The 115,343-nt window shown below is 38.6% G+C and carries 104 protein-coding genes, 2 tRNA genes and 1 other RNA gene (2 of these 107 only partly in view); 54 read left to right on the top strand and 53 right to left on the bottom strand.

Translation table 11 applies throughout. The annotated features are described in order from the left end of the window. The 3 genes in view from tpiA to LV716_RS12460 are tightly spaced (at most 30 nt apart) and all read right to left on the bottom strand, a layout consistent with a single transcriptional unit that may run on beyond the window. Nucleotides 1-194: the 5' end (the start) of a triose-phosphate isomerase gene (gene tpiA / locus LV716_RS12470; RefSeq protein ID WP_163418128.1), read on the bottom strand. 556 nt of this gene lie to the left of the window's left edge; 194 of the gene's 750 nt are visible here — the first part of the coding sequence; the start codon lies at nucleotides 192-194; its stop codon lies off the left edge, out of view. 30 nt (nucleotides 195-224) lie between these two features. Further along, a complete protein-coding gene (locus LV716_RS12465) occupies nucleotides 225-1,319 on the bottom strand; it encodes a BT_3928 family protein (protein ID WP_163418127.1) in 1,095 nt (364 codons plus the stop codon). After that, on the bottom strand, nucleotides 1,316-1,858 hold the full coding sequence (locus LV716_RS12460; RefSeq protein WP_163418126.1) for a DUF1599 domain-containing protein: 543 nt from the start codon (nucleotides 1,856-1,858) through the stop codon (nucleotides 1,316-1,318). Before LV716_RS12460 ends, LV716_RS12465 begins: the two co-directional genes overlap by 4 nt. A gap of 96 nt (nucleotides 1,859-1,954) precedes the next feature. On the opposite strand from LV716_RS12460, the gene folP reads away from it, so the two are divergent. Genes folP through LV716_RS12445 form a run of 3 tightly spaced genes read left to right on the top strand, consistent with a single transcriptional unit; the run spans nucleotide 1,955 to nucleotide 4,383 of the window. After that, on the top strand, nucleotides 1,955-2,788 hold the full coding sequence (folP, locus tag LV716_RS12455; protein WP_163418125.1) for a dihydropteroate synthase: 834 nt from the start codon (nucleotides 1,955-1,957) through the stop codon (nucleotides 2,786-2,788). Between the two features lie 44 nt (nucleotides 2,789-2,832). Continuing rightward, on the top strand, nucleotides 2,833-3,618 hold the full coding sequence (gene cdaA / locus LV716_RS12450) for a diadenylate cyclase CdaA (protein WP_163418124.1): 786 nt from the start codon (nucleotides 2,833-2,835) through the stop codon (nucleotides 3,616-3,618). Then, nucleotides 3,619-4,383, top strand: coding sequence for a DUF3667 domain-containing protein (locus LV716_RS12445; protein ID WP_163418123.1), 765 nt, complete (start codon nucleotides 3,619-3,621; stop codon nucleotides 4,381-4,383). Here LV716_RS12445 and LV716_RS12440 read toward each other — a convergent pair whose 3' ends face one another. After that, entirely contained in the window at nucleotides 4,384-6,156 is a 1,773-nt protein-coding gene (locus LV716_RS12440; protein WP_163418122.1) for an ABC transporter ATP-binding protein, read from the bottom strand. Continuing rightward, nucleotides 6,149-6,895 (bottom strand): tRNA pseudouridine(38-40) synthase TruA, encoded by a 747-nt coding sequence (truA, locus tag LV716_RS12435; protein ID WP_163418121.1) that lies wholly within the window; start codon nucleotides 6,893-6,895, stop codon nucleotides 6,149-6,151. The genes LV716_RS12440 and truA overlap by 8 nt, the downstream gene beginning before the upstream one ends. An 87-nt stretch (nucleotides 6,896-6,982) precedes the next feature. Between truA and LV716_RS12430 the strand changes: the two genes are divergently transcribed. Continuing rightward, nucleotides 6,983-7,477, top strand: coding sequence for a metallophosphoesterase (locus LV716_RS12430; protein ID WP_163418120.1), 495 nt, complete (start codon nucleotides 6,983-6,985; stop codon nucleotides 7,475-7,477). Nucleotides 7,478-7,577: 100 nt separating this feature from the next. Here LV716_RS12430 and LV716_RS12425 read toward each other — a convergent pair whose 3' ends face one another. Next, nucleotides 7,578-7,988, bottom strand: coding sequence for a DUF4293 domain-containing protein (locus tag LV716_RS12425; RefSeq protein ID WP_163418119.1), 411 nt, complete (start codon nucleotides 7,986-7,988; stop codon nucleotides 7,578-7,580). Between the two features lie 192 nt (nucleotides 7,989-8,180). Here LV716_RS12425 and rho point away from each other — a divergent pair, with 192 nt between their 5' ends. The 4 genes from rho (at nucleotide 8,181) to LV716_RS12405 (ending at nucleotide 14,009) form a co-directional block, all read left to right on the top strand. Further along, nucleotides 8,181-9,761 carry a transcription termination factor Rho gene (rho, locus tag LV716_RS12420; RefSeq protein WP_163418118.1) on the top strand — a complete coding sequence of 527 codons (1,581 nt, stop codon included), beginning with the start codon at nucleotides 8,181-8,183 and terminating at the stop codon, nucleotides 9,759-9,761. A 143-nt stretch (nucleotides 9,762-9,904) separates the two neighbouring features. After that, nucleotides 9,905-10,567: a hypothetical protein gene (locus LV716_RS12415; protein ID WP_163418117.1), complete on the top strand. Its 663-nt coding sequence runs from the start codon at nucleotides 9,905-9,907 to the stop codon at nucleotides 10,565-10,567. 776 nt (nucleotides 10,568-11,343) lie between these two features. Then, complete coding sequence (locus tag LV716_RS12410) at nucleotides 11,344-11,736, top strand: DUF2306 domain-containing protein (protein ID WP_205600127.1); 393 nt, start codon at nucleotides 11,344-11,346, stop codon at nucleotides 11,734-11,736. A 239-nt stretch (nucleotides 11,737-11,975) separates the two neighbouring features. Continuing rightward, on the top strand, nucleotides 11,976-14,009 hold the full coding sequence (locus LV716_RS12405; RefSeq protein ID WP_163418116.1) for an LruC domain-containing protein: 2,034 nt from the start codon (nucleotides 11,976-11,978) through the stop codon (nucleotides 14,007-14,009). An 81-nt stretch (nucleotides 14,010-14,090) separates the two neighbouring features. Here LV716_RS12405 and rpsT read toward each other — a convergent pair whose 3' ends face one another. From rpsT to proS, 4 genes are all read right to left on the bottom strand, one after another. Further along, nucleotides 14,091-14,342 carry a 30S ribosomal protein S20 gene (gene rpsT, locus LV716_RS12400; RefSeq protein WP_073175882.1) on the bottom strand — a complete coding sequence of 84 codons (252 nt, stop codon included), beginning with the start codon at nucleotides 14,340-14,342 and terminating at the stop codon, nucleotides 14,091-14,093. Between the two features lie 74 nt (nucleotides 14,343-14,416). After that, nucleotides 14,417-14,488, bottom strand: a tRNA-Glu gene (locus LV716_RS12395). Between the two features lie 88 nt (nucleotides 14,489-14,576). Further along, nucleotides 14,577-14,648, bottom strand: a tRNA-Glu gene (locus tag LV716_RS12390). Between the two features lie 75 nt (nucleotides 14,649-14,723). Next, the gene (gene proS / locus LV716_RS12385) at nucleotides 14,724-16,199 is read right to left on the bottom strand and encodes a proline--tRNA ligase (RefSeq protein ID WP_163418115.1); all 1,476 of its coding nucleotides are present in this window, start codon (nucleotides 16,197-16,199) and stop codon (nucleotides 14,724-14,726) included. 93 nt (nucleotides 16,200-16,292) lie between these two features. On the opposite strand from proS, the gene LV716_RS12380 reads away from it, so the two are divergent. The 3 genes from LV716_RS12380 to LV716_RS12370 all read left to right on the top strand — a co-directional run bounded on the left by LV716_RS12380 (nucleotide 16,293) and on the right by LV716_RS12370 (nucleotide 20,890). Continuing rightward, on the top strand, nucleotides 16,293-17,612 hold the full coding sequence (locus LV716_RS12380) for a hypothetical protein (RefSeq protein ID WP_163418114.1): 1,320 nt from the start codon (nucleotides 16,293-16,295) through the stop codon (nucleotides 17,610-17,612). A gap of 34 nt (nucleotides 17,613-17,646) precedes the next feature. Next, entirely contained in the window at nucleotides 17,647-19,146 is a 1,500-nt protein-coding gene (locus tag LV716_RS12375; protein WP_163418113.1) for an OmpP1/FadL family transporter, read from the top strand. A gap of 361 nt (nucleotides 19,147-19,507) precedes the next feature. After that, the gene (locus LV716_RS12370; protein ID WP_163418112.1) at nucleotides 19,508-20,890 is read left to right on the top strand and encodes a BspA family leucine-rich repeat surface protein; all 1,383 of its coding nucleotides are present in this window, start codon (nucleotides 19,508-19,510) and stop codon (nucleotides 20,888-20,890) included. A 73-nt stretch (nucleotides 20,891-20,963) separates the two neighbouring features. On the opposite strand, the gene LV716_RS12365 is transcribed toward LV716_RS12370, so the two are convergent. Both LV716_RS12365 and LV716_RS12360 read right to left on the bottom strand, forming a co-directional pair. Then, nucleotides 20,964-22,409 carry a T9SS type B sorting domain-containing protein gene (locus LV716_RS12365; RefSeq protein WP_163418111.1) on the bottom strand — a complete coding sequence of 482 codons (1,446 nt, stop codon included), beginning with the start codon at nucleotides 22,407-22,409 and terminating at the stop codon, nucleotides 20,964-20,966. 114 nt (nucleotides 22,410-22,523) lie between these two features. Next, nucleotides 22,524-24,329: a T9SS type B sorting domain-containing protein gene (locus tag LV716_RS12360; RefSeq protein WP_163418110.1), complete on the bottom strand. Its 1,806-nt coding sequence runs from the start codon at nucleotides 24,327-24,329 to the stop codon at nucleotides 22,524-22,526. Between the two features lie 134 nt (nucleotides 24,330-24,463). On the opposite strand from LV716_RS12360, the gene folE reads away from it, so the two are divergent. The 10 genes from folE (at nucleotide 24,464) to LV716_RS12310 (ending at nucleotide 31,987) form a co-directional block, all read left to right on the top strand. Next, entirely contained in the window at nucleotides 24,464-25,144 is a 681-nt protein-coding gene (gene folE / locus LV716_RS12355; RefSeq protein WP_163418109.1) for a GTP cyclohydrolase I FolE, read from the top strand. Between the two features lie 14 nt (nucleotides 25,145-25,158). Continuing rightward, a complete protein-coding gene (gene cysS / locus LV716_RS12350; protein ID WP_163418108.1) occupies nucleotides 25,159-26,640 on the top strand; it encodes a cysteine--tRNA ligase in 1,482 nt (493 codons plus the stop codon). A 31-nt stretch (nucleotides 26,641-26,671) separates the two neighbouring features. Beyond that, entirely contained in the window at nucleotides 26,672-26,899 is a 228-nt protein-coding gene (yidD, locus tag LV716_RS12345) for a membrane protein insertion efficiency factor YidD (RefSeq protein WP_163418107.1), read from the top strand. Between the two features lie 194 nt (nucleotides 26,900-27,093). Continuing rightward, complete coding sequence (gene lgt, locus LV716_RS12340; protein ID WP_163418106.1) at nucleotides 27,094-28,062, top strand: prolipoprotein diacylglyceryl transferase; 969 nt, start codon at nucleotides 27,094-27,096, stop codon at nucleotides 28,060-28,062. Beyond that, entirely contained in the window at nucleotides 28,063-28,545 is a 483-nt protein-coding gene (locus LV716_RS12335) for a DUF192 domain-containing protein (protein WP_163418105.1), read from the top strand. Further along, nucleotides 28,545-29,069, top strand: a complete 525-nt coding sequence (locus LV716_RS12330; RefSeq protein ID WP_163418104.1) for a GNAT family N-acetyltransferase — start codon at nucleotides 28,545-28,547, stop codon at nucleotides 29,067-29,069. Before LV716_RS12335 ends, LV716_RS12330 begins: the two co-directional genes overlap by 1 nt. Before the next feature lie 48 nt (nucleotides 29,070-29,117). Then, nucleotides 29,118-30,377, top strand: coding sequence for an ATP-binding cassette domain-containing protein (locus tag LV716_RS12325; protein WP_163418103.1), 1,260 nt, complete (start codon nucleotides 29,118-29,120; stop codon nucleotides 30,375-30,377). Between the two features lie 34 nt (nucleotides 30,378-30,411). Next, nucleotides 30,412-30,879: an N-acetyltransferase gene (locus LV716_RS12320; protein WP_233759125.1), complete on the top strand. Its 468-nt coding sequence runs from the start codon at nucleotides 30,412-30,414 to the stop codon at nucleotides 30,877-30,879. 4 nt (nucleotides 30,880-30,883) lie between these two features. Continuing rightward, entirely contained in the window at nucleotides 30,884-31,207 is a 324-nt protein-coding gene (locus tag LV716_RS12315) for a hypothetical protein (protein ID WP_163418101.1), read from the top strand. A gap of 12 nt (nucleotides 31,208-31,219) precedes the next feature. After that, entirely contained in the window at nucleotides 31,220-31,987 is a 768-nt protein-coding gene (locus tag LV716_RS12310; RefSeq protein WP_163418100.1) for a HEAT repeat domain-containing protein, read from the top strand. 77 nt (nucleotides 31,988-32,064) lie between these two features. On the opposite strand, the gene secDF is transcribed toward LV716_RS12310, so the two are convergent. Together secDF and mdh are read right to left on the bottom strand one after the other, a co-directional pair. Then, nucleotides 32,065-35,031 carry a protein translocase subunit SecDF gene (gene secDF / locus LV716_RS12305; RefSeq protein WP_163418099.1) on the bottom strand — a complete coding sequence of 989 codons (2,967 nt, stop codon included), beginning with the start codon at nucleotides 35,029-35,031 and terminating at the stop codon, nucleotides 32,065-32,067. Between the two features lie 221 nt (nucleotides 35,032-35,252). After that, nucleotides 35,253-36,179 carry a malate dehydrogenase gene (mdh, locus tag LV716_RS12300; protein ID WP_163418098.1) on the bottom strand — a complete coding sequence of 309 codons (927 nt, stop codon included), beginning with the start codon at nucleotides 36,177-36,179 and terminating at the stop codon, nucleotides 35,253-35,255. Between the two features lie 244 nt (nucleotides 36,180-36,423). Here mdh and LV716_RS12295 point away from each other — a divergent pair, with 244 nt between their 5' ends. Further along, nucleotides 36,424-36,792, top strand: coding sequence for a hypothetical protein (locus LV716_RS12295; protein ID WP_163418097.1), 369 nt, complete (start codon nucleotides 36,424-36,426; stop codon nucleotides 36,790-36,792). 62 nt (nucleotides 36,793-36,854) lie between these two features. On the opposite strand, the gene LV716_RS12290 is transcribed toward LV716_RS12295, so the two are convergent. The 3 genes from LV716_RS12290 to asnB all read right to left on the bottom strand — a co-directional run bounded on the left by LV716_RS12290 (nucleotide 36,855) and on the right by asnB (nucleotide 41,794). After that, nucleotides 36,855-37,862 (bottom strand): DUF6588 family protein, encoded by a 1,008-nt coding sequence (locus tag LV716_RS12290; RefSeq protein WP_163418096.1) that lies wholly within the window; start codon nucleotides 37,860-37,862, stop codon nucleotides 36,855-36,857. Between the two features lie 72 nt (nucleotides 37,863-37,934). Next, nucleotides 37,935-39,875, bottom strand: a complete 1,941-nt coding sequence (gyrB, locus tag LV716_RS12285) for a DNA topoisomerase (ATP-hydrolyzing) subunit B (protein WP_163418095.1) — start codon at nucleotides 39,873-39,875, stop codon at nucleotides 37,935-37,937. 248 nt (nucleotides 39,876-40,123) lie between these two features. Then, a complete protein-coding gene (asnB, locus tag LV716_RS12280; protein ID WP_163418094.1) occupies nucleotides 40,124-41,794 on the bottom strand; it encodes an asparagine synthase B in 1,671 nt (556 codons plus the stop codon). Nucleotides 41,795-42,034: 240 nt separating this feature from the next. On the opposite strand from asnB, the gene LV716_RS12275 reads away from it, so the two are divergent. After that, the gene (locus LV716_RS12275; protein ID WP_163418093.1) at nucleotides 42,035-42,565 is read left to right on the top strand and encodes a DUF2911 domain-containing protein; all 531 of its coding nucleotides are present in this window, start codon (nucleotides 42,035-42,037) and stop codon (nucleotides 42,563-42,565) included. A 49-nt stretch (nucleotides 42,566-42,614) separates the two neighbouring features. Here the strand turns inward: LV716_RS12275 and LV716_RS12270 are convergent, their stop codons facing one another. After that, nucleotides 42,615-44,237, bottom strand: a complete 1,623-nt coding sequence (locus tag LV716_RS12270) for an amidohydrolase (RefSeq protein ID WP_163418092.1) — start codon at nucleotides 44,235-44,237, stop codon at nucleotides 42,615-42,617. 150 nt (nucleotides 44,238-44,387) lie between these two features. Continuing rightward, nucleotides 44,388-45,395 (bottom strand): OmpA family protein, encoded by a 1,008-nt coding sequence (locus tag LV716_RS12265; protein WP_163418091.1) that lies wholly within the window; start codon nucleotides 45,393-45,395, stop codon nucleotides 44,388-44,390. A 239-nt stretch (nucleotides 45,396-45,634) separates the two neighbouring features. On the opposite strand from LV716_RS12265, the gene LV716_RS12260 reads away from it, so the two are divergent. Beyond that, nucleotides 45,635-46,057 (top strand): carboxypeptidase-like regulatory domain-containing protein, encoded by a 423-nt coding sequence (locus tag LV716_RS12260; protein ID WP_163418090.1) that lies wholly within the window; start codon nucleotides 45,635-45,637, stop codon nucleotides 46,055-46,057. A 64-nt stretch (nucleotides 46,058-46,121) separates the two neighbouring features. Here LV716_RS12260 and LV716_RS12255 read toward each other — a convergent pair whose 3' ends face one another. From LV716_RS12255 to LV716_RS12245, 3 genes are all read right to left on the bottom strand, one after another. Continuing rightward, entirely contained in the window at nucleotides 46,122-47,213 is a 1,092-nt protein-coding gene (locus LV716_RS12255; protein ID WP_163418089.1) for an OmpA family protein, read from the bottom strand. A 103-nt stretch (nucleotides 47,214-47,316) separates the two neighbouring features. Next, nucleotides 47,317-49,077, bottom strand: a complete 1,761-nt coding sequence (locus tag LV716_RS12250; RefSeq protein ID WP_163418088.1) for a TonB-dependent receptor — start codon at nucleotides 49,075-49,077, stop codon at nucleotides 47,317-47,319. Between the two features lie 13 nt (nucleotides 49,078-49,090). Beyond that, a complete protein-coding gene (locus LV716_RS12245; RefSeq protein ID WP_163418087.1) occupies nucleotides 49,091-52,111 on the bottom strand; it encodes a tetratricopeptide repeat protein in 3,021 nt (1,006 codons plus the stop codon). Nucleotides 52,112-52,256: 145 nt separating this feature from the next. Here LV716_RS12245 and LV716_RS12240 point away from each other — a divergent pair, with 145 nt between their 5' ends. The 3 genes from LV716_RS12240 to ppgK all read left to right on the top strand — a co-directional run bounded on the left by LV716_RS12240 (nucleotide 52,257) and on the right by ppgK (nucleotide 54,219). Continuing rightward, nucleotides 52,257-52,946, top strand: a complete 690-nt coding sequence (locus tag LV716_RS12240) for a cell division ATP-binding protein FtsE (protein WP_163418086.1) — start codon at nucleotides 52,257-52,259, stop codon at nucleotides 52,944-52,946. Next, nucleotides 52,943-53,374, top strand: a complete 432-nt coding sequence (locus LV716_RS12235) for a hypothetical protein (protein ID WP_205600126.1) — start codon at nucleotides 52,943-52,945, stop codon at nucleotides 53,372-53,374. The genes LV716_RS12240 and LV716_RS12235 overlap by 4 nt, the downstream gene beginning before the upstream one ends. Nucleotides 53,375-53,460: 86 nt before the next feature. Further along, a complete protein-coding gene (gene ppgK, locus LV716_RS12230) occupies nucleotides 53,461-54,219 on the top strand; it encodes a polyphosphate--glucose phosphotransferase (protein WP_163418085.1) in 759 nt (252 codons plus the stop codon). On the opposite strand, the gene typA is transcribed toward ppgK, so the two are convergent. Together typA and LV716_RS12220 are read right to left on the bottom strand one after the other, a co-directional pair. After that, complete coding sequence (gene typA / locus LV716_RS12225) at nucleotides 54,216-56,015, bottom strand: translational GTPase TypA (RefSeq protein ID WP_163418084.1); 1,800 nt, start codon at nucleotides 56,013-56,015, stop codon at nucleotides 54,216-54,218. The genes ppgK and typA overlap by 4 nt on opposite strands. 247 nt (nucleotides 56,016-56,262) lie before the next feature. Further along, on the bottom strand, nucleotides 56,263-60,348 hold the full coding sequence (locus tag LV716_RS12220) for a DUF5689 domain-containing protein (protein WP_163418083.1): 4,086 nt from the start codon (nucleotides 60,346-60,348) through the stop codon (nucleotides 56,263-56,265). A gap of 207 nt (nucleotides 60,349-60,555) precedes the next feature. Between LV716_RS12220 and kdsA the strand changes: the two genes are divergently transcribed. Further along, on the top strand, nucleotides 60,556-61,380 hold the full coding sequence (gene kdsA / locus LV716_RS12215) for a 3-deoxy-8-phosphooctulonate synthase (protein WP_163418082.1): 825 nt from the start codon (nucleotides 60,556-60,558) through the stop codon (nucleotides 61,378-61,380). 55 nt (nucleotides 61,381-61,435) lie between these two features. Here kdsA and LV716_RS12210 read toward each other — a convergent pair whose 3' ends face one another. Further along, on the bottom strand, nucleotides 61,436-61,810 hold the full coding sequence (locus LV716_RS12210) for a DUF1801 domain-containing protein (protein WP_163418081.1): 375 nt from the start codon (nucleotides 61,808-61,810) through the stop codon (nucleotides 61,436-61,438). A gap of 93 nt (nucleotides 61,811-61,903) precedes the next feature. Here LV716_RS12210 and LV716_RS12205 point away from each other — a divergent pair, with 93 nt between their 5' ends. The 4 genes from LV716_RS12205 to LV716_RS12190 all read left to right on the top strand — a co-directional run bounded on the left by LV716_RS12205 (nucleotide 61,904) and on the right by LV716_RS12190 (nucleotide 64,938). After that, the gene (locus LV716_RS12205; protein WP_163418080.1) at nucleotides 61,904-62,512 is read left to right on the top strand and encodes a hypothetical protein; all 609 of its coding nucleotides are present in this window, start codon (nucleotides 61,904-61,906) and stop codon (nucleotides 62,510-62,512) included. A 1-nt stretch (nucleotide 62,513) separates the two neighbouring features. Continuing rightward, on the top strand, nucleotides 62,514-62,810 hold the full coding sequence (locus LV716_RS12200; RefSeq protein WP_163418079.1) for a transcriptional regulator: 297 nt from the start codon (nucleotides 62,514-62,516) through the stop codon (nucleotides 62,808-62,810). A gap of 50 nt (nucleotides 62,811-62,860) precedes the next feature. Continuing rightward, entirely contained in the window at nucleotides 62,861-64,219 is a 1,359-nt protein-coding gene (creD, locus tag LV716_RS12195; protein WP_163418078.1) for a cell envelope integrity protein CreD, read from the top strand. Between the two features lie 62 nt (nucleotides 64,220-64,281). Next, complete coding sequence (locus LV716_RS12190) at nucleotides 64,282-64,938, top strand: DUF1361 domain-containing protein (RefSeq protein ID WP_163418077.1); 657 nt, start codon at nucleotides 64,282-64,284, stop codon at nucleotides 64,936-64,938. Nucleotides 64,939-64,975: 37 nt separating this feature from the next. Here LV716_RS12190 and LV716_RS12185 read toward each other — a convergent pair whose 3' ends face one another. Next, a complete protein-coding gene (locus LV716_RS12185) occupies nucleotides 64,976-65,251 on the bottom strand; it encodes a hypothetical protein (protein WP_163418076.1) in 276 nt (91 codons plus the stop codon). An 84-nt stretch (nucleotides 65,252-65,335) separates the two neighbouring features. After that, on the bottom strand, nucleotides 65,336-66,541 hold the full coding sequence (locus tag LV716_RS12180; protein ID WP_163418075.1) for an NAD(P)-dependent oxidoreductase: 1,206 nt from the start codon (nucleotides 66,539-66,541) through the stop codon (nucleotides 65,336-65,338). 347 nt (nucleotides 66,542-66,888) lie between these two features. Here LV716_RS12180 and ssrA point away from each other — a divergent pair. The 4 genes from ssrA (at nucleotide 66,889) to LV716_RS12165 (ending at nucleotide 70,265) form a co-directional block, all read left to right on the top strand. Next, nucleotides 66,889-67,287, top strand: a transfer-messenger RNA (tmRNA) gene (gene ssrA, locus LV716_RS12175). Nucleotides 67,288-67,523: 236 nt separating this feature from the next. Then, nucleotides 67,524-68,471 carry a helix-turn-helix transcriptional regulator gene (locus tag LV716_RS12170; RefSeq protein WP_163418074.1) on the top strand — a complete coding sequence of 316 codons (948 nt, stop codon included), beginning with the start codon at nucleotides 67,524-67,526 and terminating at the stop codon, nucleotides 68,469-68,471. A gap of 196 nt (nucleotides 68,472-68,667) precedes the next feature. Beyond that, nucleotides 68,668-68,799, top strand: coding sequence for a hypothetical protein (locus LV716_RS18475; RefSeq protein ID WP_255674256.1), 132 nt, complete (start codon nucleotides 68,668-68,670; stop codon nucleotides 68,797-68,799). 83 nt (nucleotides 68,800-68,882) lie between these two features. Next, a complete protein-coding gene (locus LV716_RS12165; RefSeq protein ID WP_163418073.1) occupies nucleotides 68,883-70,265 on the top strand; it encodes an exonuclease domain-containing protein in 1,383 nt (460 codons plus the stop codon). A 443-nt stretch (nucleotides 70,266-70,708) separates the two neighbouring features. Here LV716_RS12165 and aceA read toward each other — a convergent pair whose 3' ends face one another. Both aceA and aceB read right to left on the bottom strand, forming a co-directional pair. After that, on the bottom strand, nucleotides 70,709-71,986 hold the full coding sequence (aceA, locus tag LV716_RS12160; protein ID WP_205600125.1) for an isocitrate lyase: 1,278 nt from the start codon (nucleotides 71,984-71,986) through the stop codon (nucleotides 70,709-70,711). Nucleotides 71,987-72,064: 78 nt separating this feature from the next. Beyond that, entirely contained in the window at nucleotides 72,065-73,666 is a 1,602-nt protein-coding gene (gene aceB, locus LV716_RS12155; RefSeq protein ID WP_163418072.1) for a malate synthase A, read from the bottom strand. 126 nt (nucleotides 73,667-73,792) lie between these two features. On the opposite strand from aceB, the gene LV716_RS12150 reads away from it, so the two are divergent. Beyond that, on the top strand, nucleotides 73,793-75,268 hold the full coding sequence (locus tag LV716_RS12150) for a helix-turn-helix domain-containing protein (protein ID WP_163418071.1): 1,476 nt from the start codon (nucleotides 73,793-73,795) through the stop codon (nucleotides 75,266-75,268). Here LV716_RS12150 and LV716_RS12145 read toward each other — a convergent pair. The 4 genes from LV716_RS12145 to LV716_RS12130 form a co-directional block, all read right to left on the bottom strand. Continuing rightward, a complete protein-coding gene (locus tag LV716_RS12145) occupies nucleotides 75,261-76,034 on the bottom strand; it encodes an aldose 1-epimerase (RefSeq protein ID WP_163418070.1) in 774 nt (257 codons plus the stop codon). The genes LV716_RS12150 and LV716_RS12145 overlap by 8 nt on opposite strands. Further along, nucleotides 76,034-77,332 carry a M20/M25/M40 family metallo-hydrolase gene (locus LV716_RS12140; RefSeq protein WP_163418069.1) on the bottom strand — a complete coding sequence of 433 codons (1,299 nt, stop codon included), beginning with the start codon at nucleotides 77,330-77,332 and terminating at the stop codon, nucleotides 76,034-76,036. The genes LV716_RS12145 and LV716_RS12140 overlap by 1 nt, the downstream gene beginning before the upstream one ends. A 32-nt stretch (nucleotides 77,333-77,364) precedes the next feature. Then, on the bottom strand, nucleotides 77,365-78,345 hold the full coding sequence (locus LV716_RS12135; protein WP_163418068.1) for a PLP-dependent cysteine synthase family protein: 981 nt from the start codon (nucleotides 78,343-78,345) through the stop codon (nucleotides 77,365-77,367). A gap of 265 nt (nucleotides 78,346-78,610) precedes the next feature. Further along, entirely contained in the window at nucleotides 78,611-79,852 is a 1,242-nt protein-coding gene (locus LV716_RS12130) for an ABC transporter permease (RefSeq protein WP_163418067.1), read from the bottom strand. Nucleotides 79,853-79,855: 3 nt separating this feature from the next. On the opposite strand from LV716_RS12130, the gene LV716_RS12125 reads away from it, so the two are divergent. Next, nucleotides 79,856-81,082 (top strand): exo-beta-N-acetylmuramidase NamZ domain-containing protein, encoded by a 1,227-nt coding sequence (locus tag LV716_RS12125; protein ID WP_163418066.1) that lies wholly within the window; start codon nucleotides 79,856-79,858, stop codon nucleotides 81,080-81,082. Here the strand turns inward: LV716_RS12125 and LV716_RS12120 are convergent. Both LV716_RS12120 and LV716_RS12115 read right to left on the bottom strand, forming a co-directional pair. After that, nucleotides 81,079-81,909, bottom strand: a complete 831-nt coding sequence (locus tag LV716_RS12120; protein ID WP_163418065.1) for a sterol desaturase family protein — start codon at nucleotides 81,907-81,909, stop codon at nucleotides 81,079-81,081. The genes LV716_RS12125 and LV716_RS12120 overlap by 4 nt on opposite strands. Nucleotides 81,910-81,930: 21 nt before the next feature. Beyond that, complete coding sequence (locus tag LV716_RS12115; protein ID WP_163419436.1) at nucleotides 81,931-82,425, bottom strand: YkgJ family cysteine cluster protein; 495 nt, start codon at nucleotides 82,423-82,425, stop codon at nucleotides 81,931-81,933. Between the two features lie 84 nt (nucleotides 82,426-82,509). On the opposite strand from LV716_RS12115, the gene LV716_RS12110 reads away from it, so the two are divergent. Together LV716_RS12110 and LV716_RS12105 are read left to right on the top strand one after the other, a co-directional pair. After that, nucleotides 82,510-83,220 carry a bifunctional 2-polyprenyl-6-hydroxyphenol methylase/3-demethylubiquinol 3-O-methyltransferase UbiG gene (locus LV716_RS12110; protein ID WP_163418064.1) on the top strand — a complete coding sequence of 237 codons (711 nt, stop codon included), beginning with the start codon at nucleotides 82,510-82,512 and terminating at the stop codon, nucleotides 83,218-83,220. A gap of 42 nt (nucleotides 83,221-83,262) precedes the next feature. Next, entirely contained in the window at nucleotides 83,263-84,183 is a 921-nt protein-coding gene (locus LV716_RS12105; protein WP_163418063.1) for a hypothetical protein, read from the top strand. Between the two features lie 8 nt (nucleotides 84,184-84,191). On the opposite strand, the gene LV716_RS12100 is transcribed toward LV716_RS12105, so the two are convergent. Both LV716_RS12100 and LV716_RS12095 read right to left on the bottom strand, forming a co-directional pair. Continuing rightward, nucleotides 84,192-84,824 carry a 7-carboxy-7-deazaguanine synthase QueE gene (locus LV716_RS12100; RefSeq protein WP_163418062.1) on the bottom strand — a complete coding sequence of 211 codons (633 nt, stop codon included), beginning with the start codon at nucleotides 84,822-84,824 and terminating at the stop codon, nucleotides 84,192-84,194. A gap of 102 nt (nucleotides 84,825-84,926) precedes the next feature. Beyond that, nucleotides 84,927-85,379 (bottom strand): Rid family detoxifying hydrolase, encoded by a 453-nt coding sequence (locus LV716_RS12095; RefSeq protein ID WP_163418061.1) that lies wholly within the window; start codon nucleotides 85,377-85,379, stop codon nucleotides 84,927-84,929. Between the two features lie 56 nt (nucleotides 85,380-85,435). On the opposite strand from LV716_RS12095, the gene LV716_RS12090 reads away from it, so the two are divergent. Then, the gene (locus LV716_RS12090; protein WP_163418060.1) at nucleotides 85,436-86,947 is read left to right on the top strand and encodes a helicase HerA-like domain-containing protein; all 1,512 of its coding nucleotides are present in this window, start codon (nucleotides 85,436-85,438) and stop codon (nucleotides 86,945-86,947) included. A 74-nt stretch (nucleotides 86,948-87,021) separates the two neighbouring features. Next, nucleotides 87,022-87,570 (top strand): hypothetical protein, encoded by a 549-nt coding sequence (locus tag LV716_RS12085; RefSeq protein WP_163418059.1) that lies wholly within the window; start codon nucleotides 87,022-87,024, stop codon nucleotides 87,568-87,570. Between the two features lie 7 nt (nucleotides 87,571-87,577). Here LV716_RS12085 and LV716_RS12080 read toward each other — a convergent pair whose 3' ends face one another. Continuing rightward, entirely contained in the window at nucleotides 87,578-88,000 is a 423-nt protein-coding gene (locus tag LV716_RS12080) for a helix-turn-helix domain-containing protein (RefSeq protein WP_163418058.1), read from the bottom strand. Nucleotides 88,001-88,097: 97 nt separating this feature from the next. Between LV716_RS12080 and LV716_RS12075 the strand changes: the two genes are divergently transcribed. Together LV716_RS12075 and LV716_RS12070 are read left to right on the top strand one after the other, a co-directional pair. Continuing rightward, nucleotides 88,098-88,937 carry an alpha/beta hydrolase gene (locus LV716_RS12075; RefSeq protein ID WP_163418057.1) on the top strand — a complete coding sequence of 280 codons (840 nt, stop codon included), beginning with the start codon at nucleotides 88,098-88,100 and terminating at the stop codon, nucleotides 88,935-88,937. 34 nt (nucleotides 88,938-88,971) lie between these two features. After that, complete coding sequence (locus LV716_RS12070) at nucleotides 88,972-89,397, top strand: VOC family protein (RefSeq protein ID WP_163418056.1); 426 nt, start codon at nucleotides 88,972-88,974, stop codon at nucleotides 89,395-89,397. Between the two features lie 5 nt (nucleotides 89,398-89,402). Here the strand turns inward: LV716_RS12070 and LV716_RS12065 are convergent, their stop codons facing one another. Next, nucleotides 89,403-90,026 (bottom strand): DUF2306 domain-containing protein, encoded by a 624-nt coding sequence (locus LV716_RS12065; RefSeq protein WP_163418055.1) that lies wholly within the window; start codon nucleotides 90,024-90,026, stop codon nucleotides 89,403-89,405. 3 nt (nucleotides 90,027-90,029) lie between these two features. Continuing rightward, on the bottom strand, nucleotides 90,030-91,757 hold the full coding sequence (locus LV716_RS12060; RefSeq protein ID WP_163418054.1) for an alpha/beta hydrolase-fold protein: 1,728 nt from the start codon (nucleotides 91,755-91,757) through the stop codon (nucleotides 90,030-90,032). A 147-nt stretch (nucleotides 91,758-91,904) separates the two neighbouring features. On the opposite strand from LV716_RS12060, the gene LV716_RS12055 reads away from it, so the two are divergent. After that, the gene (locus tag LV716_RS12055; protein ID WP_233759124.1) at nucleotides 91,905-92,042 is read left to right on the top strand and encodes a hypothetical protein; all 138 of its coding nucleotides are present in this window, start codon (nucleotides 91,905-91,907) and stop codon (nucleotides 92,040-92,042) included. Here the strand turns inward: LV716_RS12055 and LV716_RS12050 are convergent, their stop codons facing one another. From LV716_RS12050 to LV716_RS12035, 4 genes are all read right to left on the bottom strand, one after another. After that, nucleotides 92,043-92,927 carry a bifunctional 5,10-methylenetetrahydrofolate dehydrogenase/5,10-methenyltetrahydrofolate cyclohydrolase gene (locus LV716_RS12050; RefSeq protein ID WP_163418053.1) on the bottom strand — a complete coding sequence of 295 codons (885 nt, stop codon included), beginning with the start codon at nucleotides 92,925-92,927 and terminating at the stop codon, nucleotides 92,043-92,045. Between the two features lie 114 nt (nucleotides 92,928-93,041). After that, on the bottom strand, nucleotides 93,042-94,370 hold the full coding sequence (gene ffh, locus LV716_RS12045; protein WP_163418052.1) for a signal recognition particle protein: 1,329 nt from the start codon (nucleotides 94,368-94,370) through the stop codon (nucleotides 93,042-93,044). 142 nt (nucleotides 94,371-94,512) lie between these two features. Further along, nucleotides 94,513-95,019 carry a hypothetical protein gene (locus tag LV716_RS12040; protein ID WP_163418051.1) on the bottom strand — a complete coding sequence of 169 codons (507 nt, stop codon included), beginning with the start codon at nucleotides 95,017-95,019 and terminating at the stop codon, nucleotides 94,513-94,515. 254 nt (nucleotides 95,020-95,273) lie between these two features. Further along, complete coding sequence (locus LV716_RS12035) at nucleotides 95,274-96,353, bottom strand: hypothetical protein (RefSeq protein WP_163418050.1); 1,080 nt, start codon at nucleotides 96,351-96,353, stop codon at nucleotides 95,274-95,276. A gap of 111 nt (nucleotides 96,354-96,464) precedes the next feature. Here LV716_RS12035 and LV716_RS12030 point away from each other — a divergent pair, with 111 nt between their 5' ends. Beyond that, nucleotides 96,465-96,962, top strand: a complete 498-nt coding sequence (locus LV716_RS12030) for an RNA polymerase sigma factor (RefSeq protein ID WP_163418049.1) — start codon at nucleotides 96,465-96,467, stop codon at nucleotides 96,960-96,962. Here the strand turns inward: LV716_RS12030 and LV716_RS12025 are convergent. Beyond that, complete coding sequence (locus LV716_RS12025; protein ID WP_233759123.1) at nucleotides 96,936-97,262, bottom strand: hypothetical protein; 327 nt, start codon at nucleotides 97,260-97,262, stop codon at nucleotides 96,936-96,938. The genes LV716_RS12030 and LV716_RS12025 overlap by 27 nt on opposite strands. A 191-nt stretch (nucleotides 97,263-97,453) precedes the next feature. Here LV716_RS12025 and LV716_RS12020 point away from each other — a divergent pair, with 191 nt between their 5' ends. Continuing rightward, entirely contained in the window at nucleotides 97,454-98,365 is a 912-nt protein-coding gene (locus LV716_RS12020; RefSeq protein WP_163418048.1) for a FecR family protein, read from the top strand. Continuing rightward, complete coding sequence (locus LV716_RS12015) at nucleotides 98,346-100,919, top strand: TonB-dependent receptor (protein WP_163418047.1); 2,574 nt, start codon at nucleotides 98,346-98,348, stop codon at nucleotides 100,917-100,919. The genes LV716_RS12020 and LV716_RS12015 overlap by 20 nt, the downstream gene beginning before the upstream one ends. Here the strand turns inward: LV716_RS12015 and LV716_RS12010 are convergent, their stop codons facing one another. Further along, on the bottom strand, nucleotides 100,920-101,777 hold the full coding sequence (locus LV716_RS12010; RefSeq protein ID WP_163418046.1) for a Brp/Blh family beta-carotene 15,15'-dioxygenase: 858 nt from the start codon (nucleotides 101,775-101,777) through the stop codon (nucleotides 100,920-100,922). A 132-nt stretch (nucleotides 101,778-101,909) separates the two neighbouring features. On the opposite strand from LV716_RS12010, the gene LV716_RS12005 reads away from it, so the two are divergent. After that, a complete protein-coding gene (locus LV716_RS12005; RefSeq protein ID WP_205600124.1) occupies nucleotides 101,910-102,647 on the top strand; it encodes a bacteriorhodopsin-like in 738 nt (245 codons plus the stop codon). Nucleotides 102,648-102,731: 84 nt separating this feature from the next. Here the strand turns inward: LV716_RS12005 and argS are convergent, their stop codons facing one another. After that, the gene (argS, locus tag LV716_RS12000; RefSeq protein ID WP_163418045.1) at nucleotides 102,732-104,510 is read right to left on the bottom strand and encodes an arginine--tRNA ligase; all 1,779 of its coding nucleotides are present in this window, start codon (nucleotides 104,508-104,510) and stop codon (nucleotides 102,732-102,734) included. 116 nt (nucleotides 104,511-104,626) lie between these two features. Then, entirely contained in the window at nucleotides 104,627-104,809 is a 183-nt protein-coding gene (locus tag LV716_RS11995) for a hypothetical protein (protein WP_163418044.1), read from the bottom strand. Between the two features lie 33 nt (nucleotides 104,810-104,842). On the opposite strand from LV716_RS11995, the gene LV716_RS11990 reads away from it, so the two are divergent. From LV716_RS11990 to LV716_RS11975, 4 genes are all read left to right on the top strand, one after another. After that, a complete protein-coding gene (locus LV716_RS11990) occupies nucleotides 104,843-105,268 on the top strand; it encodes a hypothetical protein (RefSeq protein ID WP_163418043.1) in 426 nt (141 codons plus the stop codon). Beyond that, complete coding sequence (locus LV716_RS11985; protein WP_163418042.1) at nucleotides 105,265-106,689, top strand: SDR family oxidoreductase; 1,425 nt, start codon at nucleotides 105,265-105,267, stop codon at nucleotides 106,687-106,689. The genes LV716_RS11990 and LV716_RS11985 overlap by 4 nt, the downstream gene beginning before the upstream one ends. Before the next feature lie 101 nt (nucleotides 106,690-106,790). After that, nucleotides 106,791-108,293: a carboxypeptidase-like regulatory domain-containing protein gene (locus LV716_RS11980; RefSeq protein WP_233759122.1), complete on the top strand. Its 1,503-nt coding sequence runs from the start codon at nucleotides 106,791-106,793 to the stop codon at nucleotides 108,291-108,293. A 233-nt stretch (nucleotides 108,294-108,526) separates the two neighbouring features. Then, nucleotides 108,527-108,712, top strand: coding sequence for a hypothetical protein (locus LV716_RS11975; RefSeq protein WP_163418041.1), 186 nt, complete (start codon nucleotides 108,527-108,529; stop codon nucleotides 108,710-108,712). Nucleotides 108,713-108,850: 138 nt separating this feature from the next. Here the strand turns inward: LV716_RS11975 and ctlX are convergent, their stop codons facing one another. Together ctlX and LV716_RS11965 are read right to left on the bottom strand one after the other, a co-directional pair. After that, the gene (gene ctlX, locus LV716_RS11970; protein ID WP_163418040.1) at nucleotides 108,851-109,780 is read right to left on the bottom strand and encodes a citrulline utilization hydrolase CtlX; all 930 of its coding nucleotides are present in this window, start codon (nucleotides 109,778-109,780) and stop codon (nucleotides 108,851-108,853) included. Nucleotides 109,781-109,792: 12 nt separating this feature from the next. Further along, nucleotides 109,793-110,707 (bottom strand): dimethylarginine dimethylaminohydrolase family protein, encoded by a 915-nt coding sequence (locus tag LV716_RS11965; RefSeq protein ID WP_163418039.1) that lies wholly within the window; start codon nucleotides 110,705-110,707, stop codon nucleotides 109,793-109,795. 283 nt (nucleotides 110,708-110,990) lie between these two features. Here LV716_RS11965 and LV716_RS11960 point away from each other — a divergent pair, with 283 nt between their 5' ends. Further along, on the top strand, nucleotides 110,991-111,518 hold the full coding sequence (locus tag LV716_RS11960) for a hypothetical protein (protein ID WP_163418038.1): 528 nt from the start codon (nucleotides 110,991-110,993) through the stop codon (nucleotides 111,516-111,518). Nucleotide 111,519: 1 nt separating this feature from the next. Here the strand turns inward: LV716_RS11960 and LV716_RS11955 are convergent, their stop codons facing one another. The 3 genes from LV716_RS11955 to eno form a co-directional block, all read right to left on the bottom strand. After that, nucleotides 111,520-112,803 (bottom strand): citrate synthase, encoded by a 1,284-nt coding sequence (locus LV716_RS11955; protein WP_163418037.1) that lies wholly within the window; start codon nucleotides 112,801-112,803, stop codon nucleotides 111,520-111,522. Between the two features lie 121 nt (nucleotides 112,804-112,924). Beyond that, nucleotides 112,925-114,472, bottom strand: a complete 1,548-nt coding sequence (locus tag LV716_RS11950; protein WP_163418036.1) for a glycogen synthase — start codon at nucleotides 114,470-114,472, stop codon at nucleotides 112,925-112,927. Nucleotides 114,473-114,596: 124 nt separating this feature from the next. Next, a protein-coding gene (eno, locus tag LV716_RS11945; RefSeq protein ID WP_163418035.1) for a phosphopyruvate hydratase crosses the window boundary here: on the bottom strand, nucleotides 114,597-115,343 show its 3' portion. 546 nt of this gene lie beyond the right edge of the window; only the last 747 of its 1,293 coding nucleotides appear in the window; its start codon lies off the right edge, out of view — the gene reads right to left on this strand; its stop codon occupies nucleotides 114,597-114,599.

Genomic DNA, 115,343 nt, shown 5'->3' with positions numbered 1-115,343 from the left:
ATATTTTGTGCAGCTACCTGTATCGTTGAGGATTGTAGGCTTCTATTTGCAGCAGCCAAATTTACGAATGTTGGTGCTACAATAACATCAGCATCGGTATCGGGCAACTTTGCCGATAAACTCGACAGTAAAGTCTCCGTTTCTTCAAGGTTTTTGTTCATTTTCCAATTTCCTGCTACTATCTTGGTTCTCATATGCTATTATTGTTTTGTTATATAGTGTAATTAGAGTTCTAATTTGTTTAAGTCGTTGTAATGTACTTTTTGCAAGATGGTGCCTTTTTCCAGAACCAATACAGCAGGATTAGATCGCACAATAGTTTTTAACACAGTTTCATCCGTAAAATAAAAATCGAAACTCAGACCAAACTTTTCTTTGATCGCATTTGCCCTATCAACACTGGAAGCTGACATTCCAACTACTTTATATCCCTTCTCATTTGCTTGTTCGGTCACCTTTGCCACTTCTGAAAAAACATCCGTAGTACTCTTTGCCAAATCATAGGCTATTACCATGACCAACTTATCCTCCTCCAAAATTTCCGAGGCCCAATCTTGACCTTCTTTTTCTATAGTGAAATCATGTATAGGAGGCTCATAACCTTCTTGTACCTCTGTAGTTTCCACATCTATAAATTCACCATCCACTTGTGGATACTCACCATTTGTCACAACAATCTTATCATCACCGTTGACTTTAAATCGCCAAGCATATTCGTAAATGGCCTTGGCAGCATCTGCTGGTACGCTCATTCCTTCTTGAATGTTCGCACCAATTTTATAAGGTCTAAAATCTACTGAAGGAAGGTGGTTCAGCACATGATTGGCAAACAAAGTACAGGCAAACAAAGCGGTTCCACCGATAATCCAATTGATTTTGGTATTAAATATTGGTTGGATGTGCTTTCTCCCCAAAAACAAAATGAGTATAAAAACCAGAAGAATTATATCCTTAGCAAAAGATTCCCATGGGGTAAGCTTTACGGCATCGCCAAAACAGCCACAATCGGTTACCTTATTAAAATAGGCAGAATAAAAGGTTAAAAATGTGAAGAATACTATCATTAAAAGCAAACTCCAAACCGTAAATTTTGGTTTGAACCCTATCAACAACAGTACACCTAAAATCACCTCATAGATGACCACAAAAATAGAAATCCCTAAAGCTAAAGGCATCAAAAAAGGAAGGTTCAATACGCCTTGGCTGAAATATTCTTCCAGTTTAAACGAAAACCCAACGGGATCATTCAGTTTTATGAGTCCACTGATGATAAACAAAACCCCAACAAAAATTCTGGAAATCCAAACCAAGTATTTCATGATTCTTCATTTAAATGGATTAAGGCAAAGACGGCATAATTGATAATATCTTGGTAATTGGCATCTATTCCTTCACTTACCAAGGTAGCACCTTTATTATCTTCAATCTGTTTTACACGAAGTAATTTTTGAAGTATCAAATCCGTTAAGGAGCTCACGCGTATATCTCGCCAGGCTTCACCATAATCATGATTTTTGTTCTCCATCAATGTTTTGGTGGTGGCCACTTCTTTATCGTAGAGTGAAATTGCTTCGTCAACCTTCAAATCGGGTTGTTCGGCCACTCCTTTTTCCAACTGGATCAAGGCCATAATGGAATAATTAATAATTCCGACAAATTCCGATTGTTCTCCTTCATCAACTTTCCGCACTTCATTTTGCTGTAAACTGCGTATACGCTGTGCTTTTATAAAAATCTGGTCTGTTAGGGAAGGAAGCCGTAATATTCTCCATGCCGTACCGTAATCTTTGCTTTTCTTGATAAATAGTTCACGGCAGGTCTTGATCACGTTATCATATTGTTGGGAAGTCTGCTGCATGTATTCTTGCTAATTTGCGTAAATTTCGTCAAAACTGAAATGCTTTGACAAACAGTATGTCAAAGATAATCAAACCCAATAAAGCTCGTATTTTTTATGACCATAAACTGTAAAGGAACTCTCATCGATTTTACCGTCCCAAGAATTATGGGTATCCTTAACCTTACTCCAGATTCTTTTTATGATGGAGGACGGTATAAAGATGACAATGATATTCTAACACAAGTTGAGAAAATGCTAAGGGATGGTGCTACTTTTATAGATATGGGTGCCTACAGCTCCAGACCTGGTGCCGAGCATGTTCCTGAAAATGAAGAGCTAAAACGATTGGTTCCGATTATTACACTAATTCTCAAACAATTTCCTGAGGTTATAATTTCAGTAGACACGTTCAGGAGCAAGGTAGCTTCTGAAAGCATACAGCATGGTGCCGCTTTAATCAACGATATTTCTGCAGCAAACTTAGATTCCAAAATGCTGGATGTTGTCGCGCAATATCAAGTGCCCTATATTATGATGCATTTGAAGGGCACACCACAATCCATGCAAAAACAGGCGGTTTACGATGATTTATTAAAAGACCTGTTGTTTTACTTCTCAAAAAAAATAAATGCAACCGCTTCTAAAAAAATCAACGATGTTATCATAGACCCCGGATTTGGTTTTGCCAAAACAACAGGGCAGAATTATGAGCTCTTGAATCATTTGGACCTATTCAAGACCTTTAAAGTTCCTATTATGATAGGATTAAGTCGAAAATCCATGATTTACAAAGTATTAAAATCTTCACCAAAAGAAGCACTTAACGGCACAACAGCGCTACATACGGTCGCGTTATTAAAAGGCGCCAATATTTTAAGGGCACACGACGTTAATGAAGCATATGAGTGTGTACATCTTATTGAAGAGTTGAAAGCAAATAGCCAGTAATTTTTGATTCTGCTATTTTTGTTAATTTTACAAAAACGCCGCGGTTGGATTTCCTAAATTTTATTGAATTTAAAATCACAGATGTCATAGATATTGTGCTTGTTGCCGCAATGTTGTATTACATCTATAAGTTGGTCAAGGGTACGGTCGCCATAAATATTTTTATTGGTATCGTAATCGTTTGGGCCTTATGGAAGTTGACGGAACTGCTACAAATGAAGATGATCAGTAGTATGGTAGGTGGATTCATGAATATTGGATTAATAGCTCTTATTATTGTATTTCAACAAGAGATCAGGAAATTTTTATTAATGGTCGGTTCTACCAATTTTGCTTACAAACGAAACTTTATCCGTCATTTTAAGTTTCTTAGGCAAGAGACCATGTCAACAGATACAGATGTAGAGGCTATTATAAATGCTTGTAAAAAAATGGGGGTCAGTAAAACTGGTGCACTTATCGTAATCGAAAGGGCCAATTCCCTTGATTTTGTCAAGTCTTCTGGGGATAGCATGAATATTGAAATCACCCAACCTATTTTAGAAAGCATTTTTTTTAAGAACAGTCCGTTACATGATGGCGCTGCCATTATCCAAGATAATTACATTACGGCAACTAGGGTGATTTTGCCGGTTTCCAATGACCGCACCATTCCTTTACGCTTTGGGCTACGGCACCGTGCTGCGGCAGGAATCACAGAGAAGACAGATGCCATTTGCTTGGTAGTAAGTGAAGAAACCGGAGCTATTTCTTATATTAAGAATGGTGAATTTGTCCCCTACAAAAACAAAGAAGAACTCATTGATTCGATTAAAAAGGATTTAGAGTAAATGAAATGTAAAAATTGTAATAGCTCACTTAGATCAGATTACAGTTTTTGTCCCGTTTGTGGTGCAAAGGTTATCAGAAAACGATTAACCTTAAAAAACATTTGGGAGGATTTGAGTTTTCAGGTATTTAATTTGGATAATACCTTTTTAAAGACTTTTCGCCATTTATTTTCCAAACCGGAAACGGTCATCCACTACTATATCTCTGGAACACGAAAAAAATATATGAATCCCATAAGTTATTTTGCCATTGCCATAACACTATCGGGACTTTTATTTTTTGTCCTTAGAAACATATATGAAATAGACCTTACGCAAAGTAGTTTTTCTGATAATCAAAATACGAATTTGGATTTTGTTTATGATTATCAAGGTCTGATTTCATACCTCTTCATGCCCGTGTATGCATTAATGACCTGGTTACTATTTATTGATAAGCGCAAATTCAACTATACGGAGCATTTGGTGACCAACGCTTATATAACCGCACAAACATCTTATGTTCAAGTACTGATATGCCTTCCCCTATTTGGATTTTTTGACATTAGATATGATGTTTTTAATGGGATACTCTTAATCGGAGTCGTCATTTATCAGTTTTTTATTTTGGGAAAAATGCACCAAACTGGATTTTTCAGTACTTTTTTCAGAGGTTTTGTTTACTTAATATTATTTATGATCATTACGATAATGTTAGGAGTATTAATAGCAGCAATCGCATTGGTGTCAGGCTATATATCTTTAGAAGATTTTATCGCCAAATAGTTAAGCAACCTCTTCAGCCAAGAATTGGGCTTCATACAGATTACTGTAATATCCGCCTTTTTTTAGTAATTCCTTATGCGTACCTGTTTCCACAATCTGCCCGGCGTCCATTACTATGATTTTATCGGCCTTCTTAATTGTAGCCAAACGGTGTGCTATGATGATAGAAGTCCTTCCTTCAGTAACCTTGTCCGTAGCTTGCTGTATCAATTGCTCCGAATAGGTATCAACAGAAGATGTAGCTTCATCCAAAATCAAAATACTTGGGTTACTTACATATGCTCTTAAGAAAGCAATAAGTTGCCGTTGTCCGCTAGAGAGCATGGTCCCGCGTTCCTTTACATTATACTGATAGCCACCTGGCAGGCTCGAAATGAACTCGTGAACACCAATCTGTTTAGCCGCAGCTTCAATACTGGATAGTTCAACGGAAGATTCTCTAAGTGAAATGTTATTGGCTATCGAATCGGCAAAAAGAAAAACATCCTGTAAGACTATCGCAATATGGGAACGAAGAGATTTTAAGGAATAGTCACGAATAGTATGACCATCGATTAAAATATCGCCAGAATTTATTTCATAAAACCGATTCAATAAATTGATAATCGTCGATTTTCCAGCTCCTGTAGCACCTACAATAGCTACAGTCTGTCCCGCCTCAACCTTGAATGAAATCCCGTGCAAAACTTCTTCATCCGCCACATAACCGAAACGAACGTCGGAAAATTCTATATCTCCCTTCACATCTTCTTTTTCCATTGTCCCGGTATCTGCTATTCGACTTTCGGTATCTAGAATCTTGAACACCCTATTTGCAGCTACCATTCCCATTTGCAACGTGTTGAATTTATCCGCTATTTGTCTCAATGGACGAAACAATAAATCCATTAAGAAAAAGAAAGCGAAGATAGATCCGGTATCGTTTAAAGCCACATTTTCAATATTCTGAATCACTCCAAAATAGACCACTAGACCAATACCAATAGAATAGGAAATCTCAGCTATGGGGAAAAATATGGAATTGTACCATACTGTCTTCAACCAAGCATTCTGGTGTTTCTCATTGATTTCCCTAAACTTCTCTTTTTCGATTTCCTCCCTATTAAAAAGCTGTACGATTTTCATTCCCGCAAGACGCTCTTGAACAAAGGAATTGAGATTTGAAACCTGAGCCCTTACCTCAATAAAAGCAACCTTCATCGCCTTTTGGAATAAACGTGTTGCCACAAGAATAACGGGAAGGATTGCAAAAACGATAAATGCCAACTTCCAGTTGATCAATATCATGACCGTTGCTCCCAAAACCATTTTCAACAAATCTGCCACAATCACAAAGAAACCCTGGCTAAATATCTCACCTATTCGTTGCATATCTGCAACGGCACGGGTAACCAATACGCCGATGGAAGAGTTATCAAAATAGGTCATCTTAAAACCCATCATCCGTTGGAAGAGCCTAATCCTGATGTCTTTTATAACAGATTCTCCCAAAAGGTTTGCATAGTAATTAAAGGAAAGTTGACAGACGACTTGGCCAAATAAGGCTCCCAGCATGGCCAACACTATATAAAACAGAAGCTCACTATCTTTATTGGACAAGGCCTCGTTTATAATATCCCGTACCAAGATCGGCGTAAGAACGGCAAAAGCAGCAGAAAGAATAGCTACAATGGCTACGACCCAAAAAATTGTCCTGTATGGTTTGGTATGTTCAAAAACTCTCTTGAACAGTCCAAAATCAAAAGCGGTTCCAGTTTCGTCCTTTTTACTCATTAAAAATTGCTGTAGGGTATAAGATTTTAGTCAAATATAGTCCTTTTGCAGGGACGGAAAACCCAGCTTCCCCCCTATTCTTACTTGCTATTATTTTTTTGATTTCCTCTGGCTTCATTTTGCCATGACCAACATCTAAAAGGGTACCCACAATTGCACGTACCATATTGCGAAGAAATCTATCTGCTGTGATGGTAAATATCAATTTATCATTTTTATGCATCCAAATAGCCTTTAAAATCTTACAATTGAAGGTCTTTACATCGGTATTCGACTTGGAGAAGCACTCAAAATCCGTGTAATCCATCAAAAAGGACGCCGATTTGTTCATTGCCTCTATATTCAAAGGATGCCTGACCAGATATGCAGTATCCGAATAAAAAGGATTCTTTTCTTGGACTATCCAAAACTCATAAGTACGTTCTGTGGCATCAAATCTGGCATGGGCATCTTTTATTACACGATCAATCGCTTCAACTGCAATATCTTCTGGAAGAAATGCATTGAGGCGATAAACCAAGTCTTTTGTGTTTTTAAGTGTGGTATAGTCAAAATGAGCATACATTTCTCTGGCGTGTACTCCAGCATCCGTTCTGCCAGCTCCCACCACTTCAATTTTTTCACGCAATAAAGTAGAAAGTGCTTTTTCCAATACTTCTTGTACCGTAATAGCATTGGGCTGATTCTGCCAACCGTGGTATGCCTTTCCGAAATAGGAAAATCGGATAAAATATCTCAATGGAATGCCTTATTTTTAAGTCGTTAAAGATACTTAATCCCATCCAACAGAAATCCAACATTCTTTTTTTAGGAAATTTTTAGCGTTATGACCAAAATTTTATTGCTTTCGGATACTCATGGTCACATAGACGACTCCATTTTAAAATATGCGACACAGGCAGATGAAATTTGGCACGCAGGTGATATTGGGAGTTTGCACGTAACGGACAAATTGAAAGAGAATAACCCATTGCGTGCGGTTTACGGTAACATTGATGACCATATTATTCAAAAAGAATTTCCAGAGAACAATCGTTTTTTTTGTGAGGAGGTTGATGTTTGGATAACCCATATTGGAGGTTACCCCAATAAGTACAATGTTAGGGTAAGGGATGAAATTAAGCAGAACCCGCCAAAACTTTTCATTTGTGGCCATTCCCATATATTAAAGGTGATGAACGATAAAAAATTGAATTTACTTCACATGAACCCAGGCGCTTGCGGAAAACATGGGTTTCACCAAGTCCGTACAATGTTACGATTTACGGTAGACGGTTCTAAAATAGCCAATCTTGAGGTTATAGAACTGGGCAAGCGCTAATCCTTTTAACCATGGTGTACATTACAAAAAAAGTCATATTGATAAAAAATCCCGACCAAGGCCGGGATTTTCTCGCACTAATACTACTAAGATGTTAGGTTCAACGTAAGCGATCAACAGATTTTACAAGATCTTCATCCTTTTTGATAGCTCTGTTGGCCAGAACCAGAAAAACGATAGAAAATACAGGAATCAGCATCCCAATACCCTTCTCAGAAACAACAGTTTCTCCGGATAAGCTTAGCGATCGATAAACGAAAAATCCTAGTAAAAAAAGATTCAATATCATATTCAATCTGTTTATCACAAATTGATTTTGCCTGTTTTTGTACATAAAAATCGAAATCACGGCCAAAATTGCAGATGCGATAAATACAATACTTATCCATAATTCGTTTTTGGCAAAAAACTCGATTCCTTCCGCATCAATCCATAAACTAAAAATAAACGGTAGTACTCCGGTTATTAAAGCTACAATAACAAGAAATAACGTCTGTATTCGCTGAATCATTGTTTAAATTGATTTCGGAAGGCAAAAATAAGTGTCTTTTTGGTAAATGCCCTCTTAATCTTGAAAAATAATTTGTATACTTGTGTCGTTATTAGCGAAGCACTTACCCAAGGAAACTTTCCTATCGTAGTACCCAAATAACTTTTTACTTCAATTATTCACATTATACAAGTTTAACCTATTCATAACTTAATGTTCGAGATTTCAGATCTAAAAGCTAAAAAGCTTCCTGAATTACAGGAAATTGCAAAAACCCTCAGTATTCCAAAATTCAAGACCCTCAAAAAACTTGATTTGGTCTACCAAATTCTGGATACACAAGCATCCAATCCAAAAGCAGTTCAAGAAACTGCTGTTACAGCCAAAGAGAAACCTGCTCCAAAACCAAAAAGAGAAAGAACTCCACGACCCAAAAGAGAGCCGAAAGAAGCTGTTGCCAAAGAACCAGCCGAAACCAAACCGGCAGAGAAAGAAACGGTAGCTAAGAAAGAAGATAAGCAGCCAGAAAAGAGAGAGCCGCACAAGCAAAATGCTTCTCAAAAAAATCAAAATAACAACAGAAGAAACAATCAACATCAAAGAAATAGCGGCCACGAAAAAAAGAGCAGCAATTTTGACAAAGATTTAAAAAACAGGTACAAGGAACCTGAGTTTGAGTTTGATAGTATTATCGAAAGTGAAGGTGTGCTTGACATTATGCAGGATGGCTACGGCTTTTTACGCTCTTCTGACTATAATTATTTATCATCTCCAGATGATATTTACGTCTCGCAATCACAGATTCGATTGTTTGGCCTAAAGACCGGAGATACGGTACTGGGAAATGTTAGACCTCCAAAAGAAGGAGAAAAATATTTTCCTCTAATAAAGGTGAGCAAGATAAACGGGCTAGATCCGCAAGTGGTCCGTGACCGTGTTTCTTTTGAGCATCTGACACCATTGTTTCCGAAAGAAAAATTCAAATTGGCAGAGCGACAAAGTACATTATCGACACGTATAATGGATCTCTTCTCCCCTATTGGAAAAGGACAACGGGGTATGATCGTTTCCCAACCTAAAACGGGTAAGACCATGTTGTTGAAAGATATTGCCAATGCCATAGCCGCCAATCATCCTGAGGTTTATCAAATTATTCTTTTGATAGATGAACGTCCAGAAGAGGTTACGGACATGCAACGTAACGTACATGGAGAAGTTGTAGCTTCTACATTTGATAAGGAAGCTACAGAACATGTTCGTGTTGCCAACATTGTATTGGAAAAAGCAAAGCGCTTGGTAGAATGCGGTCATGATGTTGTTATCCTGCTGGATTCCATTACAAGATTGGCACGAGCCTACAATACCGTACAACCTGCATCTGGAAAGGTGTTGAGCGGTGGTGTTGATGCCAATGCACTGCACAAACCAAAACGTTTCTTTGGAGCGGCACGTAATATTGAAAATGGCGGGTCACTGTCCATAATTGCTACGGCTTTGACAGAAACTGGTTCTAAAATGGACGAAGTTATCTTTGAAGAGTTTAAAGGTACGGGTAACATGGAACTACAATTAGATCGTAGAATTTCCAACCGAAGAATCTTCCCAGCTATTGATCTTATTTCTTCATCAACACGAAGGGATGACCTTTTACTCGATGAAACCACTATCCAACGTATGTGGATCATGCGCAAATATTTAGCAGATATGAATCCAGTTGAAGCGATGGAATTCATGGAACAACGTATCAAACAGACCAAGAACAACGAAGAATTTTTGTTGACGATGAATCAATAATTTCCATATTGGAATAATGATATCGATTACCATTACAAGGCCCTTTGATGAAATTCAAAGGGTTTTTTTATAGCTCCATTTTATAGAAATGCCATATCTTTAGTACGGTTTCCCATACTATCAACAATAAAAACACTTACAACATGAAAAACACCAAAAAAGCAGCACCATTCCTCCTAGTTTTCACCCTATTATTACTAGGTGCTTGCCAACCAAAACAAAAGGAAAATCCAAAAGAAGAACCTAAGGAACATGTAGAACCTCCCAAACAGATTATTTCTTTAATAGAATCGAAATCACTGTACGACAACTACAGCAAAAACCGTGTAGAGACCATTCAACAATATGAGGCACAAGCAAATAGGGACAAGAACTTTAAACCATCAAGGTTTACTTCTTTTGATTATAAGACCATGAAACAGTACATGGCCTTTATAGAACAGGAGGCTGAAGCTGCTAACGTCGACATTTCTACCTTGCGCTTTTATTTTGCTACTTATCCTAGTAAAAGACGATTTCCTGATGGGCAAAGGGTAGTACACCCTAGACAAAATTCGCTTTTTATGCTGCCCACCATGAAGGTTAAAGGCTTGGATTATGGATTCTATATTGGTGCCGACGGCAAAGCAAAACTTGTTAAAGATGCAGTAGGTATAAATGGAGTTCAAGATTCTATGCAACAAGCCAATGGAACAGCTAAAGCGAGTTTTATGCCTTCTTTGACTACAGCCCCGCTAATGCAAGGAGAGCAGAGCTTGACCATGAATCATGGCTCATCTGGACCCCCACCCTCAGGTGATTTTTAAATAATGGTGGAAATTTTTTTACATTTTATCAAAGAACATTTTTATATTCCATTATACTTATTCACGTGGACTATAGCGGTATATAGATATAGGAGGTACTTTGATACAGTATTAAAGTATCTCCCTATCCTTATTATTTATACCTTTTTCACAGAGCTTTTAGGATATTTCGTAAAGCATCATGATGATTTTCAATTCTTCTCGGATGAAAGATATGATTGGCATAATGTTATCATCTATACTATTTATCAAATCGTCTTTTTTGTCTTTTTTTATTGGATATACTGGAAAACCATAATCAATGAAACTTTGAAAAAAATCATTAAGTATGGAGCTATTATAAGTATTATTTCTTATCTGATAAGCGCTTTCTTTCAAAATCCTTTACATGAACAATTGAACTATGCTCATGCAACTGGATCCGTAGTTTTAGTTATCGCATTGATTTTTTACTTCAAAGAAAAAAGCCATGAAGACTTTCCTTATTCCCAGAAAAACAATTTACTTTTCTGGGTCAGTATTGGCTTGTTTATATTTTATGTTCTTTTCCCTTTCATTTTGCTATCGGATTACTTAAAGTTTGACGTATCCATCCAATTTCATCTTAGAACAGTACTGTTGACCGCTATAGTTTTAATGTATTCATTTTTTATAATCGGCTTATTATTAGGAAAAAGACAAGCATTTAGATAACCTTTTTGTATTTAGGTTTATCATTTGGCAACTATTTGTATAGACATTGCTGTAACTTTTCTCCCTTTAGAAAAACCAACACCATGACTGCTACCTATCTGTTCTTAATGTATGCCCATTTGATTACGGTAGTTCCTTGTATTTTTATGGGAGCCTATCTTTTATCAGTCAAAAAAGGAACAAAAAGACACCAGACCATTGGAAAAATATATATGACCCTCATGTTTTTCACCGCATTCGTCTCTTTATTTTTACCTGCCCAAGTTGGCAACCAGTTTTTAGACCATTTTGGTTTTATACATCTCTTCAGCTTCTTAACTTTATATACCGTTCCAACTGCAATAACAGCGATTAAAAAGGGAAATGTAAAAGCGCATAAGCATAAAATGGTTTTGCTATATTTTGGTGCTTTGATTATAGCTGGCGGTTTTACATTGGCTCCAGGGCGGTTTTTACATGAAGTTTTTTTCGGATAGCATCAATACACCACTACTTTAGCTTCTTTCACAACTTTAGTGGCACGAATTCTTAATCGAATATATAATATTGTAATCTTTTTCGTTCATATAAGTAGTTTTATAGCTACTAAATATTTATCGGAAAAAATATACCATTAGTCGATACTTGATGGTATCCTAGCTAAAACAAAAGTGCTTATACAAGAAACACATTTAATTTTATACTATTAATTAGGATGTAAATCCACAAAATAAAAATGATGAAAATATCCCAAATCGTTTTCTCACTAATTTATTTGGTACTACTATTTACCTTTTCCTCCTGTGTCAAAGATAATTTTGATGATTCCATTGATACGGAAAGTGAAGATGAAATTGAAGTACCCGTAGATGAGCTGAAAATTACTGAATTGCAAATTCCATCTGGCTTTGAATTCAAAACGGAAAGGTCGGTGGAATTGACGATCAATGATAATTCTACCAATGTCAAGTATGACGTATACGCCTATCAAGAAAACTCAACCAACGGTCAGATAACCTATGTCAATGAAGATGACGAAGAAGTTACCGGTACGGATTATGTTGTGGACAATCTGAACCATCTAATTTTCAGTGGCGCTCCTTCTGGAGGAAAAATTGAGCATACATTTGTGGTTCCAGATTATTACGATCAACTATATATAAGAAGAAAAGAGGGTTTCGCCTATTCTTCAGAAATAGTCAATATCTCTTCAGAGCAGGTTGTTTACACTTACTCATCATTAAATGCAAAAGGCGCCTCTTCTTCCAAGGGCGTTGTTGAGGACTTTCTATACTGTGTAAACGGTAATGCAGAGTTGTTCCAAGTAGACCCCATTACCGGGGCGTATACTTTTATTTCTACTATGCCGATGGGGAGCTTTACTGCTGCCATTGATCAACAAAATAACTTTTTATATTCAATAGGGAGATCTAATCCGAATCCTCTGATGCGCTATGATATTACCAATGATACATGGACCACAATAGCAAACCTAGGTATAGGTGGCCCGCGTTTGGATTTTAATCCTCAAGACGGGTTGCTCTATTTCTCAACAAAAGCAAAACTGTATTCTATTGACCCAACCAATGGATCCATTCTTTCCCAATGGGATATCAACGGTCTTGACCGAACGCAGGGTGGGGATTTAGCATTCGCAGCAGATGGCACCTTATTCGTATGTACTTTTTCTGGGCTTTATCGACTTGAATTGAATGTAGAAGGTGATTACGACTCTACCAGGATTAGTGGTGAAGACTTGCCATTCAATCCAACCTCCATGACATTTGACTCCAATAATGAATTATGGCTGGCCAATAGTGGCAGTAACAGCAATTTGATAGTCATGGATACTCAAACAGGAGGTTGGGAATACAGATATGGCCCCAATTCTAGTTCAGGTGTCTCTTTTGACAGAACTATAAATGATTTAACCACTTTCCGTGTTTTTGATGAAGAAGCAGTGGACCCCGATACTGATGGAGATGGTATTACGGACAGCAATGATGATTTTCCTGAAGATGCCGACAAAGCCTTTGAGCAGTTTACACCAAGTAAATACGGTTGGGGAACCGTAGCTTTTGAAGATTTATGGCCATTCTTGGGAGACTATGATTTCAACGATACAACAATCAATTATAGATTTGTTGCCGTCCTTAACTCGGACAACATGGCTGTACAATTAGATATTTATTTTGAGGTAAGCTCTGATGGAGCTGGGTTTGTAAATGCTTTCGGAATTGAACTGGAAAGTATAGCCCCAAGTTTAGTAGAATCTGTTACAGGCACAGTGTTAACGGAAGGTTATATCAACGTAGCCTCTAATGGTGTTGAGCAAAATCAGGATAGGGCAGTCATAATTCTATTCGACAACCATGAGACCATGTTGGGAATACCTTCAAAAATAGAGGTGAAATTCACAACGCCCATTACCACCAATCAATTGGGAATTGCACCATTCAATCCCTTTTTGATCGTGGACAGGAACAGAGGAAACGAAATCCATTTACCCAATAGGTTCAGAACTAGTTTAGGGACAAACACTCCCTCTACCGAAGGTGTTAACCGAGATGAAGATGGTAATTATCAAACTGAATCAGGATTGCCTTGGGCCATCAATATTGTTCACAATTTTAAACCCCCAAAGGAAAATGTTCCAGTGAACCAAGCCTATAACTTCTTTAATGAATGGGCTACTTCAGGAGGAACAGCCTTCCAGGATTGGTACAAAGATTCATCTGGGTACAGAAACGAATCCGAATTGCAAGAATAGTTCTCTATCACCTATTACACAACAAAAAAGCGCCCTAAAATTAGGGCGCTTTTTATTTATGCTAAATAATGTGAAAGGCTACTACATTGCAGCAACCTTACTCATTAACTTACTTTTTAAGTTAGCAGCTTTGTTATTGTGGATGATGTTTCTCTTAGCAAGCTTATCTATCATTCCAACTACTGTTGGCAACAAAGTTTCAGCGGCTTTCTTATCTTCCTCATTACGTAATTTTTTAATCGCATTACGAACCGTTTTATGCTGATATCTGTTACGTAGACGAACTGCTTCGTTCCTTCTTATTCTTTTTAATGCTGACTTATGATTTGCCATTATCTTAATTTAAAATGGAAGATGAAAAATAGTACTTCTTGCAATCTTTCACCTTTTAATTTATAATTTTTTAGTAGCCCGTAGGGGAATCGAACCCCTGTTACCAGGATGAAAACCTGGCGTCCTAACCCCTAGACGAACGGGCCATTTTGGATATAACTAATTATGGTTGCAAAAAAGCTTCACTCTTATAGAACTCAAAATTAATCAATTCCAATATTTCATTGAACTTCGTAGCCCGTAGGGGAATCGAACCCCTGTTACCAGGATGAAAACCTGGCGTCCTAACCCCTAGACGAACGGGCCGGGTGCATAATTGCGGATGCAAAAATACAATTATTTTTAAGTCCTGCAACAGTAAATTTTATTTTTTACGTGCTTTTAATACGCCTTAGCAAATAGCACACGCTGGGTAGATGGCTTTCCCGTTACCATACATTTTCCTACCTCTTTTTTTGCATCCAATGGAATACAACGTATTGTAGCTTTGGTCTCCTCTTTAATCTTATCCTCTGTCTCAATAGTTCCATCCCAATGTGCGGAAACAAATCCACCTTTTTCAGTGATAACTTTTTTGAATTCATCATAAGAACCTACCTCAGTGATATGTTCCGATCTAAAATTCAAAGCTCTTTGATATAAGTTCTCCTGAATCTCATCCATCAAAGAAACTATCTTGCCTACAACCGCTTCTGCTTTTACCGATTCTTTTTCAAGTGTATCCCTTCTGGCTACCTCATAGGTCCCATTTTCCAAATCGCGCTGTCCAATGGCCAGTCGCACAGGAACACCCTTCAATTCGTATTCATTGAATTTAAAGCCTGGTTTATGGGTATCCCTTTTATCGAACTTAACAGAAATTCCTTTACTACGTAATTCCTTTACCAAAGGATTTACTTTTTCCGAAATGGCATCTAACTGCTCCAATCCTTTATAAATAGGAACAATTACAACTTGGATAGGTGCTAATTTAGGCGGAAGTACTAATCCATTATCATCACTATGCGTCATCACCAAAGCACCCATAAGTCGTGTTGAAACACCCCAAGAGGTTGCCCAAACATACTCTTGCTTTCCTTCCTTATTGGCAAATTTCACATCAAAAGCTTTGGCAAAGTTTTGTCCCAAAAAATGCGAAGTTCCTGCTTGCAATGCCTTACCGTCCTGCATCAATGCCTCAATGCAATACGTCTCTTCTGCACCAGCAAAGCGCTCACTTTCTGTTTTAGTGCCCTTAATAACCGGAACGCCCATGTACTTTTCCGCAAATTCAGAATAGACATGCATCATTTGCTCGGCCTCTTCCAAAGCTTCCTGTTCTGTGGCATGTGCCGTATGTCCTTCTTGCCATAAAAACTCAGCAGTACGCAAAAACAATCTTGTACGCATCTCCCAACGCACCACATTGGCCCATTGATTGATCAACAATGGTAAATCCCTGTAAGATTGAACCCATCTTTTATACGTATCCCAGATGATAGTTTCTGATGTTGGTCGAACAATGAGTTCTTCCTCCAATTTTGCATTTTCGTCAACCACGATCCCACTTCCATCTTCCGCATTTTTTAATCGGTAATGCGTCACCACAGCACACTCCTTTGCAAAACCCTCAACATGACTAGCTTCTTTGCTTAGGTACGACTTGGGAATGAATAAAGGAAAATAAGCATTTTCATGTCCAGTCTCTTTGAACATTTTATCCAACTGCGCCTGCATCTTTTCCCAAATGGCAAATCCATAAGGTTTTATGACCATACACCCTCTAACCCCTGAGTTTTCAGCTAAATCTGCCTTTACTACGAGCTCATTATACCATTTGGAATAATCCTCGCTCTGACTCGTTAATTTTTTCCCCATCTACAATAGTTTGGCACAAAACTTGTGACTTTATAACAAAATAGTTCGGTAAAACTAACTATTTTTAGTATGTTCAACAATAAAAATTGCACTATGACAAAGTCTATACGCTTCTCGAAATTTCAAATTCCCGCCATACTTGTTCTGGGCATTTTTTTAATGACCTCTTGTGGTTCTTACCAGCAAGCTTCATATTATGATGATGATGGAATTTATTCCAACAATAATCGTGTTGCCCGTGTTGAAAAGAAATCTGCCGAGGCTGTAAGAAATGAACAAAGAGAGAGCGATATCTATGGTGATTATTTTGGTGAAAGGGCAAATGAGTTTGATGAGATCTTAGATAATGAGATTTTTACAGATGTCGATAGCTACTACAGCGGCACTGAAAATGATGATACTCAAATTGGTGAACAAACAGATTATTTTGCTACGAACAACACCTACAACGGAAATCCAGGTTGGGGCGATAATCCCACTAATTTAACCGTAAACGTTTACGATAACAGCTGGGGCGGTGGCTTTGGCTGGGGTTGGAACGATCCTTGGCTTTGGAACAATTGGGGCTGGGGAGGTGGCTTTGGCTGGGGTTGGAACAACCCATGGAGATGGAACCGTTGGGGCTGGGGCGGTGGTCTTGCTTGGGGTGGCGGCTTTGGCTGGGGCGGTGGCTTCGGTTGGGGCGGTGGCTGGGGCAACCCTTACTGGGGTGGTGCCTGGGGCTGGAACGGAAACTATGGTCGCGGTTGGAACAGAGGATTTAATAGAGGTTATGCCTACAATAGGTCAAGAAGGGGCTATTCAAACAGTGTAATTCCAGGTACTGCAATAAGAAGCAGGTCCAATCTAGCGTCTAGAAGAAGTGGATACTCCTCAAGATATGCTAGCGGACGCTCCAATATTAACAGAAGTTCTTCAGCTGCAAGGAGCTCAAGGTCCTATCGTAGCGGTTCAACAGCAAGAAGGTCGGTTAGTGCAGATGCAATAGCAAGAAATAGAAATTATAGGTCCAGCAGAAGTACCCGGTCTGCCTCAAATTACGGAAGTAATGCCAGAACCAGTCGTTCTTACGGAACCTCACCTTCATCTTCAAGAAGCAGTGGGACCTATAGAAGTAGTGGCACGAACAGGAGTTCTTCGTCCGGCTACAGAACTTCGGGAAGAAGCACAAGAAGCTATCAATCTTCTGGTAGAACTGCCCCAAGAAGCAGTAATTATAGCCGGTCTTCCGGTAGCTCAAGACCATCTGGCAGCTACAGAAGTAGTGGAAGCAGAAGCTCTCGAAGTAGCGGTAGTTACAGAAGTTCGGGCAGCAGCTCAAGGTCTTCCGGTAGCTATAGAAGCTCAGGTGGTTCCAGTAGGTCTTCTGGAGCATCCAGATCATCTGGACGAAGCAGCGGAAGAAGAAGATAATCCTTAATTAATTCAAGGCAAAAAAAGAAAACAAATGAAAAGAACCCTAACTTTCATAACGGTATTGGCATGCACTTTTGCAAATGCCCAAAACATTAACGACGTTTTACGCTTTAGCAATGAAAATATTCAAGGTACTGCAAGGTTTCAGGCAATGGGCGGTGCATTCGGCGCCTTGGGCGGTGATTTATCATCTTTAAATGTAAACCCTGCGGGTTCAGCTGTTTTCAACTTTAGTCAATTTACCATAACAGGTACAAATTTTAATAGAAACAACGAAGCCGCATTCGGAAATAGCCTAACGGAAACCAATATTAATTCTTTGGAATTAAATCAATTGGGGGGTGTATTTGTCTTTAAATCCACCGAAAGTGCATGGAAAAAACTGGCACTTGCTTTCAACTATGATATGGTGCAGAATTTTGACAATGAATTTTCCGTATCGGGAAATACAACACAGGGCATCGATAATTATTTCTTGAACTTTGCACAAGGCCAAGCTTTAGGACCTTTACGAGTACAAGAGGGAGAGTTCATAGAAGATGCTTATTTAGATATAGGTTCCAACATTGGCTTTGGAGCACAACAAGCATTTTTGGGCTTTCAAGCTGGCATTATAGAACCAACGGTCGATGATGACGAGAATACCGCTTACGTATCCAACGCTTCATACAGCGGAGTAAATCAAAACTATCTTCAAAGTACTACTGGGTATAACAGCAAGTTAACTGCGAATTTTGCCGGGCAGTACCAGGAGAATCTTTATATAGGAGCTTCAGTAAATTTTCACAATGTACTTTATGAGAGATTAACGTTATTGGATGAGAGCGGTTATGACACAGATTCCCCCGTACAGTTCACTACGTTCGATAATCTTTTGAGAACCGAAGGATATGGTTTTTCATTTAGCGTTGGAGCCATTGCTAAATTGAACGACAACATTCGCATTGGTGGTAGTTACCAATCCCCTACTTGGTACGAACTAACGGACGATACATCACAACGGATAAATTCAAATTTAGCAGAACCGGATATCGATTTTATCGATTTTAGAATTGTAAATCTATTTGAAGAATACAGAATAAAGACTCCAGAAAAACTTACTGGTAGTTTAGCTGTTGTCTTTGGAAAAGACGGACTTTTAAGCTTTGATTACAGCTATCAAGACATGTCCAATGCAGAACTACGCCCCAATTCGGACCCTAATTTTGCAGCGGAAAATGATTTTATCGCAAATCAATTAGGTGTTGTGAACTCATACAGATTTGGAGGAGAATACAGGATTGATGATGTAAGTCTAAGAGCTGGATATCGATACGAAGAGAGCCCATATGAAGAAGGAAATCTCATTGGTGATTTAACTGGCTACTCCGGGGGTATTGGTTATAATTTTGGCGGAAGCAGATTGGATTTAGCCGTAAATAGGACAGAACAAGATGTAAATACGTTACTTTTTGATTCGGGAATAAGTAGTTCGACCATGATCAATAGAAGGAATACCAACGTGACCTTGGGCTTTACCCTAAAGTTCTAAACATAATTAACATGGGTTCGACGTAAGCATATCTATTAACACCTGTGCTCAGTAATTTATACCCAAAACCTTAAAACAAAACCCAAAATCCAAGACCCCAAACACGGTCATTCACAATTCTTGTATCCATTTGGACGAAGTTTCGTTTTCCAGAATCTTGGCATCGGGGAAACTTCCTATTTCCCTCGGTATTGAACAAAGAAGTACCTAGCTGTGCTATCCTTTCCATTTTTGGGACGGTAACAAAAAATTCCGTCAACTCAAAATGGCCATTCGTCAAACGAATGGGGGTATCCGTTCATTTTGCTTCTTAACTATCACCAAGAAATCTCAATTTGTGTAAAACTAAAATTACATAAAGATGAAATTGAAGAACATTTGTCTATTCCTATGTCTTTGCTCGATTGCTCTTTCCTGTGGCAAGGACGATTCGCCCAATGTGATTCCAGATGATAATCCGCCCAGTGGAACTCCTAAGGAAGAGAACAAAGCCCCGGTCATAGCGGAGCAGTCCTTTACCGTTGCCGAGGATATCACCGATGCCCAGAACATTGGAACGGTAACCGCAACCGACCCGAATGGGGACAGCCTTACGTTTTCCATAGAGATGGACGATGACGGGCTTTTTGACATCACCGATGCCGGTGTACTTAGCCTAACTGCCGGAAAATCCCTGGATTTTGAGACCAAAACGGAACATACCCTTTTTGTGAGCGCTGAAGATGGGGAGTTGGAAACAAATGCGAAAGTTACGGTCACTGTCCAAAATGTAAGCGACACTTTGGCAGAAGATATCAATAGTTTTGTGACCACCTGGAAGACCACCGAGGACGGGGAAAGCATAACGATAGGTTTAGTAGAATATTTGACATACGATTTTACGATCGATTGGGGGGACGGCACCGTTGAGGACATTACCGATAATGAAAATATAGCACATTCGTATGCAGCGGCCGGTGACCATGTTGTGGCGATTCTAGGAGATTTTCCCGGTATAGCAATGTTAGGGTTCCCAAGTGCGCCCAAACTCATAAGTATAGATCAATGGGGCAATAGCAAATGGGAGTTCTTGAATTCGGCATTTATGGGCTGTGAGAACATGGTCTACAAAGCGCCCGATGCGCCCGACCTGTCACAGGTCCTTTCCCTTTCAAATATGTTCCGTAGTGCCAAAAAATTTAATGGGGACATAGGCGATTGGAAAGTAAGTACTATTGAGAAAATGAACGGTATGTTCCAAGGGGCATCGTCGTTCAACCAGAATATTGGTGGGTGGAATACGGAAAATGTCACCGATATGTCCTTTATGTTCAACGATGCTTCTTCCTTTAACGGGAACATTGGTAACTGGAACGTGTCGAGTGTTACAACAATGCGTTCCATGTTCTCTGGGGCCTCTGCCTTTAACCAGGATATTAGTGGGTGGAACACGAAAAATGTCACCGCAATGCTCGCCATGTTCTCTGGAGCTTCTGACTTTGATCAAGATATAGGGGGTTGGAACATTGGCAACATAACCAACATGGAGAACATGTTCAATAACAGTGGAATGTCCAAAGGGAGCATGGAAAACACCTTGGTCGGTTGGGACAATTTTGTAAAAGATAACGGCGGACCAACCGGAATTACCTGTGGTATGGAGAATATCACTGTCTGTGGCCCTGGAGCTGATATGGCAGTTGATAATCTTGAAGGTAACGGTTGGGTATTTCCCGGCTTAGACTTTCAATTAGTTTGCGAGTAGGCATTCTATCATGTAAACGTCACATAAAAAAAATCTGAAGGCCGGTGTGGATGACCATTCCGGTCTTTTTTGGTTATCTAACCAAAGAAAAGTGCCTTCTCACGGAACGTGCTACGATAACACCTTCATCATCTCGGTTATAATCCAAGCGAAACCAGTAATCCGAAGATGGTAACTGTCTTCCGTTAAAAGTACCGTCCCAGCCACCTGTGATATCCAATTCCTTTAACAGTTTCCCGTAACGGTCAAAAATGTAAACCGTAGGATCAGAAAGGGTTTCGATACCTAGTACGTTCCAATTGTCGTGAATCCCATCACCATTAGGTGTAAAAAACTTTGGATAACCTACTACCAAGAATTCTATAGGTTCCGTAATCCCACATCCGTTTTTATCATTGATAACAACAGTATTAACGCCCGGGGGCACATCAAAAAACAAAGGATCATCCTGAAACTCCCCATCATTGATGGCATATTCATAATCTCCATTCCCTAAAGGAACTATTTCAATATTGTAAGGATCGGTTTGGTTGCTGTTCACCAGATCATCGACCACACGTACCTCATCCAATTCTGGAACGCCAAAAAAGGTGATCAAAATGTCATCTGTTATGGTGGTTGCCAAAGTAGTCTCTATGGTCACACGGTAACGACCGGAGTTTGGACTTGTAACGGTTAGTTCGGTTTCAGCAGGTCCACTTGCCAAAACAGTTTCATAAGTACCATCATCATCTGCATCCAGCTCCCACGTAAAAAATGAGGCTGTAGGTCCAGCTGGGGAATTCAAGGCACTTAGAACAATGTCCGGATCACCCTCACAGGCAATAATGTCCAACCCTAAAAATTCGTCGCGCAGCGTACAGTCCAGTGCCGTATTTTGGTCGGCATCCACAGAGCTGCCCGTAAATGTCAAGGAGAATGGCTCTGGGTCACCATCAAAATTGGTATTGTAGTTATTGATATATAGATAATAGATCTCACCTGCTATAACATCTAAAAACTCATCATAGGTATTCTGACTACCCTTTACAAAGGGTGCCCCTTCCCTACCATTTATTGGATTCACCCCTATTCCGGTGAAACCTGTATCATTGACTTCATAGTTGCAACGTATGGGCTGTGCATCTCCATTTCCAATAACCGTACAAAAGTTTTGTCCAGCTGTTTGGTCAAAAGGTCCGTATAGGGCAAAATCCAGTTCAGAAGTAATTATACCGCCAGGTGTAACGGGCAATGCTTCCAAATCAAAACCAATTTGTCCATTGGTTCCGGCCCTAAAAACATACCAAGAGGTGTTGTTCTCTATATTAGCGGAACTTACACTCCCTTTTTCCAAACAACCGGATTGCGTAATAACTTCTGGATCAAAGTCATCGATATCACCACCACCATCAGTGAACGACAAAATAGGTGCATCCGCACAAACGGGTATAGCAGTTCTACAATCAGGTGAGTTTTGGGCATGTGTTTCCAAAGAAAACAGAAACATACAACAGATAGCACTAAACAAGGCTCTCATAGAATTGTGGGGCTAAAGATTATACTAAGTATAAACTGTATAACTGCCCAAAAGGAGTTTTTAGTATTTTTTACCCGAAAAATTATGCAGTTAATCGATAAAATGCATTTTTGCCTATCTTCTCAAGGAGAAATGATTCCGTAAATACTTCGCGTTCATCCTATTTCCGTTTTCATCCAAATAGGATAATTTGAACCAATAATCCGTAGAGGGAAGCGGCCTGCCATCAAAATTTCCATCCCAACCCGGACTAAATTCCGTCAGCTCTTTAAGCAACTTTCCATATCGATCATAGATGGTAACGACCGGTGAGTTCAATTCAGATAAACCTTCAACATGCCACGTTTCGTTGAGCACATCCCCATTTGGAGAGAAAATGGCCAAAAAGCCTACGACTACAATATTCTCAACGACTTCCCCACATCCAAAGACATCCCTCATAGTTACGGTGTGAACTCCTGCTGGGACTTCTTCAAAAACGTTACCAGTTTGAAAAGTGCCATCATTTAGACGATATTCAAATTCTCCAACTGCCTCTGTTACAATAGTTACTGTATTGCTTGAGCTAAAATCCTCAATTTCTATATCTGAGATTACTGGTAAAACCGAAGTTTGAACACGCACGGTCCTACTTTCACTACAAAACATCCCGTTTAATGAATTCGTAACAGTTAAAGTGTAATCTCCATCCTGCGAAATTATTATGTTCGGGGTTTGCTCACCCGTACTCCATTGGTAGCTATGACTTGGATTGGGAACAGTTTTCCCAATGACAACACCATTATTATCCTCACATATGATCACTTCTTCAGGAAAAGTGAGTTCAGGTGTTTCTATGGTATTTAAAACAAAACTTTCAGAGGCATCATAGCAATTGGGATTTGCCAAAGAAGTTGTCCGTACATAAATCGTCTCTGATCCCAAGCTTTTTGGATATGTTTTGGGAAATGGATTAATCCCTTGGTTCGCATCTGCCTGAGAACTATGGTAACTTACAATAAAATCGTCTGGGTTTTGTGTGCCGAGCGCTTCAAAATCCTTTAGCTCCAAATCAACTTCTAAATTTGCTGTATAGCACAGTATTTCATCAGTTATTGATGTCGTAGTGGGTATGACATTGAAGGCTACTTGAACGTCACTGATCAAAGAACCTGTAGGTGTTGAAACCACTACCCTATACATAGCAGAATTCAATATCTGTAATGTTGGACTTCCACTAGCTGCTGCCAGTAGCTGGAATCCGGTACCATTATCGCTATACCATTCATAATTTGTTGCACCTGTGGTTGTGGCATCCAAAACTACGGTCTCATTTTCGCAGGCAGCAATGGGAGGGCCCAAGAGATTGTCTACTATAGAGCAGTCCAAGGCGTTCATTGGGTCTGTAACAAGAATATCTCCTGTGAACTGAATCGAAAAACCTGAGTTCACATTACTGAAATTATTAATGAGCAAGTAGTATTCCTCACCTACATTTACATCCAACCAATCTTCATAGTGAACGGAATTTACGTCTCCCGTAGGGTCTTCCCCAACTCCCAAAAATGTTTTAAAATCGCTATTATCGAAAAAATTGCACCGTACAGGCTCCCCTAAGTTATTGCAGTCACTGGCTCTATACAAGGCAAAGTCCCAATCCTCTGTACTATCGTGTCCTATATTAAAACCCAACTGTCCCGAAGCTCCTGTCCTAAATCTATACCACGCTGAATTGGATTCTATAAATCCAGAAAGCGTTCGTTCAAGACATCCGCTTGAACTAGTACCATCAAAGTCATCGATTCCATAACCATTGGCCCCTCCGTTTATTGGCGTATTGCTACAAATAGGCACCGCATTTGCACAGTCGGGTAAGACCTGCGAACGGGTTATTTGGCACAAAAGCACTAAGAATATGATTCTTATAAAAGATTTCACCATAAATGGTTGTAGGTTTGGGTATTATAAAAATATAGCCGCTTTTCTTTTGGCAATAATTTATGTTGCCAAACTAAAGCTACCAGATGTTAAATAGCCCATTAATGTATATCTTTGCCTTCTTGAAGAAGTAACACATGAAACTAGAGCGGACTTTGGAAGAACAACATGAAGAAAGGGGCAATGACCATATTGGATCTTCTACCGAGACACCTATAAGAAAAGATGCCTTTGTACTGAGTGATGAGGAAAAGATAGAAAGGATACAAAAGAGTGTTCGAGAAATAATGTTGACCCTTGGACTTGATTTGGATGACGATAGCCTCAAAGGCACTCCAAAAAGAGTAGCTAAAATGTACGTTAACGAAATCTTTGGAGGCTTACATCCAGATAGAAAACCAAACTCTTCAACATTTGAAAACAAGTACAAATATGGCGAGATGCTGGTGGAGAAAAATATTGTACTCTACTCCACTTGTGAGCACCATTTATTACCAATAATCGGAAGGGCCCATATCGCATATATTTCCAATGGCACCGTTGTTGGGTTATCTAAAATGAACCGTATCGTGGATTATTTTGCAAAACGTCCGCAGGTTCAGGAGCGATTGAACATCCAAGTTGTCAAAGAATTACAAAAAGTATTGGGAACCGAAGATGTTGCCTGTGTTATGGACGCAAAACATCTCTGCGTAAATTCCAGGGGGATACGGGATATTGAAAGCAGCACCGTTACCGCAGAATATGGTGGAAAATTCAAGGATGAGGCTGTACGAAGGGAATTTTTGGATTATATCAACCTAGACACCGACTTTTAACCATTAACTTTTCAATGCAACTTTACAAAAGCCAAAACCTAAAAGTATACAATTCACTTTCTGGGAAGAAAGAAATTTTTGAACCTATCAATGAAGACCATATTGGCATGTACGTCTGCGGTCCTACGGTTTACAGTAACGTACATTTAGGAAACTGCCGCACCTTTATGTCTTTTGATATGATTTTTAGGTATTTCAAACATTTGGGATACAAAGTGCGGTATGTTCGTAATATTACGGATGCCGGACATTTGGAAAACGATGCTGACGATGGCGAGGATAAAATTGCAAAAAAGGCCAAGTTAGAGCAAATTGAACCGATGGAAGTTGTGCAGCGGTATACGGTCGATTTTCATAACACGCTTCAAAAACTCAACTTTTTGCCCCCTAGTATTGAACCCACGGCAACGGGCCATATTATAGAGCAAATAGAGATTATTAAAGAAATCTTAGAAAAAGGTATCGCCTACGAAGTAAACGGCTCAGTATATTTTGATGTTGTAAAGTTCAGCGAGAGCAATGATTACGGCAAGCTTAGCGGAAGGAAATTGGAAGATATGATCGCCAATACCCGCGAACTTTCCGCACAGGATGAAAAACGAAATCCGCAAGATTTTGCACTATGGAAAAGAGCCGAGCCACAACATATCATGAGATGGCCTTCCCCATGGGGAGATGGTTTTCCAGGATGGCATTTGGAATGTACTGCCATGAGCACAAAATATTTAGGGGAGACATTTGATATACACGGTGGAGGAATGGACTTAAAGTTTCCGCACCATGAATGCGAAATAGCCCAGGCCGAAGCGTGTACCGGAAAATCTCCCGTTAAATATTGGTTACATGCGAATATGCTGACCTTGAACGGTAAAAAAATGTCAAAATCTACTGGGAACAATATTTATCCTTCAGAGATTTTTAGTGGTGACAATGATATACTCAGTAAAGCTTATGCACCTTCTGTGGTACGATTTTTTATGATGCAAGCCCATTACACTAGCATTTTGGATTTGAGTGATGATGCGTTATTGGCTTCTGAAAAAGGATACTATCGTTTAATGGATGCCATGGAAAATCTAACGAAAGTCAATACAGGTTCTACATCTGATTTTGACCTGGCCCAGTGGAGACAGAAATGCTATGATGCCATGAACGACAACTTTAACACCCCTATTTTAATTGCGAATCTTTTTGAAGCTGTAAAGCACATCAACCTAATCAAAGAGGGTACTGAAACCATAACTGAAGAAGACAAAGTTATACTACAGCAAACTTTGAACACTTTTGCGTATGATGTTCTGGGACTGGAGAATCAAGCTGCTATAAAGGACGATTCCAACACGTTAGATGGGGTAATGGAGTTACTTATTGAGCTTCGAAATCAAGCAAGGGCAAACAAGGATTTTGCAACTTCTGACCAGATTAGGGATAAATTGACCACTTTGGGCATTCAGCTAAAAGATGGAAAAGATGGCACTAGCTTTAGCGTAAATTAGTTTTATATAGCATAGCGAACATATTAAAGGAATGTCAATCAAAAAAATCCTTATTGCCCCTTTTGTATTGTTGGTCAGGCTATATCAACTATTAATATCACCGTACACGCCAGCAACTTGCAGATACTCCCCTACTTGTTCGGCATACACGCTGGAAGCACTCAAAAAACATGGGTTGTTCAAAGGTGGTTGGTTGTCCATAAAAAGAATATTTAGTTGTAATCCGTGGGGCGGTAAGGGGTATGACCCCGTTCCTTAACAAAGTTCAAATACAAATTCAAAGTTCAAACGCAAATTCAAAAATCAAGTTCAAGCTCAAGTTCAAAAATCAAATTCAAGCTCAAGACCAAAGTTCAAGCACAAACCCAAAAACACATAACCAACCACTGACTACCGACTACTGACTACTGACTACTAACATCTATTTAATTATCTTAGCCCAAAATTTAATACATGTATTTCCTAGGCTTTAATTGGAATCCTGATGGCACCCTTTTCAAACTCGGGTTTATTCAGATAAAATATTACAACTTACTATGGATAGCGGCCTTTGTAGCAGGTTGGTATTTAATGAAGCGTATTTTCCTGAATGAAAAAAAATCCATGGAAAAATTGGACTCCCTTTTTATTTATGGTGTTGTATCTATTATGCTGGGCGCACGCTTGGGACATGTTTTTTTTTACGATTGGGATTATTACAAAAATCACCTAATTGAAATTTTATTGCCCATTAGGGAAAGTTCGAAAGGTTCATTATTTGGTCTTATCAATGGATATGAATTCACAGGATTCACAGGGCTGGCAAGCCATGGAGCAACTATTGCAGCAATTATAGGTGTCTGGCTTTACTGTAGAAAATGGAAAGACATTAAAATGCTCTGGCTATTGGACCGAATGGTTGTCGTTTCGGCCATTGGAACTGCTTTTGTTCGATTGGGAAATTTTTTCAATTCGGAGATAAACGGTAGGGTCGTTGATAAGTCATTTGCTTTGGCAACTCGGTTTATACGGGATTCCGATGATATGCCCGCTTACAAGGCAATGTCCATTACCAAAGAGAAAACAGCCAGTGCAGCCTACAAGGCCATAGAGCACAATCCAGAATTTTCAAGCGTATTGGAATCGATTCCCTACAGACATCCTGCCCAATTATATGAAGGTATATGCTATATATTTGTCTTTCTGGTATTGTATTTTTTGTATTGGAAAACGGATAAAAAAGACAAGACCGGGTATTTGTTTGGCGTTTTTATGGTAGGGCTTTGGACGGTACGCTTTTTTGTGGAATATTTTAAAAAGAGCCAAGGAGGTTTTGAAGAATCTTTAGGCCTTCTATCTACAGGACAATGGCTAAGCATTCCTATGATCATTGTTGGATTGTATTTCATGTTTAGACCAAACCCATCCAAAATAGCCCAATAAATGAAGAGATTTCTCCTATTGCTTCTGGTTTCCTTTATGCAGTTAAGTTCGTGTAAGACAGAATCCAAGCAAGAAATAAAAACCGAAACCATAGGTTTTACCAAAGAAGGCTCACTTACCGTTACACGATCTGAAACAGATTCCATCTTGATCACTTTGGATATTGAAATAGCTGAATCTGAATATGAAACCCAAACAGGATTGATGTACCGCGAATCGATGGAAAACCATCAAGGAATGTTATTTATTTTTCCCGATGTAGCCATGCATTCGTTCTACATGAAGAATACCGAATTCCCTTTGGATATCATCTATATTGATGAAAACTTGAAAATTGCCAGTTTTCAAAAAAATGCCCAACCATTTAATGAGACAGGATTACCCTCGAAAGTTCCGGTAAAATATGTATTGGAAATAAACGCAGGACTATCCGATACTTGGGGATTGGAAGTTGGAGATATAATTTCTTTCACAAAAGAGTAATGCCAAAATATCTTTTAGAAGACGAAACCACGCAGCGTTTATTGTTCAGAAAAGTTACTCCTTCGGACTTTGACCATTGGCTTCCTTTCTATCTCAATCCTTTATCCACTAAATATTGGGATGGCCTCGAACCAGACCCCATTAAAGCATGTACGGAGCAATTCGATAGGATTTTTGAACGGTATGAAATGAATTTGGGCGGCATGAATGCCCTTGTCTCAAAAGACACCAAACAACTTGTAGGACTATGTGGACTCTTAGTTCAAAGTGTTGATGGAGCGGAAGAACTCGAGATTGGGTATTCCATCTTACCAAAATTCTGGTTACAAGGCTTTGCCTTTGAAGCCGCCAAAAAATGTAGGGATTACGCTTTCCAAAACAACTTTTCGGATTCACTTATTTCCATTATTCATATCGATAACATTCCCTCTCAAAAGGTTGCCGAAAAAAATGGGATGTTTTTGGATAAAACAACTACGTACAAAGACAATCCTGTTCATATTTTTAGGGTAAACCAAGGATAATCTTTATTTTGAAGTGCATTGCACCTTTTGTCAAAGAATCACTTTAAAATGACCCAGCCTAAAAACCATACAATTCTTACGAACAACAGTTCCAGAACAGATGTTCTAGTGAACAACTTGTTGAAAGGCCGTTCAGAAGCTTTTAGCGAATTGAATGGAAAGACAGGACTGCTATTTTCCAAATCGGAAATTGAACGCTTTATGGATGAAGAGGAAAGGCACGATGTAAAAATTATTACAGAGGGAGTTTACCAGTCCTTAAAATCCATGAGTAGTGGAGAACAAAAAAAAGTATTGTTGGATTACATATCAAAACAAAAACCTGATTTTTTGGTTTTGGTCAATCCTTTCGATAATCTAGATGTAGAAACGCAAACCATTCTAAGAAAAAAGTTGATATCCATTTCAAAGTCAGTTATCCTTATTCAAATGATAAGCCGTTTAGATGATGTGCTGCCCATCTCTTCGGATTACTATAAATTAGATGGGGACAAGCTAGAAAAGTATGCATCGTTCGATTTGTTTTTGACCGCAAACCAAAAAGCAGAACCTCAGTTCACGGGAACTATTCCACCTCCTCTGCATACCATTGAAGTTAAAGAAAATGAACTTGTTCAATTTAGGAACGTATCTGTAAGTTTTGATGGGCGTAAAGTTTTGGACAGTATTGATTGGGCTATAAAAAAGGGGGAGTTTTGGCAATTGATTGGTCCCAACGGAAGCGGAAAAACCACTATATTATCTATGATAACCGGAGATAGCCATAAAGGATATGGACAAGACCTAACTATATTTGGACAAAGGAAAGGAAGCGGTGAAAGCGTATGGGACATCAAGAAAAAAATAGGGTACTACACGCCATCAATGACAGATAAGTTTAACGGTTATCATAGTTTGGAAAATATGATACTCTCCGGACTTTACGACTCAATTGGGCTTTACAACTATCCAACCGACCAGGAAAAAAAATTGGCTTTATCATGGTTAAAACTTTTACAATTGCACAATAAGAAAGACATGAAGTTTTTATCACTTACTACGGGCGAAAAAAGGCTTGTTATGACCGCGAGAGCAATGATAAAACATCCTCCGTTGTTAATTCTGGATGAGCCAACAGCCGGATTGGATGAAAAAAGTACAGGGCTATTTATAGCTTTGGTGAACAAAATCGCTAAAGAAAGTGATACTGCAATTGTTTTTGTTTCCCATAGAAAGGAAAATGGGTTGTTACCCCGGTTTGATTATATTCTAGAAACAACAGACTCAAATGGGTCAATTGGAAAAACAAGACAACATGTATATCATTGAAGCTAAAAAAGAAGATGCGGTTTACATTGCCCTATTGGCAAGATTTACCTTTACGGAAACTTTTGGCCATTATTTTAATGATAAAAAAGATTTACAAGATTATTTGTCAAGAACTTTTAATGTTTCAAAATTACGTGTCAGTCTCAACAAACCGAACAACGTTTTTTGGCTAGCTTATGTTGACGACTTACCTGTAGGATATGCCAAGCTAAAGCTCCATTCCCCATCAAAATTCATCAACTCGCAAAATGTATGTCAACTTCAAAAAATATATGTTTTAAAAGACTTCTTATCTTTAGGTATTGGACGCGAATTACAAAATAAAGCCCTGAAGAGAGCGGCAGCCAATAACGCTGAAAATATTTGGCTTTCCGTATTAAAAAGTAACACAAGGGCCATTACATTTTATGAAAAAAATGATTTCGATAAAATAGGTAATCATGATTTCCAAATTGGAAAAGAGCATTTTGAATTTCAAGCTATGGCTAAAGACCTAAAATAAAGAGATGAGGGAAGATGTGCTAAAAATATACAATGAAATCGTCGAGTCCAATCCCAATTTTGAAAGAAAAGGAAAAACAATGCCCTACACATCGGCAAACGGCCATATGTTCTCACAGCTCAACAAAGAAGGGGAATTGGGGATTCGACTTTCAAAAGAGGATACTACTGAATTTGATAAAGCCTATGGGTCAAAACCATTTAAATCATATGGCGCTACAATGCGAGGGTACGTTTTGATTCCTGAATCATTATTGGGAGAGAAAAAAAAGCTAGGAGAATATCTTCAAAAAGGATTTGAATACGTTAAGTCATTGCCCTCAAAATAAACTTTTACAAGAATGGGTTTTTATGATTTGTCAAAAGAAAAGCGAAAAGACCTGGTTCAAAAAATTGAGTCGGATATACTTCTTGACCTTCAAAAAAAGGAAACAGAATCCATTTTCAAATACTTTTCCGATGAAGATACCTACATCAGAAAAGCTGGTTATTCAGCCATTGGCAAAATATACAAAAATAGTACTATCGATGTATCCAACATTATCAATATTCTTGATAAACTCCTGAAATCTGAATCCGAAAAAGTAAGACAGACAGTAATCAATACAGCTGGTGAGTTAGGTAAAATCAATTTTGAAAATGTGGGGTACTTTTTTGACCAAGGACTATTTGATGAGCATCATTCCGTAAGAAATGCGGTTATAGGTTCTATCAAGAAAATGGGAGACAAAAACCCTGTTCCTGTTTTGAACTGGGCAAAAAATTACATTCGTCATCCAGATAAGGAGGTGAGACGTGAGATTTGCCACGGCATAGAATTAAGGGGACGAAAGCATCCTCAGGATATTCTCCCATTGCTAAAAGAGTTACAGCATGATACAACGAGACGAGTAAAAAATACCCTTATACATGTTTTGGGGCAAATCTCATATAAGAAAGGATGTCTGGCCATAGTGATCAAAGATTTAAAAACTTGGAAAAACAAAGAACTTGTCAGAAAAGCTTTGAACGAAATTATAGATGTACACAGGCGTTACAAAGATTTTGCCGCTCTTACCCAAGAAGAAGCTATAGCCTATATTGATAAAAACTACAGTGAAAAACAATAAAAGAACAAAAGATTTGAAAAACAAAAAACCACCTTAAAAAAGGTGGTTTTTTGTTTATGAATACTAGCTGAGTCTTATTATTCGTCGGCTCCTGCTATTTTTTTCTTCAATGCATCGAACATGATAGGTGTAGCAATAAATACAGAGGAATACGTACCTACGAGAACACCTACGATCATGGCGAACATAAATCCTCTTAAGCTTTCCCCGCCAAAGATGAAAATCGCCAATAATACAATCAACGTCGTCAATGATGTATTCAGCGTACGGCTTAAAGTACTGTTCAATGCCAGGTTAATATTTATGCCATTGTTCCAACCTTTAAGGCCTACAATTTCTCGAATACGGTCAAATACGACCACGGTATCATTCAATGAATAACCAATTACCGTAAGAATCGCTGCAATAAATGCTTGGTCGATTTCCATGTTAAATGGCATGATACTTCCAGTTAGGGAGAATATTCCCAATACGATCATAACATCATGGAATACCGCCACAACGGCACCCAAAGAGAATTGCCACTTTCTAAAACGCAATAGGATGTATAAAAATACTACCGCCAAAGAACCGATAATCGCTAAAAAGGCATTGTTTTTAATGTCATCCGCTATGGTAGGTCCAACTTTAACCGATTGTAGTATCCCTATCGATTTTTCTGAAGCACCCAAAGTAAAGTCTTCAAAAGAAGTACCATCTGGAAGGTATTTTTGAAGGGAAGTAAAGAGTTTGTTTTGAATTTCATTGTCAACCTCTATCCCTTCAACATCAACTTTATAAGGCGTTGTGACTTTAATCTGATTGGCTTCACCAAAAGTTTTTACATTGGTACCGCTACCAAAAACAGTATTTAATTCTGAAGCAATTTCAGATGGGTTTACCGCTTTCTCGAAACGAATTTGATATGAACGCCCTCCTATAAAGTCAACACCTTGTTGTAATCCCGTAGTCAACAATGAAAATACACCAACACCTACCAAAATAAAGGAAACAACGTAGGCTATCTTTCTTTTGCTCAAGAAATTGATATTCATATTCTTGAACAGGTTCTTGGTTATGCCTGTAGAAAAATCCAAGCTTCGCCCTTTTTTGGCAATATACCAGTCAACCAACAAACGTGTAATAAATATAGCGGTGAACAGTGACGTAACGATACCTATAAGCAACGTTGTCGCAAATCCTTTAATTGGACCCGAACCAAACACAAAAAGTATGATTGCAGTAAGCCCTGTAGTAATGTTCGCATCCAAAATAGAGGACAATGCGTTGCCAAAACCATCTGCTACAGCCTGTGCTTTACCTTTCCCACGCGCCAATTCTTCCTTAACACGTTCGAAGATAAGCACGTTTGCATCCACTGACATACCTATGGTCAATACGATACCTGCGATACCAGGCAAGGTCAATACAGCACCTAGACTTGTAAGCACTCCAAAAATCAATAAGATGTTCAATATCAATGCAATATCAGCAAAGATTCCTGCCTTACCGTAGTAGAAAACCATCCATACCAATACAAAGCACATGGCTATCAAAAAGGACATAAAACCACTATCAATAGCTTCTTGTCCCAAAGAAGGGCCTACCACTTCGGACTGAATAATCTCTGCAGAAGCTGGCAACTTACCTGCACGAAGTACATTGGCAATATCCTTGGTCTCGTTTATCGTGAATGTACCGGTAATTTCTGAACGTCCTCCAGAAATTGGTCCTGTTGAAACTCCAGGAGCCGTATATACTTTATTGTCTAGAACTATAGCAATCCCTGTTTGGTTATTAAAAGCATCCCCTGTTAGTTTTTCCCATTCTTTTGCACCTCTGGTGTTCATGGTCATGCTCACTGCGGGCTTATTAAACTGGTCAAAAGTATCTTGTGCATCAGAAACTACATCCCCACTAATTCTAGGAGCATTTTCCCTGTTTGATTTTAACGCATATAACTCCGCCAATTCAGAATCTTTAGCAGACCTTTCCCAAAGAAACTTAGTAAACTGGACATCATTGGGTAAAAGCCTTCTGATTTCTCGCATTCTGAGGTACCCCCCTATCTCAGCCGTATCCGTAACCAAAACTCTTGCAATGGCATGACTACCCTGACCTGCTGGAATTAGTTTTCCTAACAACGGGTTATTGGCTTGTGCATTTAAATCCAATGAATCCTGTGCCACATCGGACAACAATGAATCTATCTCAGATTCTGGTTTAGAAATTTCCTCTTCGGCCTCAACCGGTTCTAAAATATCCTTTAATTTCTCATTTGCATTGATGAAAAAAGTTCCCAAGCTTTGGTTGCTCTGCGGATAGGTCTCCCAGAATTCCAGTTGCGCTGTGCTCGATAGCAGTTCCTGTGCACGGGCTATATCCCTGGCACCAGGAAGTTCTACTAAAATACGTCCAGAATTTCCCTCTCTCTGGATGTTAGGTTGCGTTACACCAAAGCCATCAATACGCTCCCGAAGAACTTCAAATGCTGAAACAATAGACTCGTCTATTTTTGTTCTTATGATGGGTTTCACCTGATCATCCGTCATCTGAAAGTTGATGACATCGCTCAAACCTTTGTTCGCAAAAATATCCGGTGACGCTAATTTGGTTTCACCCTTGATTTTATCAAAAGCATCAAAAAACAACTCTAAATAGGTATCATCACTACTTTTGGAAGCAGTATCGGCATCAGCCAAAGCTTTATTAAAAACAGGGTTCTTGGTATTGTTGGCAAGTCCTTTTAAAATGTCTTTTACTGAAATCTGGAGGGTAACGTTTATACCTCCTTTAAGGTCCAACCCTTTGTTCAATTCCTTTTTCTTTGCATCGTCATAGCTGGTATATCCCAAAACTGGATTGCTACCGATAGAATCTAAGTACGATGCCTCTAAAGCTTCCCGTTTTGCCACATAATCTTCCTCAGCTTCCGAAATTTGCCCGATAGCATATACTTCCGCATCTTTTTCCAGTTTACTTGTTATATAAGTAAAGGAAAGTTGATAAATGCTGACCAGACCAAAAAGAAGCGCGAAAAGCTTTATAAGTCCTTTATTTTGCATTGATTATTATATTTTAGATGTTTTTCTTAAACAGCGTGCAAATATATCATTTCCCACAAGATTTGCCAATAGAATTTAGGGTTAATGCAAATGGAACAAATCTTGATTGCCAAAAACCAAAATTGTCATTCCAAACAGCGGTTGTAAAAAATCAAAGAAAATTTAATTTTCAGATTTTTGGCGCTGCCCAAAATGACAATTTTTAGGTATAATTTTTTAGATTACAACTGGAGCAGTCCGTTGGTCTTTCTTACACCTTCCGCACTTTCTTGCATTTTGGCTTTTTCCGCATCGCTCAAATCAATCTCAACTATTTTTTCAATACCATTTTTTCCCAGTAACACTGGAACACCTATACAGATATCGTTAAGATCATATTCACCTTCCAAAAAGGTAGAACAAGGGAACATTTTCTTCTGGTCACAAGCTATTGCCTGTACCAATGAAGAAACAGCCGCACCAGGTGCGTACCAAGCACTGGTTCCCAGTAATTTAGTAAGGGTGGCACCTCCTACTTTAGTATCTTCTACAACTTGCTGCATACGGTCTTCTGCTAAAAATTCAGAAACCTTGACACTATTACGCGCAGCATGGTTGATCAACGGTACCATACCCGTATCACTATGTCCCCCTATCACCATACCGTCTACATCAGAAATCGGTGCATCTAGGGCTTCTGCCAACCGGTATTTAAATCGAGCACTGTCCAAAGCACCTCCCATACCAATTATTCTGTGCTTAGGCAAATCGGTTGTCTTATGTACCAAATAGGTCATGGTATCCATTGGATTACTAACAACAATAAGAATAACATTTGGAGAATGTTCCAATAAGCTTGAAGCAACTGTTTTGACAATACCCGCATTGATTCCTATCAATTCTTCTCGTGTCATTCCAGGTTTACGTGGTATCCCTGAAGTTATTACAGCGATATCACTGCCCGCAGTTTTAGCATAATCACTGGTACTTCCAGTAATCTTGGTATCAAAACCATTTAAGGAGGCTGTTTGCATCAAGTCCATTGCTTTCCCTTCGGCATATCCTTCTTTAATGTCTAGCAATACTACTTCTGATGCAAAATCTTTCATTGCAATATATTCAGCACAGCTAGCCCCAACTGCACCTGCTCCAACTACGGTTACTTTCATGTTTTTCGGTTTAAAATTATTGGCGCAAAAATACAGCATTTCCCTTAGAAAAAACCTGACTTTTAACCATTTTCGGCAATGCTAATCCTCATAATGTTTTGTTAGAGAATTGAGTTTTATGTCAGCAAACTATATAATTAACCAAATAAGTCAACCAGCATCACATATAAAACCGATTTCCACGCAATAATTTCTTATATCTGAACGTTATTATAGTCCCAAATTACTATTAACCTACATGCTTATGAAAAAGCTCTTTTCATTGCTGTCCATTGTATCCATTATTGCAATCAGCAACTGTACCAGTATCCCAGAAAATAACGACCCTATATTAGGTACTTGGGTCAAGTCCGCAACTACCTTAGAGAGTAAAAATGAAGCTTCCGTGAGAGAGGAGTGGATTTTTAATGATGTGTATCTAGGAAGATACCAACGCTATTCCAATAACACCATAGATTTTTATACCGATTTTAGATGGTCTGAAGATGATGGTATTTACAACATCATTTATTCAGATACCGAAATTTCTGATGTTATCGTAAATATTGAAGAGACCAATGAGCCAGAGATTCTATCTTTGGAAAATGGTGGTGTTTTCGCAGTACGTGAATAGTAAATTGAAAGAAATAAGATAATATAGAAAGGCCCAATGAAAATTTGAGCCTTTCCTTAATTTTATCTGAATCCAAAGTTGATACCGAACGTCAAAGTGTTGAATTCCGCTATATTATAATCAGCGTTAAGTCGAAAGAAGCCGAGTTTTAATTTTGTACCAACATTTGCAGTTACACCATTAACTTTATTTTCTATGGAAAATGGGTCGGTGTAAACGATTGGTGTACCAACAGGACCTACTTCATATGTTCCCAAAAGATCTATATCCGACTTTCCTGTTATGTAACTTAAGCCTCCATAAAAATTGATTATCGGCAAACGCGTTGAAACAACGGCACTAAAATTCCAAGAATTGAATTGTGCATCAAGCCTTTGATTCTCTCCATTTATCAAATCTGTGCTTGTAAAATCATACTCGCCTTTTAATCTGGTATACCCTATAACACCTGATATGGCAACGGGCAACATTTTATCCGCTGGCAGATGTTTGGTGAAATCATGTTGTATACCAACACCAAAAAGTCCGATAGCCACATCATCCGTATCTATTTTGGGCAAGAACCTTGCTTTTATTTCCGTACCCTTAATCAAACCCACGCTTGCCTGTATAAAGCCTGAAGGCACAAAATTTATATCATCTCCCAAACCTGTGGGCAGTTCAAATTGCGTGCTAATAGTTTGTCCTTCAACAGTTGCATCTACTGCAACTATAACTCCATCTATATCGCCCAGCGCGGTTGCTACTTCTTTTGAAGCACTTCCGTCTGCAAAACGGAGATTTTCATAGTCGGCTGTATCTAAATTGAATGCTTTTTTGTCATCCTTATTTTTAAATCCTGTTAGGTTTCCAATAATAGAGATTTCAAAACCTCCCAAGGGTTTTGCATCGGCTGTATTGTACCAGCCATTGGATATACTATAAATACCGGCTTCTGTTACTGGCGCCAAGTAATCTGTAGAAAACCGTTCGGCGTCATTAAGCCCCGCAGCCAAAAGGTCATTAAGGTTGGATTGTGATATTCCAAAAGAAAAACTACATAACGTACATAAAAGAAAGATTCTTTTCATTTTGTAAAATTTTTCTTAAAACTAAAAAACTCGCTTTGTTAGAGCGAGTTTTTGTTGTGAAATAAAGGTTATTTATACATCTATGTTCGCATAGACGGCATTTTTCTCTATAAACTCCCTCCTTGGAGGCACCTCATCTCCCATCAACATGGAGAATATTCGGTCCGATTCCGTAGCATTATCTATGCTCACTTGACGCAATGTTCTAAATTCCGGATTCATCGTAGTATCCCATAATTGTTCCGCGTTCATTTCACCAAGACCTTTATAACGCTGTATGCTTGCTCCTCCGTTCATAGATGCGATTATCTCATCACGCTCTTCATCATTCCAGGCATACCTGCGTTTTGCGCCTTTTTTGACCAAGTATAAAGGAGGTGTAGCTATATAAACGTGTCCTCCTTCAATGAGCTCACGCATATATCTAAAGAAGAATGTAAGTATAAGTGTTTCAATATGGCTACCATCCACATCGGCATCACACATGATCACTACCTTATGGTATCTTAATTTTTCAAGATTCAAGGCTTTACTATCTTCTTCTGTACCTATGGTTACACCAAGGGCTGTGTATATATTTTTGATTTCCTCATTTTCGAAAACCTTGTGCTGCATAGCTTTTTCAACGTTCAAGATTTTACCACGCAATGGCAAAATAGCCTGAAAGTTTCTATCTCTTCCTTGTTTGGCAGTTCCCCCTGCAGAATCTCCCTCTACCAGAAACACTTCGCATTTTGTTGGGTCTTGTTCTGAGCAATCGGATAATTTTCCTGGTAAGCCCCCACCTGTCATTGGGTTTTTACGCTGTACCATCTCACGAGCTTTAGCAGCGGCATGGCGTGCCTGAGCAGCAAGAATTACTTTTTGAACTACAGATTTGGCATCGTCTGGATGCTCTTCCAAATAATTCGTCAACATCTCAGAAACAGCCTGACTTACAGCACTGGTTACCTCACGATTACCAAGCTTTGTTTTTGTCTGACCTTCAAACTGGGGTTCTGCAACTTTTACAGATACAATTGCTGTCAGTCCCTCACGAAAATCATCGCCTGCAACCTCAAACTTCAATTTATCCAACATACCAGAACCATCTGCATATTTCTTTAGTGTAGAGGTCAATCCTCTTCTAAAGCCCGATAAATGGGTTCCTCCTTCATGGGTGTTGATATTGTTCACATAGGAATGAAGATTCTCAGTGTAGCCCGTGTTGTAAACCATGGCTACTTCTACGGGAATCCCATTTTTCTCCCCTTCCATTGAAATCACACTCTGAATGAGAGGTTCGCGGTTTCCATCCAAAAATTTGATAAACTCCTTTAATCCTTCTTCAGAATAAAAAGTTTCGGATATAAATTCACCCTTTTCGTCCTTATTTCTTCTATCTGTTAATGTGATGGTCACACCCTTATTCAAATAAGAAAGCTCACGCATTCTATTTGAAAGGGTTTCATAGTTATACTCAGTGGTCTGGGCAAATATGGTTGGGTCAGGAGAAAAAGTCACCTCTGTACCGGTCTCTTTACTCTCACCAGTACTCTTTACGGGATAAAGGGTTTTTCCCCTTTCATATTCCTGCTCCCAGATTTTCCCTTCTCGATTTACGGTTGCTTTTAAATGAACCGACAATGCATTTACAACGGAGACACCAACACCATGAAGTCCACCTGAAACTTTATAGGAGTCTTTATCAAACTTACCTCCTGCTCCAATCTTGGTCATAACCACTTCCAAAGCAGAAACACCTTCTTTCTTGTGAAGTCCTACGGGAATTCCCCTACCGTTATCTTTAGTCGTTATGGAATTATCTTCGTTGATCGTTACATGGATCGTGTCACAATAGCCACCCATGGCCTCATCAATGGAATTGTCCACTACTTCATAAACCAAATGATGCAATCCTCTTACCCCAACATCACCAATGTACATGGAAGGTCGCATACGTACATGCTCCATTCCTTCAAGGGCTTGGATACTATCTGCTGAATATTGATTTTTTTTAGCTTCTTCGCTCATATAATTCTTTGTATTAGCTTTGAAATTTTCAAATCCTACAAATATAAGTAATCCCCTTTGGAATTAGGCAGTTGGGGCAGTTTCACCTCTTTAAGTTATCAACAAAAAATGTGAAAAACATGGATAATATTTACCGCTTTCATTTTTGTCTTTTTAAATTAAAGAGCCCCTCTTTCAAGGGGCTCTTCCGACTAATAGAAAATGAAACAAAACTACATCCTCCTACATCATAAACTATAATTGGTTGGTTATTTCATATAGGCATCTTCATGAACGTTAGCCACGGCCCTACCTGATGGATCGTTCATGTTTTTGAATGCCTCGTCCCATTCCAATGCAATTTTTGTACTACAAGCCACTGAAGGCTCTTGGGGAACGCTCGATGCAGCGGCATCAGAAGGAAAATGACCTTCAAATATGGAGCGATAATAATATTCTTCCTTTGAGGTTGGTGTTTGAATGGGAAACTTAAAATGTGCATTTGCTAGTTTTTCATCGCTGACCTCTTCATTCACTATTTTCTTTAAAGTATCGATCCAACTATATCCCACACCATCCGAAAATTGCTCCTTTTGCCTCCACGCTACACTTTCTGGAAGATAAGATTCGAACGCTTTGCGAACCACCCACTTCTCCATACGTTCTCCATTGATCATTTTATCTTTTGGATTGATACGCATGGCTACATCCATAAATTCCTTGTCCAAGAAGGGAACGCGCCCCTCAATTCCCCATGCTGCGAGTGATTTATTGGCTCTAAGGCAATCATACATATGCAACTTATCCAGTTTTCTTACAGTTTCTTCATGAAAGTCTTTTGGGCTTGGTGCCTTGTGAAAATACAGGTATCCGCCAAACAGTTCATCTGCCCCTTCTCCTGACAATACCATTTTTATGCCCATAGATTTGATTACCCTGGCCATTAAATACATGGGCGTCGATGCTCTTATCGTGGTAATATCATAAGTCTCTAAGTTGTAAACAACATCTTTTATGGCATCTAGGCCTTCTTGAATGGTAAATTTTATTTCATGATGGATGGTTCCAATATGATCCGCTACTTTTTGAGCAGCAGCTAAATCTGGGGAACCTTCCAAACCAACCGAAAATGAATGCAGCTGAGGCCACCAAGCTTCCTTTGTATCTCCCGATTCAATTCGCTTTTGAGAATACTTCTTTGCAATAGCAGAAGTTACCGAAGAATCCAATCCGCCGGATAGTAAAACTCCATAAGGCACATCTGACATTAATTGACGGTGCACAGCAGCTTCAAGCGCATCTTTAATTTCTTGTATACTGGTCTCGTTCTCCTTTACCGCTTCATAGTCCATCCAATCCCTGGTATACCATCGTTTAAATTCACCATCCGAACTATGCAAATAATGTCCTGGAGGAAACAGTTCAATCTTTGAGCATGTTCCTTCCAACGCCTTAAGTTCGGAAGCAACATAAAAAGTACCGTTTTTATCCCATCCTATGTAAAGTGGGATAATACCCATATGATCCCTTGCAATAAAGTATTCGTCTTTTTCGCTGTCATAAATCGCAAAACCAAAAATACCATTGAGCTCATCTACAAAATCAACTCCTTTTCCTTGATAGAGCGCCAAAATCACTTCACAATCCGATTCGGTCTTAAATTCATACCGCCCATCAAACTGGTTTCTTAATTCTCTGTGGTTATAAATTTCGCCATTGGCAGCTAAAATCAATTTCCCATCTTCACTGAACAATGGCTGTTTTCCTGATGCAGGATCGACTATCGCCAACCTTTCATGGGTCAATATCGCTTTGTCATCTGCATAAATCCCACTCCAATCTGGACCTCTATGCCTCACTTTTTTAGACATTTCTAAAAGTTGAGGTCTTAATACTTCTGTACTTTCCTTTACATCAAACGCACATACAATTCCGCACATAATTTTTATTTTATAACAATTTCAATACAAATATTACCGTATACTTTCAATAATAAAACATTGAATACCATAAAGGTTTCATTTTTTAATGTTTTACATCAATAAATCACAAAATTAATATCAAAATTGTAATACCAATAAGAAATATGAACACTTTGTAAGGTTGCTAAATTTTAACGTCTTTTTATAAAAACAACATTTAATAACATCCTAGTTTTGAGGACAACTAAAATTTCTATCATGAAAAATGTATTTTTATTTACTTTCTTAATCGTTTCGTTGGTTTTTTCAACGGAAGCAACCGCACAAAAATTCAGTGGTTTGGATAAAAGCCCCGCGGACATTGCTGCATATCCTTCCAGTTACAGAGTTTCTGAAAAAGCAGTTCGTATTATCTACAGTCGTCCTCAATTAAAAGGACGTAGCGTTTCTGAACTTGCCCCTGCTGGTAAGGTTTGGAGAACCGGAGCCAATGAAGCCCCAGAGATTACTTTGTACAAAGATGCCACTATTGGTGGCACTGCTGTAAAAGCAGGAACTTATGCTTTGTTCACTATTCCAGGGGAAGGCGAATGGACAGTAGTTTTAAACAGCAATCTAAATCAATGGGGAGCGTACTCTTACGATAAGGCAGCTGATATAGCTAGGGTTAGTGCTAAGACAAGTACTGACAGTGAATCTTTAGAGGCATTCTCAATCACTTTTGATGAGGATGGAAACATGATCATGGGCTGGGGAACAACACGTGTTTCTTTAGCTATGAGCCTCTAAGCAAAAGAAATAAAGCATTAAAGAAAAGCGAGCCAAATGGCTCGCTTTTTTATTTAACTTGTTTACCGTCCACAAAGACCTGCTCTGCTTTAAGATTAGGTATGTCTTCCACGGGAATTGTCATGATATCATCGCTCAAGATTACAAAATCGGCCACTTTTCCAGTTTCTATGCTTCCCTTTTCGTCTTCTTCAAAATTGGAATGTGCCGCCCAAATGGTCATCCCTTTTAGCGTTTCTTCTCTTGATAAGGCGTCTTTCATTTGAAAACCTCCTTCGGGATAGTTGTCTAAATCCTGTCTTGCCACAGCGGCATAAAAAGTTAAGAATGGACTCACTTGCTCCACGGGAAAGTCGGTTCCCAATGCTACGGTTCCTGCTTTGTCCAACAATTTTTTAAAGGCATATGCACCTTTAACCCGTTCTTTTCCTAAACGGTCTTCCGCCCAGTACATATCACTAGTTGCATGAGTAGGTTGGATGGATGGGATAATTCCATTCTCAAAATAATCAAAATCCTGTGCTGAGATTACTTGGGCGTGTTCCACTTTCCAACGCCTATCTTCTTTTCCTTCCAGCGCCTTTTTATAGGCTCGCAACACCACAATGTTTGCCGAATCTCCAATAGCATGGGTATTCATTTGATAATCCGAAGCAGCAATTCGTTCTGCCAAAGCCTCTATTTCATCTACTGGGGTAATCATAGCTCCAAAATGTCCTTCGTGGTCCGAGTATGGCGTTTTTAATGCTGCACCTCTAGAACCCAAAGCACCATCACCATAAACTTTTACGGAGCGAACATTCAATTTATCTGTTTTAACGATTCCCTTATCCAAATAAAAATCCAGATTTTCTGGGGTATTGCTCACCATGGCATACACCCGTATGGACAAATCACCTGATTGTTGCAAACTGTCTATTAACTCGATAACGGGTTTGTGCAATCCTGCATCGTTAACGGTGGTCAGACCATAATCAAAGCATAAACGTTCTGCATCTTGAAGTGCTTGAATCTGTTTAATCCTATTCGGTTTTGGGATGACCGCATCTACCATTCCCATTGGGTTGTCCACCAGAACACCTGTGGGTTTTCCTTCTTTTTTTATGATGGCCCCACCTTCAACCTTTGTTTCTGGAGTAATACCTGCTAAATCCAATGCTTTCTGATTGACCAAATAAGCATGTCCGTCAACCCGCTCCAATGCAATGGGTGTATCTGGAAACAATTCGTCCAACTTATCCTTAGTAGGAAACTTTTTTACTTCCCAATCATTCTGATCCCATCCTCTACCCTGAATAAAATTGGAAGGATTTTCTTTATGAAACGCTACCACCCTATCAACAATTTCCTGAAAACTTTTGGTTCCCACCAAATCAACGACCTGCTGATTAAGGCCCAATCCATAAAAATGACAGTGCGCGTCTATTAGACCGGGAACAATGGTTTTGCCATCGGCATCCATTTGTTCTATTGCAGTATACTTTTCACCAATTTCATTTGTTTCACCAACTGCCACAAACTTGCCATTTTTTATGGCGATACTACCAGCAGTTGAAAAATCCCCATCAACGGTATACACATTGGCATTGGATACAATGAGGTCCACTTCTTCTTTTGAAGCACACGATATTACAAGAACAGAAATGGATACTAGGAAAAAAAGCTGTTTCATTTTTGAAGGTTTCCTTCAAAAATAGAAAATGTTATCGTAAAGCGGGGCTTAATTATTGGCGGACCAAATCATTGCTAAATTAATTGCCATTGGAGTAAAGCGATGGCATAGTTGCATTCTGTTATTTTTTAACAGCAAATATGTCTTATTTTACTCGTCTTGAAAGTCGGTCATTACAAACTCAACCCTACGATTGGAAAGATGGCTTTCTTTTATTTTCCCGTTTCTAAGTGGTCTTGTGTCTCCCACACCTTCCCAAACAATTCGGTTGTCATCGATTCCTAGATTTTTAAGATAAAGTGCGACCGCCCTAGCTCTTAAAGAGGATACAAACTTGTTATATTCGGGTTTTCCAACATTATCAGAGTGACCTGTAATCTTCATCTGTACCTCAGCATTTTCTTTGAGATACTTGAATATTTTTTTGACACTTGCTATAGCTTCTGCATCCAATTCGTAACCTTTAGGTTCATACGGGTTACGTTCTAGAACATATATCTTGTCTTTTTCATAATTGATTCTTGGCAATTCCTCAAGCATTAAATTATCAACGTAATAGTATGAGAAATCACTAGATAATATAGAACCATCGTGGTTTAACAATTCTGTGTCCACGTTGTTTTTAAAATTGCCAATAATGATGTGGTTTTCGAAACCTTTAGCATCAAATTCAGCAGTTAGGGTAATCCAATCATCGGTATTTGCCAAAGATTTGTTCGGCTTTAGTTTGACTTCGTGAAACATGATGTCTTCTTTAAGATCCATGCGGGAGCTGGTCAAAGCCGAGCCGTTTGGAAACTTTACTTTTTTGTTGACCAGTACGATTGACATATTCTTCAACGCTAGGCTAGATGCCTCGGCAAGACTTAATTTCAATGAAATTTTGTAAGGGTGTTTTTCCCTTAATGTTTTACTGGTATTCAACTGAACATATTCGCGATAGTTATTTAAGGCGTAGAAATAAAGTCCAACATAGCCGGAGCCTTCCTCAGCTTTTTGCGAACCCTTAAAATTGGCAGGAACCGAGAAATCACTCGAACCACATGCATTAAAGTAATCTCCAGAACTTGATGTTGGTAAAGAAACATCTTCCAGTAAAGTACCAGAATTGATAATATTTGATGGACAGGATTTAAACTTTTCGAAGCCCGGGTTCAAAATCAAATTTTGCCCAATAAGTGGAGTCCCCAATAAAAAACAAAAACTAAGAAATAAAAAAATACGAGTTACCTTATAAAACATAGTTATTTTAATTTGTAGGTTCTCGTACCGCCTAAATAAACGTGGTTTTTTAACCCATATTGTTCTATGCGAATTTTTTTAGTATTGCTTTTTTCATTATCCTCATGATACTAATTTGCAATAAAATCCGTTATAACAATCCAAATCTTTCTATAATGCGCATAGCAACCTATATGCTCGTATTATCTGTTGTTCCTTACTTTGGCTTTGGTCAAAATAAGATAACGGGTAAAGTAGTTGACCAACTTGGGTTTCCTATTTACCGAGCCTCTGCGGAGATAAGTACAACGGACATTATTACGTATACCGATTATGACGGTTCATTTCTGCTTAAGAGCGAAAAAGATTTTCATTGGAAAGTCAACATTAAGTCCAAAGGCTATGAACCAGAATCCTTTTTTGTTTTAAGCGGTGGGAATACCGGTTATATTGTGTTGGAATATGATGACGACATTAAAAAACTGTTGGATGGTAATTCCGGTTTACGCCAAAATTTTTACTGGGATGCCTGGAAAAAAGCAATTCTAGTTCCTAAGTCGGAAAAACTTTTGGCCAGTGCGATCAATTCTTCCAATTGATTCACCTTCTTCTTAAATTGTTTTTGAAAATGTTAGGTTTAGCGGTGACTAAAATAGGAAGGAATTACTCATCATCAACAAACTCGGTCATCACAAATTCTACACGTCGATTTTTTCTTCTGGCCTTATCGGTAAGTGTGCTATCTAAAGGAATTTTATTCCCGTAACCCATATAGGAAATTCTGTTTTTTTCAAGTCCGAGCTTTATTAAGTGTTTTGCAACCGTATTGGCACGTTGACTTGACAGGACTTCATTGTATTTATCTGACCCCAGATCATCTGTATGACCGCTGATAGAAACTTTTAAGTTGGGATTCTTTTTGAGGTATTCATATACATCTGCCAAACTTTGCTTTGCCTTAGGTTCCAGTTCAAAACGGTCAAAGTCAAAATTTACATGATTGAGCACATAACTTTGGTTGGGCTTGTATTCTGGACCTAGGTATGTTAGTGTAACATTATCAAGATAATAGTATGAGTAGCCTTCGACCGAAGCTGGGTTTTTATTAAAATCCAGATATTTGGTTCCCCCATTACTTTTAAAGTTTCCAAGGATAAGATTGCCTTCAAATCCTTTGGCCACAAAGTCCAATTCAACTTCCATCCAATCTCCTTTATCATCGTAAAAGCCATTGGAGGAGAATTGTTTGGCATGTGTTGTTTTAATAACCTGCGAGGATAGCATCGCATTTGAAAGCTGCCGCTTTGTATGAACGGACAGTGGTTTTTCTGAAAAAACAGCACCTATGTCCATTACTGCACCATCTGATTTTTCAGATAGACTCAAGGATAAACTTAACCTATAACGGTGTCCTTTTTTTAAGGTTTTGGATAACTTTACTTGAATATATTCTCGGTAATCTTTAGGTGCGAACAAATATAGACCCGCATAGGCATCTCCTTCAAAGGCGTCTTGTTTCCCCTTAAAATTCATGGGAATTCCCAACTTGGTCTTACTGCATTCATTGAAGTAATCTGTAGTACCCAAAGTTGGTGCGCTCCAATACTCTGCATCTTTGTTTAGATTGCTCATCTTGACAGGGCATTCCACAAAATCCTCGAAACCACCATTGTGAACAAGGTTCTGTGAGACCATTGATGAAAACATCAAGGTAAAAAAGAAAAGGGACAATATGTAAGTGAACCGTAATCGCATGACTTCCAATTCAATCGGATACACCACGCCAGATGATAAGATTTAGGCTGGTGCAGTAACCATAACGATTTTCTTATGATTTTATTGTGTTTTTACCTACAAATCAAAAATCAAACTTATAGGAAAGCCCTGCCAATGCCTGAAAGCTTTGCACCCTAAAATTGGCCCAACGTTGATAATCATTATTGGCAATATTGGATGCCTTGACAAAAACCGAAAGTTGTTCATTAAAGCGATAGCCTACATGGGCATTGGCATCAAAAAAGCTATCCAACGTCACAATAGTGGAAGGAAATTCCGAGGGCAAGGCATTGGCAACTGCTTGCGAAACCAAGTCGTCCCGTTCGCCCACATAGAATAGATTGGCACCCATGTACCACTTTTCATCAATTTGATAATCCATGAACAAAGAACCTTTGATACTGGGCAGGTTCCACGCTGGGTTATCCGTTTCGGTATCATAATCGTAGAACTCAGCATTAATACCCATGGTGAAATTACGATTGATGTCCACATTTAATTCAGCAAAAATACCCAGCGTTTTTATGTCATCATAAAATACCTGAAATGAATTCCCGTAGAAATAGTCACCTTCATCATCCCTAACCAAGTTTTCAGGATTCAGTAAAAACAAAGGCCTTCGGTTTTCGGCCGTATACGAGCCTTTGATATTGTACCCGACATTGGACACCAATTGCCCTTTTAAACCCAAATATCCTTCATATTGTTGGTCGGTGGGTTGAATTGACAAAGTCGGTGAAACGAAGGGGTTATCGCTTACAAAATCGTAGTACGAATTCTGATGCAGCTCACCCTCTACTCCACCATAGGCTATGACCGTTTCGTCCAACAAGCGATACGATGCCGTAACTGAAGGATAAATGTAGAAATTACCTTCGCTGTTTTCCGTGTCCATTCCATAGACAAGGTTTGCCCCCAAATTTAAAGTAAGGTCATCCCGAAGCATCTGCAGACTTGGGCTTATACCAACCTGAAAATGGCCATAATCTATGCCAGTTTCATTTGTGGTATTGTTCAAAGGTGCATTCTCAAAGCTTCCGCCAACATAATCCAGTTTAGCACTTATGGTAACCAACTCTTCTGTAACGGGCAGTTCAATAGTGGGTTGAAAAACAACGCGATTCTCTCCCGAGTCCGTAGCATCCCAGAATCTTCTAACCAAAACGGTTCCACTTTTAAAAAAGGAATCTTCAAGGTTTACATGTGCCTTTGCCTGTGCGCTAAAATAGTTCTGTGTTGCATCTATACCAGCAATTATGGTCTCTTCAAAAGCACCATTCTCAATACCGTACCAGTTGTACAGTTGATGTTGGAGGCCTATGCTCGCACCCCAATCCAAATCCCTATCCTTCTTTGCATACGAAACATCAAGTTTGGTGTTGTAAAAGTCCGCATCCAAAGGCGTAGATTCAATGGCACCTCTAGAGGAATTGTGGTTTAACCCAAAATCCAACAAATCTTCACCCCTGCTAAATTCACGACTGGTATAAAAATCAACTAAAGCATTATTAAAGTTTCCCAAACCAACGGATGCATACGAATTGTACAGCGTGGGCAGCGGTGTTTTCTTTACACGCGACGCTTTTCCTTTCGCGGGCGTAAACGTAGAAGCTACAGGTACCGAAAAAATACTGTAATTGATTTTCTTCTTTTGAAGCACTATGGAATCATTTAGATTGGGCGTTGATTTTAATTTAAAGGCATCTGAAACGGTCGGCGAGTAAGGTTTTACCACAGTGACCGTTTCGGTACCAATACTATCAGTTTCAGTTTCCTGAGCTGAAACTGCTCCCCAAAGGCTCAAAAATAATAGGATAAATATATAGCTGTGCTTTTTGTACATGATGTGTCTCAATTTAGTTCCCGTTAGGGTCTACTGAAGAATTACTTTGTGCCTCACGTGCTTTGATTATAGCAAGTTCTCCTTTGGCTTCTGCAACTATAGTTTCAAATTCGGAGAAATTGGAAATTACGCTTTCCAAAATGTAGGTTGCCTGAAAGGCGTCACCCAAAGCGTAAAAATTCTTTGCCATGAGTACCAATCCTTTTCCACCCCAGTTTTTGTGAGAGGCATAATCCTTTGCCAGTTTTTGTACTGAAGTATTCGAAGCTTCAAAATCTTGGTCCTTATTCTTGAAATAGGCATCGTAGTACCATGCTTCCGCAGCCATTTCGCCAATCGCAATTTTCTTTACTTCCTTGTAAGCAGTCTCAGCCAGCTGCTCATCATTGGTAGCAATTGCCGAGCGGGCAATCATGATTTGCGCATCGCTCTTAATACGATTATCGATTTTTGTAGCTTTCAAGACTTTCTCTGCATATGCTATGGTTTGGTCATAGTTTCTTTTTTCGTAATAACCCTTCATTAGGTTGGATTGCGCAAAAGTCTTGTTCTGTGAAATCTCAGCTGTGTTTTCCAATCGCTCTAGATAAGGAAGGGCACTATCATAATCTTGTTTGCCAATATAAAGTTCGCAAACCCTAGTAAGTGCTTGTTCCGTAAACTCCCCATTACTATCGGCAACGACTTTGTAGTTTGGCAACGCTTTGTCCTTTTCTCCTTTTGAAAAATAAAGTTGGGCCAAATTAAAGTTTGCATTTAGCGCATGGAGTCCATTCGGAAATTCCTTTAGATATGCTTCATATCCATTGATGGCCATATCCGTTTTTCCTTCAATATATTTTCTGTCAGCAGCTTCAAAACTGGCGTTGTCCAACTCCGCATCCGTTACTTCCACAAAGTCCAAACTTCTTGCCCATGCAGCATATTCGCTTACCTTTCCCTCGTCTACATATACCAATTTCGCAGTTGCCACTGCTTGTTTGGCTTCCTGGGTATTTGGATATTTTTGGACAACCCCTTTTAATTTGGTCAGAGCTTGATCATTTCTGTTGGCATTGTAATGCACCAGTCCTTGGCGAAGCATCGCCCTTGGTGCGAACTTACTTGTGGCAAATTCTTCAAGAAGCCTATCATATGTCTGGAGACCTATAGCCTCTTCATTCATTTTGATGTAAGAATTGCCCAATTCGAACAGCGCATCATCCCGTAACAAGGATTTTGGGTAGCTGGTCAAAAATTGGTTCAACCCATTAATTTTAGCTGAAGTATTCCCTAAAAACCCACTGCACAATGTCTTTTGAAATGAAGCATAGTCTTGTTCTGCGCCATTCAATCGTAATGACTCGTTGTAAGCATTTTGGGCAGGATTATATTGACTAGTCACAAAATAACTATCACCTAAACGCAAATAGCTATCATTGAGTCTTTCTGTATTATTTGTATTAGAATTAGTGACACTTTTGAAATTAGTGATGGCACTTGCGTAATCTTTCAGTTTAAAATGACAGTATCCCAAATTATAGTTTATGTCTTGATATACCTCCAGATTTTGGGCAGCAGGAAGCTTTTCGAATCGGTTAAAGTCCGTAAGCGCTTCATCAAACCGATTCAATCGGTAAGCGGATTCCGCCTTCCAATACATGGCCCGTGCCTCAAAAGTTGGGTTCTCAGCATTTTTAAGTGATTTTGAAAATCGCCCTAAAGCCGCTTCGTAATCACCGTCCATAAACAATTCAACACCTCTGTAAAACGCTACTTTCTGATAGGTCTCTTTGCTGGCATATCCTTTATTTTCTTCCAAAAGACGCATTGCACCCTCAAAATTCCTGGACGTAATGTATGAATCAACCAACAATTCCTGAATCTCTTGTTGATGCTCGTCTTTGGGGTATTTCTCCAGATAAGTAGTCAATACTTGTGGAACAGGTTCGTATGCATTGCCAATTTCATAGCTCAATCTAGCATAATTCAAAAAGGCATCTTTTTGAATTTCGGCACTAAAATCCATCTGAGAAGCATTTCTAAAAGCGTTCAACGCTTCAGGTTTTTTATCCAATTTCAAATAGCATTCGGCTAGATGGTAATATGCATTTTGTGATACACTATTGGTACCACCAATGATTTTATTGAACTGTTGCACCGCAGCTTCATAATCACCTTGTTTATAATGGGCATATCCAATAAGATAATAATCCGTATTATTGAATTTTCCGCGTTTCCCCTTATATTTTTCCAAATAGGGAATCGCTTCTTCGTACTGTTCTAGATTGAAATAGCTTTCGCCAATAATTTTATTGAGTTCGGATACTTCCTTTCGGTCGGACTTTGGCAATTGTTTTTTTGCCATGGTAATCGCCTCTTCAAAATTGCCCAATTTAAAATTTAGGTCCGCCTGATAATAGGATAATTTTTCATTTAGAAGTTCTGGGTCAGTGATTTGGTCAAAACGTTCACTTGCACTATCGTAATCATCTTGTTCGTAAGCGATATAGCCTAGGTAATACTTTGCCTGGGAACCATATTTTGGTGAATTGCTCACTTTGCTCAAATAGCGTTCTGCCGCTTTGGGATTGTTTGATGCGTAAAGTGAATATCCGTTGTTAAAATTAAAACGCTCTTTATCCTTTTTGGACATGGTGGATTGATCTACTTTTTTGTACCACTTTAGTGCATACGGGTATTTTCCTGTTTCAAAATAATAATCGGCGACATCTAAGAAAGCCGAGTTCCTCTTGGTAGAGGTAGGATAATTTTCCACAAAGTCCTCCATTTTTTTATCCGCTCCACGCTGGCTTAGGCGAATAGCAGCATTGGCAGCATAATATGCACTATTGGCTTCGGTCTCATGGTCTTTTGTTTCGACCTTGACCTTTTCAAAAATAGTCTGTGCTGCTTGGTACTGTTGAGAATTATAAAGGGTCAATGCGTCTTGATACGCTTTATCTTCGTGGTAAAATAGTTTGGTCTCCTGGGAGGTGGCACCAAAGAAGAATCCCAAAAATATCGGGAAAATGATGAGGTTTTTTCGATTCATAGTGTTCTACGCTGTTCTCGATTGACTGTTACCATAACGTCAAAATTTAAGCCAAAGTATATTGTAAAGTTAGGAAGCAAAATTTGGAAACGCTTAACGCACTATAAATTTAGAACTTAGTACCTTTATTTTTCAAAACGAAAATATGTCGGAAACAATTCTAAAACTACAGGACGTAGCCGTATTCCAAAATGAAAACCTCATCTTGAACAACATATCCCTAGAAGTAAAGAAAGGGGAGTTTGTCTACATTATCGGCAAAACAGGAAGCGGGAAAAGTAGCTTCATGAAAACCCTGTACGCCGACTTGCCCTTAAAACAAGGGTCTGGCAGTGTAGTGGATTTCGATTTGGAAAAATTACAAGAAAAAGAAATTCCGTTCTTACGAAGAAAATTGGGTATCGTTTTTCAGGATTTTAAATTGTTGTCTGACCGAAACATCAATAACAATCTACGTTTTGTGCTAAAAGCTACCGGGTGGACAGATGCTTCCAAAATGGATAACAAAATCGAAGAGGTTTTGGACAAAGTTGGCATGAAGACCAAAGGTTTTAAATTCCCGCACGAACTTTCAGGAGGGGAACAACAGCGTATTGCTATTGCGCGGGCCTTACTTAACGACCCCGAATTAATTCTAGCAGACGAACCTACAGGGAACCTGGACCCACAGACTAGTGTAGAGGTGATGAAGGTGCTACAAGATATTAATCAAAATGGGCGAACTATCATTATGGCAACCCATGATTATGCATTGATATTGAAGTACCCTCACAAAACATTAAAATGCGATGGGAGCAAAGTCTTTGAGGTTATTCAAAAAGCAACTGCATCATGATTCTAAAAAAACAGGACTGCAAAAAAGATAAAAAAATCAATCCTTTTATTGGAATACTTCTTTTTTTAATTTCAATTGTTCTGACGGTACTCACTGGGCCGCTTGGTCTCATCTATGGTCTTTTCCAACAAATGTTTGCAAAAGGATTAAGAGGGGTGGGCGAGTTCTGTCTAGAAATGGCAATCTCCGTGGACCAACTGGGCAATGTCATTATGCAACATTTATTTAATTTGCTATGGATAAAAGAAGGCGGATATAAATTTGGAAATAGGGATGAGACCATTTCAAGTGCCCTTGGAAAGAACAAGCAGTTAGATACATTGACTGGTTTTGGAAAGGCCATTGATAAAATTTTAGACCTTATTGACCCCAACCATTCACTCAATTCTATAGACTATTACATACAACCACCAAAGAAGGATAGTTAACAACTAATTAAATATTGTTAGTGATCAGCGGTTTTCACCGCCAAAAGTTTTTCGTTTATTTGTTAAACTAAATAATTAACCAATTTATGGAAATTCTTGGTATTGATATTGGCGGATCAGGCATTAAAGGTGCACTGGTAAACGCTGAAACTGGAGAAATGTTGACAGAAAGGTATCGTATACCCACTCCAAGTTCAAGAAAACCAGAAGATATGGCCGAGGTCATATCCCAAATCGTTGAACACTTTAAGTACAGTGGCCCTGTAGGTTGTGGCTTTCCCACAATTGTAAAAAATGGTGTTTGTTTATCACCTGGAAATCTCCACCCGAGTTGGGTTGGTGTAAACATAGATGAACTTTTCACAAAAGCCACTGGGCACGAATTCACAGTATTAAATGATGCAGATGCCGCTGGATATGCTTCTATGAACTATGGCATTGGAAAAGGAAAAAATGGTCTTGTGCTCATGATCACCATTGGTACTGGATTAGGTAGCGGTGCTTTTTATAATGGTGTATTGCTTCCAAATTTTGAACTTGGACAAATCCCCTATAAAAAATACAAAAAGATTGAAGAATGGGCAGCTGCTTCGGCCAGAGAACGTGAAGACCTTTCTTATGAAAGATGGGGCAAGCGCTTCAATAAATTCTTGAAATTGGTAGAACTCATTGTCGCACCCGACCTGATTATTGTAGGCGGCGGCACTTCAAAGAAATGGAAGGAATTCAACCATCTGATTACCATAGAAACAGATGTGGTAAAAGCAGAACTGATGAACCATGCAGGCATCATAGGAGCTGCTGTTGCTTGCTTACGCGAACAACATCATGGTCATTTGGGCTAATCTATCTTATTCCGCTTTCTATCTACTTCTTTCAAATATATCTTACGTAGCCTAAGGTGATTTGGCGTTACTTCAACGTATTCATCCTTTTGAATGTATTCCAATGCTTCTTCCAAGGAAAACTTAATGGCAGGAACTATTTTTGCCTTATCATCGGCGCCAGCGGAACGTACATTGGATAATTTTTTGGTTTTGGTCACGTTAACCGTCATGTCATCTCCACGTGAGTTTTCACCAATTACCTGACCTTCGTAGATATCTTCTCCTGGATCTATAAAAAACTTACCACGTTCCTGTAACTTATCTATGGAATAAGGAATTGCCGTCCCATTTTCCATGGACACCAGAGAACCATTTAAACGCTGGGCTATTTCGCCTTTCATAGGCTGATACTCCAAGAAACGGTGTGCCATAATTGCCTCACCAGCGGTTGCAGTCAATAGTTGGTTTCGTAATCCTATAATTCCTCTAGACGGTATCACAAACTCACATAGCATACGTGAACCTTTAGCTTCCATACTCGTCATTTCTCCTTTTCTTATGGATACCATTTCCACGGCCTTACCAGAAACTTCCTCTGGCAAATCGATGGTCAAATGCTCTACCGGTTCACATTTTACCCCATCAATTTCCCTGATGATTACTTGAGGCTGACCAATTTGGAGTTCGTACCCCTCCCTACGCATGGTCTCTATTAAAACGGAAAGGTGCAATACACCTCGACCAAAGACCATGAACTTATCGGCGCTATCTGTTTCTTCAACGCGAAGCGCCAAGTTCTTTTCCAGTTCTTTTTCCAAACGCTCTTTAATATGACGGGAGGTAACAAACTTTCCATCTTTACCAAAAAACGGGCTGTCGTTAATGGTAAAGAGCATACTCATTGTGGGCTCATCAATAGCTATGGTCTTTAGTTTTTCAGGATTCTCTAAATCAGCTACGGTGTCACCAATCTCAAAACCTTCCATACCTACTATGGCACAAATATCCCCCGTTTTAACTTCTTGTACTTTTTGACGTCCAAGACCTTCAAAAGTAAAAAGCTCTTTTATTTTTGACTTCACGATAGTACCATCGCGTTTTACCAATGAAATCTGCTGTCCTTCTTTTAGACTACCACGAGTCAACCTACCAATTGCAATACGTCCGGTGAACGATGAAAAGTCCAACGAAGTAATCAACATTTGTGTAGTACCTTCTTGTGGCTTATACTCTGGTACATGCTCAATGACCATATCCAACAAAGGCTCTATATTTTCTGTTGGCTTTTGCCAATCTTCGCTCATCCAGTTTTGTTTGGCCGAACCATACACCGTGGGGAAGTCCAACTGCCATTCTTCTGCTCCCAGCTCAAACATCAAATCAAAAACCTTCTCATGTACTTCTTCGGGGGTGCAGTTTTCTTTGTCTACTTTATTGATGACCACACATGGTTTTAATCCTAAATCAATTGCCTTTTGCAAGACAAACCTTGTCTGGGGCATTGGCCCTTCAAAGGCATCCACCAAAAGTAAAACCCCATCGGCCATGTTGAGTACGCGTTCCACTTCACCACCAAAATCGGCGTGACCAGGGGTATCGATAATATTTATCTTTGTATCCTTATAAACTACGGAAACATTCTTGGAAACTATGGTAATTCCTCTTTCCCTTTCTAGGTCATTATTGTCCAGAATCAAATCCCCTTTGTTTTCGTTATCACGAAACAACTGACAGTGAAACATGATTTTATCAACCAAGGTAGTCTTACCGTGGTCAACGTGTGCAATAATCGCAATATTCTTGATTTTGGACATAACCTATTTTTTTAAGCCTGCAAAGATACTGCGATTTCTCTACTTGTACACCTTATCAAATGTTATTTTTATCTTATTGATTTATAGGAAGTTCAATACTTCACTAATACCTCGATAAAAGGATGGTTTAAAAAGAAACAATCTTAAATAGATTATCCAATATAAAAAGCCCCAAAACCAAATAATTAGGTTTTGGGGCTTTAGCCAATCAGTTTATTGATACCATCTCAATAGACTAGATTTCTGCTTACCATTTCAATAAGCGTATTGTTTTTTGAACCTGCCCATTAACCGATGGTTTCAAGAAATAAAGTCCTCTCCGTAGTTGAGAAACATCCAGTCTCACAAAAGATTTCCCTTGTTCTACATTTTGGGATGAAGTGAACACCAATCTTCCAAAAAGGTCATACACCTCAAAATCCGCAACAACATCTTCCTCACTATCTATATAGAGTTTCGCTTGATTGAAGACAGGATTTCTGACTAAATATACTTTTGAGAAAACAGGTGCGTTAGCGCCATCACAGCTTCCCAATACCGCACCTTTTTTAAGGTACCAATGTGCAGCCCATTCCGAGACACAGTAAGAACGGCCCCTGAAGCAAATCTGAACTTTAGAAAAATATCGATTGGAACCACAGCTGACATCAACGGCTTCAACCACAATTTCTTTTGTAGTGCTACAACCGGTCTCATCGGTCACTGTGACCGTATATGTAGTATTTTCTTTGGGGCAAACGGTGATTCCCTCACTAGTTTCCCCAGTACTCCATACTATAGTATATGCTCCTTGTGCATTTATGATGTTGCTCACCGAAAGGTCGGCACATTCTGCTTTTCGATATCCCAGATATACCTTCGCATCTTCAGGAACACTAAAATCGATAGCTTCTGGTTCTGAAATGACAATAGTTTCGGATAAGATTGAATTATCCAATGAATCGGTTACAATTACTGAATACTCACCTGATTTTAAATCTATTGCTGTTTCGGTTATCTGCCCATCGCTCCATAAATATTCGTAAGGAGCAATTCCTCCAGAAACTTCCAATGTGATGCTTCCATCTAAAGCTCCGTTACAACTTACATCAACTATAGCGATACTATCCAAGGTCAATCCCTTCAACTGGAAGCGCGCTGATACTGGAAAGTGGTCAGATGCAGTGCTGGAGTAATCGTTATCGAAAACTTCATAATGCACCGTGACGGATTCTTCGATATAATTTTCAAAAAGTTCATTGGTGTAAGCAATATGATCTATCATATTCTCCCTAAAAACGAAGGAGCGAAACCCTTGCTCACTCAAAAGTGATGAAATGATACGGTAATTCTCGGTATCGTTTACGTATTCCTCAAAACTTGTAACCGTTGAAGGGATATCAGCTACGGTTTCATCCACATCATCGTTATAATCGCCTAGAAGAATCAATTTTCTATCTGCAAACTGTACATCCAAGGAATCTTTGAGCACTTCCACATCATATTTACGCATATCGTAGCGATTCTGTGATTCATTGCCGCTATTCGCCCTTGCATGTAGTGCAATTAAATCCAATTGTTCAGTGACTCCATCAATCGTAACATCGGCGGTCATTAAAAATGGTAATCTACCACTTGCGTAAAAACGGTCGGTTTCACTAGGGTAATCAACCAGCGCACTATCGTCACCACCATTGTACAACGGATGTATGGATTGTAAAAGTGGCCTAGTAGCCACAGGATTCACAGTTTTCGTTTTGTAAATAAACCCGACTTTTTGAAAAGGTGGGGTTCCCGTAGGATTGGAAACCGCTTCGGAAAGCACGAAATCATATCCTGGCAAAAGTCCTACCAATTCAGTAAAAAGCGTATCGTCCGCAATTTCTTGAACGGCATACACATCGGCATCCAATTGGCTCAAAACTGTCAACACACTGTCGCGCTGAATGGCATCTGAAAGCGGATTGCCGGCAGCGGGAGAATTACCTTCGTCACCGAACCACTCAATATTCCAGGTTACTACATCAAAAGTTTCATCTTTGGGAATACCAAGATTGTCCCCGGGTGGCACAAAAGTTTCAGCACAGGGTACATCTTCAAACGATCTTGGCAATAATTGGAATGTATCTTCAAATCTACCCACTACGCCAGCAACGGTTCCACAGGACTCAGGTTGTACCTTGCCAACCAAATCGGCGACATCACTGTCTAGACGTAGCTCTCCTGAACCACTTGCATCAGTAACCGTGTAATTGGAGTTCCCAAAAAACAAATCACCCGGATTGGGAAAACTTACATTTCGTATTTGTACCAATTCGCCGGGATAATTACCCAATTCTGCTAACGTGACAACTCTTGGCTCAATGCTTTCTGTGGGTTGAGGATTTTTTTCAACACTGGCCACAGGATTCAATTGCTGTAATTGCCTAAATGAAGAACGTGTACCCGTGACCGTTATGGAATCACCAACTGCAAAAACTCCTTCACCATGCACTGCTGCATCAAAAATGGCGATGGCACCGGTATCGTCCTGAATATAGGCAGGTCCTCCAAAATTATCGGATACAGTCAATATTCCCGTAATCGTAACAACGTTTCCTTCTGTAATCGCTCTCGCATCAGCTATTGAAATGATTTCCCCTGGATTTACAACAGCATCGTTTGCAGTACCAGGTGTTGGGGTCTTGACCACATAAGCATCCGTATTTCTTACGCCTCCATCACCATTGGGAATACGTTGCATAGATTCATTATCCTTATCACCATTGGTGTTTTCATTGAGCTGCAATTGCCCTTCGTTGAGCAAAACCAATAGTTCTGTAGCGTCTGGGTCATCTGTTCCATAAACAATAGCATCGACCAAACCATCTGTGGTCACTGGAGTTCCAGATGGAAAGTCAGTAGCATCACCCACATAAAGTGCTATGGCGTCCTCACCATTTTGAAATGCATTGGAACCAACTACAAGGTCAACATTAAGAACATCAGCATTTCCAATCACAAAATAACCTTCGACATTTGTACTAAATCCGTCTAGATCTATGGCATTATAGCTAGTATTGCCATTTCCATTGTACAGTACGAGCACCAAACCATCTAATGCTGTATTTCCCGCACCACCATCATAGAGTTCCAAAAATTCCAGTGTATCGGTGCTTGGGGTATCTACATCCAATTCATTGATAAGAACAGACACCGGTCCAACCACTAAAGCAGTTTCATTCTCAGCTGCTGGAGTATTTATAGCCTCCCCATTATCTGCAACTGCGGATGGAAAATCGGGCAAGCCTTGCCCATCAAAATCGTTTCGGACCCAATCCGAAGCATTATCGGTATCTGTAGCATTGGGTATTCTTGAAGCTCCACCCACGGTAAATGAAATTCCATCAAAACCTTGTGACAATACTACCTGACTATAATTAAAATCACCCGAACCACCATCGTTTACACCAACATCGTCCAAAATAGCTTCCCATGGTGTCGTGTCCAGAACACCGTCATCATTCGTATCCAAGTCGTCACCAACAGTGCCTGTAAAGTTGGAAACCAATAACAAGCTTACTGTTCCATTTTCAAATGCATTTGATAAAAATCCTGTTGTGAAATACCCGTTGGCGTCTGTAGTACCTAATTGAATCACTTCATCGATAGTGCCGGGGCTATTGGAATCCCCTTCGATTTCCAGAAGCCAAAAACTGCTCAAATCAGTATTGGCAGGTGCAAAAACTTCAACAAATTCATTAGTATCTCCACCCGTATGGTTAAAAACAAATTCGTTGATAATAGGTGCTAAAATTGGTTCACCAAAGCTTTGTCCAGCATTTATTGCGCCGTAACTGTTGTTTTGTGCGACTTCCCATGTAAAATCTTCATAGAAAAACCCTGTACCTGTCAAAGTCAGGGATGCACCTACGGGAGTGCTCGGTGATTCAGAAACACCAATATCCGTGCTCAAAAGACCATCCGCGACACCACCGACTGCTGTGAAAGTTCCTTCATAACTTAAAAATTGTACTACGTTATCCGTGTTATCTACTAGTGCAACACCATCTGGAGCGCCATTTTGAAGACCATTGGTCGGAAAAGCAATCAAAATCGTTCCGTATCCGTTCTGTTGATTTGGGATAGCACCCGATAAAGCTACCTCATTATAGACACTACCGTTGGAACCATTGTATAAAACAAGTGACCAACCTGACAAATCTGTACTCGCAGGACCAGCAATTTCGATTGCTTCCTCCACATCGGTGCTAGCATTATCATAGTGGATTTCGTTGATAAAAACGGACTGACCCAAGCCGTTGGCCATTCCTAATAATCCAATAAAAAAGAAAAAGAGTAGTTTTTGTTTCATATAAAAAAATGTTAATTAATGGTAGCCAAAAATACTTATCATGCTTGTGCATCAAATTCAGTACGTATTAAATTAATGTTATGTTATGTTTTTTCAGGTTTGGCCCAAACGATATAGTATAGATGATTTACCACTTCTTGCTTTCACATTGTGATCATTACTTGAATGCATCAAAAGCAGTACTTTTGCTATAAATTTTGATTTTTTATGGAACTTCAACGCATTCCCCAAATTAAACATACCGATTCCAACAACTTTTTTTTGCTTGCGGGGCCTTGCGCTATCGAAGGTGAGGAAATGGCACTAAGAATAGCTGAAAAGGTGGTCACCATCACAGACAAATTAGAGATTCCGTATGTATTTAAGGGAAGTTTCAAAAAAGCGAACAGAAGCCGAATTGACTCTTTCACAGGAATTGGAGACGAAAAAGCGTTGAAGATCTTGGGAAAGGTTTCCGAAACTTTCAAGGTACCGACAGTAACGGATGTTCATGAAATCGCTGATGCCGATATGGCGGCCGAGTACGTTGATGTACTGCAAATACCCGCTTTTTTGGTTCGCCAGACCGACCTCGTAGTTGCTGCGGCCAAAACGGGAAAAGTGGTCAATTTGAAAAAAGGACAGTTTATGAGTCCAGAAAGTATGCAACATGCCGTGAACAAAGTAAAGGATTCGGGGAGTGACAAAGCTTGGATAACAGATCGTGGCACCATGTTCGGCTATCAGGATATGATTGTCGATTTTAGGGGAGTCCCAACCATGAAGCAATATGCTCCCGTGGTTTTGGATGTGACCCATTCCCTTCAACAGCCCAACCAATCCTCTGGAGTTACGGGTGGAAGACCCGCACTTATCGGAACCATGGCACGTGCAGGAATTGCAGCAGGTGTTGATGGACTTTTTATGGAAACACATTTTGATCCCTCAAATGCAAAAAGCGATGGGGCCAATATGTTGGATTTAAGTTTACTTGAAAAGTTATTGACTGATTTGGTTGCCCTAAGGGAAACGGTAAACAGTTTTGACTCGTGAGAATCAGTGTAATTCGGGTCAGACCTTTAGTTTTAAGTGAATTTGAATCGTTTTTTCAGCTATCTCTTTTGTAAAAGCCTTTTTCCCTTAAGGAATATACTTCTTCCAAAACCTCTATAAGAATTTCATCATTGATTTCTTCCAGAGTTGTATACCGAAAAGACTTGACCACTTTTCGTTTTTCAGAAAACATCAATTCAGTGTGTTTGGTAAGGTGGGCGGAATTCCAAAAAGCGATATCCACGAATTTTCCCTTATAGGAAGCGTTAAGATAACAAATAGAGTGTTTACCCACATAAAAACAGGGGATTCTCCATTTATACTTCATATCGACCTCAGGAATGACATGTTCAATTACTGCCTTAAGGTGCAATAATATACTACGATAAGGCTCATCTCGACTCAGGATGTATTCTTCAGCAGGGTTCACAAATCAAAAATAACATGATTTTTATCGAATATTTAAAAAAATGGGTTTTGAATTCAAATAATATTTTAACTTTGAATTTCAAAGTACTTTAAAATGGAATCAAAAAAATACTTAGAAGACATATCCCAAATCAAGGATTTAATGAACAAATCTTCCCGTTTCATCTCATTGAGCGGGCTATCTGGAATATTGGCTGGCTTTTATGCAATCGTAGGAGCAGTTCTGGCTTATCTATTTTTATTGCCCAGAAACAGTGACTATGTAATTCTTCACAGTTGGAACTTTAGAATGCTCATAGCCATCTTAATTGCAGTTGCAGTTCTTAGTTTTGTTTCTGCCTACCTGCTCACGACCAAAAAAGCGAAAAAGAATAACGAGAAAATTTGGGACGCTACCACTAAAAGACTCTTGGTAAGTTTTCTTGTGCCCTTAATAACAGGAGGCATCTATATTCTAATAAAATTAAATAGCCTACATTATGGACTAACGGCTTCGCTCATGTTGATTTTCTATGGGCTTGCTTTGGTAAACGCCTCAAAATATACCATTGGTAAGGTAAAGTATTTAGGGTACTCCGAAATAGTCCTTGGATTATTATGCGCTGCCCTCCCAGGCTACGGATTTTGGTTCTGGGTTCTTGGTTTTGGGGTACTGCACATTATTTATGGCAGTTTAATGTATCTAAAAGAAGCCAAAGCTTAACATGGGGCTCATAGACAACATAAACAAATTATTTGACCATCGCATTCGGCTGGGCATAATGTCCATCCTTATGGTGAACGAAGAAGTTGATTTTAATCGGTTAAAAGAACTACTGAACGTAACTGATGGTAATTTGGCAAGTCACACAAAAACGCTGGAAAAAGCTGAATACATCAAAATTGAAAAATCCTTTATTGGAAAGAAACCCAATACAAGATATACCGCTACCCCATTGGGAAAGTTATCCTTTAAAAAACATATTGAAGCCTTGGAAAACATCATCAAAAATCAAAATTAAATTTTTTTATCAATTCACTTTGAAATACAAAGTACTTTAAATTAAAAAATATGACATCACAAAAACAAAAAATTGGAAACTGGTTTAAAAATTCGATTACCGCCAAAATGATTACCGTTGGCTTTTTAATTCTAATACTATTGATTCCCCTGGGTTTCGTTGGCGATTTGATACGGGAAAGAGGGTATCGGCAAACAGAAGTAGTTGAAGAAATCAATACAAAATGGGGCAAGGAAGTTGTGGTCTACGGTCCTATTCTAAAAATTCCCTACCAAACCTATATTGAAGAAAAAGTATTTGATGAGAAGACCAAAACATTTCTAAAGACCCTAAAAGCTCAAAAACATAATGCGTATTTCTTCCCAGGAGAACTCAATATTGATTCCAAAGTAAAAACACAGCCTTTAGAGCGTGGCATTTATGAATCTGTAGTATATACGGCAATGCTAAAAATGGACGGAAAATTCATCAACCCTGATTTTTCCAGCAAAGAAATCAACAAAGAAGATATTCTCTGGGACAAGGCTACCTTGCTTTTTAAAACAAGTAACCTAAAAGGAATACGGAATACCATTCAGGTTAAATTAGGGGAAGAAACCTATGATTTAAAGCCCAAGTTCAACAATTCCTTCATGAATACATTAGAGTCGGGCTTTCTAAAAAATCTAGATGAGCTACAAAAACAACCTTTAGCTTTTGAATCCAATCTGGAAGTTAATGGAAGCCATAACCTACAGTTTGTCCCCGTTGGAAAAGAGACACAGGTCTTCATGAAATCCAACTGGCATTCTCCTAGTTTTAATGGTAATTTCTTGCCCGATACCGAAGGGAAAAAGATTTCCCCAGATGGTTTTGAGGCCAAATGGAAAGTCTTGGAAACCAACCGTAAATTTGGGCAATACTTTTTCGATATATTGCCCGATTTATCACAGTCTTCTTTTGGCACAGCTTTTTTGGTACCCGTAGACGATTACCAAAAAACATCGCGTACCAGTAAATATGGCCTCATGATCATAGGGCTGACCTTATTGGTGTTTCTTCTAATCCAAATCAGTAGCAAAATTGCAATCCATCCTTTCCAATATTTAATGATAGGTTTGGCCTTGGTAATGTTTTATACGTTGCTCATTTCAATTTCAGAACATAAAAACTATCTTTTTGCCTATCTGGTTTCGGGCACTGCAGTGGTATCCTTGATTACATTATATTCAAGGTCTATCTTAAAAAACCTGAAGTTTACCCTGCTCATATTTGGTTCTATGTTGAGTCTTTACACATTTATATTCGTCATTATTCAATTGGAGGATTATGCGCTACTAGTAGGCAGTATAGGATTGTTTATCATTTTGAGCATCATCATGTTTACTTCAAGAAAAATCGATTGGACAAGCGCCCAACAAGCTGACTAAAAATCTATATGCACCGTTCCAATATTGGAGCGGTGCATACTATATCATCATACATATTCATCATGGGTAGAATTCTTTTATTTACGTTCATACACTATAAAAGCCTGTTACTTTCATTAGTATTCGCTATTGCATTGGTAACCACAAGAGTTGTAATTACGGGCTCTCTTTTTTATACATTTTTAATCTGGAATTTATTTCTGGCCGTAGTACCCTATTTATTGACCCAAACTGTATTTTGGTATTCCTATGGAAGAATAAATACTTTTTTTCGTTTAACATTATTTGCTACATGGTTGGTGCTTCTTCCAAACGCTCCCTACATTATTACGGACTTGATACACTTGCAAAGTCAATATTCTTTCTGGAAATGGCTTGACCTTTTTATTGTTTTTGTTTTTGCCTTTAATGGGCTGTTGTTCGGAATACTATCCTTAAACGATGTATTTGGCTTTTTACAATATCATTTTAAGGAAAAATGGGCACTGTTCATTATCTTTTGCATCTGTATCTTGAGTGGATACGGCATTTATCTGGGTAGATTTCTTCGTTTCAATTCTTGGGATATCTTATTTCGAACACAATTGTTGACGCAAGAAATTTTAACTAGTTTGATGGAAACCAGGGCTTGGTTAATGACATTTGCTTTTGGACTGTTTTTTTGGATGGTCTTTACGATGCTCCGCTGGGTAAAAGAAAAGAATCAGGTACTGTATTGAAGCCTTTTCTATTTATGATAAAAACTAAAACAAGAATTTAAGCTACCGAAAACAATGCCGAACCGTTTATCTCGTTGTCAAAATCGGTTTTTATCTTTTCTATGTAATCGTGAGGTGTTTTTTCCGAAATCCAGACCCATTGGTTTTTGATATCGACATCAAAATGAAAACAGGAAAAATCATCAAGATGTTCGTTATCCAATCGTGATAATAGAAATTTGGTGATTCTAGGCCGTAATCGGTATTCCAAATCGATACAGGCTTTTTTTATGGCAGGATTGGTATTTCCTGAAATTACCCAATTGAATTTCACTGGTTTGGTTGTTTTAGGAACTCCCAAGATAACAAAAAATAAGAATTCAGAAATAGCCGGTTCGCACTCTTCGACCAAACACGCCTATTCCAGTCCATCGACATATTTTTGTAGGTAGCCATACCGTTTTGTCAGCTTACCGTTTTGGGTCATTCTGGCGCGTTCCAGGATTCCGTCTGCATCGTTATTAAAAAAGGCCGGAATCACATATTTAGAAAATGCTTCTCCAAATCCGTTACTTGCATCCCTTGGCAACTCACAAGGTAAATTATCCACTGCCATTACTGCAATTGCATCAGAATTTTTAAAATCTGTTATTGATTCGGTTTGTGGATCGTACCCATAAATTGGATCGGCAATCGTAGAAGGTTGTATTGTTGAAGCCACGGGACCATCTATGTCACAGCTAACATCCGCTACGACCTTTATCTTAAAATCCGGATGTTTGGCATCTTCACGGGTATACAAATAGGGCGCTCCATCCCCATAAAAATGACCTGCTATGTAAAAATCCGTGACTTCGGCAAAACGAAAAAAGTTGGATCTGTATTCCTGTGGATTTTGAAAAAAGTCAGCTTTGTTACCCCGAACACCATCTTTACGCTTGTTATATTCTGAAGCATCTATTTGACAATATACGGGTTCGTTGAAAGTCTCGGAAAGGTATTCAGCTACATTGACTTTCATTAGATTCATAGCATCGAGCATTTCCTTAGCACCATTGCCAACCCTCCCCTTTCCCGTCAAAAGGATTTTAATATTGGGCAATTGTATTTTTTGTAGCTCGTCTATCAAAGCTTGCTGATCGTGCAGCGTTTCTGCCTTGGGGAGGTCGAAAGCTCCATACTTTAATCCATAAGTTCGAACACCATTATATGCCCCTACGATACCTGCATAACGACCAAAAGCCACCAAACGCTGCCCTTTCTGATCTGTAATTACCTCATGATCGTACAGCTCTATGTTTTTTTCCAATACGGCTCTAAGCAGGTCACGGTTATAAGGTTGCTTTTTTATCGTGTGTGAAAAGAAGAAATATTTTTTATTGGGTATAAGTGCATTTATTGGTACCTCCTTAACACCGAGCAATACATCACAATCATCAATATTTTGAGAAACGGGAACATTTAGTTTTTCATATTCTTTATCCCCGAATACACGAATTGGCGAGGATTCCACTTCTATTTTGGCTTTAGGAAATTTTGAAAGGACATTTTGACACTCTTTTGGTGAAAGCACAACCCTTCTATCGGGTGGGCTTTTACGTTCCCTGATGATTCCGAACTTCATAGTAGTATGGTATAATTATTGGCCTAAAATAAGGGTATTGACTAGGGGGTACAAACTTTTTTCTGCTTTGCCAGATAAATGTTAGCTTTGTCGCCCGCGTTAGGGATGGAAGCGGCATCCTTTTTACCGCCCTGAGCTTGTCGATGGGCGATGAAAAGATACAGCGGACAGCCCGACCCGAGCATTTTAGCGAGGGGAACGCCCAAATAAATTTGCTGCTCTAAATAGGCAGGCCCTAAAATATGTTAGGGTAGAGTTCTTTGAAAAAACAATGGGATGAATAGGTCCTTCGACTACGCTCAGGACATAATTCGTTTACGGTAAGCAAAGCTTACCTAACTCATTATGGGGCCGACTGGTTTTGACAGCGAGACCAATGGCAATGTAAGCATGTCGAGCGCTGGGATACAGCTCGTTAATCTCATATTTCACACTTTTAATTGGCGATAATAATTACGCTCTTGCCGCATAATCTGAATTATAGTAGGATTTGCCTCGTCGCTACAAGGTAGCGAAGCGAGATGTTCCTGGGTAGCCCTTGTTGATGGCGACCCGTTTAGGAGCACCAGAAAAGTCAACATAAGGGTATTGTTCGCTTTGGCAATGCCACTAAAACTTTAAGAAGCTAAGTGTACGATAGGCGGTCTTTGGTCGGTCGTGCATCGAAAACCAAACAAAGTCTAAGCATGTAGAAAGCATTGCAATTGCTTGTTTGGACGAGGGTTCGAATCCCTCCGGCTCCACTAAAAATTCGATAAGCTTCATCAAAAATCCTGTAAATTATATGATTTACAGGGTTTTATGTTTCTTAGCTGTTGGACAACTTAACCTCTAAGCACTCAAATATAAAATTTCAGTATCTGGCTGCTCAACCTAAACCAACTTATATATATTTGGGCTTTAAAAAGAAATTGAAATATTCAAATTGGCAGTGGATGGTCAGCCCTATTTTACAAATGATTAATTCTCAAACCTCTTGAAGATGACACCTCTAAATTATACCGATAGATTTTATAACCATTTTGAACGTACTTCCTACAACATATCGTTCAAGGATACGACCAAGGATAAAGTCACTTATGCCAAAAAGCAGAATAACGTTTTATTGCGTTATAGAATGAGAATCCCTGAGTTTAAATTTCAAAAAACCAATCTGACAATACGCTATTTTAAGGAAGGTACCGGTGAGTATTTTTTTAAGAACAAACGAATAAAGGTCGAGGACAATAAGTTTCTGATCACAAACCCAAACGATGGATGGGAATATATCAATGAGAAAAATGGGCATGTGGACATCTTAAGTTTTGCCGTATGCAACGATACCCTAAACCAATTTAATTTTTACCTAAAAAAAGATACCGTTGATAAATTGGACAGTCCTGATGGTAAAATACATGAAAACCCTTTTTTTATTGAAAAGATGCTCAATGTAAATCATTATTCATCAGGGCGTTTGCTTCAATACATCTATGATTTATCCAATCAGGGAACGTTCAAGTACACCTGCCCTTTTGAATTGACCGTTGAAATATTAAACACCATCTTTGATGAGCAACGCTTGGGAAACAAGATATCAAATAGCATCGATGTCAAAAAAGAGTCTACGAAACAAGAGGTATTACAAAGATTGCTCGTTGCCTATGAATTTATCCACGATAACATAAACCGACCAATTTCCATTGATGAGCTATCCAATGTCTGTTCGTTGTCGAAGTTTCACCTTTATGATTCGTTCAAAAAAGCGTTTGGTAAAACGCCACACCAATATGTAAATAGATTAAAGATTGCCAGAGCAAAACTGCTACTACAGAATAACCACTTATCGGTAAGTGAAGTTTCAGAGACTTTAGGTTTTAGTGATTTAAGCGTTTTCAGTAAAGTTTTTAAAAAAGCGTATGGTAATCCTCCTTCACACTATTCAAAACTTTGAAAAGTTCTTTTGAACAAGAAAATGCTTTTTTACATAAATCTCTCGACGCTATACTTCTACTCAAAAAAAACGACCAGTAGGCCTGTTTTTCGATAAAAACCCACTTACATTCCGTTTATCCCATCTTTTTTTCCTTCAACGATTGCTTTATGATACTACACTAAGCATCAACAACTTTGCAGTAAATAAAACCCCGATGAAAATACTGATAAAAAGTATCAAGAAAGAATTTACTCCCGATAATATGACCGCTGCCATTAGCTGTTTGATTATCTCTGTCACTATCTTCTTCATAATGGCCGTCTTGAACAGGGAAACACTTTTATAACATTGGTTTATTATTATTTTTAAGTTACCGCTTGGTGGCTTTTTACTTTATCCATAAATTCAGAGAAGATTTGTTTTTAGGATTTGTATACCATAATAGACATAGAAACTACGGGAAACAGTATCAAGGGAAATAAGATAACAGAGATTTCCATTTTTAAATTTGATGGTGAAAAAATCGTTGACGAATTCACATCACTTGTAAACCCTCAATCTCCCATTCCCTATTTTATTACGGGGCTTACTGGAATTGATGACCAAATGGTAAGAGATGCCCCAACATTTGCAACAATAGCAGAAAAAGTCCATCAAATTACCAAAGACTGTATTTTTGTGGCACATTCCGTAAATTTTGATTATGGGGTCATTAAAGAAGAATTTAGGCAAATTGGTGTAGATTTTATCCGAAAAAAGCTTTGTACGGTTCGCTTGTCTAGAAATCTGATTCCAGGCCTACATTCTTATAGCTTGGGCAAGTTATGTTCGGCTATAAATATTCCTTTGGAAGATAGACATAGGGCCAGAGGGGATGCACATGCTACAGTTTTGCTTTTCAAAAAACTGATAAATACCCCGAATGCCCAAGATACCTTTAAAAAATTCCTGAATTCAAGAAGTCAAGAAGCAACCTTACCGCCACACTTACCAAAATCCGTTTTTAACAGTATTCCTCAAAAACCGGGAGTCTATCATTTCAAAAATCAGAAAGAGGAGATTATTTACGTGGGCAAAGCAAACAACCTCAAAAAAAGGGTTTTGAGCCATTTTTATGACAAGAGCAACAGAGAAATCAAAATGTGCAGTGAAACCGCTAATATCGATTTTAAGCTTTCAGGGAGTGAGTTGGTTGCCCTTTTAATGGAATCAACCGATATAAAAGCATACTATCCCATATACAATAGAGCGCAAAAAAGAAATGTAAAACAATACGCTATATTTACTTATGAAGATCGTAAAGGGGTTATGCACCTAGCCTACAACAGTAGTAAAGCTGTACCCAGACCGCTAAAGGTTTTTTATAACCAGACAGATTGTAGGGCCTATTTAGAGGAACTGTGCAAAATATTTGCATTATGTCCCAAATATTGCCATCTCCAAGAGACCAATTCACCCTGTTCACACCATGTTTTAAGTTCTTGTGAAGGTATTTGTGCTTCCAAAGAAGCTGTAACCGACTATAACACAAAAGTGGAAACTGCTATTTCCAGTATAAAAACTTCACAGTCCGAAGTAAGTATTATCAAAGAAAAAGGTAGGAGTATGGATGAAAATGCATTTATACTTATTGATTCGGGAGTTTATAAAGGATATGGATTTATAGATAATCAGTTAGAAGTTTCGTCTGCTGCCGATATTGAAGCTTTCATAATTCCCCAAAGGAATACCGTTGAAACAGATAGGATATTAAACTCTTATTTATTGAGAAAAAGTAGTGCAGTCGAAAAACTTACTGTTTTCTACAACTGAAAAAACAGCTTGTTGTCAATCTTTGATTTTCTTGTACATCCGCACTACAAAAAGTAGCCAAATCACAAAAATTACAGCGACAATAATGGAATAAATAAGAACAAAATCCATTACTTTTTATATTTCAAGTAATTCATAAAACCAAGTATGGTCGGTGCCCAAAATGCAATAAAAATTGCATCCAGTTTTTTTCCTTGAAGGAAAAGCGTTTCAGAGACGATGATGATAGAAATTACCACAAGGAGCATGATACAGTTCATAACCCCTACTCTCTCAATAAATTTTCGGAACATGTAAGCGTATTTCGTAAAATTACACTCACTAAAGTACTTATTATAACGACTCAAAGGGTTAAAAAATTGTGATTTCTTTAACAATTTAGATTTAGCATCAAAAAATGCCCCAAAAAGGGGCATTTTATCAACCAACTAACAAAGAATACCTCAGAATTGGGCAGTCTCGGTACTTCCTTTCATAGCAACTGTACTTGATTTTCCCGAAGTAATAACATCTTGAACTTCGTCAAAATAACTGGTACCAACAAAACCTTGGTGTTTAACAGCCTTAAAACCATATTTCTGTAAAGCAAATTCTCGTTCCTGCAACTCAGAGTAGCCTGCCATTCCTTTTTCTTTATATGCTTTGCTCAACTCGAACATACTCGTATTCAGTGCATGGAAACCTGCCAAGGTTATAAATTGGAATTTATAGCCCATACCTGCCAATTCTTCCCTAAAAGTCTCCATCTCTTTTGTAGATAACTTGGACGCCCAGTTAAACGAAGGTGAGCAGTTATACGCTAACATTTTACCGGGATATTTTTTATGAATACCCTCAGCAAATTTTCTTGCTTGTTCCAAATCGGGTGTAGAGGTTTCCAACCAAATCAAATCTGCGAACGGTGCATAGCTCAATCCTCTATTAATGCCCTGTCCCAAGCCATTTTTCACATAGAAGAAACCTTCTGGGGAACGTTCCCCTGTAACGAATTCGTGATCCCTTTCATCTATATCGCTTGTAAGTAGATTCGCGGCATCTGCATCTGTTCGAGCTATTATCAAAGTGGGAACTCCCATTACATCCGAAGCCAACCTGGCCGCAATTAATTTATTGATTGCTTCTTGGGTAGGCACTAATACTTTCCCACCTAGATGCCCACATTTTTTTGCAGAACTTAGCTGATCTTCAAAATGAACACCTGCCGCCCCACTTTCAATCATGGATTTCATCAATTCAAAAGCGTTTAGATTTCCACCAAAACCGGCTTCGGCATCTGCGATTATGGGTACTAGATAATCCTTTTTATCCTCGGTTTCGTTTACCGTTTGAATCTGGTCTGCCCGCAAAAGTGCATTATTGATTCTTTTAACCACCATTGGAACACTATTGGCAGGATACAATGATTGATCCGGGTACATTTCACCGGCCAAGTTCGCATCTGCAGCCACTTGCCAACCGCTTAAATAAATTGCTTCTAACCCAGCCTCTACTTCTTGTATGGCCTGGTTACCTGTAAGAGCTCCCAAACCAGCGACAAAATCCTTACTGTTGAGTTGTTTCCAGAATTTTTCGGCCCCCAATCTAGCAATAGAATAATCTATTTCATAAGAACCCCTTAATTTAATGACCTCTTCAGCCGTATAAGGTCTTTCAACACCTTTCCACCTTGGGTTTACCATCCAATCCGTAAGTAATGCTTGGACTTTCTCCTTTTTTTCCATAATTTTAATTTTTCAATTTTGAACTTGAATCCCAGGTAATGTTCGCCCATTCTTGGGATTTTTTTATTTCTATTTTGATTACTCTATTTCCTGATAAGCATTAAGCGTTAAAAATTCTTCAAACTCTCTGGCTTTAACTAGTTCATCAAACAACTTGAAAGCTTTTTCAAACTTGGTAGTACCTAAATTAGCTTCCCCTACCACATGAATAATTTTATCCATTTCTTCCCTAAAAATCTTGGCATACAACTTGTCCGTAAACTTGCGCCCGTCTTCCAATAGCACATTAAACTTGCGCCACTGCCATATTTGGGTTCGTGAAATTTCTGCTGTTGCCGCATCTTCCATTAAATTGTAGAGTGCCACACATCCATTTCCCCTAAGCCACGCTTCTAGATACAATATGCCAACATTGATATTTTTCCGTATGCCTTTCTCTGTAATCGTTCCTTTTGGCACTGCAATCAAGTCTTCTTCAGATATGCTATCACCTTCCCTCAATACATGTAGTTGATTGGCACTTTTCATATGGGTATCGAATTCATCCTTAGCTATTTTTACCAATCCGGGATGGGCCACCCATGTACCATCATGACCATTTTTCACTTCACGTTCTTTATCTGCTCGTACTTTTTCCAAAGCAATTTTATTTGCTACAGGATTGCTCTTAATTGGAATTTGAGCTGCCATTCCACCAATTGCCAGAATACCTCTTTTGTGACAACGCTGAATCACTAATTTTGAATAAGCATCCATAAAGGGTACGGTCATTGAAACCTGATCACGATCCGGAAGTATAAATTCAGGATGGTTCCTAAACTTTTTTATGTATGAAAAAATATAATCCCAACGCCCACAGTTTAGCCCAACAATATGATTTTTGAGCTCGTAGATAATCTCATCCAACTGAAAACTTGCTGTTATGGTTTCGACCAATACCGTAGCTTTAAACGTGCCAACGGGAACACTTAGGTATTCTTCTGAAAAAGAAAAGACCTCATCCCACCATCTTGCTTCTAAATAATGCTCTAATTTTGGTAGATAAAAATAAGGAGCTGAGCCACGTTCCATTAAGGTTCTGGTATTATGGAAGACATAGAGTGCAAAATCAAACAAACTTCCGGACACTTCTTCACCATTGACCAGGATATGGCGTTCATTTAAATGAAGTCCCCGAGGTCTTACCAAAAGTACCGCCACTTCATCGTTAAGCTGGTATGACTTGTCTTTCTTGGAATCGTAAAACGATATTGTTCTTTTGTTCGCATCAATAAGGTTTTGCTGCCCTTGCAAGCAATTCTCCCATGTAGGTGAATTGCTATCCTCAAAGTCGGCCATAAACGTTTTTGCACCAGAGTTCAAGGCATTTATGACCATTTTTCGTTCCACTGGACCTGTGATCTCCACCCTACGGTCTTGTAAATCTTCGGGTATATACTTTACGCACCAATCCGTTTTCCTTGTTTCTTCTGTTTCTTTTGGAAATGATGGCATGACCCCTTCATCAAATAGCACCTGTTGTTTTAAACGTTCCTGTAATAACTGTAGCCGTTCCTTATTGAACTTTTGATGCAACTCTATCAAGAATTCCAATGCTCCGTCCATTAGCAATTCAGGATAATAGTTCGTCACCGTTTTTGAGAATTGTAAATCCGCTGGGGTAATCAATGCTTTTTCCATAACTAACTATTTTAGACATACAAGGATACTACAAAGTTTTTTCAAAAACAAGCGAACGTTCGCTAAATATAATATAATCGCTATTTTTATAATATTCGCAAAATATACTATCTTTGATTGCGAAAAATGGAAGAAGAATACATCAAACTAATTTTTGGGCTAAAACTCAAACAAATACGCGGAAAGAAAAACCTATCACTATTCGGGCTTTCTAAGCTTACCGGACTTTCCAAATCCTACCTGAACGAAATCGAGAAAGGAAAAAAGTATCCAAAAACCGATAAAATTGTCCTGCTTGCAGAGAAGCTAGAGGTGCCTTACGATAAAATGGTATCCTTAAAGCTGGATAAAAACCTAGCTCCCGTCGGGGAAATATTGCAATCCAAAGTATTAAAGGAGTTGCCACTGCACTTATTTGGGATTAAGGAAAGTGACCTTATCGATATTGTTGCCAATGCGCCGACCAAGGTAAATGCCTTTATCAGCACCATTATTGAAATTGCAAAACACTATGATTTTGGTAAGGAAAGCTTTTATCTTGCTTCCCTACGTTCGTACCAAGAAGCAAATCAAAACTTTTTTCCAGATTTGGAAAGTGCTGTTATTGATTTTGCAAAAGCATACCATATCAATATGGAAAAGTCCGTCTCTTCATCTGAGCTGGAAGAGATCCTAGTTGAAGAATACGGTTACACAATAAATAATGAAGACCTGATCACCTATAGGGAGTTGGATAATCTGCGTTCTATTTTTGTCCCTAAAACAAAGACACTTTTGGTTGCCGATCATGTAGATGAGGCACAGCGTACTTTTATTTACGCGAAGGAAATTGGCTATAATTATTTAAAAATCACAGAACGTCTGTACACGTTTACCTGGATCAAGTTTGAAAATTTTGACCAAGTACTCAACAATTTATATGCCTCTTACTTTGCAGGTGCACTGATCATTCCCAGACAATTGCTCAAACGTAATCTGGATGATTTTTTAGCAAAGCCAAAGTTCGACAAGACATTTTTGGCTAAAATGACAAAGCGCTTCAATGCGTCTCCTGAGTCTTTATATCAACGATTGACAAACCTATTGCCTGCCGATTATCAGATGGAGAATATATTTTTCCTGCGATTTGCATATCTAAAAGGGAGTCAACACTTCGATATCACCAAAGAACTTCATCTTACCCATCAACACTCGCCCCACGGCAATGAGACCAATGAAAAGTACTGTCGCAGATGGGCTTCGGTCCGCGTACTACAAAAAATTGAAAAAACAGATGCTGAGCATGATATTAAAGTACAGATTTCCCACTATCCAGATGATAAATTCTCATATTTAATTTTTTCTTCTGCCACCAAAGATCCATTTAAAAAAGACATGTACCGAAGTGTGGGCATTGGATTGCTCATGAACGACCAACTAAAGCGTAAAGTCAGTTTTCTGGGCGACAAAGCAATTAAAACCTATAATGTGGGTGTTACCTGCGAAAGATGTGCTATTGCGGATTGTGCCGAGCGAATGGCTCCTGCATCAATCTTGCTTGAACAAGAAAAAAATGCCATGACCGAAGCTGCTGTAGATGAATTAAAGCAGAAATTTAGTTGACCTTCAAAGTTACTTTGAATCGGGCTGAATCCTTCAAATATTGAAATCCTTCGTGCAGCTTACTTTGTTCAACCGCATAGGGATAAAAAGTAATGGGTTCAATACAGACCATGTTGTTTACCTCCGTCCAACACATAAAATGTTCAAAGCCTTCGGTTTCAATGGTAATGGATTTTTTGTCTTTTAATGTGATGGATTTACAATTGGCAATCTGTAAAGCTCTATTCCCAACCGCCAGAATCTCATCCAATGTGATTTCCTTTTCACCGGCAACTATTATCGGATTATCCGTATGAAGTTTAAATGCCGGGTGGTACCCTAACATAAAAGGCATATCATGTTCGCCTGTAATAATAAATGTAACTTCCAGTACTTCTCTGTTCAGGTTGAATGACTTTTCAAAACCAAAAGAGAAAGGCCACATCAACCACTGCTTAGTAGATTTTTCTGGATACTTGGAATTTTTAATAGGCGTTCCAGTTTTATACTCTTTTTTATAGACCGCCGAAGTTTCTGTATTGGAAACAAGTTTGTACTCCAATTCCCGTAAAATACCGTGCTGATCTTGTGTAGCATTTCCTTTGGAGACCTGTACGTTAAAGTTTGCTTCATTTACAGGTCCAATGATAGGAAACATCTCCGTATCCGAACTTCTCCAACCCGGGCTTCCTTTTTGATGGATGAATTCGTGACCTTTAACAACGTAGCTAACCAACTCTCCATCATCAATACCGACCGTACTATTTTCGTTTTTTAGAGTTATCATTAGTTTGTATTGATAAGTCTATAGATTAAGATTGCCGTACGTTTAGTCAAAGCTTCTATTGTATTTAGATTTACGGTTTCTTCAGGGGTGTGCGCCCCAGTGCCCATAGCTCCCAAACCATCTAGACAATCTACATATTCGGCAACGAAGGATGTATCTGCTGCACCGCGTTTCCCCGGATCATACGCCAAAACCTCGCCCTGTTCCAAATCGAGACTTACTTTATTCAAAACATTCAAAAGCGCCTTGTTTCCTTCTGTTGGCCCCATTGCTGGATAACTATCTGTAAAGGTTATCTCCGCAGAAGTATTGGGAAGATTGTTGGATATGATATTTCGCATTTTTTCTCGTGCCCTTTCTTTTTGTTCTTCCGAAATAAAACGCAACCCTCCACGCACCAAAGCTTTTTGGGCAACAACATTGGTCTTTCCAAAAACATCGCCTTTACTTGTTGCACCATCAAAATTGACAAAAGTTCCTCCTAAAAGAGTACCGGGATTAAACGTGAGCAAATCTTCACCTTTGACATCGGTATAAAATTGATGTAAGATGCGCGACATCTCAAATATGGCTCCTGCCCCAACCCGTTCATTAAAGATTCCAGAGGAATGTGCTCGTTTACCTTTAACCTCGACCGCCCAACCCGAAGAACCCCGTCTGGCGACCGTGGCGTAATTAAAACCTGTAGAAGTTTCAAAACCCAAAGCAATATCACTGCGTTTTGCTGCATCGATGAAATCTTTCCTACTAACTTCTAAAGGCTTTCCGGTACTTTCTTCATCTCCGGTAAAGGCTGTGATGATCTGTGCCTTCTTTAATAATCCATTTTCGTGCAGCGCCTTTAATGCATAAAGCACGATGACATTCCCTCCCTTCATATCATTGCCACCAGGTGCATGGGCAATACTATCGTTTATCATTTTGAATTCCTGAAAAGGACTATCCTCTTCAAAAACCGTATCCAAATGCCCTATAAGCAATAATTTCTTTCCTTTTTTACCTGTAGTCTCTGCAAACAGATGTCCAGCACGGTTCATTTCTGCAGGCATCTCAATCCAATTCGTTTGAAAGTTGATGTCTTCAAAAGCATCCTTAAAGACCATACCTACCTCTTTTACGCCTTTGGCATTTAGTGTACCACTATTGATATTGACTACCTTTTCTAGAAAGGATATAGCTTCGGAATTATTTTTCTCAACGGAAGTTATAATCTTCTTCTCGGTTTTTGAAAGATTTTGTGCAACTAGTGAGACAGTCAGCAAAAAACAGCTGACAGTTAGAAGATTCTTTAGTGACATAAGTTTGGATTTTAGCTCTAAAGTATAGAAAATTAATCTATATATCCTTTCTCCCGCATCCAATCATCATTAAACATTTTGCCAACATAGCGACTGCCATGGTCATGGAAAAGCACTACGACCACATCATCTTTAGAGAAGTGTTCCTTTAATTGAAGTAAGCCCTTAATGGCGGCTCCCGCCGAGTTCCCTAAAAACATGCCTTCTTCTTTTGCCAAACGTTGCGTATACACAGCTGCATCTTTATCGGTCACCTTTGTAAAGCCATCAATAATTCCAAAGTTTACATTCTTGGGCAATATATCCTCCCCTATCCCCTCGGTTACATATGGATATATTTCATTTTCATCAAAAATACCCGTCTCATGATATTTTTTAAAGACAGAACCGTAGGTATCGATTCCCCATACCTTTACATTGGGATTTTGCTGTTTAAGATAACTGCCCACGCCAGAAATAGTTCCACCGGTACCTACACCAACTACAAAATGGGTTACTTTACCGTCGGTCTGTTCCCAAATCTCTGGACCTGTGCTTAAGTAGTGCGCTTTACAGTTGGATGGATTATCGTATTGGTTCACATACCAAGAATTGGGAATCTCCTTAGAAAGTCGTTTTGCTGTTGAATAATAACTACGTGGATCTTCTGGAGCTACATCTGTAGGGCAAACATGCACTTCGCTACCAACCGCCTTTAATATATCTATCTTTTCTTTTGATTGCTTATCGCTGATAACGCAAATCATTTTATAACCTTTTACCACTGCCGCCAAGGCCAATCCCATCCCAGTGTTCCCAGATGTACCCTCTATAATCGTTCCACCTGGCTTAAGGATTCCAACAGCTTCAGCATCTTCGACCATTTGCAAGGCCATCCTATCCTTAACGGAATTTCCCGGATTGAACGTTTCATATTTCGCCAGCACCAAACAAGGTAATTCAGCGGTCAATGCATTCAATTTTACCAAGGGTGTTTTCCCAATGGTTTCAAGTATATTATTAGCGTATTCCATAATCGGCGCAAAGATAATCAAACGAGATTGAGTTCGTTGTTCGTTGTTGGTTTTTGAATTAAACTAAACTAGAGGTTGTATTTGAACTTTGAGCTTGAACTTGTATTTGTTTTAGGGTTAAGGGTTAAGGGTTAAGGGTTAAGGGTTAAGGGTTAAGGGTTAAGGGTTAAGGGTTAAGGGTTAAGGGTTAAGGGTTAAGGGTTAAGGAAAAAATTAAAATTTGAATTTTGAGCTTGCGTTTGAACTTGAGATTTGAACTTGAACCTCACTCAAACTTAATCGCTTTCACCGGAGTTATCTTGGTGATAATATACGAAGGCAATAAAAGCATTAACAAACACAAGAGCATAACACCTAGGTTCAAAAACAGAACCATTGGCACATCGATATGAACAGGAATATATTCGATGTAGTATTCTTCAGGATTAGGGAATTTGAATAATCGATACTTGTTTTGAAGGTACAACAATCCCAAACCAATACCATTGCCCCAAAGTAGTCCTATAGCAATCAGATAGGTGGCATTGTACAAAAACACTTTTCGAATACTCCAATTCTCTGACCCCAATGCTTTTAAAACCCCGATCATTTGGGTACGTTCTAAAATAAGCACTAACAAAGCTGTAATCATATTGATTCCTCCAACAATGATCATGATGCCTATGATCAGAGCTATATTAAAGTCGAATAATCCTATCCACTCAAAAATCCTGAAGTATTTCGTCTTTATATTTTGTGTGTCGAGATCAGAGAGCGTTTTTCCGTAGATTTCATTGCTTTTTTCTTCCAACTGATTGAAATCTTCCAGAAAAACCTCAAAGTTCCCAATTTCATCAGCTTTCCATTTGTTCATACGTTGAATGTGACGGATATCAACAAAAACATAGGTGCCATCAAACTCCTCAAAACCGCTATCATAAATACCAACTATGTTAAACTTTCTATTATTGGGAACTTTGGAAGCATCTCCATCTTTTAGAAAAAAAGAGAAAAAAGTATCGTTAACTTTAAGTTGCAACCGATTTGCCATGATTCTGGAAATCAAAACCTCATCATTTAGCTTACCACCATAATCGGGCAATCGACCATCTACTACAAATTCTTCAAAAGCATTCCAGTTATAATCCTGTCCCACACCTTTGGCCAGCATCCCTTCAAAGGTATCTTCGGTTCTAATGATGCCGCCTTTTGTTGCTACCGCTTGCACATGTGCAATTCCATCAACATCATTAAACTTTGGATAAAAATCTTGATTTAAGGAGATAGGCTCTACAGAAACATCCGAAGTATTATTATCGTAATTCGAAATTTGGATATGCCCGTTAAAGGCAGCAACTTTTTCACGGATCTTTTGTTTAAGGCCCACACCAGTGGCAATGGCAATCAGCATCATTACGATTCCAATGGCAATTGCTGCAATGGCAATTTTTATTATAGGAGCGGATATACTAATTTTATGCTCCTTCCCTGTAATAAGGCGCTTGGCAATAAACAATTCTAAATTCAACGAATGCCCATTTTATCTGTTTTCAAAAGTACAGTTTTATTGTTGTTTTTACTCTTTTCTTCATGTCGAGGACAAGAAGATTCCACCAAAAAACATATGGTGGACACAAAAAACGATTCGTTATCGGAAGTTAAAGTTGCCGCAAACAGGATATCCGCCTACCTTCATTTGCTTAAGGACAATGATATTGGAGTGGTTGCCAATCAAACCAGTGTTATTTTCAAAAAAGCGGGCAACACGCATTTAGTGGATTCTTTGATTTCCCTCAATGTCAATATTAAAAAAGTCTTTGCGCCAGAGCATGGATTTCGCGGAAAAGCAGATGCTGGTGAAGTGGTCAAGGACGGCGTCGATACTAAAACCGGACTTCCCATTGTTTCCTTATATGGGAAAAACAAAAAACCTTCCAAGGAACAATTACAGGACTTGGATATTGTTGTTTTTGACATTCAAGATGTGGGGGTGCGGTTCTATACGTATATCGCAACATTGCAATTAGTGATGGAAGCTTGTGCTGAAAATGACATTCCCATAATTGTGTTGGACAGACCCAATCCCAATGCGGGTTATGTTGATGGACCGACAATGAAAAAAGAACATACAAGTTTTTTGGGAATGACCACGATTCCTCTAGTTTATGGAATGACCATTGGGGAATTTGCAAAAATGATCAATACGGAAGGGTGGCTCACTGATGGAGTTATTGCTGATTTGACCATCATTCCAATTGAGAATTATAACCGAAATACCGACTATAGCTTATCGATTAGACCATCGCCCAACTTACCCAACGATACTTCTATACATCTATATCCCAGCTTAGGGCTTTTTGAGGGAACCAATGTAAATGCCGGGAGAGGTACCGAGTTTCAATTTCAACGCTATGGAGCATCGTTTTTGGACAGTACCCAATATGATTTCAGTTATGTACCTCAACCAAATTTTGGGTCCAAATATCCAAAAGAAGAAGGCAAAATATGTTTTGGAAGTGATCTATCTAAAGAAAAACGCATGAACATCATGTCCTTAAAGTGGTTGATCGATGCATATACAAACACCTCGGATAAGTCAAAATTCTTCAAGACCGAATCCTTCACCAAACATTCGGGCACCCCTGAGTTACAAAAACAAATTGAAGCTGGACTTTCGGAAGATGAGATAAAAGCTACTTGGCAAGAAGAATTGGAGACCTTTAAAGCTATCCGAAAAAAATATCTGATTTACGACTAATCACTTGTGGTCGGCTTGCGGTATTTATGAAAAGGCTGCTTTAACAAACCAATAATGCTACTGTTCTCTTTCTCATCAGGAAAAGTATCAACTCCATAGACTATTTTATCCACATCCATTTTCATGTATGTCCCAAAAAGCCTGTCCCAAATCGAAAAGATGTTTCCGTAATTGGAATCGGTATAGGGAAGTTGGTAATGATGGTGCACCTTATGCATATCCGGACTTATAATAATCCAACTTATAGCATCATCAACCTTTTTTGGCAAGCGTATATTGGCATGGTTAAATTGCGATAGCACCACAGACAGACTTTGGTAGAGCATGATGATACCTATTGGCGCTCCAACAATGAAAACGCCTATTAAGGTAAATGTATACCGAATCAAACTTTCTAAAGGATGGTGTCTATTGGCTGTTGTGGTATCTACATTATGGTCGGAATGATGTACCAAATGCACCATCCAAAGGGGTTTTACCTTGTGTTCCACCAAATGTGCAGTATAGGCGCCTATCAAATCCAATAGCATGACACCCAACAAAACGTATAACCATAACGGCATTTCCGGAAGCCAATTAATGATTCCAAACTGATTTTCCACTGACCAATCCGCTGTTTTCAATAGTAAAAACGCCAAAGGAAAATTGACAATTATTGTTGTAAGCGTAAAGAAAAAATTAGGAACGGAATGACGCCACTTTTTATAGTTCACGTTAAAGAGCGGTACGATTCCCTCCAAAATCCAAAAAAAGGTAATTCCACCGATTAGAATTAGGCTTCGGTGCAATGCGGGTATATTTTCGAAATAGGTGATTATCTGCTCCATACCTTCAAATATAAGAAATCGTCAAAACTTGATTTTGCGCTTCATTTCTTCGACAATATTAAAGGCGGCGGGGCAAATAGCAACGTTCTTTAAAGTAAGGTTAGTAATCTGTTGAAACTTTTTTCGGTCTGTATGGGGAAACTCACGGCATGCTTTAGGACGCACCGAATAAATGGAACAGTAATTATCATCTCCCAAGAATGTACAAGGAACTTCTTTTAGTACATAGTCGTTGTCTTCATCGACCCGAAGGTATTCATCAATGAACTGTGAAGGTTTCTTTCTAAAGTACTTAGCTATTCGCTCAACATCGGCATTGGTGAAAAGAGGCCCTGTTGTCTTACAGCAATTGGCACAAGTGAGGCAATCCGTGCGTTGAAATTCTGCATCATGAAGGTCCTGCATAACATAATCCAAATCTTTTGGAGGACGTTTTCTGAGCTTCGCAAAAAATCTTTTATTCTCTGCATGCTTTTCTTTTGCTTTTTTAGGCAATTGCTCAAGTTCCTTCTTCATCATGAAGCAAACTTAAAAAATGGATTTCATTTAAACCCTTATCTTCGATTAAAGTCCCATTTTTGCAGTATTCGATTTTAATGTATGGAAGATATTTTTGGTACAGCTTTACTGGATTATCAGAATAAAAACTATTCAGAAGATATAAAAACCTATTCTTCTCTTGATGAAGAAGATGTTATCCCACTGCCCTACTTATTTCGCAGCTATAATGAAATGCCACTCTTGGAGCAAAAAGCGTTGCGTTTGGCAAAGGGAAAAGTATTGGATATAGGCTGTGGTGCAGGAAGTCATGCACTACACCTTCAAAATAAAGGATTGGAAGTTACCGCTTTGGACACCTCAAAAGGAGCGATAGAAGTTTGCAAAGAAAGGGGTGTAAAAACAACCGTACAAAATACCATACTCAACTATCACGAATCAAAATTTGATACTTTATTATTACTTATGAACGGCATTGGTTTGGCAGGAAAGTTGATAGCTTTAGTTGAGTTTTTAAATCATTTAAAATCATTGTTATTGCCAAACGGGCAAATTCTATTGGATTCAAGCGATATCATCTACATGTTCGACCAAGATGAAGATGGTGGGTTTTGGGTCCCCAACAATGGAGAGTATTATGGAGAGGTATGTTTTACATTGGAATATAAAGGACATAAAGGACCACCGTTCAATTGGCTCTATATTGATTTTAGTACATTGAAGAATGCATGTGAAACCAATGGATTTAATTGCGAGCTTGTAAGCCAAGGGAAACATTACGACTATTTGGCAAGACTTTCGTTACCTGTATAATAGAATTCGCCCATTGGCGTTTTCATTACATATCATTTTGCTATGAAAAAGAAAAATCTGATTCTTCTATTAATTGTTTTGGCATTTGTCAGTAGCTGTTCCAATGATTCGGACGATGACTCCAATCCCTCAGCAACTGTAAACAAAACACCTAACTTACAAGCTACAGGGTCCTCTGCGAACGATATTTTATCTAATGTGAATTTTGATAAACTATTGATTGAAATTACCTATGTTCGCGGGTTTCGCCCTACAGAAACCTCAATTGATAATTTTGTGGGCTATCTATCCGATAGGACTTTTAAAACGGATATTGAAGTTACATATAGGGAATTACCCTCTCCAAATGAGGAAACACTGATTTTGGACGAAATTGCAGATTTAGAGGAAGAGAATAGAACGGCTTATAACGACGGTAGCACTTTGGCCATCTACATTTATTTTGCAGATGCCCCATCAGATGGTGATGATTTGGACGAAGGCTTGGTTACTTTAGGAGCTGTATACAGAAATACTTCTATGATAATTTACGAATCTACAATAAGAACTTTGGCAAGTAGAAGGGAGACCATATCTTTAACCGATGTTGAGACCGCCACGTTAAATCACGAATTTGGACATTTATTTGGATTGGTAAACTTAGGTACTGAAGCCATTAATGAACATGAAGACATTCAAAGGGACGAGAATGGCAATCCCGTCCTGGATGATAATGGCAACCCTATTGGTAATGATCATTGTAATGTAGACGGTTGCTTAATGCGTGCAGAATTGGTATTTGGAAGTTCAGCAGCAAGAATGCTAAGCTTAGCCGGAAAGACTTCAGGATTACGTTCGGCATGTAACTTAAATGGGAATACAATCCTAAAAATGCTGGAAAGCAATGTCGCTAGAGGGTCTGCTGCAGTTCCACGTCTTGATGCCGAATGTATTTTGGATTTACAAAACAACGGCGGACGTTAATCTTAGGTTTAAGGAATATTCAAGTATTTATGGGTTTGTAAGGATACTTTCCACTTTGGATGCTCCATAACGTAATCCACAATTAGTGGAACCATTTTTTCACGCACGCTCCACTCTGGTTGTAAATACAATATGCAATTGCCATTAACTTTTGCAGCTTGCTCCTCAGCGAATATAAAATCGTGCTTATTGAAAATTATAACCTTCAATTCGTGGGCAACGCTATAAACTTCATCAACAGGGAGCTTATTCTTTTTAGGTGAAAGACAAATCCAGTCCCAAATACCTGTTAGCGAATATGCCCCAGAAGTTTCAATATGGGTTTTTAGGCTCATGTTCTTCAATCCAGAGGTCAATGGCCCCATATCCCACGTAAGCGGCTCACCACCTGTAACAACAATAGTATCTGAATATTTAGCAGCATTCTCAACAATACTTCCAATTTGAGTAGGTGGATGTGTATCGGCATTCCAGCTTTCTTTTACATCGCACCAATGGCAACCTACATCACAGCCACCAACACGTATAAAATAAGCAGCCGTACCTTTATGAAATCCCTCTCCTTGGATAGTGTAGAACTCTTCCATTAAAGGAAGCATCAAACCTTTCCCTACCAAATCCATAACCTGTTCTGAAACCATTTTGCAAAGATAGGTTGGATGGTTGGATTTTCCGATTAGTAGGTTTCTGGAATCAGTATTCCTAAAAAGGGGATTTTAGAACAGCCTGTCTGCAATCATCGGTTATCTGACAGCGACAACCTCAATCTCAATTTTGGCATTTCTTGCCAATCCACTAGCTGCAAAAGTGGTTCTTGCTGGCTTTTTTGTAAAAAACTTGGAGTATACTTCGTTAAACGCACCAAAATCATCCATAGTACTTAAGATAACGGTACATTTTACAACATTTTCCAATTTCATATTATGCTGCGCCAAAACAGCTTCAATATTTTTGATTACTTGTTCGGTCTCACCTTTTATGCCACCTTCGACCATGGTTCTGGTAGAATGGTCCATTCCTATTTGTCCTGCCAAAAAGAAAAGGTTTCCTGCTTGCACCACATCACTAAAAGGAGCATTTTGCTTTTTTACTTCGTGCGATTTATGAAAAATAATCTCCGTGGTTTTTTGAGCATGGGACGCAGCAAATATTCCAAGCATGAGAACAGAAAGAAAAAAACGTTGAACCAGTTTCATAATAGTGTTTTTAGATTTGTTTAAAATTACCCTATTTTTATCAGAAATTGAAGTCCATGGAAGGCAAAGAAAAATTCTTTGAACATATTGAAAAAGGCTACACGACCAAAGGTGATTTTATAACTATGGGCGCAGGAATCCTTAATGGTGAAACTGTTACCAATGCCTTAGTAAAGATTCCGTTGAAAACTCTTAACCGCCATGGGTTGATTGCAGGAGCAACAGGTACGGGAAAGACCAAGACACTCCAAGTAATTGCCGAGAATTTATCTGACAAGGGAATTCCAGTATTGTTAATGGACCTAAAGGGTGACCTAAGTGGTATAGCACAACCAAGTCCTGGCCATCCCAAAATAGATGAGCGTCATGAAAAAATTGGGATTCCCTTTAATGCCACCGCATTTCCTGTAGAAATTTTATCCCTTTCAGAACAAAATGGGGTTCGTTTACGTGCCACGGTCTCAGAATTTGGTCCTGTATTGCTTTCAAGAATTTTGGACCTAACGGTCACACAAGAAGGTATTGTCGCGGTTGTCTTTAAATACTGTGATGACAACAAACTTCCATTATTGGATTTAAAGGATTTTAAAAAAGTGTTGCAATATGCCACTGGCGAAGGGAAGAAAGAATTTCAGGAATCCTATGGAAGAATCTCAACCAGCTCTACGGGAACTATTTTAAGGAAAATCATAGAGCTGGAGCAACAAGGGGCAGATTTGTTCTTTGGTGAAAAATCATTCGAAGTGGACGACCTGGTTCGTATAGATGAAAATGGTAGAGGTTTTATCAACATCATTAGATTGACCGATATTCAAGACAAGCCCAAACTTTTTTCAACCTTTATGTTGAGTCTTTTGGCCGAAATTTACAGTACATTCCCAGAACAAGGTGATAGTGACAGACCAGAACTGATTCTTTTTATAGATGAAGCCCATCTGATTTTCAAGGAAGCTTCAAAGGCATTATTGGACCAGATTGAAAGTATCGTAAAACTAATCCGTTCCAAGGGTATTGGGCTCTATTTTGTAACACAGAACCCAACCGATGTCCCAGATGCCGTATTGTCACAGTTGGGGCTTAAAGTACAGCATGCGCTTAGAGCCTTCACGGCGAAGGATAGAAAAGCCATTAAACTTACTGCCGAAAATTATCCAGATTCTGAATTTTATGACACCAAAGAGGTCTTGACATCATTAGGAATTGGTGAAGCCTTAATTTCTGCTTTGGATGAAAAGGGAAGACCTACTCCACTTGCGGCCACTATGCTACGCGCGCCCATGAGCAGAATGGACGTTTTAACGAATACTGAGCTAAAAGATGTTTTGGGCAAGTCCAAACTCATTAAAAAATACAATGAGGATATTGATAGAGAAAGTGCCTATGAAATTCTCAATGAAAAAATAGAAGTAGCTGAGAAGGAGGCTGAAAAAGAGAAAGAAAAAAAAGCTACATCCAGAAGAAGTACCTCTGCCAGAAAGAGCACCCGAATGAATCCTGTTGTAAAGGTGTTGACCAGTGCTACTTTTATTCGCGGTGTACTTGGAGTCTTAAAAAAAGTTATACGTTAGTTGTTAGTTGTTAGTTGTTAGTTGTTAGTTGTTAGTTGTTAGTTGTTAGTTGTTAGTTGTTAGTTGTTAGTTGAATGAAAAAATTAATATTGGTATTTGGCGTTCTGAATTTGTTATTTTTTCTTGGATGCAAAGAAAAGGATACTACATTCTTAATTTCAGAAAATAGTGTCGGTATGCTTTTGAATACGACACCTATAAATGATTTAGAAACTGTTTTTGTGCAAGATTCTATTGTAAAAGACACTTTGAATCTTAAAATTGGAACAAGAACAAGAAAAGTGAAGGTATTTGAAAAAGGTGGGAAACATCTATTGACACTGACACCTAGTTTGGATAGCATACCGACCGTAGAAAATGTGCGAATCTTTGATATACGGTATGAAACTGAAAAAGGTATTGGGCTGAACAGTACTTTTGGAGAAATTCAGCAAAAGTATCCTATTAAAAAAATTGTGACCACTTTAAAAAGCATTGTGGTTTTCCCAAAGGGAAGCAATATTTATTTTACCATCGACAAGGAGGAATTGCCCGCTAATCTTCGATACGGCACTTCAACTATTGAGGCGGTTCAAATACCCGATGATGCCAAAATAAAATACATGATGTTGGGATGGGATTAAGCTAGCATCATAGCAATCCATATTTTTCTCTGTTGGCCAAAACCTTTGGGCTATTGGCTTGCATCCATTCCGTTAATTCCAATAATCTTTCCACATAGGACTGGCCAAATTCGGTTAAGCTATATTCAACCCTGATGGGCACTTCGGCATAGGCTTTTCTGGAAATATAGCCATCTGCTTCCAAGACCTTCAAACGTTGACTTAATACCTTATTCGATATACCGTAGACAAACTTTTTAAGCTTATTGAATCGCAATACGGGAAAATAGCCCAGCCAAAGAATGATCAATGTACTCCATTGGTCAGATGCTACGGACATTACATCTCGCACAGGGCATAATTCTGGCGGATGTTTGTAGTCAATATGCCCAAACATTTTTTCTAATTTTTTTGCAGTTCTAACTTTCTGATTGTCAGCAATAGTTTCCATAATTACACCTGATTTGATTCTAGTAACCCCAATTATTTTAAAAAGTAATCTGTATTTTTAATCTCTTTTATAGAGTAAGTTACAAAAAGTAACCAATATGAAAAAACTTATAGCCGCAATACTTCCAAGAATTTATGGCACGTATTTTAATATACTTTCGCTTTTTGCACCCAAGAAAACCGCCAGTAAAGCTTTCAATTTATTCTGTACCGTAAGAAAAGGAAAGGTTAAACCGCAACAAGAAGAATTCTTGGATAACGCCAAAAAAGCAACAGAGTTAGTAGCTGGTCATACATTGCAATCGTACCATTGGCCGGGAACCAAAGAAACCGTTTTACTTGTTCATGGTTGGGAAAGCAATACGTTTCGCTGGCGGAACCTTATCAAAAAATTGACCAAAGCAAATTTTAATGTTATAGCATTCGATGCCCCTTCCCATGGATATTCTTCTGGTAAGCTTCTATATGTCCCTTTGTATGAAGAAGCCGTACACTATATGATTAAGAAATACAACCCTAAATATCTTATTGGTCATTCCGTAGGTGGTATGACCCTTATGTACAATGAATTTAAAAATCCGAATCCTTTGGTCGAAAAATTGGTCATCATAGGGGCTCCTTCAGAATTCCATGAAATCATGGGGCATTATCAGGGCTTATTAAGATTCAACGACCGCGTCATGAAAGCATTGGACAACTATATTTTTGACAGGTTCGGCTTTCGAATTCTTGATTTTTCCGCTTCAAAATTTGCCTTATCAAACACAAAAAAAGGGTTATTGTTCCATGATCGATTTGACCTTATTGCACCGTATCATGCCTCAGAAAAAGTACATAAAAATTGGAAGGGAAGCAAGTTGATTACAACGGAAGGTTTGGGGCATTCCATGCACCAAGAGGAAGTGAACGACCAAATTGTTAATTTCTTGGAGGCTTAGATAGGATATCCTAATTTTACTAAAAGTCTTCAATATGAAAAATGTAACGCCTTTCCACGTAGCGATTCCCGTTCACAATTTAGATGAGTGCAGAACCTTCTACAAAGATGTTTTAGGATGTGAAGAAGGTCGTAGTAGCGATCATTGGGTAGATTTTAGTTTGTTTGGCCATCAAGTGGTCATTCACTACAAAGCTAAATCCGAAGAAGAAGAAGTGCATACCAATGCAGTTGATGGAAAAAATGTACCTGTTCCGCATTATGGGGTTGTATTGCCATGGGATACTTTTCAATCTTTTTCCAGCACCCTTAAATCCAAAAATGTAAAATTTGTTATTGACCCCTACATACGATTTGAAGGTGAGACTGGCGAACAGGCCACCATGTTCTTCCTTGATCCTGCCGGAAATGCCTTGGAGTTCAAGGCATTTAAGGACATGGAACAGTTGTTTGCCAAGTAGGTCGTCTATGCCAAAACAATACCTTTTTTCCGTATCCAGAAAAAAGCGAATATCATATTAGGAACCCAGCAAAGCCAAGCCACAATTTTGTAGGCTGGCAAGAAGGCTCCAAACGCAATGGTTAAAAGAGGCAACCATATACGAAGGGTGACCGCGGCAAAACATGCAGCGTAGCTATAAATCATCATTCCTTGGTGCAAGGTCAAATCCTTTTTTCGAATAGCTATATATGCCCTGAGCGTAGTGTACAGCCAAATTGCGCCCAAACAAAGAAAACCTAGTGATGCAATAAAACCACCTGTAGCAAAAAAAGCGATGTATACGCCACAGATTCCACTTATCAATACAGTAAAGACGTAAAATTTACCAAGATTCCTGTGTAGTTTTAAATTCTTGGAACGAATTTTTTCACTGAACTGCGACCATCCTGTCATTAGTGCCAAGCCTCCAAAGGTAATGTGTCCATAGAAACCAATATTCCAAACCGTATTCGACAAGAGCTCGGCGTTCTTTGAGAGCAACAAACCAAATTGCTTACCAAAATAGGCGTAGACCAAAGGATAAAATCCTACTCCTATGGCCAAAAAAGCAAATACGACCCAAGCTATTTTGTTTGTTGAATTCTTCATGATTTATTGATACCTCCAGCTTGTTAAGTCTGCATCTTTTGGAGCACTTTCTGCTATACGTTTCATAATTTTAGGCACGTACATGGTATTATAACGCATGCGTGTTATGTGATTTGGTAATTCCGGGTCCCCGTTCCAACAATGCTCGGACCTGTCTCCATATAATACTTCTCCTTCATAGTAAGGATCTGTAGTACTTTCCAAAAAATCTTCCATTAGGTACACCGCATTGTTTAGATAATAGTTATCCATATCCCCACAATAGATATGAATTTTACCTTTTAGATTTTCGCCCAGCTTGTCCCAATCCCGTTCCAGAATATACCTAAGGTCAAAATTCTCACGCCAATAATCCGCTACTTTGGGATTGATGTCTCCCGTCATTTTATCCCAGAGGCGTTCTGGATAACCATCTTTACCTTGAGGAGAATAAGTCGCTTCCCAAATATCCCATTGCTGACCAGACCTAGATTTTGTACCCAAAACCAATTCCAAATGGTTGTATTCTCTAGTTGTTGTCTGAATTTGTCCTAAATAGTCGCGATGTGCAGGCACCTCCAATTGTTTGTGCTCACTTTCGTAATAATAGGCATTTTTGTCCTCGTAGATATTGGTGAGGCAATATGCCCTAAAATCTATTGGGTCTGGGCAGGCAGCGAAACAACCATTGTATTCTTCCGGATATTTTACTTGTACCGCCAAAGCTTCCCAACCTCCTGTAGAGCCACCATATAAGAACCGAGACCATCCTTCTCCCATACCCCTAAACTCCTTTTCTATGTACGGAATCAATTCATGCGTGATCGCATCACCGTAAGGGCCTTGACTTTCTGAATTGACCGCATAGGAATCGTCATAATACGGTGTTGGATGCTGAATTTCAATGATTAGAAACCTTGGAAAATCAGGTTCGTTCCAACGTTGGTAAAAATCATATGCTTCTTGTTGTTGTATAATATTATATCCCTCAACATTAAAACGTGCCGAGTACTCAGGTTTTGTATTTGGGTCGGGCGGCGTTGTTCTAAAACCGCCAAAATCACTTGGAAAATGACCATGAAAAATCATCAATGGATATTTTGCTTCTGGATGTTCTTCAAAACCTTTTGGAAGTAACACGTGAGCTCCCAAATACATATCCCTTCCCCAAAATTCAGAAAGCTTTTCAGATTTAATCTTTATATGTTTTATCCATTCGGTGTCTTTTGCCTCTTCAATGGGTGGAATTACTTTATCCATGACCACATTAACATTTTGAACGCCATTTTCGTCAATTGTGATTTTAAAAGGTTCACTGTACAAGTTTCCGGGAGATTTGTTCCATTGTTGACCTTCTCCGTTATCCATAGGCAACTTAACAGTATGGCCTGTAGCTAGATTGAAGGTCTCGTAAGTATGTAGAAGTGCTTGCACATTATATTCTCCCGGGGGGACGTTATTCAGACTTTTATAGGGGAATCCGAAAACGGCATCATCGAAGACAAGCTCTTGAGCTGGGTTCATATTTTCAACGTCCATGCCAAAAATCAATTGTGTCTTCAACCCTGCGTTTATTTGAAAACGGGGTTCTTTTTCATCGTTTGTGGACAGCATTAGCAGTAAACGTCCATCTAAAGGTTTATCACTGGCATTAGTTGAAAATGATACAGCAATACGGTTTGTGGCTTCTTTTTTGGCGCAAGAGCTCAGCACCAATAAAAAGGATAAAAAGAAAAATGCTTGAATTTTCATGGACGGTTGAATTTGAACTAAAAGATACTGAATTTAAACCTTGCTTCAAACCAATTCTTTTTTCAACTATTTCTGGATACTATTTTGGTATGACCAAACGTTATCTAATTAGAAATCATACAGGTATAACACCTACTAAATTACCAGATGATGAAGACAATTTTACTTTTAATTACTTTAGTATTCACCTCAATGGCCGTTACAAGTTGTACCAATGACGAAGGCGACCAAGACTTGGAAATATTGACCCCAGACGAAGAAACCCAATTAAAGGAAAACGAATAGTTATTTTTTCATTCTATGACGCTCCCTTGCCAATAACGTGTTTTTTAACAACATGGCTATTGTCATAGGTCCTACACCACCCGGAACTGGAGTGATATAAGATGCTTTCTTGCTAACGTTTTCAAAATCTACATCTCCTGTGATATAATATCCCCTTTCGCGAGAATCATCGGGAACACGGGTTATGCCCACATCTATTATTACGGCATCGTCCTTTACCATTTCCGCTTTAAGAAATTTAGGAACCCCTAATGCAGAAATAACAATATCCGCCTGAGAAATAATCTGGGTGATATTTTTGGTATGACTATGGGTAAGGGTAACCGTGGAATTTCCGGGCCATCCTTTTCTGCCCATTAAAATACTCATTGGCCTACCAACAATATGGCTGCGACCGATCACGACCGTATGCTTGCCTTTGGTATCAACATTGTAACGTTCAAGAAGTTCAAGAATTCCAAAGGGTGTAGCGGGAATGAATGTACTCATATCCAACGCCATTTTACCAAAATTCGTTGGATGAAAGCCATCAACATCTTTATCTGGATGAATGGCCATAATAACTTCTTGTGTATCTATTTGCTCTGGAAGTGGAAGTTGGACTATAAAACCATCTATATTTTCATCTTCGTTGAGCTCATGTATTTTTTTAAGTAGTTCTTGTTCTGATGTTGTACTTGGCATACGGATTAGCGTAGACTCAAAACCGATACGTTCGCAGGATCGCACCTTACTTCCTACATAGGTAAGACTTGCTCCATCGTTACCAACTATTATTGCCGCAAGATGAGGAACTTTTTCTCCTTTTTCCTTCATTTTGGCAACCTCGGCCGCGATTTCATTTTTAATGTCGTTGGATACTTTTTTCCCATCTAGGATTTCCATCTGAACGCTTATTTAAGTAACAAATTATTGACTACTGACTACTGACTACTGACTACTGACTACTGACTACTGACTACTGACTACTGACTACTGACTACTGACTACTGACTAAAATCAACGCATATTCTGCATCATTTGCATCATTTTTTTACCTCCACCGCCTTGCATCATCTTCATCATCTTGCTCATCTGTTCAAACTGTTTTAGCAACTGATTTACCTCTTGTACCGTACGCCCACTACCATTGGCAATACGTTTTTTTCGGCTTGCATTCAATTTTGATGGGGTTGAGCGCTCTTCGGGCGTCATGGAATGTATAATAGCTTCAATATGCTTAAAGGCATCGTCATCAATATCCAATCCCTTTAATGCTTTTCCCGCTCCAGGAATCATACCCATGAGGTCCTTCATATTCCCCATTTTCTTGATTTGTTGTATTTGACTCAAGAAGTCATCAAACCCAAATCTGTTCTTGGCGATCTTCTTTTGGATTTTACGTGCCTGTTCTTCATCAAATTGTTCCTGTGCACGTTCTACCAAAGAGACCACATCTCCCATTCCTAAAATCCTATCTGCCATTCTGGAAGGATAAAAGACATCGATTGCCTCCATTTTCTCTCCAGTACCGATAAATTTGATAGGCTTATCCACCACGGATTTTATGGAAATGGCCGCACCACCACGGGTATCACCATCCAGCTTTGTAAGTATGACACCATCAAAGTTTAGGATATCATTGAAGGCTTTTGCGGTATTCACAGCATCTTGACCTGTCATGGAATCTACCACGAACAGTGTTTCTTGCGGTGTTATTGCTTTGTGGATATTGGCAATTTCAGTCATCATTTGTTCATCAACCGCCAAACGACCAGCGGTATCGATAATAACCACATTGCAACCCAAAGTTTTTGCGTGATTTATACCTGCTTTGGCAATTGCAACGGGATCGTTGTTATCCCTATCCGAAAATACTTCTGCCCCAATTTGTTCCCCAACTACGTGCAACTGGTCTATAGCCGCTGGACGATATACATCACAAGCAACCAAAAGTGGTTTCTTATTTTTCTTATTCTTCAGGTAATTCGCCAGTTTTCCTGAAAATGTAGTTTTACCGGAACCTTGTAGACCAGACATTAAAATAACCGAAGGATTCCCTGAAAGGTCAATTTCTTCGGCATCTCCCCCCATTAAAGCAGTCAGTTCATCCTTTACGATCTTGACCATAAGCTGGCCAGGCTGTAAATTGGTCAATACATTCTGACCAAGAGCTTTCTCTTTGACTTTATTGGTAAATTCTTTAGCTATCTTAAAATTGACATCGGCATCGAGCAATGCCCGTCTTATTTCTTTTAGGGTTTCCGCTACATTGATTTCCGTTATCTGACCATGCCCTTTAAGGACATGTAACGCCTTATCTAACTTATCGCTTAAATTATCAAACATCTTGTTACCTAATTTTTTAAGAAGGACAAATTTAAGAATAAGCAATGGGAAGCCCACATTTTGTTAATGAAAATGCACAAATGAAAAAGGAGCAGTAAAATAACTGCTCCTTATCCATACTATCTCAAATTATAATCTCCTATTAGATTCGCTCAAAAGTTAAAAAATCATCATCATCATCGTCGTCATCATCATCGTCGTCATCATCCAAATCATCATCTTCAGCTAAACGAATACGATTTACGCTGTATTCAAGAACATACCAATCATCGTCCAAGTCATCCAGAATATCGTTTGATGTTGAAAAAGATATTTCAAGCTCCAAATCATCTGACTTGTCATCGTCATCGTCATCATATTCAATTTTCCAAGAACCTGTTACCGTTTCAGAGCCATTATCCGCAACAATACTTCCATCTTCATTAAAAATAAAGGTATATGTTGCGAAGTCATCGGTCTCATCAACACCATCGTCAATAAATTTTGTAACTCTCCAGCTACCAGTTTCGGCAATATTCTCCATTGCCATTACATCGGTACTGTCAAAAAAATCGTTGCTATTGAAATCATCATTCCCATCCTCGTTATTATCACATGATACGGTAAGGACTACTAAACTGCTTAAAAAAATTTGCTTTAAATACTTCATGATCATTTTGTTTATGTTACTATTCTATTTTATCTGTTACATTGATAGAACAGGCTAAACAAAATATACCCCACCCCCCCTCTTAAAAAATAATTTAGAAATCTTAGTTCAAAACACTTTTAAGCCTTAAAAAGAAAAGGACGGCTTTAGGGATAGTCGTCCTTTTCCAAAAAATGGGGAAATCTTCTTTTTCTAAAATCTTTAACTGCGAGGCACTGTAATCATCTTATACCAATCTCAATGCCTAGTTATTTCTATCGTATAAGAGCACTCGCTTCGTCCACACAGCGCTGCTCAAGTATTATTTTATGTTCGGTGCCCACATTGAACCTTATGGTATTTTGTGCTATTTCAGACACCGACCATTCAAGGTTAAATTCAATAAATTCTTCGAGCTGTATCGTCACTAATGCACCTTGGGTTGTAAAGTTTGAACTCCAAGTGCCATTAAAAGTATTTCCGTTCATATCTTTTAACAGCAAAATGTTTTCTTCCAAAAACGCCAGTGTATACCCAACATATTGTTCTATCTGACTATTACCTTCACTGACCATTTCCGTGATCTCCCATTCACATAGTCCTAGATAGGCATCAAATTGTTGTTCATCAAAATCGTCATCATTAAAATCGTTGTCGTCATCTTCATCACATTCATCTTTTGCTGTTTCCAATGTAGCGACAAGTTCACTATTGGTGTTTATTATAATCTCAGTAGTATCAAACTTTTGTAAAGTCAATGGAAATTCCACACCTACAAGGTCAGTATCATTTAATCCCTTAAAGAATATTCTTAGTTGCCTATCGCTACTTACATTGACCTCGCCAGTGCGCTGATTGTTTGGGTCAAAAGTAAAAATAGTTATAGGGTATATGAAATCAACACATTCGATATTATCATCATTTCCTCCCTCAATACAACTTGCCGCTAACTCTTGTAGTTGTTCCTTGGAATCTATTATCTCTTCGTCATAGTTGGCCAAAACTATCGTAATTGGAAAAACGATTTCCAAATTATTGGTTTCTGCATCATTCCTATCAAAAATACTTTCAATAGCCCCAAAATCCTTTCTTGAGTTTATAGTAAGTTGAACTCCGTTTGCTTCTACGTTATATGGAAATTGTACCGAGATACAGCTGGCACCATCCACGATATTATCAAAAGAACCATCTTTGGCCGCCGTTCTTTTGATCAACATACCAATATGGGAATTGGCTGTTATAGACTGTTGAACATTGCCATCAACTGCTTCCTCAAAGCCATCTTGACAAGCAATAAAATTGAGGGCCATGATAAAAACACCTAGATATGTTAAACTAGCAATACGTTTTTTCATAATGATTTGACATAGAGAATCATACTACAATGTTAAAACAACTCTGAATTAAAAAACCCTACTCAAGCTCATTTTTTTAAAATATCTTTGGGCAAATGACAAACCTTTTAAATGAAAAATGTTTGCGAAGAACGGTTATTTAGTTCCATATTCAAGACTAATTCCAAAACGATATTCAATTACATATATTATAAATTCGGAAACGAAGAAAAAGCACACGATGCAGTACAAGACGCTTTTGTAAAGCTATGGGAGAATTGTGCAAAAGTACTGCCTGAAAAAGCAAAGTCGTATCTGTACACCGTCGCAAACAACACCTATTTAAACGTCATAAAGGCGGAAAAGGTACGATTGAAGTACGCAGAACCAACTCTTGAGCACTCCAATGAATCTCCTGATTTTTTATTGGAAGAAAAAGAATACAAGGCGAAATTGGATAGGGCATTGAACAATTTACCCGAGAACCAAAGAACTACATTTTTACTCAATAGAATAGATGGAAAGAAATATGCAGAAATCGCAGAAATAGAAGGCGTGAGTGTAAAGGCCATAGAAAAAAGAATGCATTTGGCTTTAAAAAGCCTACGTGAGGAGATAGACGGGATTTGATGGTTGATGGTTGATGGTTGATGGTTGATGGTTGATGGTTGATGGTTGATGGTTGATGGTTGATGGTTGATGGTTGATGGTTGATGGTTGATGGTTGATGGTTGATGGTTGATGGTTGATGGTTGATGGTTGATGGTTGATGGTTGATGGTTGATGGTTGATGGTTGATGGTTGATGGTTGATGGTTGATGGTTGATGGTTGATGGTTGATGGTTGATGGTTGATGGTTGATGGTTGATGGTTGATGGTTGATGGTTGATGGTTGATGGTTGATGGTAAGGTATTGATACTAAAAAACATGAATACATTGACAACAAAAAGATGTAAGTATTTATGAACTATCTTTAAAAGCACTTTTCTGAAATCTGAAATCTGAAATCTGAAATCTGAAATCTGAAATCTGAGAACTGAGAACTGAGAACTGAGAACTGAGAACTAAAAAGTAGGGTATTTAACTCGCAAATTGTTATAAACTATAAAGCATAGCACCCATGCAAGAAAATTATCTGGCAAAATGGCTTAACGGAGAACTTCCCGATGATGAGCTTGCGGAATTTAAGCAATCCGATACCTACGCTTCTTTTATGAAATTAAAGGAGGTTTCGGGTACGTTGGTGGCCCCTGAATTTGATATTGAAAAATCTTTAATGGAGCTACAAAACGAACGTATTGGAGATGCCCCTAAAGTCATTACATTAAATCCATTTAGAAAATTCTTGCGCGTTGCTGCAGTTATTGCTGTTTTGTTGACAGGCTCTTACTTTTTTGTCAATTCACTGGATGAGACAATAACCACCCAATTGGCCGAACGTTCAGAACTAGTATTACCGGACAGTTCACAAATTACTCTAAACGCAGATTCACAAATTTCGTACAGTGAAAAAAAATGGGATGAAAAACGTAACGTCAAACTAAAAGGGGAAGCATTTTTTAAGGTTGCCAAAGGAAAAAAATTTACTGTCTCAACCGAGTATGGAATTGTTTCTGTACTGGGAACCCTATTTAACGTTGAAAACAGGGAAGGCTTTTTTGAGGTTACTTGTTATGAAGGTTTAGTAAGCGTCTCGCACAAGAATCTAGATACTAAATTACCCGCAGGTTCTTCTTTTCTAGTCATTGAAGGGAAAGTAATGGACGTTTCCAAATCAGAAAGCGCACAACCCTCATGGATCAATAACGAAAGTAATTTTACAAGTATTCCGTTATCCTATGTGTTCAAAGAACTGGAACGACAGTATGATATCAAGGTAAATTCCAAGGATGTTGATACAAGTTTACTATTTACAGGGACTTTTAGCAACACAGACCTAAATATGGCGTTAAAAAGTATAAGTACCCCATCTCGCATTACATACAAAATTGAGGGTGATAATGTACTTTTCTATGCTGAGAACACTCCGTAGCAAGTGTTTTAAACTCTTCTTAGGGTTCCTGTTTTTTCTGTATTGCGCACCTATCAATGCTCAAGAAGAACAGGATAAACCTATTGTGCTCACTAATTATATAAAAAATCTAGAAGAACGTTTCAATATCAAGTTTTCATACCTTGATAAGGATTTGGACAACTTGACCATTTCCATGCCTGAAAATGTGGTTTCATTAAATGAAATTCTAAATTATCTTGAACAACATTTACAGCTAAAAACCGAGAAAATAGATGACCGATATTACGCATTGGCCAAAAACACAGTTGTTAATATATGCGGAAAAGTATTGGACAATTATGCTGAAAACAATGTTTCTGGGGCTACAGTAGAAGTCATTGGAACCAAAATCGCAGTAACTACGGATACTGAAGGTTCATTTACCTTGGACACTATTCCAAGGAACGCTTCCCTCAAAATCAGATATCTAGGATATATCACACAATACCTGAGTGTTGAAGATATTATAAAGGAAAATGGATGTGCCAAAATTCTCATGGCCCAACATTATGAAGAACTGAACGAAGTTGTGGTATATCAATTTTTAACCTCGGGAATCGTAAAGGAAATAGATGCCAGTATTACCTTGAACACATCGGATTTTGGAATAATACCCGGACTTATAGAACCTGATATTTTACAAACGGTCCAGGCACTGCCCGGAATAAAAAGTATCGATGAGACTGTATCCGATATCAATGTTCGTGGTGGCACCAATGATCAAAACCTTATGCTATGGAATGGAATTAAAATGTATCAATCCGGACATTTCTTTGGATTGATTTCTGCTTTTAATCCATATTTAACGGATAAAGTTGCCGTAATAAAGAATGGAACACCTGTCACCTTTGGTGATGGCGTAAGTAGCGTTATACAGATGGAAACCAGAAACGAACTCTCCGATACTGTTTTGGGTGGCGCAGGTTTTAATTTTATAAGTGGGGATGTTTACGGCCAAATTCCTTTGAGCGATAAAATAGGAATACAACTCTCCGCCAGACGTTCTTCAACGGACTTTTTAAATACGCCTACGTATGCCCAATTTTTTGATAGAGCGTTTCAGGATAGTGAGGTTACCAATCAAAATAATGCAATCGTAGATGAAGATATCATCAGGGATGAAAACTTCTTTTTTTATGATTTTACGGGAAAACTGCTCTATGACATCAACAACAAGCACAAGTTTAGGGTAAACCTTATTAGCATTACCAATAATCTTGAATATTCAGAGACCAATCTTACTACAGAACCTGAAACCACAAATAGTGTTTTAAAACAAAGTAATTTATCCATTGGGGGGCAACTGCAAAGCAATTGGACAAATAGGTTCAGCTCTAACCTGAACATCTATTATTCGCGCTACAATTTGGATTCCCAAAGCTTTTTTGGAAATCGGTCACAATTTTTATTACAGGACAATCTAGTGCTTGAAAATGCTTTAAAGCTTGATACTAAGTATACTGTATCAAACACAATTGACTGGACAAACGGATATCAGTACGTAGAGACAAGCATTACTAATTTGACCGATCTTACCCAACCCCCATTTAATAGTGAAGTTAAAGGTGTAATACGAATTCATGCACCACACACGGAACTTCGCTTTAGCACTCCAGAGAATAGGTTCGTTGCCAGAGGAGGCTTGCGATTTAATTTTATAGAGAATAGGGATACATTTTCCAGGTTTATCATTGAACCTCGCCTCAACTTAAACTTTCGGCTGGCAAAGTATATACGAGGAGAAGTTTTAGGGGAATTTAAAAGCCAAACCGTTAACCAAATTATTGATTTGGAACAAAATTTTCTGGGCATTGAGAAACGTAGATGGGTTTTATCCGATGATGATACACTGCCTATTACAAAAAGTAGACAGGGTTCCATTGGCATTAACTATGACAATAACAATTTTTATTTAGGGGTCGAAGGGTTTTACAAAGAAGTAGATGGAATAAGCACAAATACACAAGGCTTTCAGAACCAAAATCAATTTAATGGGGAAATAGGGAGCTACACTATTAAAGGACTCGAATTCTTGATAAATAAAAAAGGAAAAAAATATAGTACTTGGCTAAGCTATACCTTCAACGACAATAATTATAATTTTAGCACCATAGTTCCAAGTGGCTTTCCAAATAACTTGGACATAAGGCATACAATGGTTTTAGCTGGTACGTACACTTACAAAAACCTGAAAGTAGGGGTAGGAATTAATTATCGTACAGGAAAACCCTTTACTGAGTCAGAGGATGGTGACCTTTCCCTGGACACTTCAGTATTTCCTGCTAGAATCAATTACAAATCCCCAAATAGCAGTAGGCTTCCACAATATCTTAGGGCAGACGCTTCGGTCATCTATAAGTTCAAGTTGGGTCAAGGCATTAATGCCAATGCCGGGGTTTCAGTATTGAACATTGCCAACCGAAAAAATATACTTGACAAATACTACCGTGTAACCGAAGATGACCAGATTGAGACAGTGGAGAACATTTCCTTGGGCATTACGCCAAACGTAAGTTTTAGGGTAAACTTCTAATTAATCCTCCAGCCTAGACATTACAATGACATGAGGGAACGTAATAGCGGCTAAAAAATACAATAAAATTGAAGTAAAAAATTGGGTATTCTCCCGAAGGAGAAAATATAACCCAAAAAGTCCCACTAAAGAAATCACCCAGTACATCCATGAGGATTTCAAATACTTTAAAAATGTCATTTTGTTAGAGGCCCCGTAGAGGTAGTTCATTTGATCTACTAAAGAAGGTATGCTATGCCAAACAACAAAGTATATGCAAAAACCCCAAAGTAAAGATGCGGTCCGAAATATGATAAAAAAGACCAATAAATAGAATAGTTCTTCCCAAATATTCGCTTTTAAAAGATTGAAATAAAAATACACGGCCAATTGTAGCAAGAGAAGTATACCAATAATCACGGTCGCTATAAGGTAATTATTCTTTTCAAGCGCAAAACCAGAAATATCATAGATGATAGGCGATGCTTGTTCATGTTTTACGCAAAAAATCATAAACAAAATGAATAATCCGTAAAATGTAAACAAAAGTATGTCCCATTTGGCTTTCTTATGTAGTTTTTTATTCCAATGTTGTTCCCCAAAATGGAATCCACTTATCAAAAGAAAGAAAATCAATGCCAGTGCTGGAAAGAAAGAGAAGATTAACAATATGAGTAAAACCGTCATTACATATAATCCAAACACCTTCATTTTATGATATTTACCTTTGCTCTTTTCTGCACTTACCTGTATTAACTTGATGTCATTTGAACCATGAAGAATACCAAAAGTGAATATGAAGAAAAAGGAAACAAAACCTTCTATTTCATCATTTGAAAATACGGAAAACCATAGTGCAAAGATGGTCACTACTATCATTATACTTTGCAATTTGACAAAATCAAGCCCTTTCTGTTGAATCATTGATAAAAAATAATAAACAAAAATATGAATTTATTGTTTAATTTTTATTAGATTTGGTTAAACAAAATTAATTAACACCAAAATAACATGGGAAATTTATTTACATCACTGCCCATGGTAGCGCAACTTGCTACCGACGATTACGTGGGCTTCACTTTCTTTGTAGGTTGCATGGCCATGATGGCCGCTTCCGCATTTTTCTTTTTATCGATGAACAGTTTTGACAGAAAATGGAGAACATCCATTTTAGTTTCTGGACTGATTACGTTTATTGCCGCAGTACACTATTGGTACATGAGAGATTATTGGTCTGGATTTGAAGAATCACCAACATTTTTTAGATATGTAGACTGGGTATTGACCGTACCATTAATGTGCGTTGAATTCTTTTTGATTCTTCGTGTAGCTGGAGCGAAAACTTCACTAATGTGGAGGTTAATATTCCTCTCTGTTGTGATGCTGGTCACAGGATACATAGGAGAAGCTGTGGACCGTGACAATGCTTGGTTATGGGGTCTTATATCCGGTATTGCTTACTTTGTTATTGTCTACGATATATGGTTGGGCAAAGCGAAAAAATTGGCTGTCGAAGCAGGAGGTTCAGTTTTGCAAGCGCACAAAACCTTATGCTGGTTCGTATTGGTCGGATGGGCAATATATCCAATAGGGTATATGGCAGGTACTCCAGGATGGTACGAAGGAATATTTGGCGGTTTGGATTTAAATGTGATTTACAACATTGGTGACGCCATTAATAAAATTGGGTTTGGTTTGGTAATTTATGGTCTTGCCGTATCACAAACCAAACAGCCTGCAGAAGCCTAATTGGCTCAAACGAGAATGAGGTCTTTCTGAGCTCATTTATTTAGTTGGTTAAGGAAACACCGCTCCCAAGGGCGGTGTTTTTTATTACATTCGTTCAGGAACTTCAATTCCTAAAAGTTGAAATGCAGATTGGATGACCGCTCCCACTTTTTTGGACAAGAGCACCCTAAACTGTCTTTTTTGCTCGTTGGGTTCCCCTAGAATAGAAACTTGTTGGTAAAACGAATTGAACTCTTTCACCAAATCATAGGTATAGTTTGCTATTAATGCTGGACTGTAACTTTCTGCCGCCAATTGAATAGTCTCTGGAAATAACTGAACGTGCTTCAAAAGTTCTTTTTCTTTTTCATGCAAAACCAGTTTGGTATCTGTCGCAGCAGAAACCTCAAAATCAGCTTTTCTGAGAATAGATTGAATCCTTGCATAGGTGTATTGAATAAAAGGCCCAGTATTTCCTTGAAAATCCACAGATTCTTCCGGATTAAAAAGAATACGTTTTTTGGGATCCACTTTAAGGATATAGTATTTTAACGCTCCAAGACCAATAGTGCTGTAGAGCTCTTGCTTTTCATCTTTAGAGTACCCTTCTAATTTACCAAGTTCCTCAGAAATCTCTTCGGCGGTATGTGTCATGTTAACTATTAGGTCATCTGCATCCACAACGGTCCCTTCCCTACTCTTCATTTTACCGCTTGGTAGATCAACCATTCCATAACTTAAATGGTGGAGCTGTTTTGCCCAAGTAAAGCCAAGCTTTTTCAAGATTAAAAAAAGCACCTTAAAGTGGTAATCCTGTTCATTACCAACGGTGTATACCATTCCATTGATATCTGGAAAGTCCGTTACCCGTTGAATCGCCGTTCCTATATCTTGTGTCATATAAACTGCAGTACCATCTGAACGTAATACGATTTTTTCATCGAGACCCTCATCCGTTAAGTCTATCCAAACACTACCGTCCTCCTTTTTAAAGAAAACACCTTTTTCAAGACCATCTTTTACGACATCCCTTCCTAAAAGATAGGTATCACTTTCATAATAGAGCGTATCAAAATCAACTCCAAGGTTTTTGTAGGTAGTATCGAACCCTTCGTACACCCAACCGTTCATCATTTTCCAAAGCGCAACAACTTCTGTATCCCCAGCTTCCCATTTCCGAAGCATCTCTTGTGCTTCCAATACTATAGGCGCTTCCTTTTCAGCTTTTTCCTTTGCTATGCCTTCTGAAACATTTTTGGCAATTTGTTCTTTGTACGCCTTATCAAAAGCCACATAATATTTGCCCACCAAATGGTCTCCTTTCAATCCAGATGATTCTGGAGTCTCCCCTTCACCAAATTTCTGCCAGGCCAACATACTTTTACAGATATGGATTCCCCGGTCATTGATAATTTGGGTTTTATAGACCTTCTTTCCCGAAGCTTTCAAGATTTCCGCTACCGAATAGCCCAATAAATTATTTCGGATATGGCCCAAATGCAAAGGTTTGTTGGTGTTTGGTGAAGAGTATTCCACCATAACCGCATCTTTGGTTGTCGTTTTTACAAATCCGTAGTCGTTCTCATCAACAATCGTATTGAAGAAATTGATGTAAAATTCATCATGAATCACCAAGTTCAAAAAACCTTTTACCACATTGAATTTCTCGATCGCTGCGACGTTTTCTACAAGATATTCCCCGATCTTAGTACCTATTTCAACAGGATTTCCTTTCACCACCCGCAACATAGGGAAAACCACTACCGTAATATCGCCTTCAAAGTCTTTGCGAGTGGGCTGAAATTCTACGGATGATAATTCCGCACCATATAATTCGGTTAACGCAGTGATAACCTTTTTGGACAATTCATTTTGTAAACTCATGTAGAAAGCCTTTTTCAGCCAGCAAAACTACATATTTTTTACCCTTTTCTAAGTAGATATAAGTGGCTAAACCTCTTATTATGATTATTTTTATGGAAAACAATGCTATGGAACGTTTACAAGGTAACATCCTTGTATTGGTCTATTTTGCTATCCGCAAAACTATTACCCGTATTAGGAAGATTAAAGTTGATACACACGTGGTGATGGTCGTAACCAAGTAGACCTCTTTTTTTGGTAGTGAAGTAGTAAAATCCATTAGAAATGTACAGACTACCATACTTATTTATATATCCCATAAGCATTGTTTTAAAATTGAAAAAACTTTTGCTATGCTTTTAAATGTTTCTTACAACGATAAAAAGATTATTAAAAAAATTGACGAGGCGGTCGGTAAGCCGTTCACCCTAAAAGAGCGTTTTGCCTTAAAAGGAATAGGTTCTCCAAAACTTTTTATTACAGAGACCAGCACAGAAATCCAGAATCTATTGATTTTGGACAACAACCTGAATACTTGCAATATTGAAATGCGTCCAAAAGGCATCATCGTGCGCTTTCGGTCATTGTTGGAAACCTATGGCTTGATTATCCCCTACTATAAACTCACCATCTACAAAGGTGACTTTGCAATCTATTCCATATATAGGGACAATTATTTTATAAAGGTCAAATCCGACACCAAGGCAATTCAAAAGTTTTTTAAAAAGCTATTGGATTATAAAGCGGACAACGCACCCACTTCAATCGAAGATTTATGAAAATCCTCCTTACCGGTGCCAACGGTTACATTGGAATGCGCTTATTGCCACGTTTGTTGGAACTTGGCCACGAGATTGTCTGTGCCGTTCGTGATGAAAAGCGTTTGTCCGTCGATAAGAAAACAAGGGAAAAGATTCAAGTAGTCGAAATTGATTTTTTGGAAGAGGTCGATTCCACTAAAATCCCTAAAGATATTGATGCCGCCTATTACCTTATCCATTCCATGACCTCGTCTATTGATGATTTTGATGAAAAAGAAGCCATTACGGCTAAAAGTTTCAATGAATATGTATCGGAAACATCGATACAGCAGGTTATTTATCTGAGCGGCATCGTAAATGACGAAAAACTTTCCAAACATTTGAGCTCCAGAAAAAACGTAGAGGACATTTTATACCAAGGAAAGTTCAATTTAACGGTTTTAAGAGCTGGTATCATTGTAGGTTCTGGAAGCTCTTCTTTTGAGATAATTCGAGATCTTTGCGAAAAACTTCCCTTTATGATTACTCCAAAATGGGTGTTGACAAAGTCTCAACCTATTGCCATTAGGGACGTCATCAATTTTCTTACCGGTGTATTGGGCAACAAAGCAACCTACAAAGCATCTTTTGACGTTGGTGGACCAGATGTGCTCACCTATAAAGAAATGCTCCATAGATATGCTGAAGTAAGAGGATTCAAAAACTGGATACTTACCGTGCCCATTATGACACCAAAGCTGTCTTCCTATTGGCTCTATTTTGTAACCTCAACCTCATACAAACTAGCCGTTAACCTAGTAGATAGCATGAAGATGGAAGTCGTTGCCAAAGATGATAGGTTACAGCAACTGCTGGGCATTAAAACCCACACCTATCCACAAGCCATTGAAATGGCCTTTAAAAAAATTGAGCAGAATTTGGTGTTGAGCAGTTGGAAAGACAGTATTGCCAGCGGCCGAACAAGTGATGATCTAGAAAAATACATACAAGTACCAAAATATGGGGTTCTGAAAGATGTAAAGAAGATGTCCATTACAGATGAAGATGAGGTTCTGGAAAATATATGGCGAATTGGTGGAAAGCAAGGTTGGTATTACGGTGACTGGCTCTGGAAAATCCGTGGATTCTTGGATAAGCTCAATGGAGGGCCGGGTTTACGACGTGGGCGCACCAATCCTGATAAAATATTCCCTGGGGACGCATTGGATTTCTGGCGCGTACTTCTTGCCGATAAAAAATCTAAACGTCTTTTGCTTTTTTCCGAAATGCGCATGCCGGGAGAAGCTTGGCTGGAGTTTAAGATAGATAACAACAATACCCTTCACCAAGTGGCAACATTTAGGCCAAAAGGACTTAGGGGAAGGTTGTACTGGTATAGTGTTTTACCTTTTCACTATTTTATTTTTGGAGGTATGATCAGAAATATTTCCAAAACCTAGCATTCTGGCCTAAACTTTGAGAAACTTACTTGAATAAATTCAAAAATTTAGAGCGATAAGCAACCTTTTACCATAAAAAGGTGTCTTTTCTTTAAACGACCATGAAAAATATAACTATGCAATACATCAAGTTTGTCGCATTCACCTTTAGTTTCTTTTTTTTTCAATTAAACACATCCGCACAGACCATCACCTCAAAAATAATAGACAGTAAGACCAAGCAACCTATTCCCTATGCAACAGTTCAGTATGGGGAAAACCAAGGTGTTATTACCAATGAAGAAGGCCGCTTTAGCTTTGAACTGAATGAATCGGAGCAACGATTGGATTCTATTTATGTGTCGAGCATGGGGTATGCCAAAACCGGTATTTCCTTCGAACAGGTTTTAGATAGTGTTATTCCAATTACTCCAAAGGCCATTGAACTTAGCGGCATCTATCTTTTTGATAAAGAGCTCAGCGTGGACGATATTATGGAAAAGGTTGAAGAGCGCCTGCCCATGAACTATAATAGTGCTCCTTTGAAACAGCGCTTTTTTCTAAGACAATCCAGTTTCAATACCTTACAAAAACTCGATATCGAATTCAAAAAATCCACTATCCAAGAACTTGATAAAAAACTTATAGACAGTATTGTTACTATTCTTCCGAGAAATTCACAATACTACACCGAGACTTTGGGCGATTTTTACCGTTCGGATGAACAAAACAAATTAGAGGTCATTAAAGCAGCGGAACTGTACGATAAAAGCAACGAAGGTTCTATGGAGGCACTTTCGGATAAGCTTGAGACCATCTTCAAGGCAAACGTTAAGCCCGATTCCTATCTAAAAATAAAATCAGGGATATTTGGGCAAAAAGTACAAGTAGATTCCATTTTGGATGCTGAGGAAGATACGGACGAGCTGGAGGCGGAACTCAAAGAACCGAAAAAAAGTGATTTTCTGGGAAACCGAAAATATGTTCTCAATGAAATCCACAACCAACTCTTTGGAAAAAAAACCAAGCTGGATGTTGTTAAAAAGCTGAATCGCTACGATTTTGAGTTGCTTGGGTATTCAGAACTGGAAAACCAAGGCGTGTATATCATTGGTTATGAACCTTCCAGAAGAGGGGATTTTAGAGGTAAGCTCTTTGTAAATATTGAAGACTTTGCCATCATGCGCATTGATTACACCAATGTAAATCCATTGAAGAGCATTAAACTTTTGGGGTTCAGCTACAGGGAACAAACCTATAAGGGAAGTACGGTCTTCTCTAAATTTGGAAAAGACAAGTACAGCATTAAGTTTATGGCCCTGACCTTTGGGCGTAAGATGGGTGTGGATAGGCCTTTAAAAGTGATTGAAAAGAATAAACATGTAAAAGGGCGAAGAAAGCAGAATGAACTGTCTTTAGCCCTTGATGTCATTAATTACAATACCGAAAAATTTGAGATGGTGGTTTTTGATTCCAATACGATACCTAAATCTAGTTTAGAAGGTATTACGGAAGACGAAACGATAAAAGCAACATACCTATCCGCCTATAACCCTGAGTTCTGGAAAGGGTACAACATCATGGAACCCAATCAGGCGATACGGGAGTTTACAGTAACTGAATAGATTTTAGATTGCAGATTGCAGATAGAGGTACTTCTAAGGCTTGACTAATACAGAACAATGTATGAATAGTTGCATTAGTACGACCCTTTTCTATTCTAAGAATATTAGTAGTATCAAATATTTATGAATTGATTTATTTCGAACTCACATTAGATAAATACTTTTCGAACTTGCCGTATATGACATTCAAAACTTTTTAGAAATACACTTCCTTGCTTGTCAAATAAGTAAGTATGGTCAATGATAAAACTTTAATACAATGGATTGAGGACACGTATGGCAGTCCTGAAGAATTAGGAAAAGTGTTGGATTATGGTATAGAAATGCTATTCTATTTAGAACCGGATTCTTTCGACCCTAAAGAAGTACGAGAAGTGGTTTCGGCAATAAGAGGATTAATAGTTGAGTTGAGAGGTTGAAGTCCAAACTCAAATTCAAAAATCAAGCTCAAGTTCAAGTGACAAACTCAAACTCAACTACAAAGGAAAACCATCAACCGTTACCTGTCTACTGTCAACCGTCACCTTTCACCTTTCACCTTTCACCTTTCACCTAAATTAAGCCTTCGGTAAAAACACTTCGGCCATCATACAACGTGCGCTGCCCCCACCACAGGTCTCAATGGTATCCAAGGGGCTATGGATGATTTCACAGTGCTTTTCGATAGCTTCAATTTGGGATTGTTTCAAACTTTTAAATGCGGCAGAACTCATGACCATAAAACGTTGATCATTGGCACCAATGACCTGAAGCATGTTTCCCGCAAATTGGTACATCTGTTCTTCTGTAATGGTAATTATCTCCCTACCATCTTTTTTAAGGTGCTCGATTACATTTTTGCGTTCTTTTTTATCGTCAATGGTATCTGAACAGATTACGGCAAAGGTCTCGCCCATGGCCATCATTACATTGGTATGATAGATTGGGAGTCTTTTACCATCTACTGCTTGGTTGGCCGTAAAAATAACGGGAAAACAGTCAAAATCTTCACAAAACTCTATAAAGAGCCCCTCATCTGCTCGTTCCCCTAAAGCACAATAGGCTTTTTGATTAACCCTATCCTTTAGGATACTGCCAGTACCTTCTAAAAAGATACCGTCCTCTTCCGCAGCTGTATAATCAACAATGTTGTCTATATGAAAACCGTGTTCTTCGAGTACATCAAAGATATCTTCCCTTCGTTCTTTTCGTCGGTTTGGGGCAAACATGGGATACACGCAGATTGTACCACTATCATGAAACGAAATCCAATTATTGGGGAAGATAGAATCTGGAGTATCTGTTTCTTTTTTATCATCAACAACAATCACATTGACCCCATGATTTCTAAGTGTAGCTACAAAATCATCAAACTCTTTCTGGGCTTTTTTGTTTATTTCATTGTTCTTTAAGCTCAAGTCTTCTTGAAAATAATTGTTGACCGCTGTCTGCTCGTTCATCCTGAAGTTGACCGGTCTTATCATTAAAATGGTATTGGTAACCTGCATTAAAAACTAAATTTATTCTCTTATTAATGGTAATGTGCTGCATCTAAGCAGACCTTCTTGTTTTGCAATTTCCGCATACGGTATTTCTTCTACGGTAAAACCTTTTTCTCGTAGCCAATTGTTCAACCGTGTAAAATTTTGTTCTGAAACAACTACTTCTGGTGAAATGGAAAATACATTGCTGAACATCTGGTACATTTCATCTTTTGTGATTTCAAAAATGTTGTCCTTGCCAAAAAAGTCTACCAACCACTGGTATTCCTCTTCTACCAAAAACCCATTTTTATGTAGAATGGCCTTATCCTTGCCCACGGGCTGAAAGCAGCAATCCAAATGAAGTGCATTTTCTTTTGCATTTGTATTGGATTTTCTCAGCTCAAAAGACTTTACGGTCTTGTTCGGAAACTGTTCCTCCAAATAGGTTACCGCTGCTTTATTGGTTCTCGCAGTTATATAATCAGGATAGTCATCAGCAGTGTACGTGCCTACAAAAATATATTCGTTCCACGGCATCACATCCCCGCCTTCTATGTGGACTTCTTCGGGCGGTCGAACAATTTTATTAGGGTCTATTTTTTCCAGAACAGCATGGATTGCCTCAAATTCTCGTTCCCTATCTGGAAGAATATTGGCGTGAAACAGTTTATCCTCTATTACAAAAGCAATATCGCGTGAAAAAATCTGATTACAATCTGTCAGCACTTCAGGCCTAAAAACTTGTACTCCATGTTTTTCAAAAACTTGGGCAAATGCTTCCATTTCTTTGACCATATCCTCTTCCTTTGGATAGGTTCCTGCCAAAATATGCTCCAACGACTTTGGATCATAAGCTTCTTCGGGACTCGGTATTGGCCCACAGCTTTTTGCTGTTCCTAAAATTACAGCCCTCAACGAGTCTGTTTCATTTTGAATATGCAACTGCATCATAAAAATATACTTGATGATTAAAAGACCTATTCTGCCCAATAGGAGATAATCCTTAAAAAATGTACGGCAAAACTAGTGCTTTACTACCGATTTACCTTTGACAAAAAAAGAAAAAAAATCAGTATATCCAAAGGTTTATACCAGACTTGCTATATTAAATAAATTATTTTACAACTGTTTGATTTTCAATGATTTAAAATTTATATTTATCATGATTTTTCTACTTTAAAAGTGCAAAAAAATCATTGTAATTACTACATTTAAATAACAAAGAACTTTAGCTATGAAAAAAGTTGTTTTCTCTTTTTGTTTTGTGATTACGGTATGTATTGTTTTATTGTCCACAGATTCTTTACCTAGCGGTATTTCATTTTACCATACTTTCGATTTTAAGAATAATAAGCTTGAAGAATATGACACAAAATATTCCGATTGCATTCATGACACAGACTTATCGCAATTTTCTCCAGTGGACATCAGTCAATTATTAAAGAAGCAGCCTACGTTGCACAAGGAGATGAACAGATGCTTGAGCCAATACAAAAACACATTGGACGACACTATAAAAAATCTAAATACTTTGGATTCGCATGAATTTTTACATAAAGAATACCAGAGAAGTAAAAATAAGATCAGTAACAATTCATTGTCAGAAATAAAAACCTATTACCATCTAGGCATTATGCGCATATGTTATGAGAAAGACAAAGAATTGAATCTAATCTCTAGCAATAGTATTGCAAAAGTATTAAAGAGAGAAGGCGGCAATTCTATCGAAATACCGCCTTTTCCTATAGACTTTAAGAGATAAGTTATCTATTCTCCACTTTGACGAAAGATCTAAGGTTTTCGCCAGTATAAACTTGTCTTGGCCTTCCTATGGGTTCACCTTTAAGACGCATCTCTCTCCATTGTGCAATCCAACCTGGCAATCTTCCTAAAGCAAACATTACCGTAAACATTTCTGTTGGGATTCCCAACGCGCGATAGATGATTCCAGAATAGAAATCTACATTTGGATATAGTTTTCTCTTTACGAAGTACTCATCTTCCAAGGCTTCTTTCTCCAAGCCTTTGGCAATATCCAAAATAGGGTCTTGTATGCCTAGATTCCCCAAAACTTCATCTGCAGATTTCTTAATAATCTTAGCTCTGGGATCAAAGTTTTTGTACACTCTGTGACCAAAGCCCATTAGCCTGAAAGGGTCATCTTTATCCTTGGCCTTAGCCATATATTTTTTGGTATCACCACCATCTGCCTGAATCGCTTCCAACATTTCCAAAACCGCTTGGTTGGCACCACCATGAAGCGGTCCCCATAATGCTGATATTCCCGCAGAGAGCGAAGCAAAAAGTCCAGCGTGTGATGAACCTACAATACGCACTGTGGAAGTGGAACAATTTTGCTCGTGGTCCGCATGCAAAATCAATAATTTATCCAATGCATCTATGGCTATTGAATCTCTTTTGTACTCTTGATTGGGTTTTTTAAACATCATTTTGTGGATGTTTTCCACATACCCCAAACTATCATCACCATAATCCAATGGCAATCCTTTCTTTTTTCGCTGTGCCCATGCTACCAATACAGGGAACTTGGCCAGAATACGGACGATAGAATTATACATCGCCGTTTCCGAAGAAACATCTACAGAGGTTGGATTGAAAGCGACCAGAGCACTTGTCAATGACGATAGTACCCCCATAGGATGCGCTGACTTTGGAAAACCATCCAAAATCTTTTTCATTTCCTCGTCTACTTGGGACTCTTCTTTTATATCGTTATGAAAATTGGCAAGCTGTTCTTTATTAGGCAATTCACCAAAAATTAAGAGATAGGCCACCTCTAGAAAATCTGCTTTTTCGGCTAATTCTTCTATGGAATACCCTCTATAGCGCAATATGCCCTTTTCCCCGTCCAAGAAAGTAATGGCACTTTCACAAGAGCCTGTATTCTTATACCCAGGATCAATGGTCACCATATTACTAACGGACCGCAGTGTTTTAATATCTATGGCCAGTTCGTCCTCAGTACCTTTTATAACTGGGAATTCATATCTTTTACCTTCATATTCGAGTATAGCTTTATCCGACATTGTATAATTTAAGAGTTTAATAAAAATAGGAGGGGGAAATTACGAAAAAGCAGAGCCATTAACAATTTCTGTTGTTTATTTCTACAGGTACAAAAGCACAAATAAATGTTAAGTAACTGTTTTATTGGTCCTTGTCAAAATTGTACAGGTACCTGTAGTAGTTATCTACTGATTTTGCCCATGTAAAACGCTTTTTCTTGGCCGCAGCTTGTATTTTTTTCCAAGTTGCTTTATCGTTCGCATAGGTATCCAATGCCAAATCAAAGGAGTCCAACATACTTTTAATTTTCTCTTCATAGGTATCCCCGTCAAAACTAAAGCCTGTCTTTAAATGCGAAACGGTATCCTTTAATCCTCCTGTATGGTGCACCAAACACGGATTTCCATTGCGCATGGCCAACATCTGACTTATTCCACAGGGTTCAAAAAGACTGGGCATGAAGTAAAGGTCCGATTCCAAATAAATGGAGTCTATAAGATTTTCTGATTGGCCATTTGTGAAAATAAAATTCTTATGCTCGTAACTCAGTTTCCTGAAAAGCTCTTCATATTCTGGAGCACCTGTTCCCAAGAGCATAAAAATACCATCTACTTTTTTTAATTTTTTTAGAATGGAGACAAAGGCTTCTGGTGAACGTCTAAAAAAATAAAACTTCTGCTCCGTTAGCCTAGCCACACTGGATACAATGAATTTGGGCCTCTCATCCACAAACTCCATTATCTTTTCACCGGTATGCGCCAAAAAATCTGCTTTGTATTTTTTAGATTCCTCTTGCAGCCATCTAAAAAGTGCTTTGACGGTGTTTCTATAAATCAGTCCCTTTTCTTCTTTGTTGATGTTTTTATAGTTACATCCATTTAAAATACCAAACAACCTACCTTCTTCATCCGCTTTGAGCAAATCTTTTTCAAGACCTTCCCCTCCAATAAATTCTGGTGGAGAACTTGGCAAAAGCACATCTTCTTTGTACGATGGGGAAACCGTGTGCACCGCATCCGCAAAACGGATTCCCACTGCCATTAAATTGATACAATCCTGATATCGATAATCCATCAGGGACATATAATCAAAATCCACATGGGGAAACCAATTTTTTACCGAAGAGTAATTGTCTGCAAATGGCCGAATTCCTTGAATAGCCAGATTATGGATGCTATATACCGTTCGGATATCCTTGAGATTTTTATAGTTTTCATGGTATTCCCTTAAAAATAAAAGTAAACTTGAATGCCAATCATGTAGATGAATAATATCCAGTTGCCCAAAAGCCCCTTGTTTAATGGCTTCGGCCACTGCAGTACAAAAAATGAAGTACTTTATGGCATCTGTGTAAAAAGGTTCCTCTGGATCGTTATGATAGATATGTGCTATATCACCGGCTTCAATCTCTGGATGGTGAAGCACGTAATGGACAATGTTGGAAAACTCTTTTTTGGGCTTTACTTCATAAAGTTCTGCATTGTAGGTAAGGCCTCTGAGACTAAATTTTAGGTCTGTTTTAAAAAGACCATCCTTATGAAGTCTACTGTAAGAAGGGACTATTACATGCACCTTATCGCCGCGTTCGGAAATTTGTCTTGGAACGTCTCTGACCACATCTCCCATTCCTCCTGCTTTACAATTGGCCAAGGCATCATTCTCAGCCGCGACAAAAAGAAAATTGTTCATTAAGTTAGTTTTGATAAGTTACATTGGTTTACTCTATTAAGTTAACCAAAGTTTATTACGAAGACAAAAAAAAGCCTTTCTTGGATAAGAAAGGCTTAATTGTATGCTAAAAAATCTTTATGAATTACTTTACCTTGAAAGCTTTCTCTTTAGGATAGTATGCCGTGCTTCCCAACTCTTCTTCAATTCGTAACAATTGGTTGTATTTTGCCATTCTATCACTTCTGGAAGCAGAACCAGTTTTAATCTGACCCGTATTCAAAGCTACTGCCAAATCGGCAATAGTATTGTCTTCGGTTTCTCCCGAACGATGCGACATTACAGAGGTGTATCCTGCATTTTTTGCCATATTTACCGCCGCAATAGTTTCGCTCAGTGTTCCTATTTGGTTTACCTTGATCAGGATTGAATTGGCTATTCCGTTTTCAATTCCTCTAGATAACCTTTCTACGTTTGTAACGAATAAATCGTCTCCCACCAATTGTACCTTATCACCAACTTTATCGGTTAACATTTTCCAACCGTCCCAGTCGTTTTCGTCCATTCCGTCCTCAATGGATATAATCGGGTATTTATCACATAAATCAGCTAGATACTGTGCTTGTTCTTCAGATGTTCTAATAACCCCTTTATCGCCTTCAAACTTGGTATAATCATATTTGCCATCCACATAAAATTCGGCAGAAGCACAATCCAAAGCAATCATAACATCATCACCCAATTTGTATCCAGCTTTTTCAACAGCTTTTCCAATAGTGTCCAAAGCGTCTTCTGTTCCTCCTTCTAAGGTTGGAGCAAATCCACCTTCATCTCCTACCGCAGTGCTCAATCCCCTATCGTGCAATACTTTCTTTAGGTTATGGAAAATTTC

The organism is Flagellimonas sp. HMM57 (assembly GCF_021390175.1).
Taxonomy (GTDB): domain Bacteria; phylum Bacteroidota; class Bacteroidia; order Flavobacteriales; family Flavobacteriaceae; genus Flagellimonas.
Note: the sequence above shows the minus strand (reverse complement) of the source record. Positions and strands in the feature narration are given on the sequence as shown.

What these genes read in the sequence shown, in the direction of transcription:
- LV716_RS12465 (WP_163418127.1), bottom strand. Translation starts at nt 1,319, where the DNA reads ATGAAATACTTGGTTTGGATTTCCAGAATTTTTGTTGGGGTTTTGTTT.
- LV716_RS12460 (WP_163418126.1), bottom strand. Translation starts at nt 1,858, where the DNA reads ATGCAGCAGACTTCCCAACAATATGATAACGTGATCAAGACCTGCCGT.
- folP (WP_163418125.1), top strand. Translation starts at nt 1,955, where the DNA reads ATGACCATAAACTGTAAAGGAACTCTCATCGATTTTACCGTCCCAAGA.
- LV716_RS12445 (WP_163418123.1), top strand. Translation starts at nt 3,619, where the DNA reads ATGAAATGTAAAAATTGTAATAGCTCACTTAGATCAGATTACAGTTTT.
- LV716_RS12440 (WP_163418122.1), bottom strand. Translation starts at nt 6,156, where the DNA reads ATGAGTAAAAAGGACGAAACTGGAACCGCTTTTGATTTTGGACTGTTC.
- LV716_RS12430 (WP_163418120.1), top strand. Translation starts at nt 6,983, where the DNA reads ATGACCAAAATTTTATTGCTTTCGGATACTCATGGTCACATAGACGAC.
- LV716_RS12425 (WP_163418119.1), bottom strand. Translation starts at nt 7,988, where the DNA reads ATGATTCAGCGAATACAGACGTTATTTCTTGTTATTGTAGCTTTAATA.
- rho (WP_163418118.1), top strand. Translation starts at nt 8,181, where the DNA reads ATGTTCGAGATTTCAGATCTAAAAGCTAAAAAGCTTCCTGAATTACAG.
- LV716_RS12415 (WP_163418117.1), top strand. Translation starts at nt 9,905, where the DNA reads ATGAAAAACACCAAAAAAGCAGCACCATTCCTCCTAGTTTTCACCCTA.
- LV716_RS12410 (WP_205600127.1), top strand. Translation starts at nt 11,344, where the DNA reads ATGACTGCTACCTATCTGTTCTTAATGTATGCCCATTTGATTACGGTA.
- LV716_RS12405 (WP_163418116.1), top strand. Translation starts at nt 11,976, where the DNA reads ATGATGAAAATATCCCAAATCGTTTTCTCACTAATTTATTTGGTACTA.
- rpsT (WP_073175882.1), bottom strand. Translation starts at nt 14,342, where the DNA reads ATGGCAAATCATAAGTCAGCATTAAAAAGAATAAGAAGGAACGAAGCA.
- proS (WP_163418115.1), bottom strand. Translation starts at nt 16,199, where the DNA reads ATGGGGAAAAAATTAACGAGTCAGAGCGAGGATTATTCCAAATGGTAT.
- LV716_RS12380 (WP_163418114.1), top strand. Translation starts at nt 16,293, where the DNA reads ATGACAAAGTCTATACGCTTCTCGAAATTTCAAATTCCCGCCATACTT.
- LV716_RS12375 (WP_163418113.1), top strand. Translation starts at nt 17,647, where the DNA reads ATGAAAAGAACCCTAACTTTCATAACGGTATTGGCATGCACTTTTGCA.
- LV716_RS12370 (WP_163418112.1), top strand. Translation starts at nt 19,508, where the DNA reads ATGAAATTGAAGAACATTTGTCTATTCCTATGTCTTTGCTCGATTGCT.
- LV716_RS12365 (WP_163418111.1), bottom strand. Translation starts at nt 22,409, where the DNA reads ATGAGAGCCTTGTTTAGTGCTATCTGTTGTATGTTTCTGTTTTCTTTG.
- LV716_RS12360 (WP_163418110.1), bottom strand. Translation starts at nt 24,329, where the DNA reads ATGGTGAAATCTTTTATAAGAATCATATTCTTAGTGCTTTTGTGCCAA.
- folE (WP_163418109.1), top strand. Translation starts at nt 24,464, where the DNA reads ATGAAACTAGAGCGGACTTTGGAAGAACAACATGAAGAAAGGGGCAAT.
- cysS (WP_163418108.1), top strand. Translation starts at nt 25,159, where the DNA reads ATGCAACTTTACAAAAGCCAAAACCTAAAAGTATACAATTCACTTTCT.
- yidD (WP_163418107.1), top strand. Translation starts at nt 26,672, where the DNA reads ATGTCAATCAAAAAAATCCTTATTGCCCCTTTTGTATTGTTGGTCAGG.
- lgt (WP_163418106.1), top strand. Translation starts at nt 27,094, where the DNA reads ATGTATTTCCTAGGCTTTAATTGGAATCCTGATGGCACCCTTTTCAAA.
- LV716_RS12335 (WP_163418105.1), top strand. Translation starts at nt 28,063, where the DNA reads ATGAAGAGATTTCTCCTATTGCTTCTGGTTTCCTTTATGCAGTTAAGT.
- LV716_RS12330 (WP_163418104.1), top strand. Translation starts at nt 28,545, where the DNA reads ATGCCAAAATATCTTTTAGAAGACGAAACCACGCAGCGTTTATTGTTC.
- LV716_RS12325 (WP_163418103.1), top strand. Translation starts at nt 29,118, where the DNA reads ATGACCCAGCCTAAAAACCATACAATTCTTACGAACAACAGTTCCAGA.
- LV716_RS12315 (WP_163418101.1), top strand. Translation starts at nt 30,884, where the DNA reads ATGAGGGAAGATGTGCTAAAAATATACAATGAAATCGTCGAGTCCAAT.
- LV716_RS12310 (WP_163418100.1), top strand. Translation starts at nt 31,220, where the DNA reads ATGGGTTTTTATGATTTGTCAAAAGAAAAGCGAAAAGACCTGGTTCAA.
- secDF (WP_163418099.1), bottom strand. Translation starts at nt 35,031, where the DNA reads ATGCAAAATAAAGGACTTATAAAGCTTTTCGCGCTTCTTTTTGGTCTG.
- mdh (WP_163418098.1), bottom strand. Translation starts at nt 36,179, where the DNA reads ATGAAAGTAACCGTAGTTGGAGCAGGTGCAGTTGGGGCTAGCTGTGCT.
- LV716_RS12295 (WP_163418097.1), top strand. Translation starts at nt 36,424, where the DNA reads ATGAAAAAGCTCTTTTCATTGCTGTCCATTGTATCCATTATTGCAATC.
- LV716_RS12290 (WP_163418096.1), bottom strand. Translation starts at nt 37,862, where the DNA reads ATGAAAAGAATCTTTCTTTTATGTACGTTATGTAGTTTTTCTTTTGGA.
- gyrB (WP_163418095.1), bottom strand. Translation starts at nt 39,875, where the DNA reads ATGAGCGAAGAAGCTAAAAAAAATCAATATTCAGCAGATAGTATCCAA.
- asnB (WP_163418094.1), bottom strand. Translation starts at nt 41,794, where the DNA reads ATGTGCGGAATTGTATGTGCGTTTGATGTAAAGGAAAGTACAGAAGTA.
- LV716_RS12275 (WP_163418093.1), top strand. Translation starts at nt 42,035, where the DNA reads ATGAAAAATGTATTTTTATTTACTTTCTTAATCGTTTCGTTGGTTTTT.
- LV716_RS12270 (WP_163418092.1), bottom strand. Translation starts at nt 44,237, where the DNA reads ATGAAACAGCTTTTTTTCCTAGTATCCATTTCTGTTCTTGTAATATCG.
- LV716_RS12260 (WP_163418090.1), top strand. Translation starts at nt 45,635, where the DNA reads ATGCGCATAGCAACCTATATGCTCGTATTATCTGTTGTTCCTTACTTT.
- LV716_RS12255 (WP_163418089.1), bottom strand. Translation starts at nt 47,213, where the DNA reads ATGCGATTACGGTTCACTTACATATTGTCCCTTTTCTTTTTTACCTTG.
- LV716_RS12250 (WP_163418088.1), bottom strand. Translation starts at nt 49,077, where the DNA reads ATGTACAAAAAGCACAGCTATATATTTATCCTATTATTTTTGAGCCTT.
- LV716_RS12245 (WP_163418087.1), bottom strand. Translation starts at nt 52,111, where the DNA reads ATGAATCGAAAAAACCTCATCATTTTCCCGATATTTTTGGGATTCTTC.
- LV716_RS12240 (WP_163418086.1), top strand. Translation starts at nt 52,257, where the DNA reads ATGTCGGAAACAATTCTAAAACTACAGGACGTAGCCGTATTCCAAAAT.
- LV716_RS12235 (WP_205600126.1), top strand. Translation starts at nt 52,943, where the DNA reads ATGATTCTAAAAAAACAGGACTGCAAAAAAGATAAAAAAATCAATCCT.
- ppgK (WP_163418085.1), top strand. Translation starts at nt 53,461, where the DNA reads ATGGAAATTCTTGGTATTGATATTGGCGGATCAGGCATTAAAGGTGCA.
- typA (WP_163418084.1), bottom strand. Translation starts at nt 56,015, where the DNA reads ATGTCCAAAATCAAGAATATTGCGATTATTGCACACGTTGACCACGGT.
- LV716_RS12220 (WP_163418083.1), bottom strand. Translation starts at nt 60,348, where the DNA reads ATGAAACAAAAACTACTCTTTTTCTTTTTTATTGGATTATTAGGAATG.
- kdsA (WP_163418082.1), top strand. Translation starts at nt 60,556, where the DNA reads ATGGAACTTCAACGCATTCCCCAAATTAAACATACCGATTCCAACAAC.
- LV716_RS12205 (WP_163418080.1), top strand. Translation starts at nt 61,904, where the DNA reads ATGGAATCAAAAAAATACTTAGAAGACATATCCCAAATCAAGGATTTA.
- LV716_RS12200 (WP_163418079.1), top strand. Translation starts at nt 62,514, where the DNA reads ATGGGGCTCATAGACAACATAAACAAATTATTTGACCATCGCATTCGG.
- creD (WP_163418078.1), top strand. Translation starts at nt 62,861, where the DNA reads ATGACATCACAAAAACAAAAAATTGGAAACTGGTTTAAAAATTCGATT.
- LV716_RS12190 (WP_163418077.1), top strand. Translation starts at nt 64,282, where the DNA reads ATGGGTAGAATTCTTTTATTTACGTTCATACACTATAAAAGCCTGTTA.
- LV716_RS12180 (WP_163418075.1), bottom strand. Translation starts at nt 66,541, where the DNA reads ATGAAGTTCGGAATCATCAGGGAACGTAAAAGCCCACCCGATAGAAGG.
- LV716_RS12170 (WP_163418074.1), top strand. Translation starts at nt 67,524, where the DNA reads ATGACACCTCTAAATTATACCGATAGATTTTATAACCATTTTGAACGT.
- LV716_RS18475 (WP_255674256.1), top strand. Translation starts at nt 68,668, where the DNA reads ATGAAAATACTGATAAAAAGTATCAAGAAAGAATTTACTCCCGATAAT.
- aceA (WP_205600125.1), bottom strand. Translation starts at nt 71,986, where the DNA reads ATGGAAAAAAAGGAGAAAGTCCAAGCATTACTTACGGATTGGATGGTA.
- aceB (WP_163418072.1), bottom strand. Translation starts at nt 73,666, where the DNA reads ATGGAAAAAGCATTGATTACCCCAGCGGATTTACAATTCTCAAAAACG.
- LV716_RS12150 (WP_163418071.1), top strand. Translation starts at nt 73,793, where the DNA reads ATGGAAGAAGAATACATCAAACTAATTTTTGGGCTAAAACTCAAACAA.
- LV716_RS12145 (WP_163418070.1), bottom strand. Translation starts at nt 76,034, where the DNA reads ATGATAACTCTAAAAAACGAAAATAGTACGGTCGGTATTGATGATGGA.
- LV716_RS12140 (WP_163418069.1), bottom strand. Translation starts at nt 77,332, where the DNA reads ATGTCACTAAAGAATCTTCTAACTGTCAGCTGTTTTTTGCTGACTGTC.
- LV716_RS12135 (WP_163418068.1), bottom strand. Translation starts at nt 78,345, where the DNA reads ATGGAATACGCTAATAATATACTTGAAACCATTGGGAAAACACCCTTG.
- LV716_RS12125 (WP_163418066.1), top strand. Translation starts at nt 79,856, where the DNA reads ATGCCCATTTTATCTGTTTTCAAAAGTACAGTTTTATTGTTGTTTTTA.
- LV716_RS12120 (WP_163418065.1), bottom strand. Translation starts at nt 81,909, where the DNA reads ATGGAGCAGATAATCACCTATTTCGAAAATATACCCGCATTGCACCGA.
- LV716_RS12115 (WP_163419436.1), bottom strand. Translation starts at nt 82,425, where the DNA reads ATGAAGAAGGAACTTGAGCAATTGCCTAAAAAAGCAAAAGAAAAGCAT.
- LV716_RS12110 (WP_163418064.1), top strand. Translation starts at nt 82,510, where the DNA reads ATGGAAGATATTTTTGGTACAGCTTTACTGGATTATCAGAATAAAAAC.
- LV716_RS12105 (WP_163418063.1), top strand. Translation starts at nt 83,263, where the DNA reads ATGAAAAAGAAAAATCTGATTCTTCTATTAATTGTTTTGGCATTTGTC.
- LV716_RS12100 (WP_163418062.1), bottom strand. Translation starts at nt 84,824, where the DNA reads ATGGTTTCAGAACAGGTTATGGATTTGGTAGGGAAAGGTTTGATGCTT.
- LV716_RS12095 (WP_163418061.1), bottom strand. Translation starts at nt 85,379, where the DNA reads ATGAAACTGGTTCAACGTTTTTTTCTTTCTGTTCTCATGCTTGGAATA.
- LV716_RS12090 (WP_163418060.1), top strand. Translation starts at nt 85,436, where the DNA reads ATGGAAGGCAAAGAAAAATTCTTTGAACATATTGAAAAAGGCTACACG.
- LV716_RS12085 (WP_163418059.1), top strand. Translation starts at nt 87,022, where the DNA reads ATGAAAAAATTAATATTGGTATTTGGCGTTCTGAATTTGTTATTTTTT.
- LV716_RS12080 (WP_163418058.1), bottom strand. Translation starts at nt 88,000, where the DNA reads ATGGAAACTATTGCTGACAATCAGAAAGTTAGAACTGCAAAAAAATTA.
- LV716_RS12075 (WP_163418057.1), top strand. Translation starts at nt 88,098, where the DNA reads ATGAAAAAACTTATAGCCGCAATACTTCCAAGAATTTATGGCACGTAT.
- LV716_RS12070 (WP_163418056.1), top strand. Translation starts at nt 88,972, where the DNA reads ATGAAAAATGTAACGCCTTTCCACGTAGCGATTCCCGTTCACAATTTA.
- LV716_RS12065 (WP_163418055.1), bottom strand. Translation starts at nt 90,026, where the DNA reads ATGAAGAATTCAACAAACAAAATAGCTTGGGTCGTATTTGCTTTTTTG.
- LV716_RS12060 (WP_163418054.1), bottom strand. Translation starts at nt 91,757, where the DNA reads ATGAAAATTCAAGCATTTTTCTTTTTATCCTTTTTATTGGTGCTGAGC.
- LV716_RS12055 (WP_233759124.1), top strand. Translation starts at nt 91,905, where the DNA reads ATGATGAAGACAATTTTACTTTTAATTACTTTAGTATTCACCTCAATG.
- LV716_RS12050 (WP_163418053.1), bottom strand. Translation starts at nt 92,927, where the DNA reads ATGGAAATCCTAGATGGGAAAAAAGTATCCAACGACATTAAAAATGAA.
- ffh (WP_163418052.1), bottom strand. Translation starts at nt 94,370, where the DNA reads ATGTTTGATAATTTAAGCGATAAGTTAGATAAGGCGTTACATGTCCTT.
- LV716_RS12040 (WP_163418051.1), bottom strand. Translation starts at nt 95,019, where the DNA reads ATGAAGTATTTAAAGCAAATTTTTTTAAGCAGTTTAGTAGTCCTTACC.
- LV716_RS12035 (WP_163418050.1), bottom strand. Translation starts at nt 96,353, where the DNA reads ATGAAAAAACGTATTGCTAGTTTAACATATCTAGGTGTTTTTATCATG.
- LV716_RS12030 (WP_163418049.1), top strand. Translation starts at nt 96,465, where the DNA reads ATGAAAAATGTTTGCGAAGAACGGTTATTTAGTTCCATATTCAAGACT.
- LV716_RS12025 (WP_233759123.1), bottom strand. Translation starts at nt 97,262, where the DNA reads ATGTTTTTTAGTATCAATACCTTACCATCAACCATCAACCATCAACCA.
- LV716_RS12020 (WP_163418048.1), top strand. Translation starts at nt 97,454, where the DNA reads ATGCAAGAAAATTATCTGGCAAAATGGCTTAACGGAGAACTTCCCGAT.
- LV716_RS12015 (WP_163418047.1), top strand. Translation starts at nt 98,346, where the DNA reads ATGCTGAGAACACTCCGTAGCAAGTGTTTTAAACTCTTCTTAGGGTTC.
- LV716_RS12010 (WP_163418046.1), bottom strand. Translation starts at nt 101,777, where the DNA reads ATGATAGTAGTGACCATCTTTGCACTATGGTTTTCCGTATTTTCAAAT.
- LV716_RS12005 (WP_205600124.1), top strand. Translation starts at nt 101,910, where the DNA reads ATGGGAAATTTATTTACATCACTGCCCATGGTAGCGCAACTTGCTACC.
- argS (WP_163418045.1), bottom strand. Translation starts at nt 104,510, where the DNA reads ATGAGTTTACAAAATGAATTGTCCAAAAAGGTTATCACTGCGTTAACC.
- LV716_RS11995 (WP_163418044.1), bottom strand. Translation starts at nt 104,809, where the DNA reads ATGGGATATATAAATAAGTATGGTAGTCTGTACATTTCTAATGGATTT.
- LV716_RS11990 (WP_163418043.1), top strand. Translation starts at nt 104,843, where the DNA reads ATGCTTTTAAATGTTTCTTACAACGATAAAAAGATTATTAAAAAAATT.
- LV716_RS11985 (WP_163418042.1), top strand. Translation starts at nt 105,265, where the DNA reads ATGAAAATCCTCCTTACCGGTGCCAACGGTTACATTGGAATGCGCTTA.
- LV716_RS11980 (WP_233759122.1), top strand. Translation starts at nt 106,791, where the DNA reads ATGAAAAATATAACTATGCAATACATCAAGTTTGTCGCATTCACCTTT.
- LV716_RS11975 (WP_163418041.1), top strand. Translation starts at nt 108,527, where the DNA reads ATGGTCAATGATAAAACTTTAATACAATGGATTGAGGACACGTATGGC.
- ctlX (WP_163418040.1), bottom strand. Translation starts at nt 109,780, where the DNA reads ATGCAGGTTACCAATACCATTTTAATGATAAGACCGGTCAACTTCAGG.
- LV716_RS11965 (WP_163418039.1), bottom strand. Translation starts at nt 110,707, where the DNA reads ATGATGCAGTTGCATATTCAAAATGAAACAGACTCGTTGAGGGCTGTA.
- LV716_RS11960 (WP_163418038.1), top strand. Translation starts at nt 110,991, where the DNA reads ATGAAAAAAGTTGTTTTCTCTTTTTGTTTTGTGATTACGGTATGTATT.
- LV716_RS11955 (WP_163418037.1), bottom strand. Translation starts at nt 112,803, where the DNA reads ATGTCGGATAAAGCTATACTCGAATATGAAGGTAAAAGATATGAATTC.
- LV716_RS11950 (WP_163418036.1), bottom strand. Translation starts at nt 114,472, where the DNA reads ATGAACAATTTTCTTTTTGTCGCGGCTGAGAATGATGCCTTGGCCAAT.